Raw genomic sequence first — 115343 nt, 5'->3', positions numbered from 1 at the left:
AAGAATGCCTCTTGGCATGTCACAGAAAAGCGGTTGCTTTGCACCAAATCGTGTCGCTGACTAGCGTGCGTGCATTCTCACTGTGAAACCATTCATTTTTGCTGCAAAAGTCGATAGTCAATTTCTATGGTGTTCGCCTCGCTCCACGTCGAATTCCCTTGTAGCCTGCGCCGCGATTGGGTAACACCGACGGCAAGGTGATATGCCCGGGGTTTTATCGCTCTTCTTTTAACCAATACTCTACCCAGAACAATAAAAGGTTAGTTATGCATGCAATGACAACAACAGAAATATTCCTGATTGCCATGGTAATCATTTTTACGGTGCCCTTTTTAATTTGGCGCCTCGGTCGCACTGACTATTGGGCACCCCTGGTGGTCGTGCAAATCATCATGGGTATAGTGCTTGGCCCGGGTGTGCTGGGCAAAGCCTTCCCTGAGTACTACACCTTTGTATTCACCCCGGATGTCATCAAATCGCTCAACGGAATTGCTTGGTGGGCGGTAATGATTTTTGTGTGGATTGCCGGGATCGAGCTTGACCTGAAAAAAGCCTGGGCCTACAAGCGGGAAAGTAGCATCACCGCTGGACTGGCGCTGGGTACACCGCTGCTGTTTGGTTGTGGGGCGGCGCTGGCGATGATGGCCTTTAGCGATGGCTGGATTGGTGCCAAGGGCATGACCTGGCAATTTATTCTGGGTGTGGGCATGGCCTGTGCAGTAACGGCGCTGCCGATTCTGATTCTGTTGATGGAAAAGCTTGAAATCCTGCGTCAACCGATTGGCCAGCGTATTTTGCGTTACGCCAGTTTGGACGACATCGCCATCTGGGGTGTATTGGCGTTGATTCTGCTGGATTGGGAGCGTGTGGGTCGCCAGGGTATGTTCTTGCTGGGCTTTACTGTGCTTGCTTACTTATTCCGCAAGTTGATGGTGGCGATTCAAGAGAAAGACCGCTGGTACGCTGGTTTTATCTGGTTGGCAGTCTGCGGTCTCGCAGCCGACTGGGCGGGTTTGCACTATATGGTTGGCGCCTTCCTCGCCGGTGCCGTAATGGATGGCGAATGGTTTAATCAGGAAGATATGGATAAATTGCGCCATTTTGTCCTGATGATCATCATGCCGGTATTCTTCCTCAGTACCGGTTTGCGCACCAATTGGGATGTGGGTGGCACGGCGGTATTTATCGCGGCAGCCATCCTGCTGGTGGCTTCAGTGGCGGGTAAATTGGCTGGTGTACATGCGGCGGGCAAAATCCTCAAGTGGGAAAAAGGCGAGGCATCGATTATTGGTTGGTTGTTGCAAACCAAAGCGCTGATCATGATCATTTTTGCCAATGTTTTGCTCGACAAGGAAATCATCACCAATGAAACCTTCACCGCGCTGCTGATCATGGCAGTGGCCAGCACCATGCTGACCGTACCGGTGGTAGCGCCCAAGTTGCAAAAAATGAAAGAGATTATCTTCCGCTCCAAGTAGTTCATGGCTGCGGACATACGTAAAAAGCCCCCGTCATTCAGGTGACGGGGGCTTTTTATTGGCGCTGATCAACGATCAGATGATGGGTGCAATAAACTACGCGGCTTAAATAACAAAGCGCGATACCAGTGTATTCAAATCAGTTGCCAGCCGCGCCAGCTCGTAGGTAGCAGCACTGGTTTGATTGGCGCCTGCCGCCGATTGGGTGGAGAGATCGCTGATGTTCACAATATTGCGATCCACTTCGCGCGCGACCGCCGCCTGTTCTTCCGACGCGCTGGCAATTAACAGGTTGCGTTCACCGATTTGCCCTGCCTTTTGGTAAATCTGCTCCAATGCGCCGCCCGCTTGCTCGGCCACGGTGAGGGTTTTACTGGCGTGTTCGACGCTGCCTTTCATCGATTCCACCGCCGCCGCTGTGCCACCTTGCACTTTGCTAATCATCTGTTCAATTTCTTGGGTGGACACTTGGGTGCGATGCGCCAGTGCGCGGACTTCGTCCGCCACTACTGCAAAACCACGGCCAGCCTCCCCGGCACGCGCCGCTTCAATTGCCGCATTCAAGGCGAGCAAATTAGTCTGTTCAGCGATGGCGCGAATCACATCCAATACCTTGCCAATATCTTTGGATTGTTCCGCGAGACCGCCAATCAATGCTGAGGTGCGCCCAAACTCTTCGCTCATGGATTTAAGTGCCGCTACTGTGTGATGCACTTTGTCGCGCCCATCATGCGCCAAGCGAGAAGATTCATTGGACTCCTCGGCCGTGCTCACTGCATTGCGCGCAACCTCGTCCACGGCGGCGCTCATTTCGGTGACTGCCGACGCCGCCTGCTGGATCTCATCATTCTGCCGCTGTAAGTTGCGTGAGGACTCTTCCGCTACCGAACTTAGCTCCTCGCCTGCAGAGGCTAACTGTACCGACGAGTTGCCAATTTGGGTGATGGTACTGCGCAGGTTATCTTGCATCATCGCGAGTGATGCGAGCAGGCGCGCTGGCTCGTCGTTGCCGTCAAAGCGGATCTGCTGGGTAAGGTTGCCGCTGGCGATGGTTTCGGTAGCGGCTACGGCTTGTTGTAAGGGGCTCACAATGCTGCGCGTGATCATAAGTGCCAGCACGGCAGTGATGAAAAGGGCGATGACAATACTGCCAATGACTAAGGTTTGGGCGCTCGTATAAGCTTCGCTGGATGCATCGGCTGCCTTTTTGGCGCCATCGCGGTTTATTTGTCCAAGGACAAGAAGCATCTTGGTCATTTGGTCGGCGAGAACATTGAGTTCGGTGTCCACAATCGTGATCGCAGCGGTGGTGTCACCCGCTTTCATGGCGGCCAAAACCCGCGCGGTATTTTGCATATAGAGTGATTTGGTTTGCTTGAGGTCTTCGAAAATCCGCCGTTCTTCAGGCTCGGTAATTTCGCGCTCAAAGGCCATAGATGCTTGCTCAAGCTCTTGCGCGCGCGACTGCAAATTTGTTTCTCCTTTGGCAACCGCAGAGGGGTCTGCGTCCACCACTAAACGCACCGCATTAACGCGGTAGCGCATCAGTGCGAGGTTTAAATCTCCCACGGCGTTAAGGGTGGGAATCCAAATACCAGTAATTTCTTTTGTCTGGTTATTCATGTTCGACATGCTGTTCAGGCCGAAAATGCCTTGCGCTAACAAAAGCAGCGCAAGCGCTCCAAAGCCAAATGTCAAACGCAATCCTATCCTGATGTTTCTCATTGCTTCCTCTCTGTTGCAGCAAAATGCTTATGGATTAATTCAGTCAAAGCCGTACGGGTCATAGGTCATTGAAATGCCCAGTGTTATTGAGTATTGACCAATATGTTTAAACGTAAAGCCACAAAAAATTATATCCGCGTGATCTGTATTCTGCGCTGGAGCGTAAGCTTGCCCCCGCTTTTTGTTCAATCTTGCTTTATAATCGCCGCCTTTTTATCCAGCTAGCTGCAGCTGTCAGATCCATCTTGGGCTACAGCTGAATGTCCCCAGGCGCGACTTCCATGCATTTTGTTGTCAAAGTTTTTCCCGAAATCATTATGAAAACCCCTCCGGTACGTAAGCGCTTTATCAAGCAGCTGCGCGACAACCTGAGGTTGCTCCTGGCCAATATCGGCGTGCAAATTGATGTGCAGCGCGACTGGGAAAAAATTGAAATTCGCAGCCCCGAGGCAGATGCACAGATCACCGCGCAGGTCGCCGAGGTGCTTGCCCATACCCCCGGTATCGCCAACTTTGTGTTGATTCATGAATATCCCTTGGGTGATTTGGAGTCGATTTTCCAACACACCCTGCATCACTGGCGCGAGCCACTGGCCGGCAAAACCTTTTGTGTGCGCATCAAGCGCGTGGGGCAGCACAGCTTTAGTTCGGTGGAGGCCGAGAAGTATGTGGGCGGTGGTCTGCTGCAGCATTCGCAGGCCAAGGGCGTGATACTGCAAAAACCGGAAATCACTGTGCCGCTGGAAATCAAGGGTGATCGCCTGTGGGTCGTCACCAGTAAAACCCAAGGGCTGGGTGGTTATCCGCTCGGCGCGCAAGACCCGGTGCTGTCGCTGATTTCCGGCGGTTTTGACTCCACCGTCTCAACCTATCTGTGTATCAAACGCGGCCTGCGTGCCCACTACTGCTTTTTTAATCTGGGCGGCCGCGCCCATGAAATCGGCGTGAAAGAAGTTGCCTACTACCTGTGGAATAAATACGGCGCCTCCCATCGGGTGAAGTTTGTCACTGTGCCCTTTGAGGAAGTGCTGAAAGAGATTCTGGAAAAAGTCGACAACGCTTATATGGGCGTGGTGCTCAAGCGCATGATGCTGCGCGCGGCGGAAAAAGTGGCGGAATCGCTGGAGATTCCGGCGCTGGTAACCGGCGAGAGCGTGGCGCAAGTGGCGAGTCAGACCCTGATCAATCTGAATGTGATTGATCGCGCCGTCGACACTGTAGTGTTGCGTCCGCTGGTAACTATGGACAAGGGCGAAATTATCGACATCTCGCGCAAAATCGGCACTGAGAGCTTTGCCGCGAGCATGCCTGAGTACTGCGGGGTGATTTCGGTCAACCCGACCACCAAAGCCAAATTGCCGCGTGTAGAGCACGAGGAAAGCAAGTTCGACATGGCGATTCTGGAGTGCGCCTTTAGCGAGCGGCGCGCACAGAATATCGACGAAATTGTCGATGAGCTGGATGCTGACCTGAGTGTGCCCATGGTGGGCGAAATTTCCGCCGGGCAGGTGGTGATTGATATTCGTCACCCGGATGAGCAGGAGGCCAATCCGCTCAAACTGGATGGCATAGATGTGCGCGTCATCCCTTTTTATTCCCTCAACAACCAATTTGCGCACTTGGATAGCAGCCTTCAGTATTTTCTCTACTGCCAGAAGGGGGTCATGAGTCAATTGCATGCCGCGAATCTGAAAGATGCGGGCCACCTTAACGTGGGGGTTTATCGCCCCGAACCACGCAGCGCCTGCGCCATTTCATGAGCCTTGCGCCAGTGACAGCGCGGAGGGAACGAATAGTCGAGTTTGATTACCTGCGCGGTCTGGCAATTGGCGTGATTGTGCTCGGGCACTCGATTTTCCTTGCCCAACCGCTGTTTCCTGCGCTGCTCGAAAACCTGTTGCGCGGTGGCACCGGGCTGTTTGTGTTTATCTCCGGTTTCTTCTTCCATCGCGTATTTGCGGCGCGTTTTGACTATCGCGATTTTGTCGCGAAAAAAACCAAAGCCCTGTTGATTCCGTTTGTTTTTATTTCGCTATTGGCACTGCTGATTCGCGCCTTTGGTTGGTGGCAGGATGGCCTCCCCTGGCAGCAGAACCTGCTCAATGTCTGGTACACCCTGCGCAATGGGTATGTGCTCTATCCTCACTGGTACATTCCTTTCATTCTCTTGACCTTTTGCTGTGCTCCGCTGCATATGCGGTTCTTGCAGTTGCATTGCCGCTGGCAATTATTGTTGCTGCTGGCGTTTTCGGTAGTTGCGCTGTTTCTACATCGCCCCCAGTCCAACAATAATTTTTTACAGTCGCTGGTTTACTACACGCCTTTTTATTTGCTGGGTATGTTGGTTTCGCAATATTACGCACGAGTGCATCAATGGCGCGGGCTGCTGCTCCTGGGAAGTGTGCTGGTGGTTGTAGTCACAGCGCTGAGCCAAACTTATCTTTGGGGTCATCTCGGCAATTACCACAAGGCCGCATTTAGTTATGAGGGGCTGGATCTGCAATTTGTGCAGGTATTGTTTGCCTGTATTGCCCTGTTGTTACTCTGCTACCACCTCCACTGGCGCTGGCTGCAACAGCATCTGGCATGGCTTGCTGAACTGAGTTTTCCGATCTTTTTTATCCATCCGCTGCTGACAATCGCGCTGGAAAATTTGGTACAAACGGAGGCTTTTAAACCATTTTTGCCCGCAGCCAATATCCAACTCAGTCTCGCCATCTTTGTCGCGACATTTATTGTGCAATTTTACGGATCGGTGGTGATTGCGGTGTTAATACGAAAAGTTGCCAAAAGGCGGAGTTATTTTATTATCGGATAGGAAAATCATTTGAATCGAAAAAGCTCGACTAAGCATGACTGTAAATGCGTCAAACTTAGTCGCTGTTTATTAATTTAAGAAAACTACTCCTTTGCTGCTGTCTCATATGATGAAATTGTGGCTTTCAGTTGATCTGCAAAATTGAAAATATCGTCAATGCTTTCAAGAGGTTGTAGTAACTCCTCCTTTTTCTCATTAAAAATACCTAATCGCAGATTCTGAGGATTGTTAAAGCGCAATCTACAGATTGGTTTTCGATTATTATCATCTAGCAAAATTGCACAGTAACTTTGTGCGTCGCGCATAACTATGCGCTTTGGACTGATGAACTCGCGCAGAATCGCGCGAACGAGGTGGAACCCCTCTGCCTCGTCTTCGGTAGTGACAACCTGAGGTTCAGAAGTGTTTTCCGAAGGAATAATTGGAGCACTTTGTTCAATAACTAGCGTTTTTTCTGGCGTCATAGCACCTTTCAGCCGTTCATTAATACGCTCTCCTAACAGCTGTTCAAATGCACGTTTAGTAATAAGTGTGAATTGATCTTTTACAACAGGCGTAAATCGTTTATTGCCAAGCAACTCATACGATATTAAACGAACGAATTCTTCAGGTGGATTCGTCATCCATTCAGCTAATCGATTTTGGATTGCTCTGGTATATTTCAGATCATTGGCGGTGGTGAGGATCGTATCAAGATCAAACGAGGCTTTCGCAAATTTTTTTAATTCTTCAACATCTCGCTCTTTGAAATCGAGAATATTAAATTCAAAGAAGGGCTTTTCATCCATTTTATTGGGTTGTTCAAGATCCGTGAAAAATCGATAGACAAGTCCATTTGTTAGTACTCCAAACCGAGCCGCAGTTACATGGAAGTAACGAAAAAGCTGGCTAGCATTATTTATGTTTAAATCCCCGCCCGCTTTTTTGCACTCGAAAAGCATAATAGGTTGGCCATCTTTAAGAATCGCATAATCCACTTTCTCGCCTTTCTTGGTCCCAATGTCTGCAATCAGCTCGGGGGTAACTTCTAGTGGATCAAAAACGTTGTAGCCCAAAATCTGAATGAAGGGCATGATCATTGAGTTTTTTGTGGCTTCCTCCGTTTGAATCAAACTCTTGGTGTTAAGTATTCGAGTCGAAAGAACACGAAGTTGATCTATGAAGTCCATAAGTAAAATCTCTTGATTAGATTTGTAATTTCGCCAACCCACCGTAGTTGGTGCGCTACAAAATCAAGCGCGTTAGTGATTGGCATTCCTGATTTTCGTCAACATCTTTACACTCACGACTATGGAGTTTAACTACAAATTTGGATATCGCCATTACACGCGACTACACCCAATTTTCCACCCTCAATCCGTCCACGCGCAAAAATTCTCTTTCGTTATTGGTTACCAGTACCCAGTCTTGCGATCGAGCGTGGGCGGCGAGCCACAAATCATTATTGCCAATGATCTGGCCGGATTTCTGTAGCGCCGCGCGAATGTCGCCGTAGTGTCCGGTCACTTCATCCGTTAGCGCTTCGATGTTCATGAGGTTAGTAAGCTCATCAATAACGGCCATCGCCCGGTTTTTTGCATGGCTTTTTTCCGCACCGAAGCGCAGTTCGCCCAAGGTAATTACTGACATGGCCAACTCATTAGCGGCATGCCGGGTGAAGCGTTCACGCACAGATGAGGGGTTATGTTTGGCGATATAAATGCAGATGTTGGTGTCGAGCAAGTAGCGTGTTGGCATAGCTATTCCTTTAGAAGTCTTCTCTTTCCTGTGGTGGCTGGTCGTCGCGGTCTTGTGCCATAAAGTCGGCGGGGAGCTGGGTAAGGGCATCAAAGATGGCGCCTGCATTGGGTGATACAGCGCGCAGGATTATTTCGTCGCCGCGCCGAAAAATTTCAACCTGGTCTACGTCAAAACGAAACTCTTTAGGGAGCCTTACGGCTTGGCTATTGCCGGATTGAAAAACACGTGCAAGTGTCATGATTGTTTCTCCGTCGCCCCGTACAGTGAGCTTCCAGGTTTAAAAGTGATTGCAACCAGGCGGCTGCTTGAAATTTAAGTGGCCATGCAAAGCAACTGCTTCCGGCGCACATATGATGTGAATACATGAAGTATATACCCGAAGTATTTACACTAACAGCTTAAAATTTCGCCAATAGAGGCGCCGTAAGCATATCCGTGCAACACCTTCATAGGTATAATGCGCGCCTTTTTACGCTTCCCCATTTGCCTTTCTTTAGGCGCATACCCAAGAGTAATTCCATAGTGACAGACAATTCAGCAATCGAAAAACTACGCAATATCGCCATTATCGCCCACGTTGACCACGGCAAAACCTCTATGGTTGACCAGTTGTTGCGCCAATCAGGGACCCTTGATCGTCGCGATGACGGCGCCGACCTGATCATGGACAGCAACGATCAGGAGCGCGAGCGCGGCATTACCATTCTGGCGAAAAATACCGCCATCAAATGGAATGACTATCGCATCAACATCGTGGACACTCCCGGCCACGCCGACTTCGGCGGTGAAGTAGAGCGCGTATTGTCAATGGTTGACTCGGTATTGCTGATTGTGGACGCCGTTGGCGGCCCAATGCCACAAACCCGTTTTGTAACCTCCAAAGCGTTTGAACAAGGTTTGAACCCGATTGTGGTGATCAACAAAATCGACCGTCCCGGCGCTCGCCCTGAGTGGGTGGTAGATCAAGTATTTGACCTGTTTGACCGCTTGGGTGCGACTGAAGAACAGCTCGACTTCCCGATCATTTACGCCTCCGCGTTGAATGGTGTTGCTGGCCTGTCACCCGATGACATCGCCGATGACATGACTCCGCTGTTCCAAATGATCGTAGACAAAGTGAAGCCGCCTAAAGTTGACCTGGACGGCCCCTTCCAAATGCAAATTTCGGCGCTGGACTACAGCAGCTATGTGGGTGTTATCGGTATTGGCCGTATCACTCGCGGCAGTCTGTCGCCCAACCAACAGATCGTGGTGGTTGACCACGAAGGCAACACCCGTAAAGCGAAAGTGCTGCAAGTGATGGGTTACCACGGCTTGCAACGTATCGAGACCGACAAAGCTTACGCGGGCGATATCGTGTGTATTACCGGTGTCGATAAACTCGGTATCTCCGATACCCTGTGTAGCCCGGATTGTATTGAGCCCTTGCCAGCACTGTCGATTGACGAGCCAACCGTGAGCATGACCTTCCAGGTAAATGACTCGCCCTTTGCTGGTAAAGAAGGCAAGTTCGTCACCAGCCGTAACATCAAAGACCGTTTGGATCAGGAATTGATTGCCAACGTAGCGCTGCGCGTACAGCAAGGCGATTCACCGGATAAATTTATCGTTTCCGGTCGCGGTGAATTGCACCTGTCGGTACTGATCGAAAACATGCGTCGTGAAGGCTACGAGTTGGGTGTATCGCGCCCGGAAGTGGTTCAGAAAATTATCGACGGCGTGGTACATGAGCCCTTCGAGCAAGTGGTTATCGACGTTGAAGAAGAGCATCAAGGTAAAGTAATGGAAGAGCTTGGCCTGCGTAAAGGCGAGCTGAACAATATGGAGCCGGATGGCAAAGGCCGCATCAAGTTGGAATTCCTCTGCCCATCGCGCGGCTTGATCGGTTTCCGTGGCCAGTTCCTGACCATGACTTCCGGTTCCGGCATCATGACCAGTATTTTTGACCACTACGGCCCGGTAAAAGAGGGTGAAGTCGCCAAGCGTCAAAACGGTGTATTGGTTTCCATGGTGAAAGGTAAAACCCTCGCCTACGGCCTGCACCCACTGCAAGATCGCGGTCGTTTGTTCCTCGGTGCTGGTGTGGAAGTGTACGAAGGTCAAATCGTGGGTATTCACTCGCGCTCCAATGACCTGGTAGTAAACCCAACCAAAGCCAAGCAATTGACCAACGTACGTGCTTCCGGTACTGACGATGCGCTGACCCTGTCTCCGCCTATCCGTCACACTCTTGAGCAAGCATTGGAATTTATTGAAGATGACGAATTGGTAGAAGTAACGCCACAAAGCATCCGCCTGCGCAAAAAACTGCTCACCGAAAACGAGCGTAAGCGCGGCAAAAAAGCGTAACGATTATTGCCTGATTAAATAATTGTTCTGTTTTGCAAAAATCCCCGACGTAAAACCTCGGGGATTTTTTTTGCACAACAAGCCACTTATTGGACATTCCCAATGAACATCAAACAAGCTATTTTCATCGCGTTTAAACAAAATTTCTTGCCTGGTTTGGTGTTGCAAATTTTTGCAGTCAGTATGTTGTTGGTTTATTTTTTTATCCCTGCCGCCAAGCCGGCGTTCACCTTATTTGGCGAGTTAAAACAAACTTACGGATTTGGTTATTCATTTATTGCTACCGCGCTGTTTGGTGGATTAATTCCATTCCTGTATTTGTGGTTAAGCAATAGCCTTCCGCCGCGTTGCAACCTTCTGGTGTTACTGATTTTTTATATTGTCTTTTGGGGATTAAAAGGCATGGAGGTGGATTTTTTCTATCGCCTGCAGGAGCAGTGGTTTGGTAGTGGTAATGACTTACCGACGATAGCCACTAAAATGGCGGTGGATCAATTTCTTTACAGTGCACTCTGGGCGGCACCGGGCATTACTATTGTGTATCTATGGATGGAGTCCGGCTGGAGTGTTCGTGCAATGCGGCAGGCAATGAGCAGGGAATTTTTCTTGGTGAAAATTCCCACGGTTATTTTATCCAACTGGTTGGTGTGGATTCCGGCAGTGAGTGTGGTTTATGCCATGCCCACAGAATTGCAAATTCCTTTGTTTAATTTGGTGTTGTGTTTTTGGGTGTTGCTGTTGGCGGTATTAAATAAAAAATAATTTGCTCCCTGCCTTTTTTAAAAAGACAGGGAGGTTTCTATACCTTTGATTTTAATAATTCCACCAGCGCATGAATATGATCCGCGCGGTCATTCAGGGCTGGAATGTAAGCGTATTTTTCTCCGCCCGCTGCTATAAACGCATGGCGATTTTCCACTGCCAATTCCTCTAAGGTTTCCAAACAGTCGGCGCTAAATGCCGGCGATATAATCGCGATATCTTTGATGCCGTCTTTCGGCAGATTTTCCAATGTTTCATCGGTATAGGGTTTCAGCCATTCCTCGCGACCAAAACGCGATTGAAAACTGGTGAGGCATGTGTTTTTATCCAAGCCCAGTCTTTCCTGCACCAAACGCGTGGTTTTTTGACACAGACAAAAGTAGGGGTCGCCCGAGGTTAAATAACGTTTGGGCATGCCGTGATAGGAAAAAATAATTTTTTGCGGCAGGCCATTTTGTTCAATGTGCTCGCGCACAGAGTTAGCCAGTGCTTCCACGTAGAGCGGCTCATCACAATAATTATTAATAAAATGTAACTCCGGCACCCAGCGCCAGGTTTTTAATTCCATCGCTACGGCATCAAAGGTTGAGCCGGTGGTGGGGCCAGCGTATTGCGGGTAGAGTGGCAACACAATAATTTTGCGCACGCCTTCGAGTTGCAATTCACGCAGCGCACTGTGAATGGACGGGTTGCCATAGCGCATGCCCAATTTAACACTGAAGCCATTCCCCAGCTGTTCCTGAATCGCCACCTGTTGTTGTTTGCTAATTGCCAGTAGCGGCGAGCCTTCGCTGGTCCACACACTTTTATACAGCGCAGCAGATTTTTTTGGGCGCACGCGCAAAATAATGCCGTGCAAAATCAGCATCCAAATCACGCGCGGTACTTCAATCACTCGCGGATCAGCCAAAAACTCTGCGAGGTAGCGACGCAGGGCGGGTGTGGTGGGGGCATCGGGCGTGCCCAGATTTGCCAGCACAATACCGATTTTTGCCTTGGGTTTATTGGCGGCGTGAAAAATCGGGTCTATGTCGTAATTCAGTGCTGTGTATTGACTCATTATCTATCTCCGTAAAACGCGATGCGCTAAAACCTGCGGCGCTAAAGCAGCACAACATACCCGCTCGCTGTGAGTCCGGCAAGGCGAGCGTTGATCCAGGTGGGAAGAACTGGCGTAAGTATTAACGTTTGAGAAACCACTCGTTAATTGAGGTTTGCGATTTATGCCATTGCCCCTGCCCATCCAAAGCGCCCAACTTTTTTATGATGGCCGCTGTCCATTGTGCGCAGGGGAGATGGCTCTTTTACGCAAACACAAACGTGCTGGATTAACCCTGGTGGATATTCACTCGCTGCTGAGTATTAGTGAGGCAGAGCGCGAGCAGATGTTGCGCGATTTGCATCTGTTATTGCCGGATGGTCGCTGGCTGTTAGGCGTGGAGGCGAATGTAGCGGCCTGGTCATTTACACCCATGGGCTTTTTATGGAAGCCGCTGCGCTGGCGAATTTGGTCGGGGCTGGTGGATCGTGTTTATCGCCGCTGGGCAGATAAGCGTTACTGCAAAAGCTACGCGTGCGTGATAAATAATTAAGGGTTCAGAAAGTCGCCACTGGTGATAATTTCCAAACCCTCACTGGCGTGTTGATAAGCGTAAACCCATGCCGACAGCGCTACTCCTGACGTCGTTAGTAAATTAATTTTCTGGCGTTGATATTCCTGATCCGGTTGTGCGGGGTAATCGCACTCTTCATACACATCCAATCGTGCTAATTGCTCCGCGGAGTGGAGTTTATAAACCTCTCCAATCACCTTGCTCCCACTGTTATCGAGTTTCAGCGCCGGATAATAGCTAACCCGAAACAAAGTGCCATCTACTGCTGCGCTGTCGATAAATTCTGCACCTGCCAAATAAATATTGTGTGCCCCTGTGCTGCACGCGCGGCGCAAGGTGCCGTACACAAAAATAAATTCACCGTCGTACATAAATTAATTCACTTCTGACTCGCCAATAAAAACTCCCGCCGTAGCGGGAGTTCAGCATAACTTTTTCAGGTTAAGGCGTAAAAATTATTTGGGTGATAGTTGATAAATTTTTGCTTTGCTCTCATCGCTCACCAGATAAATCAAACCATCTGGCCCCTGCACTACCGAGCGGAAGCGTGCGCCCAGTTCTTTTTTCAGCAGGCGCTCCTCTTTGGTGATTTTGTCGCCTTCCAGTGTCAAACGCACCAGAGTTTGTTCGCGCAAGCTGGCGAGTAAAATATTGTTTTTCCACTGTGGAAATTTATCGCCGGTGTAAAAAATAAAACCGGCTGTTGCGATAGAAGGAACCCATTTATAAACCGGTTGCTCCATGCCCGCTTTGTGAGTGCCTTCGCCAATTTTGCCGCCGCCGTAATTTTCACCGTAGGTGATTACCGGCCAACCGTAATTTTTGGTCGCTTCATCAATATTTAATTCATCGCCGCCTTGCGGGCCATGTTCACCGGTCCAGAGCTTTTGGGTGAGCGGGTTAATCGCGGCGCCTTGCACATTGCGGTGGCCGTAAGACCAAATCTCGGGCAGTGCCCCGGCAGTTTTTACATAGGGGTTATCGGCTGGTACTGTGCCGTCGGCATTAATGCGCACGACTTTGCCCTGATGGTTATCCAGGGTTTGGGCTTTGTCTTTTTGGCTGTAGCGATCGCCCAGGGTGATAAACAAGGTGCCATCCGGCGCCCACACCAAGCGCGAACCGAAATGCGCGCTGGAATCAATTTTAGGTTGTTGGCTAAATACCCGGGTGACGTTTTCGAGTTTGTCGCCCGCGAGTGTTGCATAGCTCACTGCGGTGCTATTGCCACCGGTACCCGGCTCGGAATAACTGAAATAGATACGTTTGCTGGCGGCAAAATCTGGTGCCAATATCACATCCAGTAAACCGCCTTGGCCTTGGGCGTAAATGTCCGGCAAGCCAGCGAGCGGCGCACCTACTTTGCCATCGGCGCCGACAATGCGCATCCGCCCGGCGCGCTCGGTGACTAACATGCGGCCGTCGGGCAGGAACGCCATGCCCCATACGTTTTGCAAGCCTTCTGCGATGGTTTTTACTTGAATCGCCCCGGTTTCGGTTTTTACGTCCAGAGTTTTGGCATCCACCATGGGGGTAGCGATCAGGCAAGCCAGTAAACCGAGTTTGCGCAGGGGGGTAAATAATGTCATAGCAGTCTCCTCAATCAATTTGACTCAGGGTAACAAGCGGGGTGATGGGCAGCAAATAAAGCTTTGTTAAGCGATTTTGGCGGATGCTTGCACAGAGAAAAGATTCGGGTTTAACAGGGGGATGTGCTACCTTTATGACAATCTAATCCCGGTGTTGTAGACCCGAACACTGACCCGAACAAGGCGAGTTTATGCAGATTTTTTATCCCGAGATCAAACCCTACCAACGTCACCAGATCGCTGTAGAAGCCCCCCACGAATTGTATGTCGATGAATCCGGCAACCCCGATGGCATCCCCGTATTGTTTGTACACGGTGGCCCCGGTGCGGGTTGTGGTAAATACGACCGCCGCTTTTTTGATCCGGAAGTCTATCGCATCGTTTTGTTTGATCAGCGCGGCGCTGGCCGTTCGCGCCCCCACGCAGAATTGGAAAATAACACCACACAAAAATTGGTGGAGGATATTGAAGTCATTCGCACCACGCTCGGTATTGATAAGTGGGTGCTGTTTGGCGGTTCCTGGGGTTCAACCCTGAGTCTGGTTTACGCACAAACTTATCCCGAGCGAGTATTGGGGTTAATTTTGCGCGGGATTTTTCTCTGCCGCCGCACCGATCTGCTCTGGTTCTATCAAGAGGGCGCAAGCCGTTTATTCCCCGACTTTTGGGATGACTTTGTCGCACAAATTCCTGAAGCAGAGCGCGGCGATATGATCGCCGCTTACTATCGCCAACTCATTGGTGAAAACCAGATCCAACAAATGTCTGCCGCCAAAACCTGGGCTGGCTGGGAGGGGCGCACGGCGACACTCAAACCCTGTCAGGATGTGGTGGACTCCTTTACTGAACCCCATCGCGCGTTGTCGCTCGCGCGTATTGAAGCGCATTATTTTATGAATAATGCGTTTTTGGAGGAGAACCAAATTCTGCGCGACGCCCATAAACTCGCCGGTATTCCCGGCATGATTGTGCACGGTCGCTACGATGTGATTTGCCCGCTCGACAACGCCTACGCGCTGCACAAAGCCTGGCCGGGTTCCGAGTTACAAATCATCCGCGAAGCGGGCCACGCCTCGCGGGAGCCAGGAATTGTGGACGCCCTGATACGCGCGACCGATGATCTCGCCAAAAAAATTCTGCATACCAGTGATCGCCTTGCCTGATGCCCCGAGTGTTTCGGCGTACAGCTAACGGAGCCTGATGGCTCCGTTGTTTTTAGCAAGGCAAAAATTTATTCAGGTGATACACGGAAACAACATGTTAGGGTTATTGCAACGGGTTAGCGAAGCGTCAGTCACTGTCGATAACACAGTGGTCGGTGAAATTGGTCAGGGTATTTTGCTATTGCTCGGCATTCAAAAAAACGATACACCGGAGACAGCCAATAAACTTATCGACAAAATCCTCGCCTACCGGATCTTCGCCGATGAAAACAACAAAATGAATTGTAATCTGCAGCAAGTGGCGGGCGGTATTTTAGTGGTATCGCAATTTACCCTTGCAGCCGATACCAACAAGGGGCTGCGCCCCAGTTTTTCCTCCGCCGCACCACCGGCTGCAGCGCAGGAACTGTATGATTATTTTGTCGCACAGTTGCGCAGTAAACACTCGTTAGTCGCCACGGGTATTTTTGCGGCCGATATGAAAGTCGCATTAATTAACGATGGGCCAGTAACCTTTTTGCTTGAAATGGAATAACCCCTTATTTGCCCGATCTTATGGGCAGTGATTATTTATGTTTACCGGAGAACATGATGAACTTCCCGAATGATGACGATGGCGGTCTGTTACAAATGCTGCACGAACACGGCATAGATTTAACCCAGGCGATGGATTTGGAATTTGGTGTGCATTGCCCCGATGAAGCCACTGCGCTGCAAATAGAGCAGGTGCTACAAACGGCTGGCTACAAAGCCCATGCGCTTTATGATGAGGGCGATTTGGAAGAGGGCGAAGCCATGACTACGGAGAATGAAGAGTCCTGGCCTTTCTGGGCGGTGGTGGCGTTTATCACTATGGTGCCGGAATACCATGAAATACAGCGGATTCAGGCACATTTGAATGAACTGGCAGGCCCGCTGGGTGGTGAATCCGACGGTTGGGGCGCGGTGATTGAATAAGCAAAAGTGGATATGTTAATTCTCTTCTGCCAGCGCATTTAGCCACTCGCTAACCAGCGCTTCCACCCGTTCCAAATCGTATTGCCGCAGTGCCGTTAACAATTGTTGATGGCGCTGTTTACCTAGTTGTTCAGCGGTTAACTCTGCCATCATTTTTTTACAATTGCCCATATCGCCACTGGCGGCGGCGGCGACAAATTCATTCAGCAAAAGTTTGATTGGCTGTAAATCGGGTTGCTGCAGCAATTCAACAGCGGGGTTGGGCACGGACTTTTCATGGTGATTATCGCCATCAAAATGTGCGCGGGTGAAATGGCGCAAGGCATTATAAATATCGTCAAACGCGTAGGGTTTGCCAATAAATTCCTGAAAGCCTTGGGCTAAATAATAACTGCGCTCATGCTCAAGGCTGGAGGCCGAGACCGCCACAATCGGCGTTGTTTGGTAATTAGTGCGCGCGCGCAATTGGCGAAACATTTCCAAACCATTGATACCGGGCATACGAATGTCAGTAAAAACAATATCGAAGTTGTGCGCGTGACACATAGCCAAACCTTCGCGGCCATCGTGTGCTGCGTAAGTGTCACAGCCAATTTGCTGTAATAAATCCACTAAAATTTCACAGCTGGCAAAATCATCTTCTACCACCAGTGCTTTGACCTGGCAGCCCTCGGCCATCCGTGTTACGCGGGTATTGGTATCGCGCGGGTCGAGTAAAATATTTTCGCTCACCAGTGGCAAGCGCAGATGCGCGAGTGTGCCCTGACCCAAGACACTGGAGAGCTGCAAGCTACCGCCCATGCCTTCAGCCAAATGGCGCGAGAGTGTCAAACCTAATCCGGTACCGCCCACGTCCTCACCGGCTTGCCCTTGTTTAAACGCGGCAAATAGTTCGGCCAGTTCATCCTCTGAAATTCCCGGCCCGGTATCGCCAATCACAAATTCCACTTCACCCTGCAAATTGGCAACGTACAAACTGACGCTGCCTTGCGGAGTAAACTTAATGGCATTGCCCAACAGGTTTAATAATATTTGCCCAATTTTTTGGCGATCACCTTTCACAATATAGGGACTGGGTAAATCTACCTGGGTGATAAGTTGCAACCCTTTGGTGTCGGCGCGCTCCGCCATAATGGTTTGAATGTCCGCCACTTCCTGATGCAAATCAAAATATTCTTTGCGCAAGTTGAGCACGCCAGATTCAATTTTGGATAAATCCAATACATCGTTGATCAATCCCAGCAAGCGCTGGCTGGACACCAAAATTAATTGCAACCGCTCGCGCTGGGTGCCGGTAATTTTTTCATCGCGCATTAATAATTGCGTATAACCCAACACGGCATTTAACGGCGTGCGAATTTCATGGCTCATATTGGCAAGGAAACGGCTTTTGGCGCGTGTGGCTTCTTCGGCGGCCTCCTTGGCGTAAGAGAGCTGGCGCTCAGCATTTTTTTGCGCGGAAATATCGCGCCCGATGCCCAAAATTCCCACCACCTCACCCGTGTCATCGCGCAGCGATACTTTGATCGTGTCGAGTAAATATTGCTGCTCAGGGCTGATGGTAATCAATTGTTCATAGCGATGCGCGGCGTCGCTATTGAGTGTGGCCTGGTCATTTTGTTGAAACAAGGCAGCGAGTTCCGCACTCACCAATTGCTCTTCGCTTTTGCCAATAATATCTGCCTCGGTTAATTCCAGCATCGCGGCAAAGGCTTTGTTGCAGCTGATATAAACCCCCTGCAGATTTTTGAACCACACCGGGTCGGGAATATTATCGAGCAGGCTGCGCAAATGTTGTTCCCGTGCGCGCAGGGCCTGTTGCGATTCCTGCAGTTGTTCCTGTGCTTGCTGGCGCTGTACGACTTCGTTTAACAGCCAATCATTGGCTTTGCGCAGCGCTTGGGTGTGGGAGAGAATTTCCTCTTCCAATTTGCGTTGGTTTTGATTGAGTAATTCATCGTGCTGTTGGCGCGTGCGAATATACGCTGACAACAAACCAATTAACGTCAGACCGATAGCGAGTGCGGAAAATTGCAGCCAACTGGGTTGATACCAGGGCGCTTCATCCAATTTTGCAGCTAAGGTCATGGCACTGGCTGCATCAGCGAGCCGCTGCGCTTCAGAATGTTGGATATAACCGAGGGCTGAGACTAAAAAAAATACTAAACCCACTCCCACACACAGCAATAAAAATGCTTGGGCGTGAGTGTTGTGGCGCACGCGGGGAATGAGCACCCAGGCAAACAGCGCGGTGAAGGTCAGCATGCCAATACTGTCACCCATCCACCAAAATGCCCAAGCCTTGCCCAACTCCACATCAGGTATCAAACCAAGGTAAGAAAAAGTAGCAATACCCACGGAGGGGGCGATTAAGGCACAACCAAATACGCTACTGATAAAACCCAGTGTGCGCGGTAAATTCACCAGCAGGTTTCGGCTTAAAATCCCTTGATTAATGCGCGCAATAATAATGGCTTGCAGCAACATGGCGGTGCTGACGACTCCGCCTGCAAGTAGTGTGGTGAAGCTAATACCAAATGCGGGATAAAGATGAATGCTGAAGTTGGTGGCAAAAGCGCCTACCAATAAACCCGGTGCGATACGCAAACCAAATAATAAAAGGCCAAACAGTGCAAACCCGGCAGCAGGCCAAATTAAAGAAACTTGCGCCGTGAGTGAACTCCAGGCGGAGCCACATTGCGCCAGAAAAAAATACCCTACTGCAAACATCAGGTTTAATACTGGCAATTTCGCCAGGAGATAGATTTTTTTGCGCTTGCTCATCACCACTGGCGAGTTTCCTTATTGTTATTAACTGCCCTGCTGCACTTTATTTAGCAACAGGGTTTCCAGTGCCTGATAGTTTAATGCCTGTGGGCGATGATGATGGTAGCCCTGACCCCAGCGCACACCCAAAGCGTAGAGCTTTTGCGCAACTTCCTCGGTTTCAACAAATTCGGCAATGACTTCTTTATTGAGTGAAGCCGCCATTTCCACAATGGATTTCACCATCGCATAGTGCGATACATCGCTATCCATATCGCGCACAAAAATACCGTCAATTTTTATTTTGTCGAACGAGAGTTGATGCAAGTAAGCGTAGGAGGCAAAACCACTGCCGAAATCATCCAGCGCAAAGTGACAGCCAAATTCACGCAATTGCTGCATAAAGTGACGAGCGGAATCGACGTTTACAATTGCCTGGGTTTCCGTAATTTCAAAGCAGAATTTTTGCGGCGGTAAATTAAATTGGCGGAAGCTATTGATGATGGATTGGGCGAATTGGGTTTCGCGAATCGAGAAGGCCGAAATATTAATGGACACCATATCCATTTGTTCCAGTAACTCGCGGTGCTGGGTAAAAAATGACAGGGTGGCGTTGAGCATCCACTTGTCCAGTTCCGGAATTAAATGCAAACGCTCGGCGGGGCCAATAAATTCACCCGGTGAGATCATGCGTTGATGTTCCGCATCCCACAGGCGCATTAATACTTCCAGGCGATACTGCGGAACATCTTCTTTCCGCGTGGCCGGAAAATATTCGATCATCTGGAAATAAGCGCGGAAGGATTGGTTGTGAATGGCATCCACCAGGCGCGAGGCCCAGTTGATATTTTCTTTGTGCAGGCTGCTGCGTTTGGCGGCGTCTTCATAACTGTAAATGCCGCCGCGCACTTCCTGCTTGGCCACAAAAATCACTTCATCGGCGGCGAGCATCACCTGATCGTAACTCACCATAGTGCGGGTGAGCGGCACCGTCGCAATAGAGGCCGCTAATTTGAATTGGCGATCTTCCCACTGGAAATTAAAATCTTGCAGGTGCGTCAAAATAGATTGCGCCAGCGCGTAGCCTTTGTCGCCCTCATCGCAATAAGTCACCACCGCAAAACGGTCGCCACCGAGACGGGCAAAAAAATCATTGCGTGTTAATAGGCCGCTGATGGTATCGGCAAATTGACGCAGCAATTCATCGCCGGCAATACAACCACAACTTTCATTAATCAAGCGGAAGCGGTCGATATCGATCATCAAAAACGACGCGTCCACGTCCTGCACTTGAATGCGGGCGAGTAATTCGGAGACAAAGGATTCAAGGGCGTTGCGGTTGTGGAGGCGGGTAACAAAATCGTGGGTGGCGAGGTAATTAAGGCGGTCTTGCATATAGCGACGCTCATTAATTTCTTCGCGCAATTGGCGATTGGCAATGGTGAGTTCGGAGGTGCGCTCACGCACTTTGGTTTCCAGCTCGCGATTAAAGGATTTTAATTCGGCGAGCATTGCCTGCCGTTCCAATTGGTGACGCACGCGGGCGCGCACTTCGTCGGCATTAATCGGTTTGGTAATGTAGTCGGCGCCGCCTACGCGAAACCCTTGGCTGATATCGTCAGTGCGCGCGGTGACAAAAATAATCGGAATTTCCGTGGTGCTAAGGTCGCCTTTCAGGCGGGTGCAAACATCAAAACCATTGATGTCGGGCATCATCACATCGAGCAGGATTAAATCGGGCAGACGGCGTGTCGCCAACTCCAATGCGCGCTCCCCGGAGGTGGCAACAATTAGCTGGCAATCCAAATCCTCCAGAATGCCGCTCAGCACATCCAGATTCTCGGGGGTATCATCCACTAACAGAATACGCGTCGCACTCGACATAACAATGAAATCCTTCGCTATCGCTATTGTTGATATTCGATAATAACAGAAGGAATCAGAATAGCTACGCGGTGATTATGAAGTTTTGTTTAGCATTCAGGCTGTAGTGCAGAAGGATGTTATATAGGCGCAAATACTTGTATGCGTACAACCATACTTGCACACATAGGTAGGCTGCCATCACTGGTTCGATGAGTTTGTTATTACTTTTTAAACCAGAGTGCCAGCAAACCAATCGCCACCAACGCGATGCTTGCCGGTGATACATCCGCTATCAGCCAATCCCTTAATACTGCCGAACCTTGGGTGTCTTGATAGAAGAAATAACCCGCCCCACCAAAGGCCACCAGTGCGATCAGTTTACGGCGACCGCGATGCTGTTGCATATTACGGCGGCTTACATCGCGTTCCAGTGCATCCAGTTTTTGGCTGATGAGCGGTAACTGTTGCAGGCTGTTAAAAATCAGATCCGGCACCTGCGGGAATTTTTCCATCCACTCGGGCGCGTAGCGTTTGAGTTCACCCCAGAGTGATTTGGGATGGAAACGGTTTTTCAGCCAGCGTTCCAAAAACGGATGGGCAGTCACCCATAAATCCAAATCCGGGTAGAGTTGGCGGCCCAAGCCTTCAATATTCAGCAGGGTTTTTTGCAGCAGTACTAATTGCGGTTGCACTTCCATATCAAAGCGGCGCGCGGTGCGGAATAAACTCAGCAGCACATTGGCAAAGGAAATTTCTTTCAGCGGTTTTTCAAAAATGGGTTCGCATACAGTGCGGATCGCCGCTTCCAATTCTTCTACTCGCACGGTCTTGGGTACCCAGCCGCTTTGCACGTGCAGTTCAGCTACCAAACGATAATCGCGGCGGAACATAGCGAGCAGGTTGCGCGCTAAATAATATTGATCCTCGCGCGTAAGCGAGCCGACAATCGCCATGTCCACCGCAATGTATTGCGGCAGCTGCGGGTTTTTAGCGGACACAAAAATATTGCCCGGGTGCATGTCGGCGTGGAAAAAATTGTGCTCGAACACCTGGGTGAAAAAAATCTCCACGCCGCGCTCGGCAAGTTTTTTCATATCGGTATGTTGTGCGGTCAGAGCGTTGATGTCCGTTACTGGAATACCGTAAATGCGCTCCATCACCAACACATTGCTGCGCGTGTAATCCCAATAAATTTCGGGCACATAGAGCAGCGGCGAGTTTAAAAAGTTGCGGCGCAATTGTGAGGCGTTAGCGGCTTCACGCTGTAAATCCAATTCATCAAAAATGGTGGTGCGATAATCTTGCACAATTTCCACCGGGTGCAAACGTTTGCCGTCCAGCGTATTTTTTTCTACCCAGCGGGCGACTAACAGCAGCAATTCAATATCCTGCTCTATCACTTGTTCAATGCCGGGGCGCACGACTTTGATGACCACTTCGCGGCCATCTTTTAATACCGCCGTATGCACTTGTGCGACGGAAGCTGAGGCCAGCGGTGCTTTGTCATAACTGGCAAAAATGGTATCGACACTGGCGCCGAGTGAGGTCTCAACAATGTGCTGGAATTCGTCGTTGGCAAAGGGGGCGACGTTATCCTGCAGGTGATTGAGTTCGAGCACTATATCGCCGGGCACTAAATCCGGCCGTGTTGACAGCAGCTGACCAAATTTTACAAAGATTGGCCCCAGGTCTTCGCAGGCGCGCCGTAAACATTCACCGCGAGTCAGTTTTTCTCCGCTGGGTGATGTAGGTTGGGGGAATAATTTGAACAAGAGCAACAGCGCGCGTGCCGCAAACGGCAGGTTAGTTGGCAGCAGTTGATCGAGACGATAGCGGGCAAATACACGCAGGATTTTTAACAGACGAAAAAAAACAATCACGGATTTGATTTCTCTTTAATGAGTTTTTCCATGCGTGCGGCTGCACGATCTACTGCCAAACGCAAATCATCTACCTGCTGGTAAAAATCTTCCAATTCCGGTTTGGCGGGCAGGGCTTTTAATTCTTCGGTGAGAAATTCACTGGTCAGGCGCTGGGCGCTGGTGGCGCGATCTTTAACCCAGCCGAATTGCGCGCGAATCAGCTGCGCGGTTTGGTGGCCGATAATATCGCCGGTGAATTGGCTGAGCATTTCTTCCCAGTCGATATCGAGGTTTTTCATCAGCCGCTGCAAATCGGCGAGCAGGCTTAAATCGCCCATCACCGTCACACCACTGTCTTTTAAATTGTGGATTTCGGTGTGTGCTAATTGTGCGAGCGCCAGCAGCGAGCCATTAATACGTGTATCCACATCGCCATCCCAGTTGCCCATCAAGCGCAATTCGTCATCCATCGGCAGCATAAATACCGTGATCGCCGGTGTGGTGATTTGCACTGCGAGAATTTTGCCTTCCAGTTGCATCAGCCCAATGCGTGTAGCGGGATCGTAACGCAGTGCGGTGTTAAGCATTTTTTCCGCGCTGGCGAGTGCGGCGGTGCTAAGCATGCCAGCCATTAAGGTTTAATCCCTTTGTGTAGCGCGACTATACCGCCGGTCATATTGTGGAATTCGGTGCGCACAAAACCGGCGGCATCCATCATGTCTTTCAGGGTTTGTTGATCCGGGTGCATGCGGATGGATTCGGCGAGGTAGCGATAGCTCTCGGCATCGTTAGTCACCAGCTTGCCCATAAACGGCAGCACTTTAAAGGAATAGGTATCGTAAATTTTGCTGAGGATTTCGCTCTGCGGTTTGGAGAATTCCAGCACCAGCAATCGTCCGCCCGGCTTTAATACGCGCAGCATGGAGCGCAAGGCGAGGTCTTTATCGGTGACATTGCGCAGGCCGAAGGCGATGGTAATGCAATCGAAAGTATTATCGGGAAACGGCAGGTACTGCGCATCGCACTGGGCAAAGTTGATGTTGCCGGCGATGCCGCGATCGGTCAGGCGGTCACGACCCACGCCAAGCATGGAGGCGTTGATGTCGGCGAGTATCACCTGCCCATTGGCGCCGACCAGCTTGGCAAATTGATAGCTCAAGTCGCCCGTGCCACCGGCTATATCCAAAACCTTGTGACCGGCGCGCACACCTGAGGCTTCAATAGTGAAACGCTTCCACAAGCGGTGAATGCCGCCGGACATCAAGTCGTTCATCACGTCATATTTGGCGGCGACTGAGTGGAATACCTCGGCGACACGCTCTGCTTTCTCTTCGACAGGAACTTGTTGAAAGCCAAAGTGAGTGGTTTTTTTCTCGTTCATAGCGGGTTCCAAGACTAGGCGCCCAGCGGGCGGGATAGCAGCACTGTGTGGTGGTAGTCTCTGATGACTGGCAGCATTGTACTGGCATTGGGCGTAAGGGGCGAGGCCATATCGCGCGGGAAAAAAGTGATAGTGTTTATCCCCTCAGTGGGTAAAATCGCCCTCCTTAATATTCCGCAACTATTGTCTGGAGTAAGGATTAACCCATGCGTGTGTTTTTGTGTGCCGCATTGCTGCTTGTCACCTGTGGCTCAGGCTTCTCCAATCCGAGCGCGGCTAATAGCCTTAAACCCTTTACCACCGACGGCTGTTCCCTGTGGCTCGATGGTACCCCCGAGCAGCCCAATTTGTGGCGCCACTGCTGCGTCGCCCATGACTTGGCCTATTGGCAAGGCGGCACCAAAGAGCAGCGAAAACAGGCTGATGAGGATATTCTCGCCTGCGTGAAACTGGCGCAGGGGACGGGCATGGCCAACTATATCTACGGCAATGTGCGCTGGGGTGGCAGCCCCTATTGGATGTCGAACTATCGCTGGGGTTACGGTTGGGATTACCTGGACGGCATGTGGCCGCGCGGCTACAAAGTGCCCACGGCGGAAGAACAGGCGCAGATAGACGCGCAAATGCCCGCTGCACGGGAGGTAATCACCCGCGATGCCGAACTTAATCCCGTCACCGATGACAAACCTGTCACACCTGCACCTTAATCTTTAAGTGCACTGATTGGCGCCGCGACAAATTTATGGGTGTTTGAATCCATCCAAGTGCTTTACAATTGCCGGCGCAGTTGTACCGGGTCACCAAGGTGTAAACCGGGAAATGCGCGGCCAAATGGCTTCAACTCCTTTCCGGTTTTCCTCGGTCTCCCCTCAGGCAGACTGGCCGGATGGTGCGCCACCCAACCAACCTGATCACCTAATCAGTAGTACCCTATAAGCAATACCTTACAAGCAGCACCCAGAGGCGTTTCGCCAGCAAGTGAAATTCCAGCCTTATACCTTTTATGGAGACTCCATGAAATTTCGCTTTCCCATCGTCATCATCGACGAAGACTTTCGCTCCGAGAACACCTCGGGTTTAGGCATACGCGCACTCGCGGAGGCCATCCAAAATGAAAGCTGGGAGGTAGTTGGTGTTACCAGCTACGGTGACCTGTCGCAATTTGCGCAGCAGCAATCGCGCGCCTCTGCATTTATTTTGTCGATCGACGACGAAGAATTTGGCGGTGGCTCTTTGGAAGAGACCGACCACGCGCTGAAATCCCTGCGCGCCTTCGTGGAAGAAATCCGTTACAAAAACGCTGACATCCCGATTTATCTGTACGGCGAAACCCGCACTTCACGCCATATTCCCAACGATATTTTGCGCGAGCTGCACGGCTTTATTCACATGTTTGAAGATACGCCGGAATTTGTGGCGCGCCACATTATCCGCGAAGCCAAATCCTACCTTGATGGTTTGGCACCACCGTTTTTCCGCGCGCTGGTACATTACGCGCAAGACGGCTCCTACTCCTGGCATTGCCCCGGTCACTCCGGCGGCGTGGCATTTTTGAAATCGCCTATCGGCCAAATGTTCCACCAATTTTTTGGTGAAAATATGCTGCGCGCCGACGTATGTAACGCGGTAGAAGAACTCGGTCAATTGCTGGATCACACCGGGCCTATCGCCGCGTCTGAACGCAATGCCGCGCGCATTTTTAACGCCGATCACTGCTACTTTGTGACCAACGGTACGTCCACCTCCAACAAAATGGTGTGGCACTCAACTGTGGCGCCGGGCGATATCGTTGTCGTTGACCGCAACTGCCATAAGTCGATCCTGCACTCGATTATTATGTGCGGCGCAATCCCCGTGTTCCTGATGCCTACCCGCAACAACCTCGGCATTATCGGCCCCATTCCGCTGGAAGAATTCACGCCGGAAAGCATCGCCCGCAAGATAGAAGCAAACCCTTTTGCGCGCGAAGCCGTAAACAAAAAACCGCGCATCCTCACCATTACCCAATCGACTTACGATGGTGTGCTCTACAATGTAGAGACGCTGAAAAATATGCTCGACGGTAAAATCGATACGCTGCATTTCGATGAAGCCTGGTTGCCGCACGCCACCTTCCATGAGTTCTACAAAGACATGCACGCGATTGGCAAAGATCGCCCGCGCGCCAAAGAGTCGATGATTTTCTCAACGCAATCCACGCACAAATTGCTCGCGGGTTTATCGCAAGCATCGCAAGTGTTGGTGCGCGAATCTGAAAAAGTAAAACTCGATCAGGATGCATTTAACGAAGCCTATTTGATGCACACCTCCACTTCTCCGCAGTATTCAATTATCGCCTCATGCGATATCGCGGCGGCCATGATGGAAGCACCCGGCGGCCATGCACTGGTAGAAGAATCGATTTTTGAAGCGCTCGATTTCCGCCGCGCGATGAAAAAAGTGGACGAAGAATGGGGCCAGGATTGGTGGTTCCAGGTCTGGGGCCCGGAAGAATTTGCTGAAGAAGGCATTGGCACACGCGAAGACTGGATCCTGCGCAGCGACGACAACTGGCACGGCTTCGGTAAACTCGCACCAAACTTCAACATGCTCGACCCGATCAAAGCCACCATCGTTAACCCCGGCTTATCGGTAAATGGCCAGTTCAGCGACACCGGTATTCCGGCATCGATCGTCACCAAATATTTGGCAGAGAACGGCGTAATTATCGAGAAGTGTGGCCTCTACTCCTTCTTTATTATGTTTACCATCGGCATCACCAAAGGCCGCTGGAATACACTGGTAGCCGCGCTGCAACAATTTAAAGACGACTACGACAAGAACCAACCCATGTGGCGAATCATGCCGGAGTTTGCGCAAGCAAATCCGCGCTATGAGCGTATGGGTCTGCGCGATTTGTGCCAACAAATCCACGACTTCTACAAAGCCTATGATGTTGCACGCCTGACGACCGAGATGTACTTGTCCGATATGCAACCGGCGATGAAACCTTCAGATGCGTTTGCAAAAATGGCGCATCGCGAAATCGAGCGTGTACCTATCAACGAATTGGAAGGCCGCATCACCTCGATTTTGTTAACGCCTTACCCGCCGGGAATTCCGCTGTTGATTCCGGGTGAGCGTTTTAACAAAACCATCGTGGACTATTTGAAATTTGCACGCGATTTCAACGAGAAGTTCCCCGGCTTTGAAACTGATGTACACGGTTTGGTAAAACGCGAAGTGGATGGCAAAAAAGACTACTTCGTTGACTGTGTAAAACAATAAACCTGCCGTTCATGTGCAGAATGTTATAAATTCAAAAGCCACTCCGGGTAACCTGAGTGGCTTTTTTGCTTCAATCAAATTACAACACCAAGGGATGTGTCGCGGTGAACAGAAAAAAACAATCTATGATCCTTATCGTCGTGTTGCTGATAATAACGGCGGTTATTTATTTTTTTAGCCCGAGTGGTGCGCGCCCCAAATCCAAAACAACCAGTGAGTCCGCGCACTCCATCGAGCTGCACTCCGTGCGCTTACAGGGCTAATCTGCAGTTTCTTTTGTAGTAACAAACACAGCTTTACCATCACAATTAAACAGGGAATTACTATGCGCTTTCATTGGTCTTCATGGTGTGCCATTGCGTTAATGAGTTTATTACTGGGTGCCTGTGACAATTCCGCACCTGAGCAAAACAAACAAGCTCCAGCGGCAGAAGCCATCGCCCCGGAATGGGAAGCGCATATTGCAGATTATCCCAAACGCTGGATTGCGACAGAAGCCCCGCTATTTATTCGCTTCACCCATCCGGTGGTAGATGAAGCGCAAGTGAATACCGCCTTCTCTGACAAGCTGCTGACACTGGATGCCAAGACGCCGGTGAATTTGGTGTTTACCTCCACCAGTGAATTGCGTATCCAGCCCGTTGAGCGCTTGCCCAGTGATAGCAAAATTCGTTTCCGTTTAAACGCCAGTGAGTTGCAGGGGATCACTGAATCGCTCGGTGATTTTGAGTTTGAAGTGCAAACCATCAAACAGGATTTTGATTTGCGTGTGGATAGTTTGGGTGTAATGCCTGAAGACGAAAGTCAGATGCAGCTCACCGGTGTACTCACTACCGCCGATACCGCCGAGTTAAACGATATTAAAAAAATTCTGCGCGTTGAGGTGAATGAGCGCAATGCCGATGTAGTTTGGACGCAGGATACTGATCGTAAAACCCATCGCTTTTTAATTGCACCAATAACGCGTGGCGACAGTGCCGGAAAAATTGTCTTGAACTGGGATGGCAGCGCCATAGGTTCTGCAGATAAAGGCGCACGCGAATTGGAAATTCCTGCGCGCAAAACCTTTCAAGTGACCGGCGTACAGGTGATTCGCCAACCCAATACCGCGATTGAAATTCATTTTTCTGACACGCTCGATAGTAGCCAAAATCTTAGCGGTTTGGTAACACTGGACGGTAAAGCCGTGAACGCCGTAATCGATGGCAGCCTGCTGCGTTACACACCGGAAAAACTCGATACCGGTGAAATAACGCTGAAAATCAACGGCAGTATTAATAACCTGAAGCAGCAAAGCCTGGGCAGTGACTACGAGCACAAAGTGGTGCTTGAGTTGGTAAAACCGCTGGTGCGTTTTGTCGGTAGCAGCAGTATTTTGCCTCCCGCCAGCCAAATTTCTGTGCCCTTTGAAGCCGCAGGTGTGGATTCAGTACAAGTGATTGCTTTTAAAGTGTTTGCCAATAATGTTGGCCAATATCTGCAGGATTACCAACTCACCGCTGCTGCCGCTGCGACCGATACCGGGCGCTATTTATGGCGTAAAACCTATCAGCTACCCGAAATTCCCCGCGCGGGCGCCCAGCGTTTTAATTTGGATTTATCCGAGCTAATGGCACAACACCCCGATGGGTTAATTCGTTTGGAGCTGCGCATTGATCGCAGCAACTCTATTTACACCTGTGAACAACTGCGCCCGACAGAACCGGTTGCCAAAATGCCGGAAGATTCCGATGGTGAAAGTTATTACGATCGCGTAGAGGAACCGGCGTGGTATCAGCAATATTATCAATCCCAGGGTTATTACAATTACAGTGAGCGCAATAATCCCTGCGATGATACTTACTATTACTATGGTGATGAAATTGCTTCAGCACGCAATTTTTTGGTGTCCAATATCGGCTTACTCGCCAAACGCGGCAGCGATAATCAACTGCATGTCATTAGCACAGAATTAAATTCCGCTAAACCATTGGGCAATACCGAAATCACTGCCTACAACTATCAGCAACAGCCGATTGGCAGTGGCACTACCGACAATTACGGCATGCTGCAATTAACTACCGACGGCGTGCCTTTTTATATTCAAGCCACTCACAATAAACAGCGCGGTTATCTGCGCCTGCGCAGCAGTGAAGCGCTGCCCACCAATCAATTTGATGTAAGTGGCGAACACATTAAGGGTGGCCTAAAAGGTTTCCTCTACGGCGAGCGCGATGTATGGCGCCCGGGCGATGATATTTTCCTCAGTTTTATTTTGGAAGATAAAGCCCAACAGCTACCCGCCAATCACCCGGTCACGCTGGATTTATTTGATCCCAGCGGTAAAAAAGTGCTGAGCCAAACCAATGTGCAACCGGTCAATAATTTTTATACCTTTGCGTTAAAAACCGAAGAGACAGCACCCACCGGAAATTATCGCGCAGTGGTGCATGTGGGTAATCGTTATTTCGACAAAATTATTAAAGTGGAAATGGTGGTGCCCAACCGTTTGAAAGTGGATTTAACACCCACAGAAACACCGCTGCGGTTGCGCAATATGCCAACGCAAGTGTCACTCTTTGCCCAGTGGTTGCAGGGCGCTACCGCCAAAAATTTAAAAGCAGATTCGGAATTAAAACTGAGTGCCCGCGAATCGGTATTTGCGGGATTTGAGCAATTTACTTTTGATGACCCGGTGCGCAGTTTTGCGGGCAGTGCGCAAAAAGTATTTGATGGCCAAGTGGATGAAAGTGGCAACGCCAGCTTTCCGGTGAATGTCAGTTTGTCATCGCCACCGCCGGGCAAACTCACCGCCACCTTTGTGACTCGCGTGTTTGAAGAGAGCGGTAATTTCAGCACAATTTTGCGCCCCTATGAATTACTGCCATTTGATCATTGGGTTGGTATTAATATTCCCAAAGGCAGCGGTTACATGGATGCCATTGGTCGCGATGCCGATCACCCGGTACTCATTCAAACATTAAATGCACAGGGCAAAGCGGCCGCGTCGCGCAAAGTGGATTTACAGGTTTATGAAATCGGCTGGCGTTGGTGGTGGGATGAAAACAATGAAAATCTTGCCGAATATTTTACCAACAGTAGTCATCGCCCGGTGCACAGTGAAACTCTGGTGAGCGATACCAATGGCCGCATAAATTGGACCTTGGAAAAAAATAAATACGATTGGGGGCGCCATATTATTCGCGTGTGCGACAACAGCGAAGGCGATGCCCAGGCGCACTGCGCTGGCAAGGTGGTTTACTTAGGTTGGAGTTACGATTCATCGGCCAGTGCTGATTCCGCCACCCAATTAATGCTCTCGGCCGATAAAGAAAAATATCAACCCGGTGATGTTGCCAAGGTACGTTTGCCCAATGCGCGTGAAGGGCGCGTATTGCTGAGTATTGAAAATGGCACGCGAGTATTGGAGTCGCGTTGGCTGGATTTACGAGCGGGTCAAACCGAAATAGAAATTCCCATCACCTCGGCGATGGCGCCTAACGTTTACGCCCAGGTTGCACTGATATTGCCGCATCAGGAGCGTGTTGCTGAAGCGCCGATGCGTTTATACGGCATAGTGCCGCTGCTGGTGGAAGACCCTGCAACCCGTTTGCAGCCGCAATTGGACGTGGCAGAAAAAGTTCGCCCTGAAACCGAATTTAGCATCAAGGTTAGCGAAAAAAATCAGCGTGCTATGACCTATACTCTGGCGATGGTGGATGAAGGTTTACTCGGCCTCACCAATTTCCGCGCACCGGATGCGCACGATTATTTTTACAAACGTGAAGCGCTGGGCGTGCGCACCTGGGATTTATTTGATCAGGTAGTTGGTGGTTATGGTGCGTCGCTGGAGCGAGTGTTGGCAATTGGTGGCTCCGATGCCGCCTTGGAAGCCGAGCGCAAACGCCGCGAGCGTCGCTTTCCACCGGTAGTGAAATTCCTTGGTGCGTTTGAATTAAAAGCCGGTGAAACCCGCGCGCATAAAATTACCCTGCCACCCTATATGGGTGCGGTGCGCGTTATGTTGGTGGCGGGTGATACCAGCGCGAAAACTAATAGCAATGTAAAAAATAATAGCAATGCAACCAGCGCCTACGGCAGTGTGGAGAAAACCGTGACCGTCACTCAGCCAGTCACACTTTTTGCCACCTTGCCACGCGTGCTTGGTCCCGGTGAAGCAGTGAATTTGCCGGTTAATGTATTTGTGAGCGAAAAAGATATTCGCGAAGTAAAAATTTCGGTGGAAGCTAATGAAATTTTTACCGTGGAAAAAGGCGCTGCAACACTGAACTTTAGTGAACCGGGCGATGCGATTGCCAGTTTGCAATTGAAGGTGAATGATCGCCTCGGTAAAGGCCGTGTGAAAATTACCGCTACCTCAGGCAATGAAACCGCCACGCAAGAAATTTATATCGACTCACGCGCGGCGAATCCGCCTACCAGTCTGTGGCAGAGCAAATTATTGCAGCCGGGCGAAGTCTGGCAATCGCCCCTGCAAGCTCACGGCATGATTGGCACTAATCAGGCGAGCCTTGAAGTAAGCACCTTGCCGCCGCTCAACCTTGAGCAGCGCTTGGATTATTTAATTAGTTATCCGCACGGCTGCCTGGAGCAAGTGACCTCATCGGTATTTCCACAATTGCGTCTTGCGCAATTGGTGAATCTGAGTGACGCACAAAAAATTGAAATTGATAACAACATTAACGCGGGCATTAAACGCTTGTATGGTTTCCAGCATGCCAGTGGCGGATTCAGTTATTGGTCGGGTGATGGCTATGTGAATGAATGGGCATCCAGTTATGCCGGGCATTTTTTAGTGGAGGCGAAACGTGCCGGTTACGCCGTGCCCGCTGCGCTATTAAATGGTTGGATAAACTATCAGCGCAATGCGGCGCGCAACCCGCAAATTCAAGGTAATTATTACGACGAGATGGTGCTCGCCTATCGCCTCTATACACTCGCCTTAGCGGACAGCGCTGAACTACCGGCAATGAACCGTTTGCGCGAAACCTTTAAAAATAATCAGCAGAATCTGCAGGACTACCGCATGCCTGCGCGCTGGTTGTTGGCTATGTCTTATCAACATGTTGGTTTAAAAGATGCTGCGCAGGATGTGCTGGGCACGATTGCCAATACTGTGCCGAGTTACAAAGATTCAGGGTACACCTACGGTTCCGAAATGCGTGACCGCGGGTTGTTGTTAGCAACTCTGGTGAGCGTGAATGCAAATAAAGAAACAACCTGGGAAGTGGCTGAACAAGTTGCCAACGAATTGTCGAGTGACGGTTGGTACTCCACACAAAGTATCGCCTGGGCACTGTTGGCGATGAGTGAATTTGCCAGCGCTAATCAAAGCAGCAACGGCATAAAATTTTCTTATCAACAAACAGGCGAAAGCGATTGGACCAGTCAGGGCAGTAACAGCCCAGTGTTCCGCCGCGCGCTGGACTCACCACAAGTATCGGTACGCAACGATCACGACAAACCCATTCGCGTGGTGGTGAGTAATCGCGGCACACCGGCCAACTTACGTGAAGAAGCCATCAGTAATGGTTTGGCACTGCAGGTTAATTTTTTAACGCTGGCTAACGAACCGCTGGATGTCGAGCAACTGCCACAAGGCACCGACTTTGTAGCCGAAGTTACCGTCAGCGGCGAGTTTGATAAATTATTGACCAGCAATATCGAAAACATCGCGCTTACCGCCGTAATGCCCAGCGGCTGGCAAATCCGCAATGAACGTCTGGAGGGCTCACAACTGCCTAAAGGTATTGATTATTTGGACATCCGCGATGATCGAGTGCTGGGTTATTTCAGTTTGTGGCGCGATTACTACTGGAATTATCGCTATCAGGAACGCAACCAAACCAGCGTCACCCTGCGCATAATTTTAAACGCGAGTTACGCAGGAAAATTTTATTTGCCCGGTTGGAACGCAAGCGCCATGTACAACGAAAAAATACAGGCGAAGAGCAAAGGCTATTGGGTTGAGGTGGTGGGAAAATAAAACCTAACGCTGATTAGAGATTGTGGGTTTGTGTTAATTTTTTGTTGCGGTTCATTCCTCACCAGCAACCTACAGGGTGCTGGTGAGGAATGAACCGCAACAATTTATGAATCGTCTTGTACCCTTGAAACTCTGCACCATCACCCCAACATTCGCGACTTACTCTGCTTTCACATATTCCGGATGGCTCAGGTTATGAGTGAAATATTTATTTTGCAAAATCAGCACAATCTCTTTCTTGGTAAACAAAACAACTGGTTGGATGGTCGCGATTTGAACGCGCTGTACAAAACGCCGCATAAAGATGAAGCGATTAACCAGATGGTTGAGGCCAGTTCCAAGGACTATACCCAGCGTATCAAGATCATTAGCTGCTCACCCAATGAGAAGGGCTTGCCATCGATTGACCCGGAAATTCTGCCCGAGCCATTGCCCAAGTTGGGTAAAGATCTGTTGGCGACGCTTGAGGCGGAGGCAGTGCAGGCGCATGCTGATCAAGCTGTTGTTGATCCGGTGGCTGCCTTGCCCGACGAGCCATCGCGCTGATCCCTGCGCAGTGCTGTCGCTAGTCGCTTCCTGTTCTACACTTTGTTAGTGGGCCGCTGCGGCGGCTTTTTTATTTGTGCTTGATTGCGCTTGTCGCCCAAGGATTTTGAATTGTCACATGATCACGGTTTATCCAGCGAACTGCTGAGTGCGTTTGCCGAGCCTGCAGCTAACGCCAGTCTGCGCGGTATTTTGCGCGGTCTGGAAAAAGAGAGCCTGCGCGTAACCCCCCAGGGCACTCTGGCGCAAACTGATCACCCGCGCGCGCTGGGTTCTGCGTTAACCCATCCGCATATCACCACGGATTACAGCGAAGCGCTGCTGGAATTTATCACCGAGCCGTTTGCCGATGTGGAACCACTGCTGGCGCAGTTGGATGATATTCACCGTTTTACCTACCAGCACTTGGCCGCTAACAACGAGCGCCTGTGGCCTGCGAGCATGCCGTGCACCTTGGGTACGGATGATGAGATTCCGGTGGCGCGTTATGGCTCGTCCAATTCCGGCAGGATGAAAACGGTGTACCGCGTGGGCTTGGGGCACCGCTATGGTCGCTCAATGCAGACTATCGCCGGGATTCACTATAACTTCAGTATGCCCGATGAGTTTTGGTTGGCGCTACAACAACAAACGGGCAATCAACAAGCGCTGCAGGATTTTAAAACCGAGCGCTATTTTGGGTTGATCCGCAATTTCCGTCGCAACTTTTGGCTGCTGATTTATCTGTTTGGTGCATCACCCGCGGTCTGTTCCTGTTTTGTGAAAGATCGCACCCATAAACTCCAGCCCTTCCCCGCTGCCGAACAAACCATGTATTTGCCTTATGCGACTTCGCTGCGCATGGGTGATTTGGGCTACCAGAGCGACGCACAAAAAAGTCTCGTGGTGAATTACAACAACCTGAGCGATTACCTGGCCACGCTCTGCGGCGGTATCACCCAGAGTTATCCCGCCTATGAGCAGATTGGGGTGAAAGACGGGCAGGGCAATTACCAGCAACTCAATTCCAGTTTGCTGCAAATCGAAAACGAGTTTTATTCCAGCATCCGTCCCAAACGCACTACCGGGCGCGGCGAGACGGCACTGCAAGCGCTGCGTCTGCGCGGGGTGGAGTATGTAGAAGTGCGCTGCGTGGATTTGAATCCCTACGAGCCGCTTGGCATCACCAAAGAGCAAATGCAGGTGATGGATGCGTTTTTGCTTTATTGCCTGCTGAGCGATAGCCCGCAAACCGACGAGCGGGAGTTTTATCAGGGGCAGGAAAACCAGAAGCGTATTGTGAATAGCGGGCGCGATCCTGCGCTGAAGTTGCTGCGCGGTGAACATGAAATCGCCATGCGCGAGTGGGCGGAGGAAATTGTGCGGGGCAGTATGGCGGCGGCGCAATTGTTGGATCAGGCCAAAGGTGGGGCGGCACATCAGCAGGCGCTGGAGCATCAGCGCGCTAAAATCGCCAACCCGGAGTTAACACCTTCGGCGCGGGTATTGCGCGATATGACTCAGGCGGGGCAAAGCTTTTACGCCCACGCCCTGGCCCTCGCAGAACAGCAGCGCGCGTATTTTGCGGATCGCCCCTTGGCGGCAGCACAGCAGGCGGTATTTGCGCAGATGAGTGAAACGTCCCTACAGGCGCAAGCTGTGCTGGAGGCCGATCAGCAAATCAGTTTTGATCAATATCTGGAAAATTATTACGCCCAATATCGCGGCTGTCGCTGCGCGAGCTGAGTGATGCATCACCGTCGCCAGAGGCTGCGCGGCGGTGATGCTCTGGTATTTAATTCTGCGCTTATTTTTGCACGACAAAATTATTGAAATATAAATCCGATGCGGGGCCTTTAACAGCTGTCACTACGGGTAAAGTGCTAGCGGTCGCTGACGTCGCTGCCGCTGAACTGCCCTCTGTAGGCGCGATTGTTGTTGCGGGTGCTGCAGGTGTTGTTGGCGCTACGGCGGTAGGTGTTGCTTCTGCGGCTGGCTGCGGCGCCAACCCCTGTACTTGCAGCAGGGCTTTGTTAATTTCTGCCAACGCGTAAGTGCGCAAATATTCTTTTCCTTCCACGCTGCTTACAATTTCATCGCTCTGCGCGCTCAAAATACTGACCAGGCGATCGCGAATGAGCGGCAGGTGGTGAGTCACTGTATTGGCGTCCGCCGCATTTTCGCTGCGAATGGATAGTTCCGCTTTTATGTAACGCGCCTTGCCGGGGCCACCGTAGTTCACCACCAGCGGTGGGGTGATGGGAATATAGTTAATGCCCTCAGGCGCGCCGGTATTTCCACCGCCTGCTGCCAGCGCGGGCAGTGCCAGTGCAATGCTCAATGTCATACCCAATGCGATACCCGCTCTTTTACTAATCAGACTGGATGCCAGACCAAACCTACCGCGTTTCATAATCTCTCCCCTGTGAACTTCAGCCATTCTTCTCGCTCAAATCAAGGCGCTGCTTGGCGCGATTGACGAATGCCTCAAAGCATAGTCTATTCGTTTGTCCAACTGTGCAAACCTACGCTGAATTAAATCGCTGCGGGCTAAATGTCTGGCTCTGGGCGCGCATAATTGCTTAACATAGCCATCATTATTCCTATAGCCATAAAACGACCGCTACCTCGTTAACTTCTTCAAGTAAGGATTGTTCATGTCTCCCAGTGTGCGTCAAACCAATCTGCTTATTTTTGTTATCTGTACCGCCATGATGTTGGCTGCTGCCTATATGGAGCATGTGATGAAAATGGTTCCCTGCTCGCTGTGCATCACCCAACGTGGGTTTGTGGTGTTAACCGGACTCTTAGCCTTGATTGCGGCAATCCACAACCCGGCTAATCGCGGCCGTCGTGCCTATGCGCTTGCCGGTATTGCCAGCGCCATCCTCGGTGCGTGTTTTGCTGGTCGCCAACTCTGGTTGCAAAGTTTGCCGGAAGATCAGGTTCCCGCTTGTGGGCCAGGTCTCTCCTATATGTTTGAAGTCTTTCCTTTTATGGATGCGCTGAAATTACTGTTACAGGGGGATGGCAACTGCGCCCATGTAGATAAGATCCTCGGTTTGAGCCTTGCGGCCTGGACTTTTATGGCATTTATTGCGCTGGCTGGCGCCAATTTATACCAAGCCCTGCGCCCTGCGCACCGCACACAGGCATAAAGCGCGATGCAGTCTTGCCCTCATGCGTCAGATCGCCTATTGTGACCAACTGAATTTATGCACCTGCGCTTGAAAACAGTGGTTGTCGCGGACTATCTCGCGTACAGCACATCCGCGCAAAGCACACCTCTTTCGAAAATGGATAGGAATAACTGATGTTAGAAAATTGCAAAAGTGCCAAAGAACGCTGGGGCGGTGTAAGTGAAATTATCGACCGCTGGTTGGAAGAGCGTCAGCAAATGCTGGTGCAATACTGCGCCCTGAGTGGTCTGGATCAGGACTTGAGCGATGTGCAGCGCGGGGAAAAGTTGCGCAGCTTTTGCCAAATCCTGGTGGACTATGTATCGGCAGGTCACTTTGAAGTCTACGACCAGTTGATCAAAGAGGGGCGTGAGTTTGACGATGCTGACGCGCTGCAAGAGGCGGGTAAACTCTACGATGTAGTCGATAAAACCACCGAAAAGTTACTCGATTTTAATGACAAGTATTTGGAAACCGACGACCTGAGCTCACTGACCAGCGATTTGTCCCTGTTGGGTGAAGCCTTGGAAGTGCGTTTCAGTGCCGAAGACCGTCTGATCTCGGTACTTCATACCTCGCATAAGGATCTGGTTAACTGATGGGTTAACCGACTTTGTCAGAGCATAAAAAAAACCCGCCGTAGCGGGTTTTTTTTTATGTCTTGCCATTGATATATGGCAGTGCGGGATCGCTCCCGCCAGGCTTATTCTGCAGCTGCTTCAGGCGCTTTGATTTCGAGCAATTCAACTTCGAAAACTAAAGTAGATGAAGGTGGGATTGGACCTTGACCGCCAGCGCCATAAGCCAATTCAGACGGGATTACGATTTCCCATTTGGAGCCTTGTGGCATCAATTGCAGTGCTTCAGTCCAGCCAGGAATTACGCCGTCCAATGGGAAAGTAGCTGGTTGGCCCTTTTCAACTGAAGTATCAAATACGGTACCGTCGATCAGCTTGCCGGTGTAATGCACAGTCACTACATCAGTTGCTTTTGGCTTGGCGCCTTTACCTTCAGTAATTACTTTGTATTGCAGGCCGCTTTCGGTGGTGGTTACACCTTCTTTGGCTTTGTTGTCTTCAAGGAACTTTTTGCCATCAGCAATGTTCTTTTCGCTCAGTTTCTTTTGCTCTTCTTCTTGTTTAGCCATAGCTTTTTGCTGAACTTCTTGCATGATCTTTTGCATGTCTTCTTCGCTAATGCGAGATTCTTTGCCGTCGCGCACATCAGCCAATGCCAATGCCAAAGAGTCCGGCTCGATGGTCAAACCACCGTTTTGCAGGTTCTTACCCAGGTTTTGACCAATGATGTAGTTGGCTTTTTGTTCCAGCGTTGCCAGCTTCGCGCTGTCATCAACTGGTTTTGCTTCTTCTTTATTACAGCCAATCAAGCCTGCAGTCGCAGCCATCAAGCCAACAACCAATAAACGTTTGTTAAACATAATGCACCTTATTTTGTAATCATTGATTTGTATTTGTTGTCTGTGTGAAATGGGCATTGCCTCACTTCTTCCTAGCCGACAGCCTGTGCAGCACCAGAACAGGGGCCAATGGTATACCAAGTCTGATCAAATGTGCGTGTTTTTAGCGACGTTTGCGCTGTGCTGCAGCCTCAAACCCTGTGCTATTCCTCATTTGTGAATAGCGATTGCCACCTTGGCTTTGCCGAGCCAGTTCAGACTCTGGTGTTTTATGAAAGTTCCAGACCTTATTAAGGCTCTTTGTGGTGATGTTGCGCAGGGGGCATACACTTTTGCGCGGGGCGCAGCTACAATTCGCTCCATTGCATCCGCTGTTTTGTGATGCTCCCTCATCGTAGATTCCCAACGCTTTTTCACGCAGGTATTGTTTATGGCCGCCTCTCCCAAAACCAAAATTTCCGTTGCTGAATTGGAACAGCAGATCGCTAAAGTCAGTGCCGCTCTGGATAAGGCGCGTGCGCAAGAATTTGCTGCCGCACAAAAAGCAGTTGCCGCTGGGCAAAAAGCCGTGGCGAGCGCCAAGAAAAAAGTTGCCGATATTTCTGCCAAGGGGGTAGTCACTGCAGCGGCAAAAGCACGTTTGGCGCAGTCTAAAAAAGATCAACTGGATGCAACCAAAATGTTAGCGGCTGCACAGGATGCAGTAGCGACATTAAAAACAGCTGAACAAGCAGCCAAAGAAGTTGCCAAGGAAGTAGCCGCTGCAACTAAAGGTAAGGGCAAAACCAAAAAAGTGAAAAAGGCGGCTAAAGCTGTTGTTGCCACCACAGAAAAACCCGCCAAAGTAAAAGCGGAGAAAAAAGTAAGCAAAACTGACAAGCCTGCTAAAGCAGAAAAAGCCGTTAAACCAGCGAAAGTAGCAAAACCAGCAAAAGCAGTGAAAGAAACTAAAACTGAAGTGGCGCCGGAAGTGAAAGTAGCAGAACCAAAAGTGGCCGTTAAAAAAACTCCTCCTGCGCCAAAAAAAGCAGCACCCAAAAAGCCTGCGCCTAAAAAAGTAGCTGCACCTAAAGCCCCTGTGGAAGTTGTCGCTGCTCCGGTAGCTGCAGTCGAAGCGGCTGCACCTGCAGTAGAAGTGCCGGAAGTAATTGCCGATGTAGAGGCTGTAGTAGTCGCCGAAACGGTTTCCGTTGAGGCGACCCCTGCACCAGAAGCCGCACCCGTGATGACAGAAACGCTACCATTTGACGATGACAATGGTTCGCTGAGTTAATTGATTACAAAAATACTGCAATGAAATAAAAAGGGCGCGATCATCGCGCCCTTTTTTGTTGCCGTGCTTTTTTACACTGGTAGTAAGTTATTCGTCGTTAGGAATCAGACCTAAGTTGCGTACGATTTCGGCGGTGGGTTCGGTTTGATTCATGGTGTAGAAGTGCAGACCGGGTGCATCGTTTTCCAGCAAGGTATCGCACAGGTCAGTGACCAGCTCTATACCAAAGGCGCGCAAGCTGGCTTCATCGTCACCATAATTTTCCAGCGCTTTACGCAACCAGCGCGGAATTTCGGCGCCGCAAGTATCGGAGAAGCGCGTTAAATTTTTGTAGTTAATAATGGGCATAATGCCGGGGTAAATTGGCTGGGTGATACCCGCTTTCTGGCATTGATCAACAAAATAAAAGTAGGAGTCCGGGTTAAAGAAGTATTGGGTGATGGCGCTGTTAGCACCCGCATCAAATTTACCTTTCAAATAACCCACGTCATCACTGTAGCTTTTAGCCTGCGGATGAATTTCCGGATAGGCCGCCACTTCCAAATGGAAATGCTCGCCATAATGTTTGCGGATAAAGGCGACCAATTCATTGGCATAAACCAATTGGTAAGCACCGCCTACACCAGAAGGCATATCGCCACGCAGGGCAACGATGCGATCTACGCCGGCATCTTTATATTCCTGAATTAATGTTTTGATGGTGGTTTCGTCGTCGCCGCCAAAAGACAAGTGCGGCGCAACGGCGATGCCATCGCTTTTAAATTGGGTGATCAAACCTTTGGTATTGTCGCGGGTTGAACCGCCGGCACCGTAGGTAACAGAGAAAAAGTCCGGCGCAAATTCATTTAATTGGTCGCGCACTTTGATTAGTTTTTCTTTTCCTTCCGGCGTTTTGGGCGGGAAAAATTCAAAACTTAAACGCGGCTGTGAGTCGTTCATTTTTACTTCTCAAAAAAGAGCAAATCCCCCCGCCTGCGGCGCCCCCCTTTTTCAAAGTGGGTAGTGACTTCCTCCCTTTGTAACGCGACGCGTAGTCAAGGGAGGGGTGGAACGCCTGGTCAGGGGAGGGATTTAACGCAGTTAATAAAATTAATATTTATAAGCTTCTGGTTTGAACGGGCCATCGATTTCTACACCGATATATTCAGCTTGCTGCGCAGTCAGTTTGGTAATTACGCCACCAAAACCTTCCACCATGTCTTTGGCCACTTCTTCGTCGAGTTTTTTCGGCAATACACGAACGTACAGGTGTTCTGCTTTTTGCTCGGCAGGCAGGTCAGCAAATTTGCGCTCGTACAAATACATTTGTGCCAGCACCTGGTTGGCGAAAGAGCCATCCATAATGCGCGATGGGTGACCAGTGGCATTACCCAGATTTACCAGGCGGCCTTCCGACAACAAAATCAAATGATTGTTGGTCGCCTTGTCGCGATAGATTTTATGCACTTGGGGTTTAACTTCATCCCACTCCCAGTTTTTGCGCATAAATGCGGTATCAATTTCGCTATCGAAGTGACCGATATTACACACCACCGCACCATTTTTCAGTGCGCGCAGCATCGCGGAATCACACACGTTGACGTTACCGGTCGTGGTGACTAACAAATCGGTAGTGCCCAGTACGATGTGATTAATGTCTTCGTATTTACCGGTGTTGATACCGTCGTTGTATGGCGATACCACTTCAAAACCATCCATACAAGCTTGCATGGCGCAAATAGGATCGATTTCAGTAATTTTTACGATCATACCTTCCTGACGCAGTGAAGCAGCAGAGCCTTTACCCACATCGCCGTAACCGACTACCAATGCTTTTTTACCCATCAGCAGATGGTCGGTGCCGCGTTTGATGGCATCGCTCAAGCTGTGACGGCAACCGTATTTGTTGTCGTTTTTACTTTTGGTGACCGCATCGTTCACATTGATTGCAGGCACTTTTAATTGGCCTTTTTTCAACATATCGAGCAAGCGGTGAACACCGGTGGTGGTCTCTTCGGAAATGCCGTGGATTTTATCCAGCATCTGCGGATATTTTTCGTGCACGATTTGCGTCACATCGCCGCCGTCGTCCAGAATCATATTCGCATCCCAGGGCTTGCCATCTTTGTTGATGGTTTGCTCGATACACCACCAGAACTCTTCTTCAGTTTCACCTTTCCATGCAAATACCGGAATGCCGGCAGCGGCGATAGCAGCAGCGGCGTGATCTTGGGTGGAGAAAATATTGCACGAAGACCAGCGCACTTCTGCACCCAAATCCACCAGTGTTTCAATTAACACCGCGGTTTGAATGGTCATATGGATGCAGCCAATAATTTTGGCATCAGCCAGTGGTTTGCTTGCAGCATATTTGCGGCGCAGTGCCATCAGCGCCGGCATTTCACCTTCGGCGATTTCAATTTCCTTGCGGCCCCAAGTTGCGTCTTTGGCAAATTCTTCGGCCGTTTTGGCGGCTACTTTGTAGTCGGTGAAGCTCATAATAATTTCCTGATTAATCAACAGATGGTTGATATTTTATTCCGTCATTCCTGCGAACGCAGGAATCCATTTTTACAAGGGTTGGATCACCGCGTGCGCGGGGATGACGATGGTTTATAAATCAATTTTTACAGCGCTTTCTTCAGTGCATCCGCTTTATCGGTTTTCTCCCACGTAAAATCGGGCAATTCGCGACCAAAGTGACCGTAAGCCGCAGTCTGGCGATAGATTGGGCGTTTCAAATCGAGCATTTGGATCAGGCCACGTGGGCGCAGGTCAAAGTTTTCGCGAATTAAATCGATAATCGCGCTATCCGAAATTTTGCCAGTGCCAAAAGTATTGATGGAAATTGACGTGGGTTCAGCAACACCAATGGCGTAGCTCACTTGAATTTCACACTTGTCGGCCAAACCGGCAGCAACAATATTTTTAGCAACGTACCGACCAGCGTAAGCCGCAGAGCGGTCTACTTTGGATGGATCTTTACCGGAAAACGCACCACCGCCATGACGCGCCATACCGCCGTAGGTATCCACAATAATTTTGCGACCAGTCAAACCGCAATCGCCCACGGGGCCGCCGATAATAAATTGGCCGGTGGGGTTGATGTGGTATTGCGTATCTTTGTGCAGCCACTCAGCAGGTAATACGTTTTTGATAATTAATTCGCGCACTGCTTCGCGAATTTCTGCTTGTTTTACGCTGGGGCTGTGTTGGGTAGATAAAACCACCGCGTCGATAGCTACGGGTTTGCCGTTTTCATAGCGCAGCGTTACCTGACTTTTTGCATCGGGGCGCAACCAAGGTAATTCGCCGCTCTTGCGCAATTGTGCTTGCTTTTCTACCAGGCGATGCGCGTAATAAATAGGAGCTGGCATTAATACTGCCGTTTCATTGGTGGCAAAACCAAACATCAAACCCTGGTCGCCTGCGCCCAAATCTTTATCGTCAGCTTCATCAACACCCATGGCGATATCGGATGATTGTTTGCCGATTGCATTTAATACGGCACAAGAGGCGCCATCGAAACCGACATCACTTGAATCGTAACCAATATCCAAAATTACCTGGCGAATTAAATCTTCCAAATCGACATAGGTAGAGGTGCGCACTTCACCGGCGACAATCGCCATACCGGTTTTTACTAATGTTTCTACCGCAACACGCGCGTTGGGGTCATCTTTTAAAATTGCATCGAGCACGGCATCAGAAATCTGATCCGCTAATTTATCGGGGTGACCTTCGGAAACCGATTCGGAGGTAAAGACGGAATATTCGGACATGGTGATTTCCCTTAAAGAAATTAAATCAAAAAAAATAATTAACTAAATTAAAAATTCGCTGGCTTAAAAAATTGGCGCAATTGAATTTGGAAACCGTTGCGCAACGCAAAATACACACTCTGGCCTTCATCTAATTTTGCCGCTTGCGCCCAGCGTGAAAAATCCTGTGGTTCAAAGCCTTGCCATAAATCGCCGCAAGCGTCGCGCGCCCAAGCTTGTTCGTGGCGACAGAGATCGCAGATCAGCAGCGCGCCGCCCGGCGCTAGCACATTGCTTAAATCCTGAAAAATATCGGCGGGCGATGGGGTGTGGTGCAATACCATATTCACCAGTATGCAATCGGCCAATACTTTGTGGTTGAGTAAGCTCTGGGTATCGCCGTGGATAAATTCGATATTGCGCAGATTCTTTTCGCTGGCAAATGCACGCGCCTTGTCGAGCATATTGGCGGCGTTATCCAGCGCAACAACTTGATTAAATTGTTGCGCAAGTACCGCCAGAAATTCACCTTCGCCGGGGCCAACTTCCAGGGCGAGATTTTTGGCGCGCAGCGCAGTGTTGTTGAGTAATTGTGTCATCTGCTCGGCGTACACCGGATAGCTGGCAATTAAATCTTGCTGCGCGCGAAATTTATCCGCGTTCTCGCTGAAAAACGTTTGTGCGGCTTGGCTGCGCTCTTGCTGCAATTCGCGGATGGGCGCGCGCAAATGTTCAGCAATCGGCAAGGTATCCACCGTTGCAAATAATTGTTGCTGTAAGGCGGCGAGCGGATGATCCGGCGCTAAATAGGCGCGGCGATAAAAAATCGAATTGGCCTCGCGCCGCGAACTTAATAAGCCGGCGTTATTGAGCACCTTGAGGTGATGGCTCATGCCTGACTGTTTGATCGCAAAAATCCGGCACAGCTCCAATACCCCGAACGAATCCTGGCTGAGTACACGCAATATCTCCAGGCGCAGCGGATCACCTGCGGCTTTGAGCAAATTGGCGAGGGGGCTGAGCGGCGTTTCCAATTCGACCATATCGGTCAGTACGGGCAGGCCGTCAGTGGTGTCGTGCAGGGAGTGGTTCATGGTTTGATCAATGGCTGGTAAGTGCTGTGCAGTCTAGCAGCCCGAAAAACCTATATCAAAATATTTTGATATAGGTTTTAGTCGTTTTTAGTTCGAATTGAGCAAATAAATGGCTTTTTCGATCTTTGGGGCGGTTTTTATTGATTAATTGTGTCTATGCCCTCGGTTATTCCTTTACGGGCAGCGCCTGCTGGGCGAAAATGCTCGCCCATTTTGTCAGCGGGCTTTTGTTTTCTCCCTAAAAGCGCGCTCCCAGCGACGGCGGCTGGAACCCAACGACATAAAAGCCCATCAGAGGCCTGTAAATAAGTGGCATTTGCCCATTAGTGCTTTGCAACCCCGGGGCGTTCCTGATTCGAATTCATCGGCTCGGGCAGCGGCGCCCACCTACAACAGCAATCAACTTATACGTAAGGAGCCTTGAGTTTCATGCCAACTCGCCAACATCTTGCCAATGCTATTCGTGTCCTCTCGATGGACGCCGTTCAAAAAGCTAACTCAGGCCACCCGGGCGCCCCTATGGGCATGGCGGATATCGCCGAAGTTCTCTGGAATGACTTTTTGCAACACAACCCGCAAAACCCTGAGTGGGCCGATCGCGACCGTTTTGTATTGTCCAACGGCCATGGTTCCATGCTGATTTACTCCCTGCTGCACCTGAGCGGTTACGCGGTTTCTATGGCAGACCTGCAGCAATTCCGCCAATTGCACTCCAACACCCCCGGCCACCCGGAGCGCGGTTACACCCCCGGTGTTGAAACCACCACCGGCCCCTTGGGTCAGGGTATTGCCAACGCTGTGGGTATGGCGCTGGCAGAAAAAGTACTCGCGGCGCAATTCAACCGCGACGGCCATCAAGTGGTTAATCACTTCACCTATTGCTTCCTCGGCGATGGCTGCATGATGGAAGGTGTTTCCCACGAAGCTTGCTCTTTGGCAGGTACTTTAGGTCTGGGCAAACTCATTGCCTTCTACGATGACAACGGTATTTCTATCGACGGCCATGTTGAAGGCTGGTTTACCGATGACACGCCAAAGCGTTTTGAATCATACGGCTGGCATGTAATCCCGGCGGTTGACGGCCACGATGCGGCGGCAATCAAAGCTGCCATCGAAGCGGCGCGCGCTGAAACCAGCAAGCCGACATTGATTGTCACCAAAACCATCATCGGTTTTGGTTCACCCAACAAACAAGCCTCACACGACTGCCACGGTTCACCGCTCGGCTTGGAAGAGGTGGCATTGGTACGTAAAACCCTCAATTGGGAATATGAGCCTTTTGTGGTTCCTGCGGATGTCTATGCCGGTTGGGATGCCAAAGCCAAAGGTGAAGCGGCCGAAAAAGCCTGGGGTGAGAAACTGGCTGCTTATAAAGCCGCTTACCCTGAGTTGGGTGCTGAGTTTGAGCGCCGTGTAATTAAAGGTGACTTGCCTGCCGACTTCGCCGCCAAAGCCGAAGCGTTCATCGCTGAGACTCAAGCCAAAGGCGAGAAAATTGCCAGCCGTAAAGCCTCGCAAAATACCATCGCGGCATTTGTTGAGTGGTTGCCAGAAATCCTCGGTGGTTCTGCTGACCTCGCGGGTTCCAACCTGACGTTGGTTAAGAAATCAAAAGGCGTTGAAGCGGGTGATGCGAGCGGTAACTACGTGTATTACGGCGTGCGCGAATTTGGTATGAGCGCGATCATGAACGGCGTATCTGCCCACGGTGGTTTTATCCCCTACGGCGCAACCTTCCTGATGTTCCAACAATACGCGGCCAACGCCGTACGTATGTCAGCACTGATGAAACTGCGCAACGTGTTCGTTTATACCCATGACTCCATCGGTCAAGGTGAAGACGGCCCAACCCACCAGCCAATCGAAGTATTGGGCACCCTGCGTTTGACCCCCAACCTGGACACCTGGCGCCCGGCGGACAGCACTGAGTCAGTCGTGGCTTGGAAAGCTGCGGTTGAACGTAAAGATGGCCCAGCGGCCTTGGTATTCAGCCGTCAAAACCTGGATTTCTTTGCACGTACTCCAGAGCAAGTCGCCAATATCGCCAAAGGTGGTTACGTATTGGTTGATTCTGTAGGCGAGCCAGATGCAATTTTGATCGCTACCGGTTCAGAAGTGGGCGTAACCGTAAAAGCAGCAGAAGCACTGAAAGCCAAAGGCCGCAATATCCGTGTGGTATCTATGCCTTCAACTTCTGTGTTTGATCAGCAGGACGTGGCTTACAAAGAATCGGTATTGCCGATCAGCGTTGGCGCCCGTGTTGCGGTTGAAACTGCGCATGCCGATTACTGGTACAAATACGTCGGCTTCGACGGTCGCATCGTTGGTATGACCACCTTTGGTGAATCAGCCCCCGGCAACAAACTGCTCGAACACTTCGGTTTCACTGTCGATAACATAGTGAACACTGTGGAAGAGTTGTTGGAAGACTAAGCAAGTAAAAGCATACAAACACCCGGCGCGAGTCGGGTGTTTTGTTTTATCACCACCTGGTGCAAAAACAATAGGCAAACTGATTACAATGGCATTGGTTTTTATTCGGAGCCCTTTTTAAAAGGTGAAAAGCATGACAGTTAAATTGATGAAAGATCAGGATCTCGCTGGCAAACGTGTATTGATTCGTCAGGATCTGAACGTGCCCCTGGAAGATGGACGTATCACCAGTGCGGTGCGTATCGACGCTTCTATTCCTACCATTCAAGCGGCGCTGGCGGCCGGTGCCAAAGTAATGGTGATGTCGCACCTCGGGCGCCCCGATGAAGGGGTTTACGATGAGTCAGCGTCACTGGCGCCAGTGGCTAAATACCTGAGCGAAAAACTCGGTCGCGCTGTACCCCTGGTAAAAGATTGGGTAGATGGTTTTGCGATGGACGGCGACCTGGTGTTGCTGGAAAACGTTCGCTTCAATGTGGGCGAAGGTAAAAATTCTGATGAGCTGTCTAAAAAAATGGCAGCGCTGTGCGACGTGTTTGTGATGGACGCCTTCGGTACTGCGCACCGCGCGCAAGCATCGACTCACGGTGTAGCCAAGTTTGCCCCCGTTGCCTGTGCTGGCCCATTGTTGGCAGGTGAGTTGGACGCTTTGGCAAAAGTGCTTGATAACCCGGCGCGCCCCTTGGTGGCGATTGTGGGTGGTTCAAAAGTATCAACCAAATTGAGCGTGTTGGATGCCCTGTCAAAAATCGCTGACATTCTGGTGGTGGGTGGTGGTATCTCCAACACTTTTGTTGCGGCCGCGGGTAATCAAGTAGGTAACTCGCTCTACGAAAAAGATTTGATCCCCGAAGCCCAGCGCCTGTGCAAAACCACCGAAGTGGTATTTGCGACTGATGTGCGTGTGACCAAAGAAGGCTTTAAAGAGTGGAACCACAAATCAGTGGCGACCGTTAAAAAGCCAAGCGAAATTGAAGCGGACGAAGAGATCATCGACTACGGCCCGGAAACCGCAGCACGTGTGGCTGAGATCATCAAAAACGCCAAAACCGTACTGTGGAACGGCCCTTGTGGTGTGTTTGAGTTTGATGCTTTTGCCCAGGGCACTGAAACCATTTCGCGCGCGATTGCCGAGAGCGACGCTTTCTCGGTAGCCGGTGGTGGCGATACCTTGGCTGCAATCGATAAGTGGAATCTGGCGGACAAAATCTCCTACGTATCTACCGGTGGCGGCGCATTCCTGGAGTTCGTAGAAGGAAAAGTATTGCCAGCAGTAGCGATTCTGGAAGAGCGCGCCAAGGGTTGATTGATTAACCCTGCGTGGATCTATAAAAAAGCGACCTGCGGGTCGCTTTTTTTATGGGGCAGCGCGTGGTTTTTAGTCTCAAATAAGGATTTTCGCGCCGTGCGACAGCGTTCCACTTTTCGGCGTGAGTGGTATCTACACACTGACGGTAACTCTTCCCACTTTCTTAACCTATTGAAAAATAAATAGATTTAATTTCCCCTTCCGCTAATCCTAAAAAAAATGGGTGTCATCGATTGATCCTGCGTTGACTGAGACGACAGCTAAAAATTGGCTGGTAGCATGAAAGTGTGAAAGCAGTCTCCGCGGCGAGCCCTTACCCGATTCCACGTCTGCTGACACGGTTAACAACATTCCCTGTTAATAACGAATAAGGCACTGGGGTCATTTATGAAGAATCAATCAAGCAATCGCTATCGCTTGTCCCTGGGGGGGCTGGCGCTCGTGGCATCCATTAGCTGCGTTACCGGTTTTGCACCCTCGGTATTGGCGCAAACCGTCAGTTCCAGCAGTGCGGCATCAGTTGCCAGTACTACCGGTATCACCCAGACTGCGGCCACTGCCGCGCAGTTGTATGTGAATACCACTCACTGGGCCGATGCGCATTACATCATCAATGGCGGTGGGCAATTAAACGTAGCCATGACCGCGCAGGAGGGGCGAAAAGTCGTCAACCTCACCAATTTGCCGGCTGGCGCCACCATTCAATATCGCTTTACCTACTTCAATGGCAGTTTCGCGGTGGATGCGCCCTGGAGTACGTTTACGTTGGGCAGTCTCTCCTCCAGCTCGGTTGTATCCAGCTCAATCGCTCCGGTATCCAGTTCATCCGCACCTAGCTCGGTGGCGCCTTCCAGTTCAATAGCTCCGTCCAGCTCAGTTGCGCCTTCAAGTGCCAGTGTGGCATCCAGCAGTTCGGTCGCCAGTACCCTGTGCCAGATGCAACAGACAGGCCCCACCAGTGCCACGGTAAACCTGGCTAGCAGCAGTTGGGCGACCTTACACTACGCCGTGAATGGCGGAGGTCAGCTCAATGTGAGCATGAACCAGTCCGGCGGTAACAATAGTTATGTGATTAACGGTCTGGCGGCGGGTAATCAGATCAGTTATCGCTGTACCTATTGGGATACGGCAGCGGGTTTTGCGCGTGAGACGGCGCTGGCCAGTTACACCTTTGGTTCGCTCAGCTCATCTTCCCAGCCCAGTAGTACACCACCAAGTTCCAGCAGCATAGCGCCCAGCTCAAGTAGTGCACCCAGTTCCAGTGTTGCGCCAAGCTCCAGCAGTGTCCCCAGTTCAAGTCCGGTAGCTAGCAGCTCCAGTAGTGTGGCCAGCAGTGTCGCACTGGGCGACATCACTCCATTGTTTAACCAAAACACTGCGCTTGAGCCCGTTATCCAATATGACCGTGGCGATGCATTAGTTACCCGCTTCAGTGATCGCGGCCGCGATCGCCATGCCAAAGAAAATCACTTCCAGGCCTACGATCACTACCTCACCTTCTATTGGGAGCAGCGCACGGCGGCCATCGAAATTGTCGATTATGTGGCCAAAGGCGGTACCAAAATTGTGATGAATGTGCGCGCTGAAGGTTTGCTGGACAATGCCCAAGCGGAGAATCGTTGGTGGTACGTGGGCCGCAATACTCTTGCCGAATATTGCGGCAATGGCGTGATGGATAGAGTCAATGTGCCAGGCGATAGCCGTTTCCACTACTACAAAGAGGACAGCTTCAACTGTCGCGAAGGCCGCGCTATTCAAATAGGCGACCAGATGGAGTTTGAAATCAGCCAGTTCCTGGATAAGGGCGGCGTATTGCGTGGGCGCGACAACTATTACGGTACCACCTACCTGTACATCGTCGGCCAAGGCTTGGTGCCCTGGGATGTGACCGACCGCAATGCTTTTGTTGGCGGCCTGTTTAAACAGCGCGACTCCATCCCCCTGCCAGTCAGCGCGCGTCTCGGTGGCGATACCACCTTGCATGTACAAATGACTGCTGAGCCAGACGGACATTTCCAGCAAATGGCAAACAACCTGGGTTATGAAAACGGCCAGCCATTTGTGCTCGGGCGCCGTGTGCATCACACCTCGTTCGAGGATGGTTCACACGATGAAAACTATGAAAACGGGGTTTTCACCGAGATGGTCGGCAAAGCCGGCACACGCTACATCAACGATCGCTGCTCGGATTGCCACGAGCGCAATGGTCGCGCTGAGGTAGCCGGTGTAGGTCAATCGCTGGATCTGTGGGTGTTTAAAGTGGGTGATGCCTTGGGCAATCCGCATCCGCTGTTGGGCCGTGTATTGCAGCCCGAAGCCAATGGCGGCGCCACTAGCGAAGGTGAAGCGGTTATCGCCTCCTGGACCGAGAGCAACGGTCTGCGTAAGCCTAACTACCAGTTCAGCGGCGTGCAGCCAGAGACCTTCTCTGCGCGTCTCGCCCCGCAATTGGTGGGCATGGGTTTACTGGAAGCCATTCCCGAGTCCGCGATCCTCGCCAATGAGGACGTCAACGACAGCAATAGCGATGGTATCTCCGGCAAGGCTCAGCGGGTGATCGACCCCGTCACCGGCGAGACTCGTCTCGGTCGTTTTGGTTACAAAGCAGGCACCGGCAGCCTCAAACATCAAATTGCAGCGGCGTTTAATACCGACATGGGGGTGATGACCAGCGTTATGCCCAACCCGGACTGCGGTGCCAATCAAACTGACTGTGGCCCGAGCGGTGCCGAGTTGGCCAATGAGCACCTGGACAATCTCGTCAAATATGTCGCCCTGCTGGGGGTGCGCGGTCAGCGCGACTACAACAAACCCGAGGTAATTCAAGGCAAGGCGGTATTTGAAGCGATTGGTTGCCAGGGGTGCCATACCCCCAGTTTTGTCACCAGTGAGTTTGCGGCCTTTGCAGAGTTGCGCAGCCAGCTGATCCAACCCTATACCGATATGTTGTTGCACGACATGGGCCCGGAACTCGCTGACAGCTTGGGTGAAGGTGAAGCCAGCGGTGCCGAATGGCGCACCGCCCCGCTCTGGGGCCTGGGTGTATCTGCTTGTGTGACTGGCGGTGTAACCGGTTTGCGCGGCAACGCTCCCGCTTTTGGCTTGGACGGTCAGGAGGTTTGTGTACCCAAAGAGAGCTACCTGCACGATGGCCGCGCTCGCACCATCGAGGAAGCCATTCGTTGGCATGGCGGTGAAGGTGCAAATTCCCGCGCCAACTACAACGCCCTCTCTGCCACCGACAAAGCGGCATTGCAGGCATTCCTGAAATCCCTATAACGACTCGTGCTGCGGAGGAGTTTAACTCCTCACCTTATGGGGGCTTCAGCCCCCTTTTTTCTTTTGATACGTCGTCTCATAACCGGAAAAGTACAACAGGTCCTCTACACTTACAGCATCTAGCGAGGTACCTATGCGACGGATGCACCTGGGCTTTACTGTCGGTTTCTTCTGCTTCCTGTTCAGCGGGGGGAGTCCTTGTGCTGCGCAGCAAGCCGCTATTGAATCCGCCACTGCCGCCCCGGTCATGGAGGTGCGCTACTTTGATCGCGGCAAAAAAGACGCGCGTCACGCCTACAAATACCAGCTCATCCATGAAGTACTGGAGGCCACTCGCGCCGAGTATGGCGATTACAAAGTAGTCCCGTTTGATGCTGAATCCAGTGCCAAGCGTCAGGCACTGCTTATCTCCGAGGGGCGGGTGCTGAATTTGACCTGGGCCTCTCCCGGCACAGTGATTGCCAACGCCGATGTCATTGCCATCCCTGTCGATATTCTCAAAGGCCTGCTGGGTTATCGCATCTGCCTCATAAATCCGGCCAATTTTCCGCCCGCTATCCTCAATTTGAGCGATATGGTGATAGGGCAGGGGTTGAATTGGTCCGACGTGGATATCTACCGCTTCAACGACATTCCGGTACGCGAGGCGCCCAGTTTTGAAGCCCTGTTCGATATGCTCGCGGTTAAGCGCTACCAATGTTTATCGCTTGGCGCCGATGAAGTGGTTTTCACCTGGCGGGAGAAAAAAGCCGACTACCCATTTTTGACCCTGGAGCCGCAGCTGCTGATTTATTACGACCACCCCATTTACTTGCAGGTCAGTAAAAAATCCCCCGAGCTGGCGCGCCGTTTGGAGTTGGGTTTGGCCAAGCTCATCCACAATGGCCGTTTTGATGCCCTGTTCGATCAGTATCACGCTGCCGATTTAAAGTTTCTGGCACTGCACCAGCGGCGGTATTTTTGTATGGTCACTCCCTACCTCCCTCTATCTGGCCAGTGCACTGAAACACCGGTTCTGCTGCAACACCAACCCTGACATCCGCATTCTTAACCTCTATTCCAGTTCTTTGTTGAGCCTTGTGTGGGTTATTTATTGCTCGCCTCTGGCGTGTTAATTCCCCTAAATGGCGTCTGAAAAACTATTCACGCGTTCCGCTTTTGGTTTTTTGGCTTCTCACCTTTTGTTTTTAGCGTCTCACTTCTGTCTTTTTGAGTTCCATTTTTAGCCTTGGGAAGAAAATACACAGTCTGTTTTATGGTCAATTTTTCACTTAAGTCTATGAAAAATATGAAGTTACTGTCGTCTCATTCATTGGTGCTTAAAGTGAAATGAGTCAGGTTTCATATTTTGCCAAGGTGGGACGACACCTATGGGGACAAGCGGGATTATGAAGTTGCTAGAAAACGAGTTGTGACCCAGCTTTTTGATGCGGTGTTGAGAGGCGCCGTCTGGACAGCACAACCAATCAATACCAATAAATAAAGATGGAGTTCTCCATGAGCAAAACACAAACAACGACTCAAGTGACTAGTTTCAAAAAGAAGCTGGTAGCAACGGCGGTTGCGTCGGCAATGATGGGCGTAAACGGCTTTGCCATCGCTCAGCAAGATGAAAATGTTGAAGAAGTAGTGGTTACCGGTATTCGTGGATCGCTTGTTCAATCTATGGATGTAAAGCGCAATAACGCGGGTGTGGTGGATGCGATTTCAGCGGAAGATATCGGCAAAATGCCTGATACCAACCTCGCAGAATCCCTGCAGCGTATCACGGGTGTTTCTATCGACCGTCAAAATGGCGAAGGCAGCCGTGTGACCGTTCGTGGTTTTGGCCCTGACTACAACGTGGTGACACTCAATGGTCGTCAAATGCCCGCTGCCAACCTTGAGGCTACCAATGCTTCGGCTTCGCGCTCATACGATTTTGCCAACCTGGCCGCTGAAAGCGTATCAGGTGTCGAGGTTTACAAAACAGGCCGCGCTAATCAAACCACCGGTGGTGTTGGCTCATTAATCAATATCAAAACCGCCCGCCCACTCGACGCACCCGGTATTAATGCGAGTGTTGGTGTGAAAGGGGTGATGGATGAGACTAACCGTAATGGTTCGGATCTCACACCGGAAGTTTCGGGTATTTTCAGTAATACCTTCGCTGACGATACCTTTGGTATTGCGTTGTCTGGTAGCTATCAAGAGCGCGACAGCGGTTTTAACAGCGCTGAAACAAGCAGCGGTTGGTACACCATTAAAGGTACTGCGGGCGACTGGGGCTCATTGCCTGCTGGCGATGCGTTTGTTAATCGTCCCCAGGAAAATGATGTTTACGCCGTACCGCGTAACATTCTTTACAGCATGAATGACATTCAGCGTAAGCGTACTAACGCCCAGTTGACCTTCCAGTGGGCTCCAGTGGATACGCTGAAAGCCACATTGGATTACACCTACGCAGAGCAGGAAGTTGAACAGCAACGTCAAGAGCTGTCAGCCTGGTTTAACGGTGTTCCTACCACGGGTGAATACACTCAAGGTACCAATACCGTTGGTTCAGTCGTCGGCCCAATTATTTATTCAGATGCGACAGGCGCTGATATTCAAGTGGGTGTAGCGGCATTTGGCACCAAAAACGAAAATAACTCGGTTGGTTTGAACCTGGAGTGGGATGCTACTGACAACCTTAAATTTGTTTTCGATTACCACAATTCAGATGCCGAAGCGGGTGCTTTGGATGACCGTGGTAGTAACAACATCATTGGTGTGCAGCAATTATCACGGGCAGGCGCAACCGTTGACTACAGCGGATACTTCCCAGTCACCAGCTTCCAGCATTCTGCTGGTGTGACCGATCTGGAAGCATCCCGGTTACTGGATTCAGGTTCCTCTTTCCGCAATGCAATCATGGAATCTGAAATCGAGCAGACTCAAATCAAGGGTGTTTATGCGTTTGATGACGGTCTCGTGAAGAGTATTGATTTCGGTATTGCGCTAACCGAAAACAGCAACCGCTCGGCATTCTCAAACGCTCAGCGTGATACCTGGGGTGGTGTATTTACACCGGCAGATTTTGATGACTCACTGTTTACCCAAGGTGACCTGCACTCGGAATTTTCTGCCCTCAAGGGTACCAATGCCCAGCGTACCTTTTTTAATGTGGATTTTGATGGATTTAGAGCCCGCATGGGTGAGCTGGGTGTTGACCTGGCAGCAAGCCCTGAATTCACTACCGATCGTCGCACACTGGAAGAGCAGCAAGCGGCTTATGTACAAACCAATCTGGGTTGGGAAACTGGCACCATGCCAACCAATTTAGCAGTGGGTGTGCGCTACGAATCAACGGATGTGACTTCCGATGCGCTGGTTCCGGTGTACACCTCTTTGGTGTGGTCAGGCGCGAACGAATTTAGTGCGGTGGCTGATGGCTCTGGCTTCACTACGCTAAAAGGTGAATACGATAATTGGCTGCCCAATATCGACTTTGATATCGAAGTAGTTGAAAACCTGTTGGTGCGCGCATCGGCAAGTAAAACAATTACACGCCCAAGCTACTCTGATATTCAAGGTGGCGTAACCATCAATCAGCTGGTGCGTTTTAACGGCGGTACAGGTGGTAGCGGCAACCCGGATCTCGATCCCTTTGAATCAACAAACTTTGACCTTTCTGCTGAGTTTTATTATGCAGAAGGTAGTTATGTGTCTTTTGGTTACTATCAAAAAGACGTGAAAAACTTTATCGGTCAGGACAGCTACACCTCGACCATTTTTGAGCTGGCGCACCCGGCACAAGGGCCGCGTTACCAGCAAGCGGTAGCGGCATTGGGTACCAGCGATGCAGCAGCCGTACGCGCTTATATGGAAGAGCAATATGGTTCGCCTATCGTGGGTGATGCCAGTCAAGGTGATCCATCAACTGAGTTCACTATCATCGCTCCATTCAATGCTAAAGAGGCGTCAATCGATGGCTTTGAATTTGCGGTACAGCATTTGTTTGGTGAGAGTGGCTTTGGCGGCATCGTTAACTTCACCACGGTGAATGGTGATATTGGTTACGACAACTACAATACCAATAAGGGTGAAGGTGTCGAAAACCAATTTGCACTGTTTGGCTTAAGTGATTCCGCTAACCTGGTGGGCTTCTATGACAAAGATGGCTTCCAGGTGCGTATTGCCTACAACTGGCGCGATGATTTCCTCAACTCAACCTTCGATGGCAACGGCGAGCGCAATCCGATTTACACCGAAGCCTATGGCCAAGTTGATATCAATATCAGTTACGAAATTAATGAAAACTTCTCTATTTTTGCAGAAGGTATCAATGTAACTGAAGAGGATCGTCGTTTGCATGGCCGTCATGAAAATATGGTTATTGCAGCAATTGAGCAAGGTGCACGATACAACATTGGTGCACGTTATAAGTTCTAATAATCGCTAAGGTGATTTAAGGAGGAAACACAGCCGCTTATGCGGCTGTGTTTTTTTGTAGTGCCAATTTATTAAAAACAAATAAAAAATAATTATTTCGACTGCAACAAGAGAGGCTAGCAATATGACGGCAATAAAAAACCTGGTGATTGTTGGTGGCGGTACTGCAGGCTGGATGGCAGCGGCGGCCATTACCAAGCTATACGGGAAGATAGTCAATGTCACTCTGGTAGAGTCAGAGGAAATAGGCACTATAGGTGTTGGTGAAGCAACCATACCTACCATGGTTTTCTTTCACCAGTTATTGGGAATTAATGAGGCGGAATTTTTAAGTGCTACCCAGGGAACATTCAAGCTGGGTATTCGTTTTGAAAATTGGCGCGCACAAGGCAAGCATTATCTGCATGCATTTGGTGTAACCGGAAATGATTGTTGGGCCGCAGGCTTCCAGCATTTTTGGCGGCGCGGATTAGAATTAGGTATTGCTGGTGAATTTGGTGATTATTGTTTCGAGCGGCAAGCTGCAGAGCAATTAAGGTTTGCCCATATGCCCAATAATGGCCTCAATTATGCCTTTCATCTGGATGCCTCGCGCTACGCAAAATTTCTGCGCCAATTCAGTGAGGCGCAGGGGGCAACCCGGATAGAGGGAACCATTAAGCAGGTGACAACAGAGCCTCAAACAGGGTTCATTCAATCGGTCACACTTAATTCCGGAAAAATCATTGAAGGTGATTTTTTCTTTGATTGTAGTGGTATGCGCGGTTTGCTGATTGAACAAGCCTTGCACACAGGCTATGAAGATTGGTCGCATTGGCTTCCTTGTGATCGCGCGATTGCAGTGCAAACGGAATCTGTGCGTGAGCCTGTGCCTTATACTCGTTCTATTGCGCACTCTGCTGGCTGGCAATGGCAAATTCCATTGCGCCAACGCGTGGGAAATGGTTTGGTTTATTGCAGTAAATATCTGGCAGATGAAGATGCAAAAAAGTTATTGCTGGAAAATGTCGAAGGAAAACTATTGACCGAGCCGCGGCTGATTCAGTTTCGTACCGGGCGCCGCTTGCAGCAATGGAGCAAAAATTGTCTGGCGGTGGGGTTGTCCGGTGGATTCCTTGAGCCACTCGAATCTACCAGTATTCATTTAATCCAACAAAATATTGTGCGTTTTATGCGTATGTTCCCGGCTCAGGGCATAGTGCAGTCGGATATAGATGAATTTAATAAACAAGCAAAATTTGATTTGGAGCATATTCGCGATTTTATTATTTTGCATTATTGCGTGACTGAACGTACCGATTCGCCATTCTGGAATCACTGTCGCACCATGTCACTACCGGATTCTTTGGCGCATCGGATTAAGTTGTTTAAAGAAACGGGGCGTATGTTCCGCGAAGGCAACGAGCTATTTGATGACTCATGGTTACAGGTGATGATAGGGCAGGGGTTGATGCCGAGCTCTCATAATCCATTAGTGGATACTATGACGCGTGATGAGTTGACCGTTTTCCTTTTGAAAATAAAAGACACGATTAGTAAAAAACTAAATGGCCTACCTTTGCATGCTGAATACCTAAAAAAATATCCGCTTCCTGATTAGGTGTTAATAATTGCTTTAGCTACATAAAGGCCAGAAAAGAATTAAGCGTTAGTCTGCCGGTATGGGGGTTGGTATCAATACTTTTTTGTAGATTGATATAAGGAGAGTGCAGCAGGCAGCTGCGATAAATCACCAGCCGATTAAAGCATGCATTTATTTCACCTATTTTGCTGTAGCGCCTGTCGCTGTCCAACTGATAGCGAGGTTCAGGTTCGCCATGTTGTTTCACGTCATCGTCGTAAGTTTGATCGTAAGTTGCACTTCTTGCTCGGGTAATAGTTTCAAAGTGTGTAAGGTTGTGGCGATAGAAGGAAGTGCCGCCATGTTCTGGCCCACATAGATAGAGCAATATTGCAAACTGATATTCGTAAGATGAGTCACGATGTGGTGCGCGTTGAAACAAATTTAAATCATCTTCTTTATGTGTTATCAGTGAAAATAAACATTTTGTGTGCTCTATGGTGCATTGCTGAGGCAATTGATAATGTTTTTTTATAATAGGCACAACGGTGCCAAATAACTGGCGAGTGTATTCTACTGGCGCAAGGGATTTCACCCCAGGGTATTGAGTATGGTAAGGAATAAAAGGCTGATGTGCCGCCATGTTTACCAGTAGTTTCGGGTTATTTAAAAAGTTATCGATAATAAGGATTTTTTCTTTTTCAAGGCCAACGTTCTGGATGTTAATACTAATGTTTTTGTTAATAGAAAAGTCATCTACGTTGTTCATATGATTGGCTTAAAATTATTAATGTATATGGCAGCATAGATACCATGTTTTATTAATTTTTATCTATGCTCCGTTGGGTTATTAAACGTTAAGAATAATAATTTTAAATATTGGTGCAGTGAGAAGTCACTCAATGAGTATTGAATCCATTGGCTATTGGTGAGGGCAAAACCGGACAGTTCCGGCGTTTCACTGAATAAATTGCGATAGCTGTTTTCCTGTTGGTCGGCCCACTGCGGGTCGCGCACTTCACTGTCAAAATGCTGCGTCAGTGTCTGATTGAGGTTGAAATCAGGGTTTTCCTGCTGGGATTTCAGCAGCCAATCGCTGAAGTCATTGGCTTTGCGCAGGTATTTTTCCATCTCCAGTTGGTGGAGTTGCTGTTGTAATTCCACCGGCGTGGTATGAGATATTGCGGCGGCCGGTGTTTCTTTTTCCGGGGAATGCTGTTCAGCCAATAATTTTTTCAGGCGATTATTTTCTTGCTGTAGTTGTTTAATGGTTTCTGCCAGTGCGGTGTTGGTTCGCTGTGCGGCATAGTCAACTTGACTGCCCTGCGGCGAATCATTGTTATTGCTACCGGAGGTTGTGGTTGTTGGGGATATGAGCGAATAGCTGGTAAATGCACCACCGAGTGCGGCAATAACGGTGGTTCCCACCAGTGTTTTTAGTTGCACCATTGCGTGACTCCTTGTGTGGCTCCCTGGAATTGGTTGCTCTGGGCAGGTAGCGGCGACGCTTCCAGAACGCCGCAACCTTAACAAAAGTTTTTTTGATTTGTTGTCCCACTTTGGCGGCGACCTGAACATGGGATGAGCAGTGGTGGGAATCTGGCTATTGATTCACATCCTGGTCGTGGGGTGGATTGGTTTGAGTTGCGGTGCTTTACCGAAAGTGAGACGTTTTATTGTTCGAGTAATATTGTTTTGCCGTGTTTTACACGAACGAACTTCCCTCTTTTATTCATCCGCAGGTGCTACCCGCCCCATGTTCGGCATACCGCGAAAGTGGGACGACACTCTTTTTATTTCCTGTCACTCTGAATTGGTAAACACAAACGATGTGCCCGTGGTTGAGCCGCGTGCGTGTTTTTGCTGATGTGATTTTTTCATTAGCTGTTGAACCCCTGGGTGATGTCAGGTCCCCTTGGGTGTTAGCAAGAGTGGTGAGTATGCACTGTCATCCTTCTACTATTGTTAGCTCTCCTTGCTTAGCCCCCGCGTTCTCCAGTCTTGCAGAAAGCGGGGGCTTTTTTCTTGGTGGCGAGCATTTTATCAATCAACCCATGGCAGCAATGTAAATAGACAAGAACAGTGATTTTTCAATGAGGTAGGTTATGCCCAGTTTTTACAAACCATTAATGGCCGCTGCGTGCAGTTTCGCTGTAGTGGCCGCGCTGAGCGGTTGCGATAAAAATATCAACGAGAAAGACAGCGCAAGCAATAGTGGTGATGAGCCGGTTGCTGTTGAAAAATCCCTGTGGCCCAGTATTGAGAGCGCGGTTAAAAAAGACCCGGCGCTAGAGGCAAAAATTACTGAATTATTGGCTCAGTTGTCGCTGGAGCAGAAAGTGGGACAACTGATGCAACCGGAATTGCGCCATGTCACCCCGCAAGATGTTAAAGAATATTCCGTCGGTGCGATTTTAAATGGTGGCGGCTCATTCCCCGGCGAAAACAAACACGCGAAGGTGGATGATTGGCTGGCATTGGCGGATGGTTTTTATCACGCTTCCATGAGTACCGACGGCGGGCGCGTTGCGATCCCGGTGATCTGGGGAACCGACGCCGTACATGGTCACAACAATATTATTGGTGCAACACTTTTTCCCCACAACATCGGTTTGGGTGCGATGCGCAACCCGGAATTAATTCGTCAAATCGGCGCGGCGACGGCGGCGGAAATTGCAGTGACTGGCATCGACTGGAGCTTTGCACCGACACTCGCAGTAGTGCGCGATGATCGCTGGGGCCGCACTTATGAATCCTACGCGGAAGATCCGGAGGTGGTGCGCGCCTACGGCGGCATGATGGTAGAGGGCTTGCAGGGCACGGCAGGCAATAATTTTTTGAGTGAGCGCCATGTAATCGCCACCGCCAAACATTTTCTCGCCGATGGCGGCACCCTGGGTGGTGTTGATCGCGGCAATGCGGCAATCAGCGAAGCGGAATTAGTGCGTATCCACAACGCTGGGTACGAGACCGCACTGGCCGCCGGCGCGCAAACGGTTATGGCCTCCTTCAGCAGTTGGCAGGATGTAAAAATGCATGGCCATAAATACCTGCTTACCGATCAGCTCAAAAATAGAATGGGTTTTGATGGTTTGGTGGTGGGCGATTGGAATGGGCATGCGTTTGTGTCTGGCTGTACACCGGTCAGTTGTGCGGCATCCATTAATGCCGGGCTGGATATTTTTATGGCGCCCGATGCCAACTGGAAAGAGCTGTATCACAACACTTTGGCACAAGTGAAAAGCGGCGAAATTCCCATGGCGCGCCTGGATGACGCGGTCGCGCGGATTTTGCGGGTGAAATTGCGCGCAGGTTTGTTTGAAAAAGGTGCACCCTCTACCCGTGAATTGGCAGGCAAGCGCGAGGTGATTGGTGCGCCGGAGCACCGTGCTATCGCTCGTCAGGCGGTGCGTGAATCCATTGTGTTGTTGAAAAACAATCAGCAAGTATTACCGGTTAAACCCACTGCCAAAATATTGGTGGCGGGCGATGGTGCCGACAATATTGGTAAACAAGCGGGTGGTTGGAGTATCACCTGGCAGGGCACAGGCAATACCAATGCGGATTTCCCCGGCGGTACGTCTGTTTATCAAGGCATCGCCAGCGCAGTAACCGCTGCCGGTGGCTCGGTTGAGTTGAGTGTGGATGGTAATTATCAACAAAAGCCTGATGTGGCGTTTGTGGTATTTGGTGAAGATCCCTATGCGGAAATGCAGGGCGATGTAAACCAACTGGCCTATAAAGACCCAACCCATTTGGCGCTGCTGAAAAAATTAAACGCCGATGGCATCAAGGTGGTTGCGTTGTTTATCACCGGTCGTCCGCTTTGGGCCAATGAATTTATCAACGCTGCCGACGCCTTTGCGGTGGTCTGGCTGCCCGGTTCCGAAGGGGCGGGTGTGGCCGATGTGGTGCTCGCCAAAGCCGATGGTTCGGTGAATGCCGCGGTCAAAGGCAAACTGCCCTTCTCCTGGCCGGCATCGCCCGTCCAGTCGCCACTCAATGTCGGTGATGCGGATTATCAGCCCCAGTTCGCCTACGGTTTTGGGCTGACTTATGCCGACAACACGGAGACCGGTTTGCTGGAGGAAACTGCCGGTCAAATCGCCGCGAGCGTCACGCCTGACAGCCTGCCTATTTTCAATCAGCGGGTAATGAACCCCTGGCAATTAGTGCTGCTCGATCATCTCAATAATATGCAGCCAGTGACCACCAGCAGCGGCACTCTGGGTGCGGTGACTGTGTCCTCCATCGACTACAAAGTGCAGGAAGATGCACGTCGCCTGCAGTGGGACGGCTCCGCACTGGCGAGTGTGAACTTTGCTTCCACCGAGCGCAGCGACCTGAGTGCATATGCCGGTGGCGCCTTGGTGTTTGATGTCAAAGTCGATGCCAAACCCAGCGCTGAGGTCAATGTGGGAATTTTCTGCGGCAGCGATTGTGGCGGCGCCATTCCCATCACCCAGCAGCTAAATAATGCGCCCGCAGGTGAATGGACCAGTGTGAGTATCGCGCTCGACTGTTTTGCGCAAAAACGCACGAAACTGGACATGGTATTAACCCCCTTTGCGCTCAGCACCAGCGGTACCGCGGACATCAGCCTGTACAACCTGCGCATCGAGAAAAATACCCAGGCACCTGCCTGCCCCGAGTAACCCATCTGTGAATGCCGGCGTTGTTCAAGCGCGCAGCGCCGGTAGCTAGCAGTGTTCCACCAAGCGCTTTCGATAATAAAACCTAATAAAACAGCACCGAGGTAAGAAGTATGAGAATTCAACAACGAGGTATGAGCCAACCACTGGTTCAAGCATCCCTGACCCTGGCATTGCTCAGTTTGATTGGCTGTGGCGGTTCGGGCGGCGGCAGCTCACCGGCCAGCTCCTCAAGCGCGCCATCGAGCGTGGTAGCGGAAGCATCCAGCAGTGCAGTGAGCGTAGAGGCGAGTTCGAGCAGTCTTGAAGCCAGCTCGAGCAGCGTCGAAGCAAGCTCTTTGGCTGCCTCCAGTTCATCCGCCGCGGTTGGCTGGGAATTGGTCTGGAGCGATGAGTTCGATGGCGAGACCATCGACAGCACTAAATGGTCGTTTGAAAAAAATTGCATGGGTGGCGGCAATAACGAATTGCAGTGCTACACCGACCGTGCCGATAACGCCTTTGTTGCCGAAGGCAAATTGCACATAGTTGCCAAAAAGGAAACCTTCGCCGGTCAAGCCAAGGGCGATGATGACCCCACTTACAACGTGGATGACAAATCCGTCACCCGCGATTACACCTCTGCGCGCCTGCGCTCCAAAAATAAAGGGGATTGGAAATACGGACGTATGGAAATTCGCGCAAAATTGCCACAAGGGCAAGGCGTATGGCCGGCGATTTGGATGCTGCCGACCGAGTGGAAATATGGCGGTTGGCCGCTCAGTGGCGAGATCGATATCGTAGAAGCAGTAAACCTCAACACCACCAATGGTGGCAACGCTATTCACGGCACCTTGCACTATGGTGATGTCTGGCCCAACAACAAATACACCGGCACCAGCACTACACCCACCGCCAATACCTGGGAAGAATTTCATACTTACGCCGTTGAGTGGGAAGAGGGCGAAATTCGCTGGTACATCAACGACAAACACTATGCCACCCAAACCAAGGCGGGTTGGTACACCTCTGCGTCAACCGCCGAAAATGCGCCGTTTGATGAATCCTTCCACATGATTATGAACGTCGCCGTGGGCGGCAACTGGCCGGGTGTGCCCAACAACGCCACCAGCTTCCCGCAGGAAATGCAGGTTGAATCGGTAAAAGTCTATCGCTGCGCAACCAACCCTGAAACTGGCAAAGGCTGTGCGACCAATGTCGACCCGGCCATTGTGCCCTTAACCGGCCATCCACAAGTGTCGGGCGACTTTGCCGAACCGCCACTGTTCACTATGTACAGCGACGCGCTGGCGACCGGCTTGAAGTTTGAGTCCTACAACCCACAGGGCCAAATCAGCTATTCACAGTTGGATGAAGAAGGCCGCGGCAAGGTGCTCAACGTGATCAAAACCGGCGCAACCGGCAATGTGTATTTTAATATCCCCGCCGGCACCGCCGATTTAACCGGCTGGGCCACGGCGGGTGAATTGGTGTTTGACCTCAAGGTTAACTCCATGGCGGCCGGTGCCAAACTACTGATCAAAATGGACAGCGGCTGGCCAAGTGTGAGCGACGTAGAAGCAACCTTGCCTGCCACCGGCACTTGGGGTGAATACCGTATTTCAGTCGCTAACCTGATTGCGCGCGGCAACTCCATTGAACCGGGCAGCGCCAACCTGGCAAAAATTTCCAATGTGTTTGTGGTTGAACCCAACGCAGCGATGAACGTATCGTTTGATAATGTGCGGTTGGTTGTGCCTGACTAATTTGGTTGTACCCGATAAAAAGTGCAGCCAACAAAACGCAGCATTCAAAACGTGTTTTTAATGCTGCGATAACAATAAATCTTTTTGTTCGTGGAAGAAATTATGTTGATGCGCTACCCAACGATAAGTGTCGTTCTGTTTGTAAACGTACTGGTGGGGTGCGCATCGCATACCGCGATAGAAACTGGTCTGCATGACAATCATGCAATCAAATCTGCTGAAGTTATTACGATATCGCGTATTGCCTATCGCGATTCACTTTATGGTTTTTGGTTGGGGCAGTGTATTGCCAACTGGACCGGATTGGTCACGGAAATGGATAAGATCGGCAATATCGGGGAATTAAAAACAGGCAAATTTTATACGCGCCATGATTGGGGTAAACCCGATCAGCCAAGTATTTGGGGGCAAGGTGTTCCGAGCGATTTATCGTCGACCATTGATTTTGTGACTGTGGGGCCTGAAGGCATTTGGGGCGCGGATGACGACACCGATATTGAATATATCTACCAGGAGCTATTAAACAAAAGTCCGTCGGTCATACTAACACCTGAACAGATACGCGATGGTTGGCTCAAACATATCTATTCCTCGCAAGAGCCGACACCATTCGGTCGTGACCCCGAGGGAAATTACGAAAATTTTCTGTGGGTATCCAATCAAAAAGCGTTTGATTTAATGCAAGCGGGTACTTTGCCACCCTTAACCGGAAGCAAAACCTTGAATCCCCACTACGATATGATCGATGCGCAACTCACTACGGAAATCTTTGGTTTTTTTGCACCCACACGCCCGGACATCGCATTAAAAATAAGTGAACTGCCGGTGCGAACAGTTGCCGATAAAGAGGCAGTCGATATCGCCAATTTTTATATCACGCTCTATTCACTGGCCCCTGCTGCCGATAAAACTATGCCACTGAAAGCACAAGTTATGTGGATGGCGGAGCAGGCACGCCAACAATTACCCGCGCAACAATATCCGGCGGCCATGTACGATTTGGTCAAGGATATGTACCTTGCCGATGTGCCCTGGGAAAAAACCCGCGATACGCTTTATATTCGCTACCAGCAACATCAACGCGATGGTTATGACCTCACCAATAGAAATTTATACTGCAACGGTTGTTTTGCTGCCGGTATTAATTTCGCTGCCAGTTTGGTCAGCTTGTTTTATGGCGAAGGCGATTTAAAAGAAACTATTAAAATCGGATCGCTAATGGGGTGGGACTCGGATAATCCAACGGCGACCTGGGGCGGCCTATTAGGTTTTATGTATGGTAAGAAAGAAATAGAAAGAACGTTTAATCAGCAGTTTTCAAATCAATTCAATATTCACAGAACACGAAAAAATTTTCCTAACAGCGGTATAGATACTTTCGACAAGATGGCGAACACCGGTGTTGCTATAGTGGATAAGGTAGTAGTTGAACTGATGGGCGGACGTGTGGACATGGAAAATGATCGCTGGATAATTCCAATCAAATAATAAGTAAATTCCGAAAAAAAAGGATGCTCCGTGCGGAGCATCCTTTTTTGCAACAGGTTCAAGCAATATTTTTTTACAACTTAAAAATCTGCTCTTACCCCCAAACTAATACGACGACCAGAAAATTCGTACATGGAGGGGAATGACGGGTCGATGGTGTACGCACTGGTCTCTTCGTCGGTAATATTAATACCTTCCAGTGTGAATTTGATGAAATCAGTCAGCTGGTAACCCACTGAAAGATCCGTTTGACCGTAGGCTTTGCGGTACACCGGGTACATATCGCTGGCGATATATTCCACATATTTGTCTTTGTAGTTGTAGGCGATACGTGCATCAAATTTTTGATTTTCGTAATAGAAGGTCAAGTTGTAAGTTTCGTCTGCCAAACCTTCGGGTGGTGTTGGAATGCCCAAATCGGATTCACCGGTCAGTGAATTGTCGAGCATGGTGAAGTTGGCATTAACACCAAAACCTTCCAGCGATGGGTGCAACATATTCAGTGGGAATTGCGCAATTAATTCCACTCCGGATACATCGTAATCACCTTCGGCATTAACCTTTTGATAAATTTCAAAATCATATACACCGTCGACAGTGCCGTTGGCATTGTATTTAACAACGTCCTGCACCACACCGGTCAGTGATTCACGCACTACACCTTCAATTTTTTTCTCGAAGTAGGATGCTGCAAACAGCGCGCCTTCGCCGACATACCATTCCAAACCCAACTCCCATTGATCGGCATACGTGGGTTTCAGATCCGGGTTGCCGTCGCGATATTTAAAATCATTCAGGCTCACGGTACGTTTGTAGGCGATATCGCCTAATGCAGGGCGAATTAATGTTTCCGATGCGGCGGCGCGCAACAACAAACCATCGCGCAATTCCATGCTCATGTTCAGGCTGGGTAATACGTCGCTGTAATCACCTTGTTTGGAAATCGGTGCCGGTGTGTAGCCGGTAGAGCCATCAGAGTTTTGCACTTGGTGATAACCAAATGACAATACGTCGGTATCAACTGAACGTACACCGGCATTGATCATAACCGGCATAGTGGCGACATCGAATTTGAAATCTGCCATGGCATACAGGCTAAGTACTTCTTCATCCACGCGATAATATTCGCTATCGGCAAAGTCCACCGCAAAGCCGTCATAGCGGAAGGTTTCGCGTGCGTAGCTGTTAGCAACTTGTGCCCACTGCGGACTGTTGGATGATTGCGATAAATATTTTCCGCCCGGTACTATGTCAGACACCAAGGTCAATTCACTGTCTTGCAGAGTGCGCACATTGCGCCAGGAATTGTCGCCCGCTTCTGGCCCGCGCACAGTATTGGTACCGCGGTTGCGCTCTTTGGATTTGTCGGTATAGCGTGAGCCAAATTGCACTTGGCTTAATGCCGGTAGGAAATCCAATTCCAGTGGTTTGATAAAATCTAACTGCGCGGCATATTTATCGTCCTGAATTTTTTCCAAATTCACTTCATAGGAATCGAATAAATATTTTTCCGGCGAATTGTACATATCAAAACTTGCCGGATTAGCGCTCACGAGTGTTTCACCACCATTGCTGGTGTAGCGGCTGCGTGACGGCGCAAAGGCAACGTGTTTCAAATTGCTGGTGTCAGAGGTTTTTTCCGCGCCGGAATAACCCACCAAACCTTCAACATACCAACCGCCAATTTCCCAATCTAAATTTAAACTGTATTGGGAAAAATCAGTTTCATGGACATTTTCTTTGCTGAGAAATTCGTGCTGGGTAGCGGCGTAAGAAACATCGCGCAACACCACTATGCCGTGTTGAGCGAGGGTGGCGCTGTCGTATTCGTGAACCGTTTCCAGCGCACTAATACTGGATGCGGTGTAGGCTGCTGCATCGTATTCGTCTTCGGTATTGTCGTAACCACCGAGCATGGCATCAAGCGTCAAACTGAATACGTCGCTGGGTTGATACTGGAATGCCGCCGTTGCGCCCCACTTTTCCTGTTCATTTAAATAAGCGCGATCGCCAATCTTGTCATGAAATACAATGCGGTTGGTTTCTTCTTTGTCAAAGCGATCATTAATCACTATACCGGTATCGCGTTCCAGTACCTCAAGGGTTTGAGTCGCTTGCCATTGTGACGAACCGGTTTTTTCGGTCCAGCGTGAAAGCGGACGAAAGTTAATGCCGGAATTGGAATCTGTTCTGTTGGTACGCTCCGCCACCGAAACAGAAACCAGCGCACCAAAATCACCGAAGGTGTCGCTGGCGAGGAAGGAAACTTTGGGGTCTATTTCTTCAGAAATAGAATTGTGTGCGCCTTCGGCGGACACCACAAATTTTGCATCGCTGTAGTCAAAAGGGCGTGCCGTTGAAATTGCCACTGAACCGGCAATGCCACCTTCTTCGTCAGCGGCAGTAGGTGATTTTTTTACGGTCACACTTTGAATAATTTCGGAAGCAAAAATATCGAACTCAACATCACGGCCGCCACTGCCAGAAGCGGTGGACAGGTTGTTGATGGAGACGTGGGTAAATTCACTGGGCAGGCTGCGCACGTTTACTTTACTGCCCAAACCTTTGTTGCGCTCAATAGTAACACCGGGCATACGCTGCAAGGCTTCGGCGAGGTTTTGTTCCGGGAAATCGGCAATGTCGGTGGCGACAATGGAGTCAGAAAAGCCAACCGTATTGCGTTTAATATCAATCGCTTTTTCCAAACTTTTGGAGTAGCTGCCGGTCACTACAATTTCTTCCATCAGGTCGGCATCTTGCGCCCAGCCAGGTAATGCGGCTGTTGCTAATGCGGTGCCCATAATGATGTGCCCCAAGGCGTGACTTAAGGGGGATTTGGTTGCTAGCGGGGAGATTCTTTTGCCCTTTTTCACTTTAATTTCCTCTTATCTATCACAGTTAGAAAAACAACGGTCAACCATTTCTAGCTCTCATAAAAAGAGAAAATTCCATCTTACTTCCCATGCAGATTTAGAGTCCCCAACAGGAATTAGAAACGCGAGGGGACGGTAATGCCGCTGCGTTTCAGTTTTATTGCGGCATTGTTGTTATTTGTACTATTAACAGTAATTAACAATTTGTTGTGCGGTGAGCAGTAAAAAATATTTTTCTGTCATCAATCTGTCGTTATTGCTTCATAGAATTCATTTTTTTGCAAAAAGTCCCTTCTCTATGCTCGCCTGTGATCTGTTGCGCGGGTTATTTTCCGGTTGAATTTGCTGTGACCATGAAATTATTTTTTGTCCTCGCGTTAGTAAATCTGGTGATATTGTTATCCGGCTGTGAGTCGCCCAGTGAAAAAATCCCCAACAACGCTGAGTTTGTGCGTGTCGCATTTATGCCGGACATTCACTTTCACGATATTTATGGTGAGTTTACTGATGGCTCATTCAAGGGCTTGCCAACCCATACCGAACAGGGTGTACAACACGCCAGTATTCGTTCGATGCGCGCACAATTGCATTCCACTCGCTTGTTTAACGAAAATTATTTTGCACTACTCGCCGCGCTGGATGACATAGTCAAGCGGGAAATAAAATATGTAGCCCTACCGGGCGATTTTAGTGATGATGGCCAACCACTGCACCTGCGCGGGTTAAAAACAATTCTTGATAAATATCAGCGTGAACACGGCATTGAATTTTTTATGGCACCGGGTAATCACGACCCAACGCGCCCCGTCTCTCATCCGGCGGGAAAAATGGATTTTTTGGGGCAGGATGGAAAAGAACAACCTATTTTTAGCCTGCAACATCCTTTGTGTGCCGAAAAAAATTCTCAGCAAACTAATGCAGTTATTTGTTCGGATGAGGTGCAGGAGCTGGGTTATCAACCCATTATGAATTTATTCAGTGAGCAAGGTTTTTTTCCGCGTTCCCATTATGTTTATTATGAAACCCCTTACAGCAAGCTTGTTGGCCTCACTGCCGCCCCTAAAAATTCCGTTTATGGCGACGCGACTTATCACCATGCAGTTGCACGGGAGGCAGCGCAGTTTGATAAGCGCCAATACGAAATTTGTCATCAGGGCGCCGGGGGGAAATACAAACAGCCGCATTACAGCGATTGTTATTGGGTGGCAGATACCAGCTATCTCGTGGAACCCACACCGGGACTTTGGTTACTGGCGATTGATGCCAATGTTTATCAGCCCAAGCTGGGTGGCAATGGTAATGCGCTGGATGCGGATAATTTTTTGGGCTCCAGTGATGCGGGCTACAACAAAGTGATTACCCATAAACCGCATTTATTGGAATGGATACGCGACCTTGTGCAACGTGCGCAAGCCCAAGGTAAAACCCTGATTGCATTCTCGCATTTTCCGATGAGTGAATTTTATGATGGTGCAGCTGAAGACATAGCGCACTTGATGGGCGATGGAAAATTCCAGTTGAACCGCAACCCCAGTGCGCACACCAGCAAGCTACTGGCAGATACCGGCCTGAAAGTTCACGTCGCCGGTCACATGCACATTAACGATACCGGTGTTTATCGCAGCGAGAATGGCAAGGTGCTATTTAATATTCAGGCGCCGTCGCTTGCGGCCTACGTGCCAGCTTACAAAGTATTGACGATTAAAACGGCGCAACAGGTTGAAGTCGAAACCGTGGTATTAAATGACGTGCCGCGTTTTGATGAGCTATTTGCGCACTACCGTACCGAATGGGATTATTTGCAGCGAATGAATGCGGCGGATATTTGGGATAAAAATATTCTGCAGGCAAAAAATTACCGGCAGTTTACCCAGTGGCATTTGCGTGAGTTGGCGCGCTTGCGTTTTCTGCCGCAGGAATGGCCTGCGGATCTACGGGAACTACTGCTTAGCCTCAATGGTGAGCAGCTGTTGGTTATGTCGCAATTAAATGCCGATGTTACTCTTGAACAAATTGCTGCACTGATTGGCAATACCAATCAGGACAGGATGCTGGAGCAGAAATGGCAGCAGGCGAGCCAACAGGCGGCAAATATGGCGCATCGCCAGGGGTTAACAACGAAGAGTTTTGCCGCGTGGAATGGGCTGGATATGGGTGTGGATTTTTATCGCCTGTGGAATGCGGATCAGCTGGCGCTAAAGGATATTGATGCCCAGCGTTTTGCGCACTACCGGTTGCTGGCACAAGCATTTTTATCGCCAGTAGAGGAAAGCTCATTGCGTGCCCGCTATCAAACGAGGCTCGCACAACTGCTGCACATCCTTGTGCAATTTGCTGGCGATGCGCCAAGCGATCATTTTTTACTGGAGTTGGATAGGGGCCAGATTCAGGCATTGCCTTGAGTTTACCCATGAGACCAATTAACTGACCTTCGCCTCTTTATGCAATTGCTGTTTGCGATACTCGGTAGGCGACATGCCAACCAGGCGATTGAAAAAACGGTGGAAGGCTGACTTGCTGTTAAAACCGGCGTGCAGCAATACATCCATCACGGTCATTTCGGCGTGTTGGCTATCGCCCAATAAGCGTTTTGCCTCTTCCACGCGATAGCTGTTCATAAACTCAAAAAAGTTGGTGCCGTAGTGTTTGTTGATAACGGCGGAAACTTCTTTGACCGGCAGGTTAATGCGTTTGGAAAACTCTTCAATGTTCAGGTTTTGTTTCAGAAACAACTTCTGGCTTTCCATACCTTGCTGCACTTTTTGAATCGCCGAGTCGGTGAGTTTTTCATCGACCTTAATGTCTTTGGCCAGCTCCGGTTTGGTGGTGAGTAGCTTGTGGGTATGCACCACACTGTTGATAAACAGCGCGTTAATCAAAATAAAGACTATGTAGTTTTCAGTGATGCCAATGACGTCGGAAATGCGCGGTGATTCGATAGTATTGGCAACCACGTGCACCACAATCGAAAAGCTCCAGGTAATTAAAAAGCCCAGGCTGAGTGTTTTGAGCCAGCTGGGTTCGGTGGAGGAGAAGGTCGAGTATTGATCTTGCAGGCTAATCAAATACAAACGCACTTTGTTAAACGCCATTAGCCCGTAAAAGAACGGCATCACCTTGATGAAATGCCACACCGCGTTGGCCAATTGCTGTTGGTCGAGAGTTTTAAAACTCAAGTCCGAGCCGTTAATACCAAATACCAAGAGCCAGCCGAGCGCAATAACAATGGGAACAGCGTGTAGCAGATGGCGCCGGTTGAGGTTAAACGCATCCTGGGTGAGCGCCACAACATACAGCAGTAGCATCGGCCCTTTGAGCAATTGCGCCGTCACCAAAAAGTAGGGCAGCAGGGTTTCATCAAACAGGGTAAACAGGCGCACGTTCTCGTTCCACAGCACCAAAATACAGGCGGAACTAACAGCGATAGAGAGCAGGAATACGCTCAGCAAACGATTGGCGAGTTGGTTTTTGACCGGAAGTATTGCCTGGAAAATAACAAGCAGGAAACATTCCGCGACGGTCATAAACAACACTACGTCGTGGATGTTAAAAATATAATTCTGCATAGAGTCTTAGCCCGGGGTTGTGTTTGTTATAAGTTTTTTTAAGGTTGATTGGGTTTATGTCCCATCGGGAGCTGAATTATAGTTGAACTTTGACGCCAGTGTTGCGGCCATTTCCCTTATTCGGCGCGGTTTAATTGTCGCATTTTGTTACAGTGGCAATTCTTGTTGCTTCCCTGTCAAGGTTCCGTTGTTTATGCCAGCTGATTTGCCGCAGATGTTTAGCCTCACCGATGCTCATCTCTTGATGCAGCAGCTACCTGCGTTGCAGTTTGATCCCTCCGTCGATTGCCGCTGGGCGCTGGGCGATGGCGCGCAACAGTACCTCAACTATTACCGGATTAATTTTGCCGCGCAGGACGAATCCATCCACCACGGTTTTGGCCGCATCAGCGCCGCCGGGTTTGATATCGCCACCCATTATTGGCTGCCGCCCGCGCCGCGCGGCACGCTGGTGATTATTCACGGTTACTACGATCACCTGGGGATTTTTGACCATGCCATCGCCTTCGGTTTGGCGCAGGGCTTGGCGGTGCTGGCGTTTGATTTGCCCGGCCACGGTTTGAGCAGTGGCGAGCGTGCGGCGATAGATTCTTTTGATGAATACGCCGACGTGTTGCAGCAAGTGATGGCGCGCGCGCAAGCACTGTTACCGGCGCCTTTCTACGCGCTGGGGCAGAGCACTGGCGGTGCGGTGTTGCTGAATCACCTGTGGCGTTATCCGGCGCAGTTTGCGCGTATCGCCCTTTGTGCGCCGCTGATTTTGCCGCGCGGTTGGGGCACCGGGCGAGTGTTTTATTGGCTGCTGCACAACTGGGTCAAACGCCTGCCGCGCGGCCGTTCGCGCAGTTCGCAAGATGCGTCATTTATTAACTTCATTGATGAGCGCGACTGCCTGCAATCAAAAACCTTGTCGGTGCGCTGGGTGGGGGCGATGAAAGCCTGGCATCGTCAGTTTTTACACTTCTCCCCGCGCGCGACACCGCTGCTGGTGGTCCAGGGCACTGCCGATAAGACGGTGGCCTGGCGCTACAATACGCGTTTACTCCAGCGCAAATTACCCCAGGCAAAACTGGTGTTTATCCCGGCGGCCGGGCACCAGCTGGTGAATGAAATCCCCATGTATCGCGACGTGGTTTTTGATGAGATCCAGCGCCACTTTTTTAGCGATTAACCTGTTGCCCGCGCACGCTTTCAGGCACACTCGCGTCACTTTTTTACTGGATATTGAATCCTGAATCTTAACCCGGCTATCACTGGCCCCAGGCGAGACTTTAGTTATGGCAACTCCCGATCAACAGGACATGACCTTGCATCAACCTCAGCGCAGCCTCAAGGACTACCTCTTTATTTTGCTCAAAGGCCTGTGCATGGGCGCTGCCGATGTAGTGCCTGGGGTATCGGGCGGCACTATTGCGTTTATTACCGGCATTTACGATGAGTGGCTCAGCTCCCTCAAGCGCTGTACCCCGGCGGTATTGCTGCGCTTAAAGCGCGAGGGGCTGGTTAAAACCTGGCAGTACATTAATGGCAACTTTCTGGTGGCGCTGTTTGGTGGCATTTTGATTAGCCTGAAAACCTTTGCGGCGGTGGTATTACTGGCGATGGATAGCTACCCGATTTTGGTGTGGGCATTTTTCTCTGGCTTGGTCGCCGCGTCTATTTATCACCTGGTGCGCGAGCAGCGCGGCTGGGGTATTACAGAGGCCTTTGGTCTGCTGTTCGGCATAGCCTTTATCCTCGCCATCTCGTTTATGGCGCCGGCGCAACTGCCCGGACATGGCTGGATTCTATTCCTCGGCGGGTTTGTGGCGATTTGCGCCATGATCCTGCCCGGTATTTCTGGCAGTTTTATCCTGCTGTTGGTAGGGCTCTATCCGGTGTTTTTGCAGGCGATACACAATCTGGAAATTGGCAAGCTGCTGTGGTTTGGCGCCGGTTGTATCTGCGGTCTGGTTGTTTTTTCACGCTTCCTGCTCTGGCTGCTCAAGTCCTATCACAACCAAACCCTGTCGGTGCTGATCGGCTTCTTAGTCGGCTCGCTCTATGTCACCTGGCCGTGGAAAAACGCCCTGCTCACCACTACCGATAGTCACGGTCGCACCGTGGTATTGCAGCAGGAAAACCTCAGCCCCTTCAATTTCCTTGCCGTCACTGGCAGCGAACCTACCATCGGCCTAGCGATACTCTGGGCATTCCTTGGTGTTGCGCTGGTACTGGGTGTGGAATTGGTGGCGCTCTGGATCAAACGCCGCAGTGCGGTGGCGCTAGAGAGTTAAATCTCCCTAAGCCCTCCCTGCTAAACCCCAAACAAAAACGCCGCGTCCATTGCTGGACGCGGCGTTTTTGTTGGAGCTGGTATTAATCGTTTAGAGCAACATTCTGCAGCGACTAGAACAAGACTCTGCAGCGGATAGTCCCTTCAATATTCTTCAACTGCTCCAGCGCGATTTCATCGTACGGGGAGTTGATGTCCACTACCACGTAGCCCACCTTGTCATTGGTTTGCAGGTACTGTGAGGCGATGTTGATTTGGTTGTCGGAGAAGATTTTGTTGATCTTGGACAGGACACCGGGAACGTTAGCGTGTACGTGTAGCAAGCGGTGCGCATCCGGGTGACCGGGCAGGGCCACTTCGGGGAAGTTGACCGAGCTGGTGGTGGTGCCATTGTCGGAGTACTTGATCAGCTTCTCGGCCACTTCGATACCAATGTTGGCTTGCGCTTCCATGGTGGAGCCGCCGATGTGCGGGGTCAGGATCACATTGTCCAAGCCGCGCAGCGGGCTCACAAATTCGTCGTCGTTAGCTTTGGGTTCTTCGGGGAATACGTCGATAGCCGCACCCGACAGGTTGCCGGCTTTAATCGCGGCGGCCAGCGCATCTATGTCCACCACTGTGCCGCGTGAGGCGTTAATCAGGATTGCGCCTTTTTTCATCAGGCCAATTTCGCGTGCGCCAATCATCATTTGCGTCGATTGGTTTTCCGGGACGTGCAGGCTGATGATGTCCGAGGTGGCCAGCAGTTCATCCAGGCTGCGCACCTGGGTGGCATTGCCCAGCGGCAATTTGGTAATCACATCGACAAATTGCACTTTCATACCGAGCGATTCCGCCAGCACTGAGGTTTGGCTGCCGATAGAACCATAACCGATCAAGCCGAGGGTTTTGCCGCGAATCTCAAAGGAGCCTACGGCAGATTTGTCCCAGCCACCGCGATGGCACACAGCGTTTTTCTGCGGCACATTGCGCAGCAGCAAAATCGCCTCGGCAATCACCAGTTCGGCTACCGAGCGGGTATTGGAATAGGGCGCGTTAAATACCGCTACACCGTGTTCCTGCGCCGCTTTTAAATCCACCTGATTGGTGCCTATGCAGAAGCAACCAGCGGCGATCAGCTTGGGTGCATTTTCAAATACACGGCGGGTCAACTGGGTGCGCGAGCGCAGGCCGACAAAGTGAGCGTCCTGAATTTTGGCGATCAGCTCGTCTTCGCCCAGCGCGGTTTTTAAATATTCAATATTGGTGTAACCCTGTTCATGCAGGGTATCCACCGCCGATTGATGAACGCCTTCCAGCAGCAGAAATTTGATTTTGCTTTTGTCTAACGAGGTCTTGCTCATGGGAACAACTCCTAAAGTCTTAAAGTGAGAAAAGCGTACAGCGCGTCTCTGCGAGTAAGGGCATCAAACAGGAGACGGAAAGGGCCGGTATTCAGGCGCCCGCAGGCTAAAAAAGGCGTATCGGCTGGCTGAAAAAGGCGCGCATCATACCACTGCAAGCGCCAAAACCGAAGGTGGCACGGGTGCCGCCTTCGGTTTTTTTGGTGGGTTGATCAGGGTGAAAAATAGCGGGAAGCTTTATTGTTTGGTTGCGCCAAATACTGAACCGATGATCTGGCTGCCGCGTCCTACCGGGTCTTTGCGGATCAGTTGTTCTTCCACCGCGACTTGTTTAAACAGGCCGTCCAGCGCCATGTTCAGCACGTGTTGCTCTAAATCCAGGCTGGGTTTGTTGGCCAGCGGCAGCATGTTGTAGGTGCCGAGCAGCTGTTGGTATTGGTTGTAGAAACCGATTTGCTGCAGGTTTTGTTTGATGATCGGCATATAACGCTGGCGCAAACTGGCTTCGGTCTGGCCACGGAAGTAGTCGGTGGCTGCCGTGCTGTTGCCGCGTACTATGCCAAGCGCATCGGTCACGCTCATATTGCGCACGGCATCCACAAACACTGCTTGGGCTTCCACGGCCGCTTTTTCCGCGCCCTGATTCATCAAGCCTTCTACGCGATCCAGTTGGCTGCCCAGTCCCATTTGGCGCAAAGTGCCAGCAATTGGCTGCAGGTTCGCGGGTAATTCAATGCGGTAGAGCGAGCTATTGGCGTAACCGCCGGGGGCGGAAAGGCTGGTGGCGGCGCGGTTACTGCCCAGTTCCAAGGCTTCTTTAATGCCGCGAATCAGCTGTGCCTGATTGTTATAACCAGCGGCACTGGCAACGGCAGCGCCGGTTTCTGCCATTTGTGGCAGGGTGGCATTACAGGCGACCAAGCTCAGTGGCATCAGTAACAGGCAAGTGCGGGCAAATTTCATAATCTTTCCTCGGTGAGTTAAAAGGTGTCGCCCGGTGTCAGGGCGTGTAAAAGAATGCGATGGGGCTGGCGGTCAGTCTGATAGCGCCAACGTACATTCAAATCCAGTAGTTTCATACCGTAAATCCGCTCGGGATCGGGCTGCTGGTATTGGGGGCGCGGGTCTTGCTGCAGCACCTGGGTGATTAATCCTGCGAGGTCAACTCCCATTTTTTGCTGGTAATCGCGACAAATTACCGCAAGATCGGTGGGTATTTCCACTTCAATGACCGCTGGCGGCTGGGGGGCAAAGTGGTTGTAGGCATCGGCCACCGCGTCCACATAGGGCACATAGGGTTTGATATCCAGAACCGGGGTGCCATCGAGCAAATCCACGCCGCTAATGCCCAGTAGTAATTTCCCATTGCGCTCGCGCAGCCCGGCAAAACGCACCACCGACAGACCGATCGGCGCCGGGCGCGTGGGTGAGCGGGTCGCAAAGACGCCCAGGCTTTTATTGCCACCCAGGCGCGGTGGTTTGACCTTGGGCTTCCACTCCTCGCGGCTATTTGCATGGAAGACAAACTGCACCCACAGATGGCTGGTGCCTTCCAGTCCCTCAAACGCTGCCGGATCGTTGTAGGGCGGCAGCAGTTCGATCTCGGCGGTGGCCAGTGGTGCCAAACCGGGCTGGCGCGGTATGCCAAATTTCTCCTTAAAACAGGAGTGGACAATACCTATGGCGGGGAAGGTGAAATCCATAAGGAGGCACAGGTGGGAAACAAGCCGCCAAGGCTAGGCAAAAGCATCGGGCAGCTCAACCTTTATTTACATCGCCAAGGGCTTCTTTTTTGTGTTTTGACTGTTAGTATTTGCATTTGTAAACGGTTACATTATTAAAAACGATAAGATCCTGCCTTGTTTTGGCCAGTTCCGAGGAAATGTTATGCCCATTCAATCCCGTTTTAGCCTCTCATTAGTGCTGGTGTGCGCCAGCCTATTATTCGGTTGCGATAAGCCATCCAGCAGCAGTGTTGGCAGTTCCAACATTGACAGTTCCAGTAGTGGTAGCTCAGCAGCAGCGGTTGAGTCCCACACGCTTGCCTTGATCGACACCCAGGCGACGGCACAAACCCGCGCGCTCTACCACAGCCTCGCCGCTCTGCGCGGTAAACACCTGTTGTTTGGCCATGAAGATAGCCTCGCCTACGGTGTGCATTGGGAGGGGGATTTGGACCGCTCCGATGTGCGTGATGTCACCGGCAGCAATCCTGCACTGTACGGCTGGGAGCTGGGCGGTTTGGAATTGGGGCATGAACAGAATCTGGATGGCGTTAACTTCAAACAAATGCAGCAGTGGATTAAAGCGGGCTACAGCCGTGGCGGTGTGATAACCATCAGCTGGCATATGTACAGCCCCGTTTCCGGCGGCAATTCCTGGGATAAAACCCCTACGGTGCACGAGCTGATTCCCGGCGGCGCCAAACACGACGAACTAAAAGCCTATCTCGACAGCTTTGTCACCTTTAATGAAGCGCTAAAAGTGACCGATGGCGCGGGTGTGGAAACCTACATCCCCATTATTTTCCGCCCCTGGCATGAGCATAATGGCGACTGGTTCTGGTGGGGTAAGGGTCATGCGAGCGAGGCGGATTACATCGCCCTGTGGCAGTTCACGGTCAAGTATCTGCGCGATGAAAAAGGCCTGCGCAACCTGATTTACGCCTACTCACCCGACCGCAGCCGCATCGATATGGCTAACTTTGAGCGCGATTATTTGTACGGCTACCCCGGTGACGACTATGTGGACGTGATCGGTTTGGATAACTATTGGGATGTCGGCCACAGCGCCAATAACGCCAGTGCCGATGAGCAAATTGCCAACTTCACCGCCGCGCTCAAACAGATCGCGGGCATTGCCACTGCGCGCCATAAAATCGCTGCGCTCACCGAAACCGGCAACAACACATTGACCATTCCCAACTTCTGGACTGAGCGGATTCTGGCGCCAACCCTGGCTGATGCCCAGGCCAGTCAAATTGCTTATGTGATGGTGTGGCGCAATGCCAATATGGCGCGGGAGAAATCCGAGCAGTTTTTTGCCCCCTATCCGGGGCAGGCAACGGCGGAAGACTTTATCCGTTTTTACCAAAGCCCTTATGTGCTGTTTGAAAACGAATTGCCCAGCCTTTACGACAAGCCCGTCCACTAGGTTTTATCGCTTATATTTTGCAGCCTTGGCAATTGCCAGGGTTTATCGGGTTTTGTTTGTCCTTCGCTGTCAATTTATGGTTGTCGGCAAAATTTACAGTTTTGTGTGATTTGCGTCACAGGTTGTGGTGTGTATTATTGATCCCAAAGGAAAAAGTAAAACGGGCATGAAATCTGCTCTACTGCGATCAAACTTAGAAGTCGATACTACTACCACAGGTTTTCTTATGACTTTTCATCGCGTTACTTACCGCAACCTGCTCGCTGCCGCCGCGTTATTGGGTGTTTCATCCCTTGCCAGCGCAGGCCCATTGAATGACTACAACCTGATTTTGTTCGGCGATTTGAACGTATCGGGCGGCAGTGGCCATATTGAAGGTAAAGCCTTTATCGGCGGCAATGTAGTGAATGCTTCAGTGTTTGCGCAGAAGGAGCCGGAAAATTCCACCGCCGATACCGTTAAGGTCGTGGGTAACTTTGCCAGTAACAATGGCACCCATATCGATCGCGGCTACCTCGCCTATGAAGGCAGCTTTTCCGGCCCGACAAATATTTGCAACGGTAATGGTTTGGTGCCCAGTGGCTGCTTGAAGCAAGTGACAGATGGTTCATTGACGGCGGAAAAAACCAGCCTGTTTGCACAATTGCAGGCCGAGTCTGACTACTACAAAAACCTGGCTACATCGGCTAACACCGATCTGGTTGGCGATATGAACAACAAGGCTTTTACTTACACTGGTGCAGCGACGGATCTGGTGGTGTTTAACATCACCGCCCAAGAGCTGACCGGGCCACAGTGGAGCCTGAATATGGACTTTCCGACAAGTTTGAATGTGGTGATCAATGTGTCTGGCAGCAGCTTTAACGCTGGTAATACCAAAAACGGCACCCAGAGTTTCCGCGATAATTTCAACAATGTGCTGTGGAATTTCTACGAGGCGACCAACCTGAACTTTGGCGACTCCTGGTTTGGCTCGGTACTAGCTTTAAACGCGACTATTGCCACCAATTCCAATCTGGATGGTGCCGTCGCCGCCAAGTCTTACGTGGGCAATGGTGAAATCCATAAAGGTAGTTGGGATTACACCCCACCCGTTACCGAAGTGACCGAACCATCGATTTTTATCCTGTTGTTAACTGGTATCGGTTTGATTGGTTTAGGTCGGCTGCGTCGCCGCTAAATTCTTCACCGCGCCACAATAAAAAAACCGGGACTTAGCCCGGTTTTTTTATGCCTGCACTTTTTTAAATCGCAAAGTGAGCGATCTGACTTTGCAGGTTTTTAGCGGTGTTATCCAAACGCTGGGCGATCTGCACTGACTTTTGTGCATCCTGATTGACGTTATCGATCAAACTCACTACCTGGATAATATTTTTGTTGATCTCCTCCGCGGTGTAGCTTTGCTCTTCAGCGGCGGTGGCGATTTGCATATTCATGCCCAGAATCCGGTTCACTGACTGGCTGATCTCGTTAATGGAGTTGCCCGCCTGACCGGCCATTTCCATGGTGGCGCCGGTTTTTGCCAAGCTGGTTTGCATGGCGCTCATCGCATTGCTCGCGCCTTGTTGCACCGCGTGAATAATCTGTTGGATTTCAGCAGTGGAATCCTGGGTGCGTTTGGCCAGTGAGCGCACCTCGTCGGCCACTACCGCAAAACCGCGCCCCTGTTCACCGGCGCGCGCGGCTTCAATCGCGGCGTTCAACGCCAGCAAGTTGGTCTGTTCGGCCACGTTTTTTATCACATCCAGCACCCCGCCAATACGGTTGGTATCGCCCTCCAGCTGGGTCATCACCTGGCCTACGTGATTGACTTCACGGCTGAGCTGGTCAATCGCACCAAGGGTACTTTCCATGATTTTCAGCCCCTGATTGGCGTTGTTGTCCGCATTTTGCGCGGCATTGGCGGCGCCACCTGCATTGCTTGCCACTTCTTGTACGGTGGCTGTCATCTCGGTAATGGCGGCGGATACCTGATCGGTAGCGTGGTGGGTTTGGTCGGTATAACGCGCGAGGGTGGAGGCGGTCTCGGTGATCTGGCTGGAGGCCTGATTCAAGCTCTGCATCGACCCCTGTACGGCGGCAACCACACTCACAATGCTTTGTTGTACCTGCTGGATACTGGCGCCCAATTTCCCCAGCTCGCTGTTATCGCGGAAGTTAAGTGGCTCGCGGAAGTTGCCCGCCGCCAGTTTGCTGAGGTGTTCATTGATCAGGCCCAGCGGCAGCAACAGATTCTTGCGCAAAATAATTAACACCAAAAACACCACCACAAATCCCCCGCAGAGGATCAGGGCGCTTGCCCAGAAGGAGACGCTGGCGCTGGCCTCCAGGTTGGCTTGGGTCTCGGTGCTGACTTTGGCGCTAATCAGCGCGGCTGATTCCTCCAGCAGCTTGCTGGGTTCCCGGTCGATACCGGCGACGGCTGCATCGCCCGCGGCTGAATCAAAATCCGCCGCTTTAAACGCATCCAAGCCTGTTTGATAGCGGCCAAAGGCAGTTTCATGGGCGCGCAAAAAAGCCTCTACCTGTTCCCGGCTGGTGCCGCTGAGTTCAACACTCAGGGCTTTGCCTTCTGCCTGAATACTCCGTTGCAGGGTTTCAAACTGGCCCCAGTACTGCTGGAGTTTGTCCGGGTTCTTGCCACGCAACAGCACGTTTTTCCACTCCTGCACCTGGGTTTTAAAGTGGTAGTTCATGCTGCTAATCGCCCGCTCATGGGCGACCGAGTTGGCAATCAGCTGGTTGTAATTGGCGATGGTATTGCTGAGTAGGGCGATGGCAATGCCGCTGATAATCATAAACAGCACAACGCCGGCGCTGACTGCAACGAGCAGCCGCCCTTGAATACTGGAGAGGGAGAACATGGTTGAATCCTTCGAGAGCAATTGAGCTTGAAGTATAGATGGAACTTGAAGAGCAAGAGATAAAACGCGCCAGCGGGGCGAGGCGCGTTTGGAGAGGAAATACTTAGCGTGGCAGGATGGTTTTTACGCCGTCGTTGGTGCCCAGCAGCAACACATCGGCGCCCTTGGCGGCAAACAGGCCGTTGGTGACAACGCCAGTAATCTGGTTGATGGCCGTTTCCAATCCCACCGGGTCGATGATCTGCAAATTGTGCACATCCAGAATCACATTGCCGTTGTCGGTAACTACGCCGTCGCGATAGACCGGTGCGCCGCCCAGTTTGACCAGTTCGCGGGCGACATAAGAGCGCGCCATGGGGATCACCTCTACCGGAAGCGGAAACTTGCCCAGCACATCCACCCATTTGCTTTCGTCGGCGATACACACAAATTCTTTGGATATGGCGCGCACAATTTTTTCACGGGTAAGCGCGGCACCGCCGCCTTTGATCAAGTGCAAATAGGCGTTGCTCTCATCGGCGCCATCCACATACACCACCAGCTCACTCACCGAGTTGCAGTCCAATACCTCGATGCCGAGTTTTTGCAGGCGCGCAGCCGATGCGTCAGAGCTGGCAACCGCACCGGCAAAATGGTCGCGGATTTCACCCAGGTAATCGATAAAAAAATTGGCGGTAGAGCCAGTGCCGACGCCGATAATCGAATCGCTGAATAATTTGGGTTTGATGTATGCAATTGCGGCGCGCGCCACGGCTTGTTTGAGTTGGTCTTGGGTCATGGTGATCTCTATCTGGGGGTCAGGCTAGTCGTGAAATTCGGGAATGTGCGTCAGAAACTTGCCACATTATACGGATTTTCGCCGTGCCAGCGGCGGCTAAATTGTTTACACTGCGGCGACTTTTTTATTCGTCGACTAATCAGTCCACTCACTCGCGAACGCCAGAATTCCCATGCCTGAAACCTATATAAAACGTATTCTCAACGCCCGCATCTACGACCTTGCAGTGGAAACACCACTCGATGAAGCACGCCTGCTCTCCGCGCGCACCGGCAATAAAGTGTTGCTGAAACGTGAAGATTTGCAGCCCGTATTTTCATTCAAGTTGCGCGGCGCTTATAACAAGTTGCTGCAGCTCACCGAAGAAGAGCGCAATCGCGGTGTGATTTGCGCCTCGGCCGGTAACCACGCCCAAGGCGTAGCCCTCGGTTCACAACACCTCGGCATTAAAGCCACGATTGTGATGCCACGTACCACGCCGGCGATTAAAGTGGATGCGGTGCGTGCGCGCGGCGCCAAAGTGGTGTTGCATGGCGACAGTTATGACGAAGCGTCTGCCCACGCCAAAAAGCTGGTGGAAGAAAAAGGCCTGACCTACGTGCACCCCTTTGATGACCCGGATGTGATCGCCGGTCAAGGCACCATTGCGATGGAAATCCTGCGTCAGTATCCCGGTAAAATCGATGCGATATTTATCGCCGTTGGCGGTGGCGGTTTGGCGGCCGGTATTTCTGCCTACATGAAATATGTGCGCCCCGAGATCAAAATTATTGCGGTGGAATCGGAAGAGTCCGCCTGCTTGAAAGCGGCGCTGGACAAGAAAAAGCGCGTGGTACTGCCGCAAGTGGGCATCTTTGCTGATGGCATCGCGGTGGCACAAATCGGCGAGGAGACCTTCCGGGTACTGCGCAAAACAGTCGATGAATGCATTACCGTGAATAACGACGAAATATGCGCAGGCATCAAAGATATTTTTGAGGATACCCGCTCCATCGCCGAGCCGGCGGGCGCAACCGGTATTGCCGGGTTGAAAAAGTATGTGGCCGAACACGGCATTACCGGTCAAACCCTGATTGCCATCGACTGCGGCGCCAATATCAATTTTGATCGCCTGCGTTATATCAGCGAGCGCACCGAAATTGGCGAACAGCGCGAAGCGATTCTGGCGGTGACTATTCCCGAGCGCCCGGGTGCTTACAAAGAGTTCTGCAAGGCACTCGGCAAACGCAATATCACCGAATTTAACTACCGCTACGCCGATGCCCAAGCCGCGCGCATTTTTGTGGGCGTGCAAGTGGCGGCGGGTGGTAAGGATCGTGCGGATCTGGTCACTGAATTAAAAAATCAGGGTTACGATTTGGTGGACATGACCGAAAACGAATTGGCGAAATTACATATTCGTCACTTGGTTGGCGGCCACGCACCACAAGCCACCGACGAAGTGCTCTACCGCTTTGAATTCCCGGAGCGCCCTGGTGCACTTATGACCTTCTTAAACAAAGTCGCCGGTCGCTGGAATATTTCCCTGTTCCACTACCGCAACCACGGCTCCGCCTCCGCGCGGGTGTTGGTTGGCATGCAAGTGCCGAAAAAAGACTATGCCGAACTGAAAGTGTTTTTGAATGAACTCAATTATCCCTATTGGGATGAAACCAAAAACGAAGCTTACAAGTTCTTTTTGGGGTGATTTTCCTCCTTGCTCGTCTGCAAAGGGCGCTTCGGCGCCCTTTTTTATTCTTGATAAACCCCACCTTAAAAAAGTGGGGTTTTGTATTTTTGCCTATCCGTCAGTTTGTTGCTCGGGCTTTCAGGTGCAGGCTTCGGGTTGTTTGGGGGTTTTTATTGTGATATAAATCATATCGGATCAATATCGGTCAATATTGATCTTAATCGATCATAAACAATAAAAGAGACGGTGAATAGCCCTCCCTAGGAGGAGCGGTGGTAGCCACCCCATCCAGCGAGAGAAATAAAAGGTCAAAAAATGATGATAACTATAGCTTTTTCCAAATTGCGCCGGGGCTTGTTCCTGGGGGCGTTGACAATAGGGTTTCTAACGGCAGTAGGCGTGCAAGCCGCACCTCGCTGGATGGAGAGTTTGGATCGGGGAGTGGTAGTTGTACCTGCCAAAGAGGGGGGAAATCTGGTGAGTTGGCGTCTGTTAGCGACTGATGCCCCAAAAACACAATTCGATGTCTATCGTGACGGTAAAAAGATAAATTCCCACGGCCTCAAGGCCGTTACAAATTGGGTCGATAAGGCAGGTGCCGCGCAGTCAACCTATGAGATTCGAGTCCACCTCAAAGGTAAAGAACTTGAGCGCAGTAAACCGGTCGGTGTCTGGGCGGAGGGCTACTTGCGTGTGCCCGTCCAGCAGCCCGAGGGAGGCGTTACGCCGATTGGAGAAAACTACACCTATACCGCGCACGAGACCAGTGTCGCTGACCTGGACGGCGATGGCCAATATGAAATTATCCTGAAATGGGAACCGACCAACCTGCAGGACAATGCCTTTAGTGGCTACACCGGTGAGGTTTATTTAGATGCCTATAAGTTGGATGGAACAAAATTATGGCGCATTAATTTGGGGCGCAATATCCGTGCGGGCGCTCACTATACCCAGTTTCAGGTGTTTGATTACGACGGTGATGGCCGTGCAGAAATGGCCGTCAGGACCAGTGACGGGACGGTAGATGGAACTGGCAAGGTTCTCGGTAATGCAGACGCTGACTGGCGCGAAACTGGTGGCGAGGTTCCATCCACCGACCGTACGGGAGGTGTGGTAAAGGCTGATGGCAAGATGGTTGCCCCACTACAAGGGCGCATCATGAAGGGGCCGGAGTTCCTGACAATATTTGATGGTTTAACTGGCAAAGCACTTGCGAGTGAACCCTATTGGCCTGCACGCGATCCGCGTACCGATGCACCGACAGAAGCACAACTGAAAGAGACTTGGGGGGACGGTTATGCCAATCGTTCAGATAGGTTTTTGGCTGGAACTGCTTATCTTGACGGGCAGCGCCCGAGCATCATTATGGCGCGCGGTTACTACGCCAGATCGACAATTGCGGCGTGGGACTATCGGGATGGCAAGTTGAGCAAGCGCTGGGTATTCGATTCTGACACTCAGGAAAATCCTGAAAAGTGGCGCGGACAGGGCAATCATTCGATGTCGGTTGCCGATATCGATGCTGATGGGCGCGATGAAATTATTTACGGCGCAATGGTTATCGATGATAACGGCAGCGGTCTGTGGTCGACCGAATTGCGTCATGGCGATGCCCTTCATGTTGGCGACTTTGATCTTTCCAATCCCGGGCTTGAGCAGTTTGGTGTGCTCGAACAGCCATCGCAAAATGGCAATATTGTTACTGTTATGTTCGATCTGGATACCGGCAAGATTTTATGGAGCGTTTCAGGAACTCGGGATAACGGGCGCGGCATTATGATGGATATTGACCCGCGCCATGCCGGAGCTGAATCCTGGACTGCCGTTGACCCTCATGTGCGCGATGTAAAGGGCAATGCAATTGGCACAATAAAACCACAAACCAACAAGTTTGCTGTGTGGTGGGACGGCGACCTGCTGCGCGAGCAACTCGAACACAGTGCGATTTATAAATGGAATTGGCGGGAACAGCGCTCTGATCTTTTGCTAATGGGAGCGGGTACCGCAGCCAAAGGTGCCCCTGCACTTGCCGGTGATATTTTGGGTGACTGGCGCGAAGAGGTGATCTGGGCGGCGGCAGATAATCAATCGCTACGTATTTATGCAACCCCGTACCCCACAGATAAGCGCTTGGTCACATTGATGCACGACGCCCAATACCGCGTTGCTATCGCTTGGCAAAATACCGCTTATAACCAGCCGCCCCATCCGAGTTTTTATCTGGGGCAGGGCATGAAAAATCCATCGACTCCCAACATCATTCCCCGGAAATCAGCCAAAGAAACCGTCCAGCACAAGTGACTGTTGCTCTTTACTCATTTATATCGAGGCTAAATAACTATGTTCGGTAAATTTTTGATAATGATTGTTGCTGCACTAGGCATTGCCACTTCGCTTGGCGCTGTAGCCGCCGATGCGCCACAGTTGAAAAAGCAGGGCACGGCTACGCAATTAATTGTGGATGGAAAGCCGCTGTTGATTCTGGGCGGAGAACTGGGCAATTCGACCGCATCGGATCTAAAGTACCTGAACACCCATTGGGCGACCTTTAAAACCATCGGTCTCAATACGGTTATTGCGCCGGTTGAATGGGATCAGATTGAGCCGAGGGAAAAAGTCTATGATTTTGCTCCGCTCGAAGGTCTGATCAAACAGGCCGAAGCCAATAACATGAAGCTGGTACTGCTGTGGTTTGGCGCCTGGAAAAACTCCATGTCCAGTTATGCCGCACCTTACATCAAACACGACTACACCACCTATTCCAGGGCGCAAGACGATAAGGGCGTAGCGCTGGATATTCTCAGCCCCTACGATCCGGACAATTTAACGGCCAACCAGCGGGTGTTTAGTGCGCTGATGGCGCATTTAAAAAAGGTCGATAAAAAACACACTGTGGTGATGGTGCAAGTGGAGAACGAACCGGGCATGTTGCCCGTGGTACGCGACTATAGCCCCCAAGCTCAGGCGGCTTATAAGGGACAGGTGCCCAAGGCGCTGATGACCTATTTAGAGGCTCACAAAAATGGGCTTCATCCCTATGTTCACAAGGTTTGGGCAGCCAAGGGTTTTAAAACCTCCGGCATCTGGTCGGAAGTGTTTGGTGACAGTATTGAAGCGCAGGAAATCTTTCAGGCTTGGGGTTACGCGGTCTACCTCAATGAGCTGACTAAGGCGGGCAAAGCCGCTTATAACTTGCCCATGTACGTCAACGTTGCGCTTAACAGCCCCGAACAGAAGCCCGGCGAGTACCCCAGTGCAGGTCCACTTCCCCATTTGTTTGATATTTGGAAAGCGGGCGGGCCGGATATCGACCTGATCGGTATGGATATTTATTACCCGAATTACACCGAGTGGGCTGATCAATTCAAACGCCCTGATAACCCGGTGTTTGTGCCTGAAGCGAATCGATCCGGCCAGCCAGATGCCGGTGGCAATGCGTTTTATACCTTGGGCGAATTAGATGGTATTGGCTTTTCACCCTTCCACATAGAATCCCTGCCCAATCCGGCCACCAATGTGCTGACGGACGCCTACCGCGTATTAAACCAAATCGCCCCACTGGTGCTGGCGAATCAAGGCAAGGGCACCATGCGCGGGTTCAAGGCACCGCTGAGTGCGGCAGGTGTTTTGGACGAAAGTCCACGGGTATTTGATCTGGGTGGATACAACCTCACGGTTTCCATGGTCGACTCCCGAACTCCCAAAGAGACGCAGGATATTCCCGCTCACGGGGGCTTGATCATCCAGACGGGTAAGGATGAGTTTCTGGTGGCGGGTAGAGGGGTAATCATCCGTTTCGCCGATACCACTAATGCTGGTGTCAGGGTTGGAATTGAACAAATTGTTGAAGGTGAGTTTGTCGATGGCAAATGGCGTGACGGGCGTTGGCTCAATGGCGACGAAAGTGGTCAAGGGCGCTATCTGCGCCTGCCTCCGGAGCAGTTTGGTATCCAGAAGATCAAGGTCTATCGCTATAAATAGAATGAATAAGGGCGCTTCGGCGCCCTTTGCTATTTCTGCCTTTTGATCTTTCGCTGTTTGATCTTTGTCCCCGCCAAAAGCTTAATTAATCGCCCCCAGGGTTAATTTATGTTCAGAAAGTGGCGCGTGGAGGATTTTGGTGTAAGCTGGACAACGTTGTCAGGTGGCGAGTTAAAATAATTGCTGATTGCAAATAATCAGTGGCCGCCAATAAACAGTAAACGCCAACAATCCTAAAAGCCCAATTTCATTTCCAGTAGGTGGGAGTTCCAATAATGAGTGTATCCGGTCAAGTGTGGCGGTCGGGCCTTGTGGCCCTGGTGATGGCAGCAGGGTTTGTGCCCTTGGCGCAAGCGGCGAATTTGAGTCAGCAACAGCTAACTGGCTTTGCCAGCGATGCAAAATTGGAGTTTGCGGTAGTATCCAATTTGGGCGCCAAACCGGAAGCGCGGATGACTCTCACCAATGACTCGTCGGTGGCGCTGCCTGCCGGTGCTGGTGATTGGCGTGTTTATATCCATTCGGTGCGTAAACTCGATAGCACTGAAGTAGAGGGTTTGAGTCTGCGTCACGTGCAGGGCGATTTGCATGAAATCGCACCCACGGCGGCGTTTAAAGGTTTGGCGACGGGCGCATCTATTGCCATTCCCTATACCGCCAGCGCGCATTTGGTGAGCTACAGCGATTTTATGCCGCGTGCGTTTATCGCCCAGCCTGGCTTGAAGGCGGAAGTGTTTGCCAATACCGATACCGAAAACCTGAGTGAATTTGTTGCCCCTTTTGCGACTCGCGAGCAGCAGTTGCGCAGTGCTAATGATCAGTATGCGATTGCGACGGCGGCGAGCCGCTATCAGGACAATTTGGCGGTTAACCGCATTGCCACACTGGATGCTGGCGCGAAAATAATTCCTACACCCGCGCAAATTAAGTATCGCAGCAGCACTGCAATACTTGATGGCAGTTGGCAAATTAGTTTTGCCGGGCGATTGGCGGGCGAGGCCAAGTATTTGGCCGACCAACTCAAAGCTTATGGATTGACGCTGAATGCCAGCGCCGATCACATCAAACTCAGCGGCAAGTTGATCGAGCTGCGTGTTGATGCAACAACGGCAAAACCCGAGGGCTACAACCTGACTATCGCGGCCGACAAAATCACCATCGTCGGCGGTGACAATGCCGGTGCCTTTTATGGCATTCAAAGTGTGTTGAGTTTACTGCCCGCGCAAACGGCCAGCAGCTATGCGCTGCCGCAGCTCAGTGCGAGCGACGCGCCACGGTTTAACTGGCGCGGTATGCACTACGACATGGCGCGCAACTTTCATGGTAAGGAGGTCACGCTGCGTTTAATCGAGCAGATGGCGCGCTACAAACTGAACAAGTTGCACCTGCATTTAACGGAGGATGAGGGTTGGCGTTTGCAAATCCCCGGTCTGCCGGAGTTGACGGATATCGGCGGTAAGCGCTGTTTCGATCTCACCGAGCAGTCCTGTTTACTCACCCAATTGGGCACTGGCCCGCACACCAGCGGTTCGGGTAACGGTTACTACACCACCGAGGACTTTATCGAAATCCTCAAGTTTGCCAGCGCGCGTCACATTGAAGTGATCCCCGAAATTGATATGCCTGGTCACGCCCGCGCGGCGGTGAAAGCGATGGAAGCGCGCTATCACAAACTGCTGAAAGCGGGCGACAAAACCGCCGCCGAACAGTATTTGTTATCCGACCCACTGGATAAATCCCAATACATGACGGTGCAAAACTACACCGACAACTCCATCAACGTGTGTTTGTCATCCACTTATGCGTTTGTTGATAAGGTGATTTACGAACTGCAGCAAATGTACCGCAAAGCAGGAACCAAACTGGTGACTTTCCATATGGGTGGCGATGAAGTGGGCGCCGGTTCCTGGGCGGCATCACCGGCTTGCGCCGCGTTGTTTGCCAAGGGCGAGCAGGGAGTGGCCGGGGTTGCTGACCTCAAGCCTTATTTTGTCAGCAAGCTGGCAGCGATTACCAATACTCGCGGTCTGGCGCTGGCGGGCTGGGAAGATGGTTTGATGTACGACGCCACCAATACCTTCAATCGCAGCCAGTTTGCTAATAAAACCGTGATGGCAAATGCCTGGGACAATATTTGGGAGTGGGGTGTGGCTGATCGCGCCTATCGCTTGGCAAATGCGGGTTACGAAGTGATTTTGTCACCCGGCACCCACCTGTATTTTGATCACCCCTACGAAGCCAACCCCGAAGAGCGAGGTTACTACTGGGCGACCCGCTACAGCAGCACCGAAAAAGTGTTTGGTTTTATGCCCGACAACCTTTACGCCAACGCCGACAAAACCCGCATGGGCGAACCTATCGAAAACCTGGAAGCGCTCGTTGGTCGCGCCCTGCCAGGGTTGGAAAAGCCGGAAAATCTGCGCGGTATTCAAGGCCAGCTATGGAGTGAAACCGTGCGCACCGGCGCGCAATTTGAGCAGATGATCTACCCGCGGGTGATGAGCTTGGCTGAACGCGCCTGGCATAAAGCCAGTTGGGAGGGTGATAAACCAGAAGTTCGCGCCCGCCAACAGGATTGGGCTGATTTTGCGCTCCAGCTCAGTCGCAAAGAGCTGCCCAAATTGGCGGCGACCGGTGCCGACTTCTACTTGCCACCACCCGGTGCCGTAATCGAAAACGGCCAGCTGCTGGCAAACAGCTCGCTGCCCGGTTTGGCGCTTGAAGTCAGTTTGGATCAAGGCAAGAGCTGGGCTCCGTTCACTGGTGCATTGGCAGTCACAAACGGGTCTGTATTGGTGCGCAGCCGTTTGGGCGATAATGCCAGCCGTGTGGTTAGTGTCAGCCCATAAAGGCAATAACTGACATTTATTGACCATTTACAATGAGTGCTGGGACGCGCAACAAAGTCGCTCATTCCAGCTTTTTGTGCGCGTGTTCACGCTTGATGGGCGATTTTCCAGTATTTTTTGCAGTAAATATTCAAATATGTGCGCGTTATGGCGTTTTTGAAGGTTCGGACAGTTTGATTATTCTAAAAAATTGCCTATTATTTGATCGCGCCATAGCTTTTTAGCTGTAATGTGGTTGGCATAAAAACTGCTGTTTTAATTCCGTGTTCCATTGAAGACAATAACGCGCAAGGCTACCACCATGAAAGTTGATGTTCTCTCCGCCGTAACCGTGATTTTTTGCGTAGGAGTGTGCATTACCCTGTTGGATTTAGGTGCTTTAGTTTCTTTTGCTGAAGCGGCTGTTGAATCTGTGTCTGAGTAATTGCTCAAGCCCTTAAGGGCGAGAAGGATTTGTACCCACTACTCCCGCTTCGGCGGGAGTAGTGCTTTATGGGGAAGTGAAAATGGTGTCTCCGTAGATTGGAAGACTTAGGGTTTGACCGCTAACATCCCCGTTTCCGTCGCTATCGCAAACAGGGGAATATCCCAGCTATCCTTGGGCAGTGCATCAACCTGTTGGCAGCTGTGCGCCAGGCCAATCAAATAGGGTCTGCCGGCGGGCTTTTTATGTTTGAACGCAAAGGTGGTGTCGTAAAAACCGCCGCCCATGCCCAAGCGTGCCCCGCTGGAATCAAAACCAACCAGCGGCATCAGCACCACATCCAATAAATTGGCCGGCAGGCGATGTTCGCGGCGATGATCCGGCTCGGCGATGCCATAGCGATTCGGGCTCAAAAGGGTTGTTGCCGAAAACTCCACAAACCACAGATCCTTACTTTTCCCGGGGCGCAATACGGGCAGATAGGTATGTTTTTCCATCTTCCATAGCTGTTGGGCAATTACCGCAGGGTCGATTTCGCCATCGTTGGCGATATAGAGAGCAATATGTTGCGCGCGCATAAATTGCGGCAGTTTCATCAGTTGGCGTAACAATAAGAGCGAAGCTTGCTGTTGTTGCGCGGGGGTTAATACACGGCGCCGCGCCCGCAATTCATTGCGCAGCTGTTGCTTGTATTCACGATGATCAGCAGAGGTGGGAATTAACGCGTCGGCCATAACCAGCCTTAACATAAGCAATAAATTGAGCTATTGCAGAAGAGAAATAAGAGACCCCGAAATGCCGCTACCAAGCTGGCCTTGAACCCATAGGTTCAAGGAGGTAGCACCTGTGGTTTTTAAGGCTTTCCGTCAGGCGGACATGCACACCAAACACAACGAGATACCACCAATTTTGTGGAAATCGGCTCAAGGACTTGTCGGTTTGCAAACATTCCAGGGCGTGGCGCCAGTATAACCCAGAGTGGCTGGCCTTCCGCAAATGAAATTATGCTTGGGTTGCTAATAGTGTTAGGAAATATTCGTCTTAAAAGCAGCTGGTAAATCCACCAAAAATAGGCATTGGTTTAAATTTAAATCAGCTTGGATTTTTAATCGCCAGTGTTGCTCAGTGCGCGATCCAACTTGCCATTCAATCGCAGTAAATCGCTGTGACTTGCCGCTCCGCCCGCAGTATTACCCGCGGTTTTTGCTTGCAGTAATTCGTGGCTCAGGTTGAGCGCGGCCATTACCGCAATCCGCTCAAGGCCGATCACTGCGCCAGTGCCACGGATGGCCTTCATACGCTCGTCCAGCAGCTGGGCGGATTCCAGCAGCGCCTGGCGCTCCTCGCGGGGGCAGGCAACTTGATATTCTTTATCGAGGATTTTCACAAAAACAGTTTCGTTGCTCATTGATGCCTCGATTACTCAGCGTCCAGGTTACGTAAATGGGTGATCATGGCTTCCACACGGCTGCGCGCCAGTTCATTCTTCTCGATCAGGCGCACGCGCTCGCGCTGCCATTCACTTTCGCGCGCTTTAAGCTCGGCGTTTTCTTGCTGCAGGCGATTGCATTGCAGAATCAGCTTGTCCAGCTTGGTTTCAAGGGCGAGTAAAAGATCGTCAGACATGATAATAATTAACCAATAAATAGCGCAGGTCGCCCACTATATTGTGCGTCCGGCATGGGGTCAATCATGGTGCGCAAGTTAATGTAAATTCGAGAAGTTGGTTGTTATTAAATGATTAACCAATAAGTTTTACTTGAGCTGAATCAATAGCAGGATTTGCTCTATAAAAAGTTTGCGCAGGCGTCATGGGCAATCGTGATAGCATTCATTTACTGTCTACGAGAGGCCGATATGACCGAACACACATCCCCCGAACAACTGCTTAGTCCCCTGAATTTTGACGATCTCGCCAACCTGCTGGCACCCCTTGGAACCCTCAATAGCCCTTCTGAATTGCACGGTCTGCTGTGTGGAAAATTGGCTGGCGGCGCCCAGTTGAGCGAAATTAACTGGCTTTTGGATGCCGTAGAATTTTTGGATTTTGTTGCTGCGCCCGACGAGTCGGTACGTATTGCATTGAGTAAGTTGTATCACAACACCTGCAGCGAATTGCAGGGTGAGTTCAGCCTCAAGTTGATGTTGCCGGAAGATGATTCACTGCTGGGTGAGCGCGTCCGTGCCTTGGGTGAATGGTGTCACGGTTTCCTTACCGGTTTTGGCAGTGTGGACCATCAGGGTAAGCGCACGATTGACGAAGAATCCGCCGAAATGTTGCAAGACATCGCCAATATAGTGCAAATCCAGGTGGATGATGAAGAGGACGAACCGAGCGCAGAAGCCGACTATATGGAAGTGACCGAATATGTGCGCGTGGTAGTCAGTAGTTTGTATCTGGAATTTGCCGCCAAGGAATTAGCCGCGCCTACTGTCAGCGCGCCTGCTTCAGATACATTGCACTAAGCTTTTTATAAGCGCGGATTTTTACAGGAACGTTTTTTTAGGCGAACCGCTTTTTTACCAAAATTGTTTTGTACAAGAATTGCTTTTTGCGAGAACTTTCATTTTTTGCGAGAACGTCCATGAGAATTAGTAAAACCGAATTCGCCCGCCGCCGCAAACAACTGATGGCGATGATGGAACCCAATTCCATCGCCATAGTGCCCGCCGCGCCTGAGCGCACGCGCAGCCGTGATACAGAGCATCACTACCGGCAGGACAGCGACTTTTTATATCTCTCCGGTTTTGAAGAGCCGAGCGCAGTACTGGTACTAATTCCCGGGCGCGAACACGGTGAGTTTGTATTGTTTGTCCGCGAGCGCAATCGGGAGCGCGAAATTTGGGACGGTTATCGCGCAGGGCCCGAAGGTGCCTGCAGCGAATTTGACGCGGACGATGCTTTTCCCATCGATGATATCGACGATATTTTGCCGGGGTTATTGGAAGGCAAACAGCGTGTGTATTACGCCATGGGTAAAGATGCCGATTTTGACAAGCACGTTATGGATTGGGTGAATACCATTCGCGCTAAAGTACGCTCTGGCGCTACACCGCCCGGCGAATTTCTGGATTTAAGTCACTTCCTCAATGAGTTGCGTTTATTTAAAAGCGCCGCTGAATTGCGGGTGATGAAAGAAGCGGGTGAGATTTCCGCGCGCGCCCATGTGCGTGCGATGAAGGCGAGTAAAGCCGGTGTGATGGAATATCAATTGGAAGCCGAAATCCTGCACGAATTCCAAATGAGCGGCGCGCGTTTTCCGGCGTACAACACTATCGTGGGCGGTGGAAAAAACGGCTGTATTTTGCATTACATAGAAAATTCTGCACCGCTTAAAAATGGCGATTTGGTATTGATCGACGCTGGCTGTGAGTTGGATTATTACGCCGCCGATATCACCCGCACCTTTCCCGTCAATGGAAAATTTTCTCCCGAACAAAAAGCCTTGTATGAAATTTGCCTGCAAGCCCAGCTTGATGCCATCGCCATGTGCAAACCGGGTAACCACTGGAATGATCCACACGAGGCTACAGTGCGGGTAATTACCGAAGGTTTGGTGAAAATTGGTTTGCTGGAAGGCGATGTGAACGAATTAATTAAAAGCGAAGCCTACAAAGAGTTTTACATGCACCGCGCTGGTCACTGGTTGGGTATGGACGTTCACGACGTGGGCGATTACAAAGTTGGTGGCGAATGGCGTGTGCTCGAGCCGGGCATGGTGCTCACCGTAGAGCCAGGTATTTACGTCGCCCCCGATAACGAACGCGTCGCTAAAAAATGGCGCGGCATCGGTATCCGCATTGAAGACGATGTGGTGATCACTAAAGACGGCAATGAAGTACTCACTAAAGATGTACCCAAAACCGTTGCTGAAATTGAAGCGTTAATGGCCGTGTAAAAACATTCTCGCACCCAAGCGTTGCCTGGGTGCGCTCAACGCAGGTCAACCTCATGACCCATACCCTCGAATTTGATATCGCCATTATCGGCGGCGGCATGGTGGGCACCAGTCTCGCCAGTTTACTTGCTGCTAGCCAGCCGCAATTGCGTATTGCTCTGATCGAAGCCCAGCCATTTGCGCGGGCAGATGAAATGCATTTTCAACCCAGTTTTGATGCGCGCTCTACCGCCTTGTCCTACGGCACTGCGAATATTTTACGCGAGCTGGGCTTGTGGGATTTATTGCAGCAACACATCACGCCGATTGCGCAGGTGCATGTGTCGGATCGCGGGCATTTTCTTGGTGGTGTGATTGATGCAAAAGAAAATAATCTCGATGCCGTCGGTTATGTGATTGAAAATGCGTGGCTGGGTAATGTGTTGCTCGGTCATGTACAGGCGCAAAATAATATTCAGTGTTTTGCTTCATCCGCAGTGACATCACTAACACCGCAACAGGATTGTGCGCTGCTGAGTATTAAAACCGACGCGCAAGAGTTTTTAATTAAAACCTCACTGGCAGTTATTGCTGATGGCGGTGATTCACCACTGCGTGCCGCGCTGGGCATAGGCACGCAAACACGGGCGTATGGGCAAACCGCCATTATCACCAATGTCGAATTCTCCGAGCCGCATTGTGGCGTGGCCTACGAGCGTTTTACTGCCGATGGCCCGGTGGCGTTATTACCTCTGGGTGAATCCAATAATGCGCAGCAATCTGCATTAGTTTGGACTTTACCAGCAGCGCAGGCCGATGAACTTCTTAAGTTAAACGATGCTGAATTTCTGGTGCGCTTGCAGGAGCGTTTTGGTTTTCGCGTGGGCCGTTTTACACGGGTCGCCAAACGTTTTGCTTATCCACTGCAGCTGGTTTTAGCCGAAGAACAAATTCGCTCGCATCTGGTGTTGCTCGGTAATGCTGCGCATTTTTTACATCCAGTCGCGGGTCAGGGTTTCAATTTGGCGCTGCGCGATTGTGTTTGTTTAGTGGAAACTTTGCGCGAGGCGATTGCAAATAATCAAACCGTGGGCGATTTGGCAGTTCTGCAAACTTATCTGGATAAACAATCGCTGGATCAGCAAATCACCATAGAGTTTAGCGATAAATTGGTGCGCTTGTTTTCCAGTGATCAGTTGCCATTAATTGCCATGCGCCATCTCGGCTTGTTAAGTCTTGAATCTATCCCGCTCATTAAAAATCAATTTATCGCGCAGACGATGGGCACTGCAGGTCGCCAATTTCGCTGGAAGTTGGATGATGTGAGTCGTGCAGAATCGAGCGATACAAAAAATCTGGATTCCCGCGTGCGCGGGAATGCCGATACGTCAATCAATAGCACTGATTACGATTTAATTATCGTCGGTGCTGGTTTGGTGGGCGCATCACTCGCCTGTGCGATTGCCCAAACGGATGCCGCGCAGAATTTGCGTATCGCCGTGATTGAGGCGAGTAGTGAAGTGCAACATTTTTCCGGTGAAAATTTTGATCCGCGGGTGGTTGCGCTCACACACGCATCGCAACAATTATTAACCGATATTGGTTGTTGGCATGACATTGTCGCGCAGCGAGTGTGTGCTTACCGCGAAATGAAAGTGTGGGATGGTGAAGGCACGGCAGCAATCGAATTTGATTGCGCCGAAGTGCAAAAAAATCATCTTGGGCATATCGTAGAAAATTCAGTAATTGTTAATCAACTGCGTGAACGCATGGCACAGTTGTCGAATATCCAGTTGATTCAACCCGTAACGGTGATGGATGTTATTCCGGCGCAGCCTGAATTTCCGCGAGTGCGGGTGCAACTAGATAATGGTAGCGAAATCACCGCGCCCTTATTAATTGCTGCCGACGGCGCCAAATCAAATGTGCGCGACTTGGTGGGGTTTTCCACGCGCGAATGGGATTACGGCCAGCAGGCCATTATTACCACTGTGCGCACTGAGCGGTCGCATCAATTCACCGCGTGGCAACGGTTTATGCACACTGGCCCGCTTGCATTTTTACCTTTGCAGAATAATGGCGATGCTCACCAGTGTTCGATTGTGTGGTCGGCGGAAGATGCGCTTGCACAGGAATTAATGGCGTTGGATGACGTCACGTTTTGCGCGCGCCTGACCAGCGCATTTGAAGCGCGCCTTGGGCCGGTAATTGCGTGCGATAAACGCTACGCCGTGCCTCTGCGTCAGCGCCATGCGACTAGCTATATTCAACCGGGCATCGCCTTGGTGGGCGATGCTGCCCATAATATCCATCCGCTCGCAGGGCAGGGCGTTAACCTGGGTTTGTTGGATGTGATCGCGCTTGCGCAGGAAATAGAGCGTGCATTGCAGCGCAATATTCCGCTCGCCGATTATTCCATTCTGCGTCGTTACCAACGCCAACGTCTGGCCAGCAATCTCGGCATGATGTCGGCCATGGAAGCCTTCAAACGTTTGTTCGGCAGCCGCGCATTGGCGGTGAATTGGCTGCGCAATACTGGTATGCGTCAGTTAAACTCAGTACCGGCAATCAAAAAAATGATTATCAATGCTGCCTTGGGTGTGTCCTAAGCTGGCTGTCATTGGTGTTGATGGGAATTCGTTGTTATGGCTGTAAATTGGAATGAGATTTTTACCGTGGCGCCGTTTGAATGGACGTCCATTGGCACTGCTATTTTGTGTGGCACCATTATTGGAATAGAGCGCCAGTTGCGCGGTAAACCCGTGGGCATTCGCACCTCCTCATTAATTACTCTGGGTACTTATTTATTTATCGCCGCGTCACTTTTTGCATCCTCCCATTTTTCGGGGCCGGAAAAAGTTGTCACCGATCCATCGCGTATTATTGGCCAAGTAATTACCGGTATTGGCTTTTTAGGTGCGGGCGTGATGTTGGCGCGGGACGGATTTGTGCTTGGTGTAACCTCGGCGGCAACTATTTGGGCGTTGGCCTCAATCGGTGTGGTGATTGCCATTGGCTACAACCTGGTGGCGATCAAATTATCCTTAGTGGTGATTGCGGTGTTGGTAGGCGTGGACTTACTGGAGGATTATTCCCAATCCTTTACCCGTGGCGTACACAAAAAATATCAAACCTGGCGCGGTAAGGATAAGCCCAGCTCGGATTGATAAGTGTAAAAAAGTAACACTATTGCGGATACCTTTATGTCAAAAATGCTGATTGTTGCAAACGTATTAAATGTCGTTCTGTTGTTGATGTTAATTGCAGCAGTAGCGGGTTTTATTTCCTTCGGTAATCTTTACGGGCTGTTTTTAGCGGCAGTGACGGCGGTGATTGTGTGGGGCGTGTATAGGCACCAGCGCTGGGGTTACTTTGCTGCCGCCGCGTGGGCGCTGGCGTGTTATCAGTTATCCAAACAAGGTTATGAATTTCAAGCGATAAAACGGCAGGTAATGATTTTGGGTTTTAGTTTGATCCCTATTGCACTGTTTTTGCACGAAACCCTGGGTAAAGCTGCCGCTAAATCTGCACAAAATAATGGCAAAAATGACGATACAAATCGCAAAATGCCCGATTAGTTGTGTGCCTGTTACACACCATTACAAAAAGTGTCGATAATCGCTAATTTCGCCGATAAGCGCTTGACTCTCTATGTCCAAGTGCTTTAATTTTGAATTGCTACAGATTGAGATCCGCACCAAGACTAGGCTTTTGTAAGACAACCGCTTGCTCAAGACACTTGGACGTACCACGACCTGAGCAATAGCTTTATTTCAAGCTATTTCACTCTGGCTTTTAGTAAAGTCGGTTTTTTTGTTCGGTCAGCTACGCTGACGTTTTAGATGCAAGATGAGGAAACTATGTCAGATCTAGTCTCTGGTGTTGTTAAGTGGTTCAACGATGACAAGGGTTATGGTTTTATTGAGCGTGAAGGTGGTGCAGATGTATTTGTACACTTCCGTGCAATTAACGGCAACGGCCGTAAAACCTTGAAAGAAGGTCAGAAAGTGACTTTCGAAGTGACCCAAGGTCAAAAAGGTCCGCAAGCAGAAAACGTAACTCCTCTCTAAGATGGGTGAGTTTTCAAAAAGGGTGATTGAGTAATCAATCACCCTTTGCTGTTTTTGGTGCAACATTTTTGCGCCAAACCTCCTTCCTTTTCCACACGCAAACGGGGCTCCTGTTGCGTTCGCTGGTTTTTTTCATGTTTGATTTGCAATCCATTCTCTGGCTCACCCTGATTGTTTTTGCAATTTATTACTGGCGCGGTGCGTTGCTGGTAAAAGATCGCGCCTATGCCGCTGCACAAAAGCGCTGTGAAGAAATGCAGGTGCAATTGCTCGATGAAACTGTCTATCTGCGACGCTTGTGGTTTAAGCGCAATGACCAAGGCAAGTTGTCGCTCTGGCGCGCATTTTATTTTGAGTTTACGGTCAGTGGTGCTGATCGTTATTTTGGGCGAGTAATTATGCTTGGCGCGCGCATTACGCAGGTTGAGTTGGATGCGCATCGCTTACACTAATTATTTGTCGATTTAATGAATGGGTGTTGTCACATGAGCGAAAAATATCTGAATGAAAAAGTCGGTGGATGGAAAACCAAAAGTACCGCCCTGGTGTATGAAAATCCCTGGATCAGTGTGTCGCACAATGAGGTGATAACGCCTAAAGGAACCGATGGTATTTACGGTGTGGTACATTTTAAGAATATCGCTATCGGCGTGATACCTATCGATGATGAGGGAAATACCTGGTTGGTAAAACAAAGTCGCTATAGCCTCAATCAATATACGTGGGAAATCCCCGAGGGCGGTTGCCCGCAGGGTGAAAGCCCACTCAATGCCGCCAAGCGTGAATTGGAAGAAGAAGTGGGTATGCAAGCGCATGATTGGCAGCAATTAATGACTATGCATTTATCCAACTCTGTCACCGATGAATTCTGTGTAGTATTTGTTGCGCGGGATTTATTTGCGGGTCAGCAACAGCTCGAGGCAACAGAGGATATTGAAGTAAGAAAATTACCGCTGCGTGACGCGGTAGATATGGTGTTGCGTGGTGAAATTACCGATGGGATTTCGGTGGCGGCTTTGCTGCGGGTTGCACTGACGCCCGGTAGCTATTGTTGATCGTTTTTATATAGCTACATTTGATTGATAGATTAAATAAAATTCTCAGCGTAAAAGTGCCCATCCAGGTTACATTTTTTAACAGATAGTCGCCCAGATCCTGATTAATGTGAAGAGTGCATCCGTGCGCTACCTGAGGCTTAATTGATTAAGGAAATCCCAATGAAAATTACCCCTATAGTTACGCTATTAATTCTTTTGTGCGCTGCAAAAATGACAAGCGCAAACACCTGCGAAAATAATTTTCTTGCCGAAGGTGATCCACGTAACGGTGCCGAGTTTTCTACGTCCACCACAATTTCTGGTCTTAATTCGGCGAGTGCACTGGGACAATTGCGTGCGATTGCACTTGCTGACGGATTTAAAGTGTTGGGAGAAGAGTCAACAGCCACGCAAGGAACGCTGACCATTGAGCAGAAAAATGGGCGTCACCCGTTTCTAATTTACCTTACTTCGGTCAATAAGGGCGCTGCCGCCGATGTTAGCATTCGCACTAGACTGAATCGGCGCACAGTGGCGAAACCGGAAGATATCCGCAGTGGTATGTGCGGCATGATTGCACGAATCAAGACTGGTGCCGAGGGTGAAAAAATTGCTGCAGCGGCACGTGCGGCGATTGTTCCCGAGCCGCTGGTAGAAATCCAACCACGCTGGTTAGCTAAAGATATTTATCGAATGTCAAAACGTAAAACAACAGAAATGATTACGGCGCACTACAAAGGCAAACGTTATCTGTTGGATGGTACCGTGGGAACACCTTTGGAAAATGATGGCACTATCGAGTTGTGGTACAAAGTGACTATAGATCGCAATAGTATTTTTGAAACCCTCGATACCAAAGAATCCATGTTCTGGCCGCCGATTGTCTGCCGTATGGCGCCCGAAGCTCGCGCTCGGGCAGCAAAATTGCAGGAAGGTGAGTTTGCTAAATTAACAGGTACAGTCGATCACTACTGGCAAGGTAGTCCGAGTAAATTGGTCTTGAAGGATTGTCGTTTCCATTAAGTATTTTGTGTGAATTGATCAAGGCCGCTTTTTTGCGGCCTTTTTTATAAAAATTCAGTTAAATTTTTGGTAAAAAATGAAAACCTACTGCTATACGATTCCAGGCGTTAATCGCCACTATGACGGCAGTCAGGTTTACGATTTCCTCTTCTGAAAATTGCTCGCGCACCAAGGCAAAGTCCTCATCGTGAATATCATTTTGCGCCAAAAGAGTGAGCGTTTCTGCCCAGCTGAGTGCTGCGCGTTCGCGCGCCGAAAAGAAGGGCACTTCTTTCCATGCCGGCAACACATCCAATCGACTTTGTTTTTCGCCATCCTTGCGCGCTTCGTTGGCGTGCATATGTTGGCAAAAAGCGCAGTTGTTTAATTGTGATGCACGTATTTTTACCAGATGGATTAGTGAATGTTCCAGCTTGCTGGCTGCCGCGTCACCTAAACCAATCAGTGATTGAGCCAGCGAGGGTTGTAGTTTGTAAACTTGTTGGTAGGCGATACGTTCTTTCATCATAAGCTCCGTGGGGTGGGTTGTTGAAGCTATGATGAACTCTGTAAGCAAGAAGGAATTGTATTTTTGCGACATGCCTGGGGAAATGTTTAATCAGCTTTTCCCCCTGGTTATCAGCGGCGTTCTTTATCGCGCTTTTTCTCGCGGTACTCGCCCGGTGTGAGTAAATGCACTTTTTGAAATTGGCGAATAAAGTGAGCTTGATCGTAAAACCCTGCTTCCTGAGCTATATCCACCAAGGGTAAGTTCGGGTTGAGGCTGATTAATTGCCGTGCGCGACGGATGCGTTGTAATTGTTTCAAGTGAACCAATGTCAGACCAACTTCTTGTTGAAAGCGTCGCTCTAATTGACGCCTTCCCATATTGACTTGGGCACTCAGGGTTTCGATTGAATCAGTTGAGTGTGATAACTGAGGCAGAAGGGTTTGTATTGGCCCTTGTTTTGCGAGTTGCTGTGCCGCTTGTTGTAGCAGCCAATCATCTATCAACCCTATCCTCCGGCTAGTACTCTCACTTTCCGCCAAACGCTCGCGCAATTCGCGTAAGCCTGCATTATTTAAATCTGTATCCAGTTCCTCTGCCGCAAGATGATTGCCAATCAAACCCGGCATATCCAAACCAAACAATTGAAACGCGCCACCCGGATGAAAGCGAATGCCGAGCAGATCCACGCTCCCGCTAAAATGCATGGTATGCAGGGTTTGTATTGCATTAAAACTGACTTGCGGAATTTGGTTTGCAATAAAACGAAAATTAATATTGGTGCCACCGTCCGGGTAAAGTTTTTCGCTAAACCCCTGCGCGGGTAGTTGCGGTTGTTGTACAGTCCAATAACATTGAATCCAGTTGTGTAAATAGGCATGTGGTGCAAAGCTGCGAAAACCCAGGTGGGTCAATATGTTTGCGGGCGGGCTGGCAGTATTTGAAGGAGTGATAAGTTTATTCATGTCGCCCCCTGTAGTGGCAATTGTCTCGCGCGATTAATCGTAGTGATTCGGTTTTACCAGTGAGCGCAGCCAATTCCACCAGCCATTATTGCCCAGCATAAACTTATCCAGCTGATCCTGATTATAAAAATAATGTTCGACGTCTTTAAATAACAATTCGCGTTTTAGCATGCGGCGGTTGGGATTAATAGTTTTAATGATGCGTGCGGGATTGCCAGCGGCAACAGAGTTGGCGGGAATATCTTTTGTCACTACCGAACCTGTGCCCACGACGGAATTTTCACCGATGCGGACGCCTTTGGTGACGGTAACACGTTCACCTAACCACACATTGTTTTCGATCACCACCGGTTTGGTACAGCGAAATGGGCGGATGCGATTGTAAATCCCGTGCCAGTCGCTATCGCTAATAGTGACATTGGCGGCCAACATACAGTTGTCGCCAATTTGGATAGATTGCGCTGCAGAAATGCGCACACCGGGTGAAATTAAACAGTAATTGCCAATACGAATTTCCGCATCCGCTTGTTTGCTGGGCCAAGTCGTAAAACGAATACAATTATCGCTGGCACAAATAATTTGCGCGTATTTTCCAAGGTGAATATTGCGCCCGAAAATCACCAGGCTACGTGGGTGGGCAATTTCAGGAATGGTGCCCAGGCTATCAAATTGCGGGGCGATAAAACGACGGACGTACCAATGGTTGATGCGCTTGTAAATGGATTTGATCAGGTAAGGTGTATTGCTGCGGCGCATAGGTTTATTTTCTAGGGTTGTCGTCGTGAGTTTATTGAGTGTTAGTGTCTGTTAGAATGCGTGCTTTGATTATGAGTGAGAAACATTATGCTGCCAATCGCTATTGAAACAGTAAAAGGATTTTTGGATGCAGACGAAGGTGCCGCGCTTTATGCGGCCGCGCTTGAAACCGCTCGTTTGGGTCCCTGTTTGGAGATCGGTAGTTATTGCGGTAAATCCACTGTGTATTTAGGTCAGGCTTGTAAAAATTTTGGCGCTATTCTTTATGCGATTGATCATCATCGCGGTTCGGAGGAGCACCAGTTAGGCGAGGAATATCACGATCCGCAGTTGTACGATGTGCAGTTCGAAAAAATGGATACCTTTCGCGAGTTTCGCCACACGCTAGCACGCGCACAATTGGAAGATGTGGTGGTGCCAATTGTTGCGCCCTCTGCATTAGCAGCGCGACATTGGGCTACCCCTTTGGGCATGGTTTTTATTGATGGTGGCCACAGCATGGCAGCTGCGTTGACAGATTATCGCTGCTGGGCGCCGCATGTGGTGCGTGGTGGCTTGTTGGCGATTCACGATGTATTTCCCGATCCCGCCGATGGTGGTCGCCCACCGTTTGAAATTTGGCAGCTCGCACAGCAATCCGGTTTGTTTGAAGCCATGCCGTTAATAAAAACACTTGGCTTGTTGCGCCGTTTATAGAAATAGCGACTTCAGAAAATTATTTAATCACCCAAATCAGCGCAATACCACCGCGCACGCTGTGATCCTCTACCACCAGTGGGCTGTCCGTAATATCCGTGTGTTCAATGTTGTCGTAGCGAATAAAAAAAGCGAAACGGGTTTGAAAACCCTGGTGTGAAAAGCGGCGGCTGAGGGAGAAATTATTGTTCCAGCCGCTATAACCGGCCTTTGCGCGAAATTCAGGGCGCTCTGCAGTGACATATTCCGGTACAACACTGTAATAGTAATTATGATAATCGTTGCTGGCGTAAGTAATGCCGGCGCGATAACTAAATGTCCACTCTGAGAATCGGGTGCGATACACCAACTGCGGTTGAATTATCGACCCTATGTAACCCGACTCTTCCGCACCAAGCGCAAACACTGCACGCCAAGGTAGTTGCAGGTGCCAGCCGCGACTAAAATCGTCACCACTTAAATTAATATTAAAGGATGGCCCTAATTCAAAGGTTGACCCCAGTTCCGGCATGCCTTCGCGCAATGTGCTTTTATCCGTTTCTGGTGTAATCGATGCGCTGGCACTGAGTGTGAATTCGTATTGATCGGTACGAAAAAAATTACCGCGCACCCCCTCGCGATCCGAGCGAATATATTTGCCGCGATAAATAAAATAGGGAATAGGGCTGATAAAACTGCGATATTCGTCAGAGCCGCGATAGTCGGGTCCGGCAACAGCGCCCAATCCCAAACCCAGTTCCCAGTTTTTTTGCTGTGGTTTATCGCTGTCTTCATCGGCCTGAACAAATGGTGCCAGCAGCAGAATTAATATGAGTAATTGCACACCGGGTAAGTGGCGCTCAAACAAAGAAACCTTCATAAAAACCCTGCGCTAGCGAGTGATTGATTGGCGTTATTCGCGAGTATCCGTAATTGCCCCAAGGGCGACTTGCTGCGATTTTACTGGTATTCTGCTGCACTAATCCATTTATTGCACAATCAACGAGTCATCTGTGAATCCTACTGCTTTTTCCACTTTACCGCTGAGTGCGGACATGCTGGTCAACCTTGAATCCTTGGGTTACAGCGAAATGACGCCAATTCAGGCGCAAAGCTTGCCGCTGGTACTGGCGGGGCGCGACGTGATTGCCAAAGCCAAAACTGGCAGCGGTAAAACTGCCGCATTTGGTATCGCGCTGTTGGAAAAATTAAACGTGCGTTTTTTTGGTGTGCAAGCCTTGGTGCTGTGTCCCACCCGCGAATTAGCCGATCAGGTCGCCAAAGAAATTCGTCGCCTGGCGCGCTTAACCCACAATGTAAAAGTACTCACGCTGTGCGGTGGCGTTTCTATTGGCCCGCAAATTGGTTCACTGGAGCGTGGTGCGCATATTGTTGTAGGTACACCGGGGCGGATTGTTGATCATATCGCTAAAGGCACATTAAAACTCGATAACGTTAACCAGCTGGTGTTGGATGAGGCGGATCGTATGTTAGAAATGGGCTTTTCTGACGATATTGATGCGGTACTGGCCGCCTGCAATACCGAGCGTCAAACCTTATTATTTTCTGCCACTTACCCGGACGATATTAAAAAAATCAGCGCGCGCTGCCAGCGCGACCCGCAGATGATTGCAGTGGAGTCGATCCACAGTGAAACACAAATCGAACAACATTTTTATGAGCTGCGCGGAGATGATGAAGTTTATCCGGCAGTGTTAACCTTGCTTGCAACGTTTCAGCCTTCAAGCTCCATTGCGTTTTGCAATACCAAACAAAGTTGCGATGAGCTGTTGGATTATTTGCGTAAGCAAGGTGTAAACGCCTTGGCATTACACGGCGATTTGGAGCAGAAAGAACGCGATCAAGTATTGGTACGTTTTTCCAATAAAAGTTGCTCGGTATTAATTGCAACGGATGTGGCCGCACGTGGTATTGATATTAAAGGTTTGGATGCTGTAATTAATGTGGACCTGGCGCGCGACAGTGAAGTGCATGTGCACCGCATTGGGCGTACCGGCCGCGCGGGTGAATCGGGTTTGGCATTGAACTTGGTTGTACAAAAAGAAGTACACAAAATTAATCGCCTTGAAGATTATATGAAGCAGTCGATTACCCTGGAGCCACTACCTGCTGCGGATAAAAAAGCACTGCCAGAAGTTAGTATGGTGACTTTGAACATCGACGGCGGAAAAAAAGACAAATTGCGTCCCGGCGATATTATCGGCGCTCTCACCAAAGATGCGGGATTGCCTTTTGAAAAAATCGGCAAGATCGATGTGTTTGATTACGCTACCTACGTGGCGGTGGATAAATCCATTGCCCGTGCAGCGCTTGAACATTTGAGTCAAGGTAAATTGAAAGGGCGTAAGTTCAGAGCGCGCCGGTTTTAATCAGTAAAATGTTTTATGCAGTCTGTATCGAGACTGCAAGAGGTGAGGTTCTATTCAGTCTTTGAGGCTGCCGGAGCCATGGGTGAAGCAAGTGTTTACAAAGCATGCTTTGTACGCAGCTGAACGACAACGGATTTATCCGTTGGCTGGTCCGCTTGCGGGCGACGACAAGCCTACATGGATGTATTCACGGCGAGTCTCAAAGACTGAATAGGAGCTCAACTCGTTCTAGCTGCTTAATTAAATAAAAAAATAATTAATAAATAAAAGGAGATCCCATGGCCATAGCTGCTGTTGTTATCGCAATTTTATTGCTGGTGGTGTTAATTACCGGCGTAAAGCTCAATCCCTTTTTAGCCTTTCTGGTTGCTTCCATCGCTGCGGCGATTATGCTCGGCATTCCTCTGGATAAAATCCCCGGCACTATTGAAACCGGCATTGGCGGTATTCTCGGTTCACTCGCTGTTATTTTGTGTGTGGGTGCGATGTTTGGAAAATTGGTAGCCGAGTCAGGCGCCGCGCAACAAATCAGTAGTAGTTTGATGCGCTGGTGCGGAAAGAAATACATCACCTGGGCGCTGATGTTCACCGGTTTTATTGTTGGCCTGCCATTATTTTATAACGTGGGATTTGTACTGCTCGTACCGCTGGTATTTTCAGTGATGTACCAAACCAAATTGCCGGCAGTGTATTTGGGTATTCCGTTATTGGCTGCACTGTCTGTGACTCACGGTTTTTTACCGCCACATCCATCGCCGGTTGCGTTAATTCCGCAGTTTGGTGCGGATATGGGCACTACATTGTTCTACGGGATTATGGTGGCAATTCCCACCATGATTATTGCAGGCCCGGTGTTCACTTCAACGCTTAAAAATATTCACAGCGTGCCGCTGGCAACATTCAAACCAACAGATTTACCCGCCAATGAATTACCCGGTATTGCTAACAGTTTTTTTACTTCGCTATTACCGGTGTTGATGATTGCCTTATCGAGTTTGGCGATTTACATGTTGCCCGCTGCAATCGCCCAGGCACCCTGGGTACAGCTGCTCAGCAATTCCATGATTGTATTGCTGATTGCACTGGCGCTTGCAACTTACACGCTGGGAATTAAACGCGGTATGAGTATGGGGCGCATCATGGGTATTTATGCTGATGCCATTAAAGATATCGCTGTGATTTTATTAATTGTCGCCGGTGCCGGTGCGCTAAAGCAGGTGATGGTTGATAGTGGTGTGAGTGAACAATTAGCGCTATCGCTAAAAAATGTTGCACTAAACCCCTTGGTGCTGGCCTGGTTAATTGCGACGATAATTCGCATTGCCTTGGGCTCTGCCACAGTCGCAGGGTTAACAGCGGCGGGCATAGTCGCCCCCATTATTCCACTCACCGGCGCTGACCCTAATTTAATGGTATTGGCGATAGGTGCGGGTAGTTTGATGTGTTCACACGTTAACGATTCGGGTTTTTGGATGTACAAGGAATATTTTAATTTGAGTTTAAAAGACACCTTTAAATCCTGGACCTTGATGGAAACCATTGTAGGGATAGTGGGTTTGATGGGGGTATTAGTGCTGGATATTTTTGTTTGAGGCTAGATACCCGCTTGCGCGGGTATAGCGAGGGGAAACCAATAAAATTAATGCAATACACTACCGCCTAACAGCTGGCGAATTTCATCGGCAGGAAAGTGATAGTGTTGATTACAAAATTGGCAGTCGATATCGATGCTGCCGCGTTCAACCAATAATTCCTCTACCTCTTCTTTGCCAATCGACAGCAATGCACTCGCACTGCGTTCGCGCGAGCAGCTGCAGGCAAAATGTAAGGCTTTCGGTTCAAATAAACGCAGCGGATGCTCGTTGAATAAACGGTAAAGCACGGTGCTGTGTTCCAGTTCCAACAGCTCGTCGGCTTTAATGGTGTCCGCCAGAGCGATGACGGTTTCCCATTTGTCGCGGTTGTCGTCTTCGTTGGTAATTAATTGTTGCGGCAGTGCTTGAATTAAAAAGCCGGTGACTGTGTTGTTATTGGCGGCAAACCACATGCGTGTTGCCAGCTGCTCCGATTGTTCAAAATAATGCTCCAGGCATCCGGCGAGGTTATCCGCGTCCATCGGCACTATGCCTTGGTGGCGTTCAATCGTGCCGCCAAAATTTTCCGCACGTTGCGGTTCAATGGTAATTACCAACACACCATTGCCGAGCAGTTGTTGTAAATTGCCGCTCTGTGCCAATTCATCGTCCAGTTCAATATCGCTATTCAAGCGCACTATGCCGCGCAGGCTATTGTGATGGTTGCACTCCGCCATAATGGTAGAGATGGCGCCGTCACCGCGCGCTTGTAAAATAATTTTCCCCTCAAACTTCAAGGTGCTGGATAATAAACTTACGGCAGCGAGAAACTCACCCAGCAAACGATGAATCGCTGGTGCTTGTGGGTTGTGGCTAAGCACTTCGCGATAGCTATCGCCGAGGGTCACTATTTCACCGCGAATATCGCAGTCGTCAAATAAAAAGCGGTGGAGGAGATCATTGCTGGACATAAAAAACCTTTTGTGGACTTTCAGGTAATAATCGCAATGACTAATTGCAATTATTGTCGATATAGGTGGTTAATTCGGCAACCATGGCTTGCCGCTCTTGCTCGGTAGTTTTGACAACCTTGCCCTGGTCATCCAAAAAAATAACATTGCCGCTAATGCGGCGCAGACGGTTTTTAGCTGCTGTGCAATTCGCGCCACGGGCATAAGCTTCACTGGCACTTATTTCTTGTGCGTGTTGGCGCTGCTGTCTTTGCGCTTGCGCTTCCTGAAGATGAAGCTGCTGCACTTTGTTCAGTTCTTCACGGCTGGTGTCCAGGTTCTGTTTGTTAACTTGTTTGGTAATATTTTCTGCATCGGCTGCCGGTGGTTTGTCGGTGAAATGTACTTTGCCATCTTTATCGACCCAGCGGTAAACCTCCGCCGTGCAGTTAATACTGGACCCCAACAACAGAATAAATACCAATGTGCGACCTTGCATAGTGCTCTCCTTGTGTAATTAATCGTCGGCACCCAATAAATTGATGCGCTGAAAGCGATGAATATGGCGGCGCTCTTTTTTGCTGGGGCGATGATCGCTGATAATGTAATTGCCCAACCCCGCTTTGCGTTCAGCGCTGCGTTTTTCACGCAGGATTTTGCTCTCTTCGGTTTCGTCGTACAGCAGCGCTGCTTCTGGTGCACCGCGCCGTTGGGCGGAAAGTGCTTTGACTACGACAGTTTTTTCATCCAGGTCCTGACGAATAGTTAACACCAAACCTTCAGTGACTTCTTTACTGGGTTTAATTCGTTGGCCATCGCAGTGAATTTTTCCGCCGTCGATGGCCTGTTTGGCAAGGCTGCGGGTTTTAAAAAAACGCGCGGCCCAGAGCCATTTGTCGATGCGAATTTTATCGTCATCGTCGTCATCATGATGCTGTTTTTGTTTACTCATTGGTTAAACCGCTTCCGGCATAATTTCATCAAAGTGGTGGATGGCGGGGTACTGCTCCATACGCCGTTCAATTTTGCTATCCGGTTGGTGAATGCCGAGCAAATATTTAATGCCAAAGGTTTTGGCGGAATCCAGAATGCGCACGGTATCGTCAATAAACAAGGTGCGCGCCGGGTCAAAATGTTCAAAGGCTTGCAGCTCTTGCCAGAATTTTTGCGATTCTTTGGGCTCATTAAATTGGTGCGAGGAGACAATCACATCCAGCCAATTGTCAATTTGGGTGATCTCCAATTTTAGCGACAAACTCTGTGGATGCGCATTGGTAACCAGCAGCACTTTTTTGCCTAACGCGCGCAGGCGCATTAAAAATTCGCCGACATGAGGGCGAATTTGAATTTTGTGTTTTACCTCTTCTTTGAGGCTGCGAATATCCACATCGAGCGCCTTGGACCAAAACTCCAGGCAGTACCATTGCAGGGTGCCTTCGTATTGTTGGATATGATTTTTCAAGCGCGTATTGGCAGTGGCGAGATCCACCTGGTGGATTTCTGCATAGCGCTGGGGCAGGTGATCCAGCCAAAAATAATTGTCGAAATGCAGATCTAACAAGGTACCATCCATGTCTAGCATGACGGTATCTATTAAGTCCCAGTTGATCATAGAATTGTCTCTAACCGAATTTACACACTGTATTAATGACTGTATTTAACAAACCTAGTAACACGCCTATGCCTACAAAACCCAGTATTTTCAAGCGCGCCACAGTGGCGCGCAGCCGGTTGTTTCGCGCCGATGAAATCCACTTGCGCTTTAGCAATGGCGAAGAGCGCACTTACGAAAAACTCTGTTCCGGCGGCCCGGGGGCGGTGCTTATTGTACCTCTGCTCGATGAAAATACGGTGCTTTTGGTGCGTGAATATGCGGCCGGAATTGAGGATTATCACCTCGCCCTGCCCAAAGGGGCGATAGACGCGGGCGAGCAGTTACTGGAGGCCGCCAATCGCGAACTGAAAGAAGAGGTGGGTTACGGCGCGCGCAAGTTGCAGTTTTTGAAGAAGATTAACCTCTCCCCCGCCTATATGGAGCACGGCATTAATGTGGTGCTGGCCTGGGACTTATACGCGGAGCGGCTGGAAGGCGATGAGCCGGAACCGATAGAAGTGGTGCCTTATCCACTTGCCGATTTGCTGGAATTGATTATGCGCCCCGATGTGTGCGAAGGCCGCAGCATCGCCGCGCTGTTTATGGCGCGCGAGTGGCTCGCCGGCCGCTTGTTGCTGGATTCGCCAGTGGTGTGCCCGCAGCAGGAGCCAAACCATGGACAATAATCCGATTAGCCCAGCGCTGATTGCCGATCTGGTGGCGCTGGCGCGGCGTGCCGGAGAGGCGATCATGGCTATCTACGCACAGCAGGACAGCTACGACATCACCCACAAGGCCGATGAGTCCCCGCTGACTGCGGCGGATATGGCGGCGCAGCGGGTTATCGCCGCAGGTTTACCTGCCCTGCTCAATGTGCCGATTATTTCCGAGGAGGCGCAGCTGCCGGATTTTGCTGAGCGTCAGACTTGGGGCAGTTACTGGTTGGTGGACCCGCTTGACGGCACCAAAGAATTTATCGCGCGCAACGGCCAATTTACCGTCAATATCGCGCTGGTACATGGAGGGCGCTCAATGCTGGGTGTGGTGCATGTGCCGACTACGGACATCACTTACTTGGGCGTGTTGGCGGCGCAACAACACGAATCCGTCGGGGCCTGGAAGTACACCCACGGGCAAACGCCTCGGGCAATCCGGGTGCGCGACCTGAATGATCGTGCGGCTCACGCTTTACCGCTCACGCTACTACTGAGCCATCGCCACGGCACGCAAGCGACGATGGAATTGCTGGAGGTGATGAAACAGCAATGGCCGGGGCCGATTGAAACCAGCAACGCCGGCAGTTCGCTCAAGTTTTGTGTGATCGCTGAAGGGCTCGCCGATTTTTATCCGCGCCTCGCTCCCACCTCAGAGTGGGACACCGCCGCCGCGCAAGCCGTTTTAGAAGCTGCCGGTGGCGCCGTGGTGGAGGCAACTCCAACGCTTCCGCCGCTGGTGTACAACAGTCGTGAGGATATTCTCAATCCGCATTTTTATGCGCTGGGTGATCGCAGGTTTGCTTGGGCGACACTTTTAAACGGACGCTAAATAAGAGCCCGCTTATGCCCTTCTTTTTATAACCAAGGTTCTAGGTTCCCGAGAAGAAAATATTCTAAGTTTTGCCGCGTTTGCACCGGTCATCTGCGCTAGGCTTCAAGAGCTAGCCTTTACCGGCGAGCAGTGTGGAATGAGTCTGCATTGCTGCGCGTTTATTGTCTCAGTACGAGCGTTTTTCTTAGGGAGTGTTAAGCATGAGAAGGCAGAGTAAAAACTTGAAAGCCGATTTTAATGTGAATCGCACCGATTTAATGCGCGATAAATTAATTCGCGAAATTTCCGATTACGAGCGACAGTTAGCCGAGTTAAAACTCAATGGCAACAAGGTCGATTTCACCATGATCCAAACCTACAAAGAACTGATCAGCGCGCGGCAGGATATGTTGCGAAGGCTGCCGGTGCACTACTGAGTTCCCTTCCATTTCGCGGTAATCGCGGGAGCCTGATTGTCTAATCAGGCCGAGCGCGGTTGCTGGTTGACCAAGGTAAAACGCGGATCAAACAATTCCTGCGGAAATAGCGCTGCCGGATGATTACACCCCAAGCTGCCAAGTGCAGCTGTTTTGTGGCTTCTGGCGGCAGGCAAGTGGTTGGCGGTTATCTCGGCGCCGAGGCGTTTGCTCTTGTGCTCCAGCCAGCCGTTGGCATCGCTAAACGGCATGGGGCGATGAATAAAATAGCCTTGTACTTGATCGCAGTTGAGTTCGCGCAAACAGCTGATTTGCTCAAAGGTTTCCGCCCCTTCGGCCACCACGGTCAGGCCCAACGCATGGGCGATGGACACTATGCCCTGGGTGATATCCCAGTCCACCTTATTGCCGGGTAAATCGGCGACAAAGGATTTATCGATTTTGATGATATCCAGCGGCAGGCGCTTGATGTAGGTGAGCGACGCATAGCCGGTACCAAAGTCATCCACCGCCATACGCGCTCCCAAGTCGCGGCAGCGCAGCATAATGCGCTTGGCGCGCTCCAGATCTTCCAGCATGGCGGTTTCAGTAATTTCAATAATTAGCGCCTCGCCAAAGCCCTGTTGCTGTTCGCACAGGGTTTGCAGCTCCAGCAAAAACGAGGGGTGCAAAAAGTGGCGCGGTGAGATGTTGATATGAATATCCGGCGCCAACTCGCTGCTGTTCCACAGGCGCATTTGGCGTGCGGCTTCGCGCAATACCCAGTTGCCGATGCGGTATTCCAAATCGCCACGGGCGGACTCAAACGCCTGAATTAGCGGGCCGGCACTGATTACTTCACCGTCGGGTTTGCACCAGCGCAGCAGCGCTTCAAAACCCACCAGCGACAGATCGTGCAAATGGCAAATTGGCTGGTACCACAACTGCAGTTCATTGCGTTCCAGCGCACCTTCTACATCCACAATCGAAATCAGTTGTTCCTGTGGCAGCGCGGCTTTTACCGAGGCGCGTTGGAAGCGGTCGCCGCCCTGGCTTTTGGCGAGGTACATGGCGGCATCGGCTTTGCGCATCAGGTTAATTTCGTCCACACCGTCCTGCGGCGCCAGCACTACGCCAATACTGCCGCTCAAGCGCCCGCGTTTGCGCCCGCTGCCATAGGGCACCCGCAGCGCCTGCAAAAAGCGTTTGGCGAGCAGTTCGATATGGCTGTCGTCGCACTCTGCAATAATTAAAAATTCATCACCGCCCAAGCGCCCGAGTTGATCGCCTTTGCGCATCACATCGCTCAAGCGCAGCGCCAAGTCGCGCAGCAATACATCGCCGGTCTCGTGACCCCAGTGGTCATTGGCGGCTTTCAGCCCGTCGACATCGATAAAAAACAAGGCAAAACCGCGGTTGTAGCGCTGCAGGTTTTCCAGGCTGTGATCCAGACAATCGAGAATTCCGCGGCGATTTAACAGCTTGGTGAGCGGGTCTATGGTCACCAGCGAGCGCAGTTGTGCCTCCAGTTGTTCGCGATGGCACGCCACGGCAATTTGGCTCGCAATGCGCTCAGCCAGCGCCAGCAACTGCGGCGATAACTCGGCGGTTTTTTCGGTGTGCTTAAACCAGGAGGAGGCGATAACCCCCAGCACCTTGTCGGAGGAGATGAGTGGAATCACCAAATTGGACTGCAGGCCTGCATTTACCAGTTGGGGAATCGCCTCGGGGGCATTGGCGTAATCGCGGGTGAAAATACTGCGTTTGGTTGCCAGTGCGCGCCCGGCAATACCGGTGGTGGAGGTGAAACGAAAGCCTTTAAACGCACTTAATAAATGTTGTTGCTCGCCTTCAAACAGTTTGTATTCAAAGGTCTGGCTCTCTTCGTCGAGCAAAATCAGCGCGGTACCGTCCGCATTCAATAGGGTGCGCACCGCTGCAGCGGCTTTTTTAAAAAATAATTGGAAATCCGGTTCGAGGGTCAGCGCATCCATGGTGGCCAATAGCGATGGCACAGCGGTGTCTAACAATAAAGAATGGTTCATGGATGCATGCTCACAAGTACATCAAAAAGCGCCAAAACAGCTCAGGCAGGTGTGATCAGCAATTAGCTTGCCACTTAGGTCGCAACGGTCAGATTTATGTTATTTGATCGGTTTTTGATGTGGCAGGCGCGAGCGGTGAGTAGGTTTTTTAAAAAAACTGGTATGCAAGCTGTGTCCCGCTCCCTGTTTAGGGGCGGGATTCCAGAGGAAGGTGCAGAAATAGTGCAAATTTCAGCGCCAAAAAGCTGATTTTCAGTGCTCCAACCGCAGTTGCCCTACGAAATTGCAGGGGCGATGGCGCGCATCCAGTTGATCGACAATGATTTTTGACCATGCGGTGGTGCAGGCGCCAGTAGAGCCGGGCAGGCAAAAAATCAGGGTGCGATTGGCAAGCCCTGCTGTGGCGCGGGACTGGATGGTGGAGGTGCCAATCTCCTCATAGGAGACCTGGCGGAACAGCTCGCCAAAACCCACCACGGTTTTATCAAACAGTGGGGTCACCGCTTCGACGGTCGAGTCGCGCCCGGCAAAGCCGGTACCGCCGGTAATCAGCACCACCTGCGCCAGCGGGTCGACAATCCAATTGGAGAGCGCGGCGCGGATTTGATAGATGTCATCGATCACTAATTTTCGATCATGCAATTTGTGGCCGGCAGCGGTGAGTAAATCCTGTAGTTTTTGACCTGAGGTATCTGTTTCCAGGTTGCGGGTGTCGGAGACGGTAAGGACGCAGATATTGAGTGGCTCGAAT

Annotated in this window: 91 protein-coding genes and 1 other RNA gene (1 of these 92 only partly in view); 51 read left to right on the top strand and 41 right to left on the bottom strand. The window is 50.5% G+C overall.

Going from position 1 to position 115343, the window contains the following annotated elements; all coding sequences use genetic code 11:
• The first annotated feature begins 266 nt into the window (after nucleotides 1–266).
• Nucleotides 267–1478 carry a cation:proton antiporter gene (locus O59_RS00960; protein ID WP_040391004.1) on the top strand — a complete coding sequence of 404 codons (1212 nt, stop codon included), beginning with the start codon at nucleotides 267–269 and terminating at the stop codon, nucleotides 1476–1478.
• Nucleotides 1479–1583: 105 nt separating this feature from the next.
• On the opposite strand, the gene O59_RS00955 is transcribed toward O59_RS00960, so the two are convergent.
• Nucleotides 1584–3203 carry a methyl-accepting chemotaxis protein gene (locus O59_RS00955; RefSeq protein ID WP_040391002.1) on the bottom strand — a complete coding sequence of 540 codons (1620 nt, stop codon included), beginning with the start codon at nucleotides 3201–3203 and terminating at the stop codon, nucleotides 1584–1586.
• Nucleotides 3204–3484: 281 nt separating this feature from the next.
• Here O59_RS00955 and thiI point away from each other — a divergent pair, with 281 nt between their 5' ends.
• Nucleotides 3485–4963: a tRNA uracil 4-sulfurtransferase ThiI gene (gene thiI / locus O59_RS00950; protein WP_007638550.1), complete on the top strand. Its 1479-nt coding sequence runs from the start codon at nucleotides 3485–3487 to the stop codon at nucleotides 4961–4963.
• Entirely contained in the window at nucleotides 4960–6021 is a 1062-nt protein-coding gene (locus O59_RS00945) for an acyltransferase (protein ID WP_007638548.1), read from the top strand. The genes thiI and O59_RS00945 overlap by 4 nt, the downstream gene beginning before the upstream one ends.
• A gap of 83 nt (nucleotides 6022–6104) precedes the next feature.
• Here O59_RS00945 and O59_RS00940 read toward each other — a convergent pair whose 3' ends face one another.
• The 3 genes from O59_RS00940 to O59_RS00930 form a co-directional block, all read right to left on the bottom strand.
• Entirely contained in the window at nucleotides 6105–7190 is a 1086-nt protein-coding gene (locus O59_RS00940) for a type I restriction endonuclease (protein ID WP_040391001.1), read from the bottom strand.
• Between the two features lie 163 nt (nucleotides 7191–7353).
• Nucleotides 7354–7758 (bottom strand): type II toxin-antitoxin system VapC family toxin, encoded by a 405-nt coding sequence (locus tag O59_RS00935; protein ID WP_007638545.1) that lies wholly within the window; start codon nucleotides 7756–7758, stop codon nucleotides 7354–7356.
• Nucleotides 7759–7768: 10 nt separating this feature from the next.
• Nucleotides 7769–7999 (bottom strand): antitoxin, encoded by a 231-nt coding sequence (locus tag O59_RS00930; protein ID WP_007638544.1) that lies wholly within the window; start codon nucleotides 7997–7999, stop codon nucleotides 7769–7771.
• Between the two features lie 284 nt (nucleotides 8000–8283).
• Here O59_RS00930 and typA point away from each other — a divergent pair, with 284 nt between their 5' ends.
• Entirely contained in the window at nucleotides 8284–10110 is a 1827-nt protein-coding gene (gene typA / locus O59_RS00925) for a translational GTPase TypA (protein WP_007638543.1), read from the top strand.
• A gap of 102 nt (nucleotides 10111–10212) precedes the next feature.
• Complete coding sequence (locus tag O59_RS00920) at nucleotides 10213–10872, top strand: hypothetical protein (RefSeq protein WP_007638542.1); 660 nt, start codon at nucleotides 10213–10215, stop codon at nucleotides 10870–10872.
• Between the two features lie 37 nt (nucleotides 10873–10909).
• Here the strand turns inward: O59_RS00920 and hemH are convergent, their stop codons facing one another.
• Nucleotides 10910–11932, bottom strand: a complete 1023-nt coding sequence (hemH, locus tag O59_RS00915; protein WP_007638541.1) for a ferrochelatase — start codon at nucleotides 11930–11932, stop codon at nucleotides 10910–10912.
• A gap of 163 nt (nucleotides 11933–12095) precedes the next feature.
• Between hemH and O59_RS00910 the strand changes: the two genes are divergently transcribed.
• Nucleotides 12096–12464 carry a thiol-disulfide oxidoreductase DCC family protein gene (locus tag O59_RS00910; RefSeq protein WP_040390998.1) on the top strand — a complete coding sequence of 123 codons (369 nt, stop codon included), beginning with the start codon at nucleotides 12096–12098 and terminating at the stop codon, nucleotides 12462–12464.
• Here O59_RS00910 and O59_RS00905 read toward each other — a convergent pair.
• Nucleotides 12461–12856, bottom strand: coding sequence for a gamma-glutamylcyclotransferase (locus tag O59_RS00905; protein WP_007638537.1), 396 nt, complete (start codon nucleotides 12854–12856; stop codon nucleotides 12461–12463). The two genes, O59_RS00910 and O59_RS00905, sit on opposite strands and share 4 nt — an antisense overlap.
• Nucleotides 12857–12940: 84 nt before the next feature.
• Complete coding sequence (locus O59_RS00900; RefSeq protein WP_007638536.1) at nucleotides 12941–14074, bottom strand: PQQ-dependent sugar dehydrogenase; 1134 nt, start codon at nucleotides 14072–14074, stop codon at nucleotides 12941–12943.
• A gap of 191 nt (nucleotides 14075–14265) precedes the next feature.
• Between O59_RS00900 and pip the strand changes: the two genes are divergently transcribed.
• The 3 genes from pip (at nucleotide 14266) to O59_RS00885 (ending at nucleotide 16194) form a co-directional block, all read left to right on the top strand.
• Entirely contained in the window at nucleotides 14266–15237 is a 972-nt protein-coding gene (gene pip / locus O59_RS00895) for a prolyl aminopeptidase (RefSeq protein ID WP_007638533.1), read from the top strand.
• Nucleotides 15238–15331: 94 nt separating this feature from the next.
• Complete coding sequence (dtd, locus tag O59_RS00890) at nucleotides 15332–15772, top strand: D-aminoacyl-tRNA deacylase (protein ID WP_007638532.1); 441 nt, start codon at nucleotides 15332–15334, stop codon at nucleotides 15770–15772.
• An 8-nt stretch (nucleotides 15773–15780) separates the two neighbouring features.
• Nucleotides 15781–16194 carry a ribonuclease E inhibitor RraB gene (locus tag O59_RS00885; protein ID WP_157152430.1) on the top strand — a complete coding sequence of 138 codons (414 nt, stop codon included), beginning with the start codon at nucleotides 15781–15783 and terminating at the stop codon, nucleotides 16192–16194.
• A 15-nt stretch (nucleotides 16195–16209) separates the two neighbouring features.
• Here the strand turns inward: O59_RS00885 and O59_RS00880 are convergent, their stop codons facing one another.
• The 5 genes from O59_RS00880 to ubiE all read right to left on the bottom strand — a co-directional run bounded on the left by O59_RS00880 (nucleotide 16210) and on the right by ubiE (nucleotide 24069).
• Entirely contained in the window at nucleotides 16210–18978 is a 2769-nt protein-coding gene (locus O59_RS00880; protein ID WP_157152429.1) for an ATP-binding protein, read from the bottom strand.
• Nucleotides 18979–19005: 27 nt separating this feature from the next.
• Nucleotides 19006–20844: a bifunctional diguanylate cyclase/phosphodiesterase gene (locus tag O59_RS00875; RefSeq protein WP_007638526.1), complete on the bottom strand. Its 1839-nt coding sequence runs from the start codon at nucleotides 20842–20844 to the stop codon at nucleotides 19006–19008.
• Between the two features lie 203 nt (nucleotides 20845–21047).
• Nucleotides 21048–22706, bottom strand: coding sequence for a ubiquinone biosynthesis regulatory protein kinase UbiB (ubiB, locus tag O59_RS00870; RefSeq protein WP_007638524.1), 1659 nt, complete (start codon nucleotides 22704–22706; stop codon nucleotides 21048–21050).
• On the bottom strand, nucleotides 22703–23320 hold the full coding sequence (locus tag O59_RS00865; protein WP_007638522.1) for an SCP2 domain-containing protein: 618 nt from the start codon (nucleotides 23318–23320) through the stop codon (nucleotides 22703–22705). Before O59_RS00865 ends, ubiB begins: the two co-directional genes overlap by 4 nt.
• Nucleotides 23320–24069 carry a bifunctional demethylmenaquinone methyltransferase/2-methoxy-6-polyprenyl-1,4-benzoquinol methylase UbiE gene (gene ubiE / locus O59_RS00860; RefSeq protein ID WP_007638521.1) on the bottom strand — a complete coding sequence of 250 codons (750 nt, stop codon included), beginning with the start codon at nucleotides 24067–24069 and terminating at the stop codon, nucleotides 23320–23322. Before ubiE ends, O59_RS00865 begins: the two co-directional genes overlap by 1 nt.
• Before the next feature lie 206 nt (nucleotides 24070–24275).
• Here ubiE and O59_RS00855 point away from each other — a divergent pair, with 206 nt between their 5' ends.
• The 5 genes from O59_RS00855 (at nucleotide 24276) to gshA (ending at nucleotide 35593) form a co-directional block, all read left to right on the top strand.
• Complete coding sequence (locus tag O59_RS00855) at nucleotides 24276–24776, top strand: hypothetical protein (RefSeq protein ID WP_007638519.1); 501 nt, start codon at nucleotides 24276–24278, stop codon at nucleotides 24774–24776.
• A 307-nt stretch (nucleotides 24777–25083) separates the two neighbouring features.
• Nucleotides 25084–27336 carry an arginine/lysine/ornithine decarboxylase gene (locus O59_RS00850; RefSeq protein ID WP_040390994.1) on the top strand — a complete coding sequence of 751 codons (2253 nt, stop codon included), beginning with the start codon at nucleotides 25084–25086 and terminating at the stop codon, nucleotides 27334–27336.
• 325 nt (nucleotides 27337–27661) lie between these two features.
• Nucleotides 27662–33322, top strand: coding sequence for an alpha-2-macroglobulin (locus tag O59_RS00840; protein WP_007638513.1), 5661 nt, complete (start codon nucleotides 27662–27664; stop codon nucleotides 33320–33322).
• Nucleotides 33323–33517: 195 nt separating this feature from the next.
• Entirely contained in the window at nucleotides 33518–33868 is a 351-nt protein-coding gene (locus O59_RS00835) for a hypothetical protein (RefSeq protein ID WP_191966528.1), read from the top strand.
• A gap of 111 nt (nucleotides 33869–33979) precedes the next feature.
• Nucleotides 33980–35593 carry a glutamate--cysteine ligase gene (gene gshA, locus O59_RS00830; RefSeq protein ID WP_369727857.1) on the top strand — a complete coding sequence of 538 codons (1614 nt, stop codon included), beginning with the start codon at nucleotides 33980–33982 and terminating at the stop codon, nucleotides 35591–35593.
• 61 nt (nucleotides 35594–35654) lie between these two features.
• On the opposite strand, the gene O59_RS20790 is transcribed toward gshA, so the two are convergent.
• Entirely contained in the window at nucleotides 35655–36260 is a 606-nt protein-coding gene (locus O59_RS20790) for a flagellar basal body-associated FliL family protein (protein ID WP_007638509.1), read from the bottom strand.
• Between the two features lie 244 nt (nucleotides 36261–36504).
• Here O59_RS20790 and O59_RS00820 point away from each other — a divergent pair, with 244 nt between their 5' ends.
• Together O59_RS00820 and O59_RS00815 are read left to right on the top strand one after the other, a co-directional pair.
• Nucleotides 36505–37005, top strand: coding sequence for a disulfide bond formation protein B (locus tag O59_RS00820; protein WP_007638508.1), 501 nt, complete (start codon nucleotides 36505–36507; stop codon nucleotides 37003–37005).
• Between the two features lie 155 nt (nucleotides 37006–37160).
• A complete protein-coding gene (locus tag O59_RS00815) occupies nucleotides 37161–37625 on the top strand; it encodes an Rsd/AlgQ family anti-sigma factor (protein WP_007638507.1) in 465 nt (154 codons plus the stop codon).
• Between the two features lie 104 nt (nucleotides 37626–37729).
• Here O59_RS00815 and O59_RS00810 read toward each other — a convergent pair whose 3' ends face one another.
• Nucleotides 37730–38464: an FKBP-type peptidyl-prolyl cis-trans isomerase gene (locus O59_RS00810; protein ID WP_040390991.1), complete on the bottom strand. Its 735-nt coding sequence runs from the start codon at nucleotides 38462–38464 to the stop codon at nucleotides 37730–37732.
• Nucleotides 38465–38873: 409 nt separating this feature from the next.
• On the opposite strand from O59_RS00810, the gene O59_RS00800 reads away from it, so the two are divergent.
• Nucleotides 38874–39716 carry a hypothetical protein gene (locus O59_RS00800; RefSeq protein WP_007638501.1) on the top strand — a complete coding sequence of 281 codons (843 nt, stop codon included), beginning with the start codon at nucleotides 38874–38876 and terminating at the stop codon, nucleotides 39714–39716.
• Between the two features lie 87 nt (nucleotides 39717–39803).
• Here O59_RS00800 and metF read toward each other — a convergent pair whose 3' ends face one another.
• The 4 genes from metF to O59_RS00780 all read right to left on the bottom strand — a co-directional run bounded on the left by metF (nucleotide 39804) and on the right by O59_RS00780 (nucleotide 44550).
• Nucleotides 39804–40655 carry a methylenetetrahydrofolate reductase [NAD(P)H] gene (metF, locus tag O59_RS00795; RefSeq protein WP_007638499.1) on the bottom strand — a complete coding sequence of 284 codons (852 nt, stop codon included), beginning with the start codon at nucleotides 40653–40655 and terminating at the stop codon, nucleotides 39804–39806.
• A gap of 150 nt (nucleotides 40656–40805) precedes the next feature.
• Entirely contained in the window at nucleotides 40806–42194 is a 1389-nt protein-coding gene (gene ahcY / locus O59_RS00790; protein ID WP_040390987.1) for an adenosylhomocysteinase, read from the bottom strand.
• 128 nt (nucleotides 42195–42322) lie between these two features.
• Entirely contained in the window at nucleotides 42323–43477 is a 1155-nt protein-coding gene (gene metK, locus O59_RS00785; protein ID WP_007638496.1) for a methionine adenosyltransferase, read from the bottom strand.
• Nucleotides 43478–43524: 47 nt separating this feature from the next.
• The gene (locus O59_RS00780) at nucleotides 43525–44550 is read right to left on the bottom strand and encodes a metalloregulator ArsR/SmtB family transcription factor (RefSeq protein ID WP_007638495.1); all 1026 of its coding nucleotides are present in this window, start codon (nucleotides 44548–44550) and stop codon (nucleotides 43525–43527) included.
• 429 nt (nucleotides 44551–44979) lie between these two features.
• Between O59_RS00780 and tkt the strand changes: the two genes are divergently transcribed.
• The 6 genes from tkt to O59_RS00750 all read left to right on the top strand — a co-directional run bounded on the left by tkt (nucleotide 44980) and on the right by O59_RS00750 (nucleotide 57584).
• The gene (gene tkt / locus O59_RS00775) at nucleotides 44980–46983 is read left to right on the top strand and encodes a transketolase (RefSeq protein ID WP_040390985.1); all 2004 of its coding nucleotides are present in this window, start codon (nucleotides 44980–44982) and stop codon (nucleotides 46981–46983) included.
• A 133-nt stretch (nucleotides 46984–47116) separates the two neighbouring features.
• The gene (locus O59_RS00770) at nucleotides 47117–48289 is read left to right on the top strand and encodes a phosphoglycerate kinase (RefSeq protein ID WP_040390983.1); all 1173 of its coding nucleotides are present in this window, start codon (nucleotides 47117–47119) and stop codon (nucleotides 48287–48289) included.
• Nucleotides 48290–48679: 390 nt separating this feature from the next.
• The gene (locus tag O59_RS00765; RefSeq protein WP_007638489.1) at nucleotides 48680–51571 is read left to right on the top strand and encodes a di-heme oxidoredictase family protein; all 2892 of its coding nucleotides are present in this window, start codon (nucleotides 48680–48682) and stop codon (nucleotides 51569–51571) included.
• A gap of 133 nt (nucleotides 51572–51704) precedes the next feature.
• Nucleotides 51705–52607 carry a hypothetical protein gene (locus tag O59_RS00760; protein ID WP_157152428.1) on the top strand — a complete coding sequence of 301 codons (903 nt, stop codon included), beginning with the start codon at nucleotides 51705–51707 and terminating at the stop codon, nucleotides 52605–52607.
• Between the two features lie 461 nt (nucleotides 52608–53068).
• Nucleotides 53069–55984 carry a TonB-dependent receptor gene (locus tag O59_RS00755; protein WP_040390979.1) on the top strand — a complete coding sequence of 972 codons (2916 nt, stop codon included), beginning with the start codon at nucleotides 53069–53071 and terminating at the stop codon, nucleotides 55982–55984.
• A gap of 124 nt (nucleotides 55985–56108) precedes the next feature.
• Complete coding sequence (locus tag O59_RS00750) at nucleotides 56109–57584, top strand: tryptophan halogenase family protein (RefSeq protein WP_007638482.1); 1476 nt, start codon at nucleotides 56109–56111, stop codon at nucleotides 57582–57584.
• Nucleotides 57585–57603: 19 nt separating this feature from the next.
• On the opposite strand, the gene O59_RS00745 is transcribed toward O59_RS00750, so the two are convergent.
• The gene (locus O59_RS00745; RefSeq protein WP_007638481.1) at nucleotides 57604–58314 is read right to left on the bottom strand and encodes a DUF6445 family protein; all 711 of its coding nucleotides are present in this window, start codon (nucleotides 58312–58314) and stop codon (nucleotides 57604–57606) included.
• 59 nt (nucleotides 58315–58373) lie between these two features.
• The gene (locus O59_RS00740) at nucleotides 58374–58994 is read right to left on the bottom strand and encodes a hypothetical protein (protein WP_007638480.1); all 621 of its coding nucleotides are present in this window, start codon (nucleotides 58992–58994) and stop codon (nucleotides 58374–58376) included.
• Between the two features lie 656 nt (nucleotides 58995–59650).
• Between O59_RS00740 and O59_RS00735 the strand changes: the two genes are divergently transcribed.
• From O59_RS00735 to O59_RS00725, 3 genes are all read left to right on the top strand, one after another.
• The gene (locus O59_RS00735) at nucleotides 59651–62200 is read left to right on the top strand and encodes an exo 1,3/1,4-beta-D-glucan glucohydrolase (RefSeq protein WP_007638479.1); all 2550 of its coding nucleotides are present in this window, start codon (nucleotides 59651–59653) and stop codon (nucleotides 62198–62200) included.
• A 110-nt stretch (nucleotides 62201–62310) separates the two neighbouring features.
• Nucleotides 62311–63942 (top strand): glycoside hydrolase family 16 protein, encoded by a 1632-nt coding sequence (locus tag O59_RS00730; protein ID WP_198284729.1) that lies wholly within the window; start codon nucleotides 62311–62313, stop codon nucleotides 63940–63942.
• Between the two features lie 102 nt (nucleotides 63943–64044).
• Complete coding sequence (locus O59_RS00725) at nucleotides 64045–65430, top strand: ADP-ribosylglycohydrolase family protein (protein WP_157152427.1); 1386 nt, start codon at nucleotides 64045–64047, stop codon at nucleotides 65428–65430.
• An 80-nt stretch (nucleotides 65431–65510) separates the two neighbouring features.
• On the opposite strand, the gene O59_RS00720 is transcribed toward O59_RS00725, so the two are convergent.
• On the bottom strand, nucleotides 65511–68303 hold the full coding sequence (locus O59_RS00720) for a TonB-dependent receptor (protein WP_007638474.1): 2793 nt from the start codon (nucleotides 68301–68303) through the stop codon (nucleotides 65511–65513).
• Between the two features lie 353 nt (nucleotides 68304–68656).
• On the opposite strand from O59_RS00720, the gene O59_RS00715 reads away from it, so the two are divergent.
• Nucleotides 68657–70705 carry a metallophosphoesterase gene (locus O59_RS00715; RefSeq protein WP_040391259.1) on the top strand — a complete coding sequence of 683 codons (2049 nt, stop codon included), beginning with the start codon at nucleotides 68657–68659 and terminating at the stop codon, nucleotides 70703–70705.
• 18 nt (nucleotides 70706–70723) lie between these two features.
• On the opposite strand, the gene O59_RS00710 is transcribed toward O59_RS00715, so the two are convergent.
• Nucleotides 70724–71869: an AraC family transcriptional regulator gene (locus tag O59_RS00710; protein ID WP_007638471.1), complete on the bottom strand. Its 1146-nt coding sequence runs from the start codon at nucleotides 71867–71869 to the stop codon at nucleotides 70724–70726.
• Nucleotides 71870–72062: 193 nt separating this feature from the next.
• On the opposite strand from O59_RS00710, the gene O59_RS00705 reads away from it, so the two are divergent.
• Together O59_RS00705 and O59_RS00700 are read left to right on the top strand one after the other, a co-directional pair.
• Nucleotides 72063–73040 (top strand): alpha/beta hydrolase, encoded by a 978-nt coding sequence (locus O59_RS00705; protein WP_232283016.1) that lies wholly within the window; start codon nucleotides 72063–72065, stop codon nucleotides 73038–73040.
• Between the two features lie 106 nt (nucleotides 73041–73146).
• Complete coding sequence (locus O59_RS00700) at nucleotides 73147–74145, top strand: DUF368 domain-containing protein (protein ID WP_007638469.1); 999 nt, start codon at nucleotides 73147–73149, stop codon at nucleotides 74143–74145.
• Nucleotides 74146–74257: 112 nt separating this feature from the next.
• On the opposite strand, the gene serA is transcribed toward O59_RS00700, so the two are convergent.
• From serA to tsaA, 3 genes are all read right to left on the bottom strand, one after another.
• Complete coding sequence (gene serA / locus O59_RS00695; RefSeq protein WP_007638468.1) at nucleotides 74258–75487, bottom strand: phosphoglycerate dehydrogenase; 1230 nt, start codon at nucleotides 75485–75487, stop codon at nucleotides 74258–74260.
• A 237-nt stretch (nucleotides 75488–75724) separates the two neighbouring features.
• Nucleotides 75725–76450: a DUF4197 domain-containing protein gene (locus tag O59_RS00690; RefSeq protein ID WP_007638467.1), complete on the bottom strand. Its 726-nt coding sequence runs from the start codon at nucleotides 76448–76450 to the stop codon at nucleotides 75725–75727.
• Between the two features lie 17 nt (nucleotides 76451–76467).
• Nucleotides 76468–77190: a tRNA (N6-threonylcarbamoyladenosine(37)-N6)-methyltransferase TrmO gene (gene tsaA, locus O59_RS00685; protein ID WP_007638466.1), complete on the bottom strand. Its 723-nt coding sequence runs from the start codon at nucleotides 77188–77190 to the stop codon at nucleotides 76468–76470.
• Between the two features lie 184 nt (nucleotides 77191–77374).
• On the opposite strand from tsaA, the gene O59_RS00680 reads away from it, so the two are divergent.
• Both O59_RS00680 and O59_RS00675 read left to right on the top strand, forming a co-directional pair.
• Nucleotides 77375–78640, top strand: a complete 1266-nt coding sequence (locus O59_RS00680; protein WP_007638465.1) for a glycoside hydrolase family 26 protein — start codon at nucleotides 77375–77377, stop codon at nucleotides 78638–78640.
• A gap of 226 nt (nucleotides 78641–78866) precedes the next feature.
• Complete coding sequence (locus tag O59_RS00675; RefSeq protein WP_007638463.1) at nucleotides 78867–79820, top strand: choice-of-anchor A family protein; 954 nt, start codon at nucleotides 78867–78869, stop codon at nucleotides 79818–79820.
• A gap of 64 nt (nucleotides 79821–79884) precedes the next feature.
• Here O59_RS00675 and O59_RS00670 read toward each other — a convergent pair whose 3' ends face one another.
• Both O59_RS00670 and rpiA read right to left on the bottom strand, forming a co-directional pair.
• Nucleotides 79885–81504, bottom strand: a complete 1620-nt coding sequence (locus O59_RS00670) for a methyl-accepting chemotaxis protein (RefSeq protein ID WP_007638461.1) — start codon at nucleotides 81502–81504, stop codon at nucleotides 79885–79887.
• 103 nt (nucleotides 81505–81607) lie between these two features.
• A complete protein-coding gene (gene rpiA / locus O59_RS00665) occupies nucleotides 81608–82282 on the bottom strand; it encodes a ribose-5-phosphate isomerase RpiA (protein WP_007638459.1) in 675 nt (224 codons plus the stop codon).
• A gap of 172 nt (nucleotides 82283–82454) precedes the next feature.
• Here rpiA and ilvA point away from each other — a divergent pair, with 172 nt between their 5' ends.
• From ilvA to O59_RS22155, 5 genes are all read left to right on the top strand, one after another.
• The gene (gene ilvA, locus O59_RS00660) at nucleotides 82455–83969 is read left to right on the top strand and encodes a threonine ammonia-lyase, biosynthetic (protein ID WP_007638458.1); all 1515 of its coding nucleotides are present in this window, start codon (nucleotides 82455–82457) and stop codon (nucleotides 83967–83969) included.
• 297 nt (nucleotides 83970–84266) lie between these two features.
• Nucleotides 84267–86252, top strand: a complete 1986-nt coding sequence (locus O59_RS00655; RefSeq protein ID WP_198284728.1) for a rhamnogalacturonan lyase — start codon at nucleotides 84267–84269, stop codon at nucleotides 86250–86252.
• 39 nt (nucleotides 86253–86291) lie between these two features.
• Nucleotides 86292–87932 carry a DUF5597 domain-containing protein gene (locus O59_RS00650; protein ID WP_007638453.1) on the top strand — a complete coding sequence of 547 codons (1641 nt, stop codon included), beginning with the start codon at nucleotides 86292–86294 and terminating at the stop codon, nucleotides 87930–87932.
• A gap of 275 nt (nucleotides 87933–88207) precedes the next feature.
• The gene (locus tag O59_RS00645; RefSeq protein ID WP_050976920.1) at nucleotides 88208–90781 is read left to right on the top strand and encodes a family 20 glycosylhydrolase; all 2574 of its coding nucleotides are present in this window, start codon (nucleotides 88208–88210) and stop codon (nucleotides 90779–90781) included.
• Between the two features lie 301 nt (nucleotides 90782–91082).
• Nucleotides 91083–91205 carry a hypothetical protein gene (locus tag O59_RS22155; protein ID WP_007638444.1) on the top strand — a complete coding sequence of 41 codons (123 nt, stop codon included), beginning with the start codon at nucleotides 91083–91085 and terminating at the stop codon, nucleotides 91203–91205.
• Between the two features lie 107 nt (nucleotides 91206–91312).
• On the opposite strand, the gene O59_RS00635 is transcribed toward O59_RS22155, so the two are convergent.
• The 4 genes from O59_RS00635 to O59_RS00625 all read right to left on the bottom strand — a co-directional run bounded on the left by O59_RS00635 (nucleotide 91313) and on the right by O59_RS00625 (nucleotide 92831).
• Nucleotides 91313–91939, bottom strand: a complete 627-nt coding sequence (locus O59_RS00635; RefSeq protein WP_157152426.1) for a 5-formyltetrahydrofolate cyclo-ligase — start codon at nucleotides 91937–91939, stop codon at nucleotides 91313–91315.
• Nucleotides 91940–91988: 49 nt separating this feature from the next.
• Nucleotides 91989–92165: non-coding RNA, 6S RNA (ssrS, locus tag O59_RS21255), on the bottom strand.
• 145 nt (nucleotides 92166–92310) lie between these two features.
• Complete coding sequence (locus tag O59_RS00630; RefSeq protein ID WP_007638441.1) at nucleotides 92311–92613, bottom strand: cell division protein ZapA; 303 nt, start codon at nucleotides 92611–92613, stop codon at nucleotides 92311–92313.
• Between the two features lie 11 nt (nucleotides 92614–92624).
• Nucleotides 92625–92831, bottom strand: a complete 207-nt coding sequence (locus tag O59_RS00625; protein WP_007638440.1) for a TIGR02449 family protein — start codon at nucleotides 92829–92831, stop codon at nucleotides 92625–92627.
• A 231-nt stretch (nucleotides 92832–93062) separates the two neighbouring features.
• Between O59_RS00625 and O59_RS00620 the strand changes: the two genes are divergently transcribed.
• From O59_RS00620 to O59_RS00580, 9 genes are all read left to right on the top strand, one after another.
• The gene (locus tag O59_RS00620) at nucleotides 93063–93671 is read left to right on the top strand and encodes a UPF0149 family protein (RefSeq protein WP_007638438.1); all 609 of its coding nucleotides are present in this window, start codon (nucleotides 93063–93065) and stop codon (nucleotides 93669–93671) included.
• Between the two features lie 119 nt (nucleotides 93672–93790).
• Nucleotides 93791–95104 (top strand): Xaa-Pro aminopeptidase, encoded by a 1314-nt coding sequence (gene pepP / locus O59_RS00615; RefSeq protein WP_007638436.1) that lies wholly within the window; start codon nucleotides 93791–93793, stop codon nucleotides 95102–95104.
• A 53-nt stretch (nucleotides 95105–95157) separates the two neighbouring features.
• A complete protein-coding gene (gene ubiH / locus O59_RS00610) occupies nucleotides 95158–97692 on the top strand; it encodes a 2-octaprenyl-6-methoxyphenyl hydroxylase (RefSeq protein WP_007638430.1) in 2535 nt (844 codons plus the stop codon).
• A gap of 36 nt (nucleotides 97693–97728) precedes the next feature.
• A complete protein-coding gene (locus O59_RS00605; protein WP_007638428.1) occupies nucleotides 97729–98250 on the top strand; it encodes an MgtC/SapB family protein in 522 nt (173 codons plus the stop codon).
• A gap of 36 nt (nucleotides 98251–98286) precedes the next feature.
• Entirely contained in the window at nucleotides 98287–98661 is a 375-nt protein-coding gene (locus O59_RS00600) for a hypothetical protein (RefSeq protein ID WP_007638420.1), read from the top strand.
• Between the two features lie 282 nt (nucleotides 98662–98943).
• Entirely contained in the window at nucleotides 98944–99153 is a 210-nt protein-coding gene (locus O59_RS00595; RefSeq protein WP_039912329.1) for a cold-shock protein, read from the top strand.
• A 134-nt stretch (nucleotides 99154–99287) separates the two neighbouring features.
• Complete coding sequence (locus tag O59_RS00590) at nucleotides 99288–99605, top strand: DUF3301 domain-containing protein (protein WP_040390969.1); 318 nt, start codon at nucleotides 99288–99290, stop codon at nucleotides 99603–99605.
• A gap of 33 nt (nucleotides 99606–99638) precedes the next feature.
• Nucleotides 99639–100208, top strand: coding sequence for an NUDIX hydrolase (locus tag O59_RS00585; protein WP_007638414.1), 570 nt, complete (start codon nucleotides 99639–99641; stop codon nucleotides 100206–100208).
• 162 nt (nucleotides 100209–100370) lie between these two features.
• Nucleotides 100371–101213, top strand: a complete 843-nt coding sequence (locus O59_RS00580) for a hypothetical protein (protein WP_007638412.1) — start codon at nucleotides 100371–100373, stop codon at nucleotides 101211–101213.
• Between the two features lie 58 nt (nucleotides 101214–101271).
• Here O59_RS00580 and O59_RS00575 read toward each other — a convergent pair whose 3' ends face one another.
• From O59_RS00575 to O59_RS00565, 3 genes are all read right to left on the bottom strand, one after another.
• Nucleotides 101272–101718 carry a carboxymuconolactone decarboxylase family protein gene (locus O59_RS00575; protein ID WP_040390967.1) on the bottom strand — a complete coding sequence of 149 codons (447 nt, stop codon included), beginning with the start codon at nucleotides 101716–101718 and terminating at the stop codon, nucleotides 101272–101274.
• A 113-nt stretch (nucleotides 101719–101831) separates the two neighbouring features.
• Nucleotides 101832–102665: a helix-turn-helix domain-containing protein gene (locus tag O59_RS00570; protein ID WP_007638408.1), complete on the bottom strand. Its 834-nt coding sequence runs from the start codon at nucleotides 102663–102665 to the stop codon at nucleotides 101832–101834.
• A 33-nt stretch (nucleotides 102666–102698) separates the two neighbouring features.
• Nucleotides 102699–103421 carry a DapH/DapD/GlmU-related protein gene (locus O59_RS00565; RefSeq protein ID WP_007638402.1) on the bottom strand — a complete coding sequence of 241 codons (723 nt, stop codon included), beginning with the start codon at nucleotides 103419–103421 and terminating at the stop codon, nucleotides 102699–102701.
• Nucleotides 103422–103508: 87 nt separating this feature from the next.
• Between O59_RS00565 and O59_RS00560 the strand changes: the two genes are divergently transcribed.
• Nucleotides 103509–104117: a class I SAM-dependent methyltransferase gene (locus O59_RS00560; RefSeq protein ID WP_007638401.1), complete on the top strand. Its 609-nt coding sequence runs from the start codon at nucleotides 103509–103511 to the stop codon at nucleotides 104115–104117.
• 19 nt (nucleotides 104118–104136) lie between these two features.
• On the opposite strand, the gene O59_RS00555 is transcribed toward O59_RS00560, so the two are convergent.
• Entirely contained in the window at nucleotides 104137–104976 is an 840-nt protein-coding gene (locus O59_RS00555; RefSeq protein WP_007638398.1) for a MipA/OmpV family protein, read from the bottom strand.
• A gap of 133 nt (nucleotides 104977–105109) precedes the next feature.
• Here O59_RS00555 and dbpA point away from each other — a divergent pair, with 133 nt between their 5' ends.
• Both dbpA and O59_RS00545 read left to right on the top strand, forming a co-directional pair.
• The gene (dbpA, locus tag O59_RS00550) at nucleotides 105110–106486 is read left to right on the top strand and encodes an ATP-dependent RNA helicase DbpA (RefSeq protein WP_007638391.1); all 1377 of its coding nucleotides are present in this window, start codon (nucleotides 105110–105112) and stop codon (nucleotides 106484–106486) included.
• A gap of 278 nt (nucleotides 106487–106764) precedes the next feature.
• Nucleotides 106765–108078: a gluconate:H+ symporter gene (locus tag O59_RS00545; RefSeq protein WP_007638389.1), complete on the top strand. Its 1314-nt coding sequence runs from the start codon at nucleotides 106765–106767 to the stop codon at nucleotides 108076–108078.
• Between the two features lie 47 nt (nucleotides 108079–108125).
• Here O59_RS00545 and hslO read toward each other — a convergent pair whose 3' ends face one another.
• Genes hslO through yrfG form a run of 4 tightly spaced genes read right to left on the bottom strand, consistent with a single transcriptional unit; the run spans nucleotide 108126 to nucleotide 110622 of the window.
• Nucleotides 108126–109031, bottom strand: a complete 906-nt coding sequence (hslO, locus tag O59_RS00540; RefSeq protein ID WP_007638387.1) for an Hsp33 family molecular chaperone HslO — start codon at nucleotides 109029–109031, stop codon at nucleotides 108126–108128.
• Between the two features lie 40 nt (nucleotides 109032–109071).
• Entirely contained in the window at nucleotides 109072–109509 is a 438-nt protein-coding gene (locus tag O59_RS00535; RefSeq protein ID WP_007638386.1) for a DUF4124 domain-containing protein, read from the bottom strand.
• 18 nt (nucleotides 109510–109527) lie between these two features.
• Complete coding sequence (locus O59_RS00530; protein ID WP_007638385.1) at nucleotides 109528–109962, bottom strand: RNA-binding S4 domain-containing protein; 435 nt, start codon at nucleotides 109960–109962, stop codon at nucleotides 109528–109530.
• A 3-nt stretch (nucleotides 109963–109965) separates the two neighbouring features.
• Nucleotides 109966–110622, bottom strand: coding sequence for a GMP/IMP nucleotidase (gene yrfG, locus O59_RS00525; RefSeq protein WP_040390964.1), 657 nt, complete (start codon nucleotides 110620–110622; stop codon nucleotides 109966–109968).
• A 68-nt stretch (nucleotides 110623–110690) separates the two neighbouring features.
• Between yrfG and nudE the strand changes: the two genes are divergently transcribed.
• The 3 genes from nudE to O59_RS00510 all read left to right on the top strand — a co-directional run bounded on the left by nudE (nucleotide 110691) and on the right by O59_RS00510 (nucleotide 112568).
• Nucleotides 110691–111290: an ADP compounds hydrolase NudE gene (gene nudE / locus O59_RS00520; RefSeq protein ID WP_050976951.1), complete on the top strand. Its 600-nt coding sequence runs from the start codon at nucleotides 110691–110693 to the stop codon at nucleotides 111288–111290.
• Entirely contained in the window at nucleotides 111280–112149 is an 870-nt protein-coding gene (gene cysQ, locus O59_RS00515) for a 3'(2'),5'-bisphosphate nucleotidase CysQ (protein WP_007638382.1), read from the top strand. Before nudE ends, cysQ begins: the two co-directional genes overlap by 11 nt.
• A gap of 203 nt (nucleotides 112150–112352) precedes the next feature.
• Entirely contained in the window at nucleotides 112353–112568 is a 216-nt protein-coding gene (locus O59_RS00510) for a hypothetical protein (protein WP_040390962.1), read from the top strand.
• 44 nt (nucleotides 112569–112612) lie between these two features.
• Here the strand turns inward: O59_RS00510 and O59_RS00505 are convergent, their stop codons facing one another.
• Nucleotides 112613–114592, bottom strand: coding sequence for a bifunctional diguanylate cyclase/phosphodiesterase (locus O59_RS00505; protein WP_040390959.1), 1980 nt, complete (start codon nucleotides 114590–114592; stop codon nucleotides 112613–112615).
• A gap of 252 nt (nucleotides 114593–114844) precedes the next feature.
• On the bottom strand, nucleotides 114845–115343 hold the 3' portion of the coding sequence (moaB, locus tag O59_RS00500; RefSeq protein WP_007638377.1) for a molybdenum cofactor biosynthesis protein B. The gene runs 17 nt beyond the window's last position; 499 of the gene's 516 nt are visible here — the last part of the coding sequence; its start codon lies off the right edge, out of view; it ends in the stop codon at nucleotides 114845–114847.

Origin of the sequence: Cellvibrio sp. BR, assembly GCF_000263355.1 — a bacterium.
Classification (GTDB): domain Bacteria; phylum Pseudomonadota; class Gammaproteobacteria; order Pseudomonadales; family Cellvibrionaceae; genus Cellvibrio.
The sequence above is the reverse complement of the archived record's forward strand: the minus strand, read 5'-3'. Positions and strand labels throughout refer to the sequence as shown.

Excerpts from the sequence above, each read along its gene's own strand:
- O59_RS00960 (WP_040391004.1), top strand. The coding sequence starts at position 267 with ATGCATGCAATGACAACAACAGAAATATTCCTGATTGCCATGGTAATC.
- O59_RS00955 (WP_040391002.1), bottom strand. The coding sequence starts at position 3,203 with ATGAGAAACATCAGGATAGGATTGCGTTTGACATTTGGCTTTGGAGCG.
- thiI (WP_007638550.1), top strand. The coding sequence starts at position 3,485 with ATGCATTTTGTTGTCAAAGTTTTTCCCGAAATCATTATGAAAACCCCT.
- O59_RS00945 (WP_007638548.1), top strand. The coding sequence starts at position 4,960 with ATGAGCCTTGCGCCAGTGACAGCGCGGAGGGAACGAATAGTCGAGTTT.
- O59_RS00940 (WP_040391001.1), bottom strand. The coding sequence starts at position 7,190 with ATGGACTTCATAGATCAACTTCGTGTTCTTTCGACTCGAATACTTAAC.
- O59_RS00935 (WP_007638545.1), bottom strand. The coding sequence starts at position 7,758 with ATGCCAACACGCTACTTGCTCGACACCAACATCTGCATTTATATCGCC.
- O59_RS00930 (WP_007638544.1), bottom strand. The coding sequence starts at position 7,999 with ATGACACTTGCACGTGTTTTTCAATCCGGCAATAGCCAAGCCGTAAGG.
- O59_RS00920 (WP_007638542.1), top strand. The coding sequence starts at position 10,213 with ATGAACATCAAACAAGCTATTTTCATCGCGTTTAAACAAAATTTCTTG.
- hemH (WP_007638541.1), bottom strand. The coding sequence starts at position 11,932 with ATGAGTCAATACACAGCACTGAATTACGACATAGACCCGATTTTTCAC.
- O59_RS00910 (WP_040390998.1), top strand. The coding sequence starts at position 12,096 with ATGCCATTGCCCCTGCCCATCCAAAGCGCCCAACTTTTTTATGATGGC.
- O59_RS00905 (WP_007638537.1), bottom strand. The coding sequence starts at position 12,856 with ATGTACGACGGTGAATTTATTTTTGTGTACGGCACCTTGCGCCGCGCG.
- O59_RS00900 (WP_007638536.1), bottom strand. The coding sequence starts at position 14,074 with ATGACATTATTTACCCCCCTGCGCAAACTCGGTTTACTGGCTTGCCTG.
- pip (WP_007638533.1), top strand. The coding sequence starts at position 14,266 with ATGCAGATTTTTTATCCCGAGATCAAACCCTACCAACGTCACCAGATC.
- dtd (WP_007638532.1), top strand. The coding sequence starts at position 15,332 with ATGTTAGGGTTATTGCAACGGGTTAGCGAAGCGTCAGTCACTGTCGAT.
- O59_RS00880 (WP_157152429.1), bottom strand. The coding sequence starts at position 18,978 with ATGAGCAAGCGCAAAAAAATCTATCTCCTGGCGAAATTGCCAGTATTA.
- O59_RS00875 (WP_007638526.1), bottom strand. The coding sequence starts at position 20,844 with ATGTCGAGTGCGACGCGTATTCTGTTAGTGGATGATACCCCCGAGAAT.
- O59_RS00865 (WP_007638522.1), bottom strand. The coding sequence starts at position 23,320 with ATGGCTGGCATGCTTAGCACCGCCGCACTCGCCAGCGCGGAAAAAATG.
- ubiE (WP_007638521.1), bottom strand. The coding sequence starts at position 24,069 with ATGAACGAGAAAAAAACCACTCACTTTGGCTTTCAACAAGTTCCTGTC.
- O59_RS00855 (WP_007638519.1), top strand. The coding sequence starts at position 24,276 with ATGCGTGTGTTTTTGTGTGCCGCATTGCTGCTTGTCACCTGTGGCTCA.
- O59_RS00850 (WP_040390994.1), top strand. The coding sequence starts at position 25,084 with ATGAAATTTCGCTTTCCCATCGTCATCATCGACGAAGACTTTCGCTCC.
- O59_RS00840 (WP_007638513.1), top strand. The coding sequence starts at position 27,662 with ATGCGCTTTCATTGGTCTTCATGGTGTGCCATTGCGTTAATGAGTTTA.
- O59_RS00835 (WP_191966528.1), top strand. The coding sequence starts at position 33,518 with ATGAGTGAAATATTTATTTTGCAAAATCAGCACAATCTCTTTCTTGGT.
- O59_RS20790 (WP_007638509.1), bottom strand. The coding sequence starts at position 36,260 with ATGAAACGCGGTAGGTTTGGTCTGGCATCCAGTCTGATTAGTAAAAGA.
- O59_RS00820 (WP_007638508.1), top strand. The coding sequence starts at position 36,505 with ATGTCTCCCAGTGTGCGTCAAACCAATCTGCTTATTTTTGTTATCTGT.
- O59_RS00815 (WP_007638507.1), top strand. The coding sequence starts at position 37,161 with ATGTTAGAAAATTGCAAAAGTGCCAAAGAACGCTGGGGCGGTGTAAGT.
- O59_RS00810 (WP_040390991.1), bottom strand. The coding sequence starts at position 38,464 with ATGTTTAACAAACGTTTATTGGTTGTTGGCTTGATGGCTGCGACTGCA.
- O59_RS00800 (WP_007638501.1), top strand. The coding sequence starts at position 38,874 with ATGGCCGCCTCTCCCAAAACCAAAATTTCCGTTGCTGAATTGGAACAG.
- metF (WP_007638499.1), bottom strand. The coding sequence starts at position 40,655 with ATGAACGACTCACAGCCGCGTTTAAGTTTTGAATTTTTCCCGCCCAAA.
- ahcY (WP_040390987.1), bottom strand. The coding sequence starts at position 42,194 with ATGAGCTTCACCGACTACAAAGTAGCCGCCAAAACGGCCGAAGAATTT.
- metK (WP_007638496.1), bottom strand. The coding sequence starts at position 43,477 with ATGTCCGAATATTCCGTCTTTACCTCCGAATCGGTTTCCGAAGGTCAC.
- O59_RS00780 (WP_007638495.1), bottom strand. The coding sequence starts at position 44,550 with ATGAACCACTCCCTGCACGACACCACTGACGGCCTGCCCGTACTGACC.
- tkt (WP_040390985.1), top strand. The coding sequence starts at position 44,980 with ATGCCAACTCGCCAACATCTTGCCAATGCTATTCGTGTCCTCTCGATG.
- O59_RS00770 (WP_040390983.1), top strand. The coding sequence starts at position 47,117 with ATGACAGTTAAATTGATGAAAGATCAGGATCTCGCTGGCAAACGTGTA.
- O59_RS00765 (WP_007638489.1), top strand. The coding sequence starts at position 48,680 with ATGAAGAATCAATCAAGCAATCGCTATCGCTTGTCCCTGGGGGGGCTG.
- O59_RS00760 (WP_157152428.1), top strand. The coding sequence starts at position 51,705 with ATGCGACGGATGCACCTGGGCTTTACTGTCGGTTTCTTCTGCTTCCTG.
- O59_RS00755 (WP_040390979.1), top strand. The coding sequence starts at position 53,069 with ATGAGCAAAACACAAACAACGACTCAAGTGACTAGTTTCAAAAAGAAG.
- O59_RS00750 (WP_007638482.1), top strand. The coding sequence starts at position 56,109 with ATGACGGCAATAAAAAACCTGGTGATTGTTGGTGGCGGTACTGCAGGC.
- O59_RS00745 (WP_007638481.1), bottom strand. The coding sequence starts at position 58,314 with ATGAACAACGTAGATGACTTTTCTATTAACAAAAACATTAGTATTAAC.
- O59_RS00740 (WP_007638480.1), bottom strand. The coding sequence starts at position 58,994 with ATGGTGCAACTAAAAACACTGGTGGGAACCACCGTTATTGCCGCACTC.
- O59_RS00735 (WP_007638479.1), top strand. The coding sequence starts at position 59,651 with ATGCCCAGTTTTTACAAACCATTAATGGCCGCTGCGTGCAGTTTCGCT.
- O59_RS00730 (WP_198284729.1), top strand. The coding sequence starts at position 62,311 with ATGAGAATTCAACAACGAGGTATGAGCCAACCACTGGTTCAAGCATCC.
- O59_RS00725 (WP_157152427.1), top strand. The coding sequence starts at position 64,045 with ATGTTGATGCGCTACCCAACGATAAGTGTCGTTCTGTTTGTAAACGTA.
- O59_RS00715 (WP_040391259.1), top strand. The coding sequence starts at position 68,657 with ATGAAATTATTTTTTGTCCTCGCGTTAGTAAATCTGGTGATATTGTTA.
- O59_RS00710 (WP_007638471.1), bottom strand. The coding sequence starts at position 71,869 with ATGCAGAATTATATTTTTAACATCCACGACGTAGTGTTGTTTATGACC.
- O59_RS00705 (WP_232283016.1), top strand. The coding sequence starts at position 72,063 with ATGCCAGCTGATTTGCCGCAGATGTTTAGCCTCACCGATGCTCATCTC.
- O59_RS00700 (WP_007638469.1), top strand. The coding sequence starts at position 73,147 with ATGGCAACTCCCGATCAACAGGACATGACCTTGCATCAACCTCAGCGC.
- serA (WP_007638468.1), bottom strand. The coding sequence starts at position 75,487 with ATGAGCAAGACCTCGTTAGACAAAAGCAAAATCAAATTTCTGCTGCTG.
- O59_RS00690 (WP_007638467.1), bottom strand. The coding sequence starts at position 76,450 with ATGAAATTTGCCCGCACTTGCCTGTTACTGATGCCACTGAGCTTGGTC.
- tsaA (WP_007638466.1), bottom strand. The coding sequence starts at position 77,190 with ATGGATTTCACCTTCCCCGCCATAGGTATTGTCCACTCCTGTTTTAAG.
- O59_RS00680 (WP_007638465.1), top strand. The coding sequence starts at position 77,375 with ATGCCCATTCAATCCCGTTTTAGCCTCTCATTAGTGCTGGTGTGCGCC.
- O59_RS00675 (WP_007638463.1), top strand. The coding sequence starts at position 78,867 with ATGACTTTTCATCGCGTTACTTACCGCAACCTGCTCGCTGCCGCCGCG.
- O59_RS00670 (WP_007638461.1), bottom strand. The coding sequence starts at position 81,504 with ATGTTCTCCCTCTCCAGTATTCAAGGGCGGCTGCTCGTTGCAGTCAGC.
- rpiA (WP_007638459.1), bottom strand. The coding sequence starts at position 82,282 with ATGACCCAAGACCAACTCAAACAAGCCGTGGCGCGCGCCGCAATTGCA.
- ilvA (WP_007638458.1), top strand. The coding sequence starts at position 82,455 with ATGCCTGAAACCTATATAAAACGTATTCTCAACGCCCGCATCTACGAC.
- O59_RS00655 (WP_198284728.1), top strand. The coding sequence starts at position 84,267 with ATGATGATAACTATAGCTTTTTCCAAATTGCGCCGGGGCTTGTTCCTG.
- O59_RS00650 (WP_007638453.1), top strand. The coding sequence starts at position 86,292 with ATGTTCGGTAAATTTTTGATAATGATTGTTGCTGCACTAGGCATTGCC.
- O59_RS00645 (WP_050976920.1), top strand. The coding sequence starts at position 88,208 with ATGAGTGTATCCGGTCAAGTGTGGCGGTCGGGCCTTGTGGCCCTGGTG.
- O59_RS22155 (WP_007638444.1), top strand. The coding sequence starts at position 91,083 with ATGAAAGTTGATGTTCTCTCCGCCGTAACCGTGATTTTTTGCGTAGGA.
- O59_RS00635 (WP_157152426.1), bottom strand. The coding sequence starts at position 91,939 with ATGGCCGACGCGTTAATTCCCACCTCTGCTGATCATCGTGAATACAAG.
- O59_RS00630 (WP_007638441.1), bottom strand. The coding sequence starts at position 92,613 with ATGAGCAACGAAACTGTTTTTGTGAAAATCCTCGATAAAGAATATCAA.
- O59_RS00625 (WP_007638440.1), bottom strand. The coding sequence starts at position 92,831 with ATGTCTGACGATCTTTTACTCGCCCTTGAAACCAAGCTGGACAAGCTG.
- O59_RS00620 (WP_007638438.1), top strand. The coding sequence starts at position 93,063 with ATGACCGAACACACATCCCCCGAACAACTGCTTAGTCCCCTGAATTTT.
- pepP (WP_007638436.1), top strand. The coding sequence starts at position 93,791 with ATGAGAATTAGTAAAACCGAATTCGCCCGCCGCCGCAAACAACTGATG.
- ubiH (WP_007638430.1), top strand. The coding sequence starts at position 95,158 with ATGACCCATACCCTCGAATTTGATATCGCCATTATCGGCGGCGGCATG.
- O59_RS00605 (WP_007638428.1), top strand. The coding sequence starts at position 97,729 with ATGGCTGTAAATTGGAATGAGATTTTTACCGTGGCGCCGTTTGAATGG.
- O59_RS00600 (WP_007638420.1), top strand. The coding sequence starts at position 98,287 with ATGTCAAAAATGCTGATTGTTGCAAACGTATTAAATGTCGTTCTGTTG.
- O59_RS00595 (WP_039912329.1), top strand. The coding sequence starts at position 98,944 with ATGTCAGATCTAGTCTCTGGTGTTGTTAAGTGGTTCAACGATGACAAG.
- O59_RS00590 (WP_040390969.1), top strand. The coding sequence starts at position 99,288 with ATGTTTGATTTGCAATCCATTCTCTGGCTCACCCTGATTGTTTTTGCA.
- O59_RS00585 (WP_007638414.1), top strand. The coding sequence starts at position 99,639 with ATGAGCGAAAAATATCTGAATGAAAAAGTCGGTGGATGGAAAACCAAA.
- O59_RS00580 (WP_007638412.1), top strand. The coding sequence starts at position 100,371 with ATGAAAATTACCCCTATAGTTACGCTATTAATTCTTTTGTGCGCTGCA.
- O59_RS00575 (WP_040390967.1), bottom strand. The coding sequence starts at position 101,718 with ATGAAAGAACGTATCGCCTACCAACAAGTTTACAAACTACAACCCTCG.
- O59_RS00570 (WP_007638408.1), bottom strand. The coding sequence starts at position 102,665 with ATGAATAAACTTATCACTCCTTCAAATACTGCCAGCCCGCCCGCAAAC.
- O59_RS00565 (WP_007638402.1), bottom strand. The coding sequence starts at position 103,421 with ATGCGCCGCAGCAATACACCTTACCTGATCAAATCCATTTACAAGCGC.
- O59_RS00560 (WP_007638401.1), top strand. The coding sequence starts at position 103,509 with ATGCTGCCAATCGCTATTGAAACAGTAAAAGGATTTTTGGATGCAGAC.
- O59_RS00555 (WP_007638398.1), bottom strand. The coding sequence starts at position 104,976 with ATGAAGGTTTCTTTGTTTGAGCGCCACTTACCCGGTGTGCAATTACTC.
- O59_RS00545 (WP_007638389.1), top strand. The coding sequence starts at position 106,765 with ATGGCCATAGCTGCTGTTGTTATCGCAATTTTATTGCTGGTGGTGTTA.
- hslO (WP_007638387.1), bottom strand. The coding sequence starts at position 109,031 with ATGTCCAGCAATGATCTCCTCCACCGCTTTTTATTTGACGACTGCGAT.
- O59_RS00535 (WP_007638386.1), bottom strand. The coding sequence starts at position 109,509 with ATGCAAGGTCGCACATTGGTATTTATTCTGTTGTTGGGGTCCAGTATT.
- O59_RS00530 (WP_007638385.1), bottom strand. The coding sequence starts at position 109,962 with ATGAGTAAACAAAAACAGCATCATGATGACGACGATGACGATAAAATT.
- yrfG (WP_040390964.1), bottom strand. The coding sequence starts at position 110,622 with ATGATCAACTGGGACTTAATAGATACCGTCATGCTAGACATGGATGGT.
- nudE (WP_050976951.1), top strand. The coding sequence starts at position 110,691 with ATGCCTACAAAACCCAGTATTTTCAAGCGCGCCACAGTGGCGCGCAGC.
- cysQ (WP_007638382.1), top strand. The coding sequence starts at position 111,280 with ATGGACAATAATCCGATTAGCCCAGCGCTGATTGCCGATCTGGTGGCG.
- O59_RS00510 (WP_040390962.1), top strand. The coding sequence starts at position 112,353 with ATGAGAAGGCAGAGTAAAAACTTGAAAGCCGATTTTAATGTGAATCGC.
- O59_RS00505 (WP_040390959.1), bottom strand. The coding sequence starts at position 114,592 with ATGAACCATTCTTTATTGTTAGACACCGCTGTGCCATCGCTATTGGCC.